The organism is Candidatus Poribacteria bacterium, assembly GCA_028820845.1.
In the GTDB taxonomy this organism is placed as follows: domain Bacteria; phylum Poribacteria; class WGA-4E; order WGA-4E; family WGA-3G; genus WGA-3G.
Genome location: JAPPII010000012.1, coordinates 1 through 85,941, shown reverse-complemented (window position 1 = coordinate 85,941; position 85,941 = coordinate 1). Strand labels below are relative to the sequence as shown.

The window sequence follows — 85,941 nt, the reverse complement described above, 5'->3', positions numbered from 1 at the left end:
TCTGCCAGCAACTCAAATCACCCTCACTCAAATTTAACGCTGCGTAAGTCCTATCGGATTTATTTACATAAGCCCAGGCAGTAATTGACCACGCCTCTTCCAGATACATACTATCCGAGTCAGGAATGATAACCCGATCGTTTACCCCGTTTAAACTCAGGGCAGGACCATCGGGTCCTTTGACCCATTTTCCGCCTTGAAGTTCACCGTGATTTTCGTTTCCAGAGATATCGTTGATAACATCGCCTTTACCTTCATCGAGTAGCCAAATGCCTCTTGCGGTTTCAAAGTCGATCTCGGCATAAGTTTGCACTGTGAAAGTCAGACTGATGGTAATTATCGCTAAGCAAACTATAATGGTTTTCATCAAGATCTTCGGGATGGAACTCCAAGTCTTTAGACTTCGGAGAAAATCCCGCTCCTATAGTGAAAATTAAGGCGTGTTAGCACCTTAAAATCTGATCGTTTCGCATTTTGGCAAAGCCGTTGCCCTTCCAAAGAGTACAACGAAATACCCGCCTTGCCGAACCCACTTATACGTGTCAATCCATATTTGATGTGCTTCACGAGGGTGTTCTTTACCAATCCATTCCAGGTCGTCCCACCATAGCGAGGACGTTTCCCCCCTTTTTGAGGATTTTGCCGATATAACTCACGTCTGATAATCGCTATGGGCGAAACACAAAACATATACTTATTATCAACAACACTCCTACCTCCAACACACCTATAGGCTAAGCACCAACTATCTACGCAATGTGCCTCAAAAGTATCAGTGAGTTTATTAGATGACTTTTTTAGACTCAACCTATCGCGAATCTCTTTCGTCTGCCAACCCTGAAGTGTCAACAGCTCCCACTGCTTCTCGATCTCAGTGTAGAACCAGTGTTTGCCGACTTCCAGCGGACTAAAGGCTCGATTCCACTTTCGAGTGCTCTCTATCGTTTGCGCTTTGATGTCTTCTACACAGATAGACGTAATAGGGAACATTTTTGACAGCCAATCAAGGATACGGAGTTTCCACTCCCATCTCGCACGCGTGCCAGCAGGAATACGTTCCTTGTTCGCAAGCCGATTGGTGCGACACTTTCGGTTTGGACACTTCCGTGAACGTCTGCCTCTGCGGAGTTCGCGGCGTTTTCCAACCTTCTTGCCGACTTTGTTATGTGCATCTGCCTGAACATTGAAATAGGTATGTGCTGCGGACTTGATGGTAAAGCCTTCTTTCTTATTGCCGGGGTCCACACCAACTGCGATTTTCTGCTTATAATTCGCAGAGGGGTCTACATTCAATCGGACACAGAAGACCCCATTTTTCCAAAACGGTGTTGCCTTTCCTGATTTTATCCACTGCCCGGCACGCTGGGGTGTTGTTGGCATCAGTGGATTTTGGTTTTTATCCACGACTGGAACAAACATAGTTTGTAAGCTCCCTTGCGGGTTGTATATTGCCCCATCCAGATCACGAGTTCGTAGAGAAATCAGACTTGGGGAGCATCCGAAACGTACTTGCGGCTGCCACGCCGAGAACTCGCGATATAACGAATGCGCGTCTGGCATTCGTAAAGACTGTAGAAAACTGTTTAACTTGTGGGTCCCCGTGTGGCTACGGATATTCACAGGTCTCCCAAGTCTTTAGACTTGGGATGTTGACTTTTACCTCCTAAAGGTTGAGCTTTCCATTAAGTTCTGTTTTGAAAAAGACTGTGTCACTCTAACTGAAACGAAGCGATCTACGCTTCTGAATTTACCGCCTGAATCAAGGCGATGATGTATCCGAACTGAAACGCCCACGCTTGTCGGACACGACCAGAAACACCGGGAGGTGCTGGGTCATCTGAATGCCCTGGTGCGTGGTCAGGCATGAGCATGTAGGGATATTCCACATCTCGCAGTGTTTGTGCGACCTTATGCATGTCCAAGTGTCCTTCGTCGGGCCAGACTTCTTGGAAATTGTGTAATCCGCCACGGATGTTGCGAAAGTGGATGTTAAAAAGTTTTTTCCGCTCGCCGAAGTAGCGGAGGATTTCGTAGAATTCGGTAGCGGGATCGTCTAAACCCTCCGAAACTGTACCACAACAGAAGTTAAAGCCGTGATACGGACTATCGACGATTTCAGAGAAGCGTTTCAAGCCGTCGAACACGGGGTAATTCCAGCGTTCAACACCTCTCAAAATAGGAGCGGGTGGATCGTTCGGATGGCACGCCATTTGGACACGATTTGCCTCGGCAACCGGAATGACGCGCTCAAGGAAATAAGCGATTCGGTCAAACGCCTCTTCACGACTCACCTCACCTGCTTCTGAAAGTGTTTCGTTGTCATATTTGGAGAAGTCAAACGTACTGTAACGTGAACCGCCGCGTCCGAGGGTGCTTTCTGTTCGTTGATGGCTCAGGATGCAGAAATTATAGTTCAAACCGCGTAACCCTGCCGCTGCAGCATTTTCGATCATCTGGCAGACGGCATCGAGGTCCTTATCGCGTTGTGGATCTTGGGCGAATATGATGCTTTTTGGAAGCCCGATGTGAATCATTTCGAGGCTGACCCCGACTTCGGCTGCCTCTGCCTTGTGCCGAATCAGTGTTTCGGTTTCGGTATTCCCAACGGAGGCATCCATGTGCGTTACACCGTGGCGAACAAGGAATGCCAACTCTTTAGGAGAGGTCCCGATGCCTTGAACACCGACGTGCATCTCCGCCTTTTTGCGTGGTTGCTGTTCGGTTCTATCCATCGCTTCATTACTCCTTTAACGATCGAGTGTCCTAATCAACGTGTTGCCCTCAGATAACACTTATGCATTGTAGCAGGACATAAAAGTGATGTCAATTCAAAATCGGAAGGCGGGAACGGAAAATTTTCTGGACATACAGGCATGTCTATGCTATTCTAACTACCACAGTATTTCATAGCGTTTACGTAACAGAGGAGACACGATGGAAACCAACGAAGACTATACTTCGCTTGTACCGCATTACACATTCGCGGAGACGTTGGAAGAACAAGAAGCGCAGTTGGAGACGAATCCCTTGATGCAACGGCTCATCGCTGCACGAAAGGCTTATGAAGGCGACCCACATCGTCCTATCTATCACTATATCAACCCTGAGGCGATGCTTAACGACCCGAACGGTCTGTGTTTCTGGCAGGGACGCTGGCATCTTTTTTATCAGGCGTATCCACCTGAAGATACGCGGCAGCATTGGGGACACGCAATTAGCGACGACCTCATCCACTGGCGCGACCTGCCTTATGCGATCTATCCGAACCCCGAAAGATGCTGTTTTTCGGGTGCAACGCTTGTAGAGGAAGACCGCGTGATTGCGATGTACCACGGAACGGTTGTTGGGAACATGGTAGCAGTATCAAGCGATCCGCTGCTCCTGAATTGGGAGAAGGTCTCCGGCAAAGCGGTCATTCCAGCGAAACATGCCGATGGCACGACACCGGTGTATCGCGTCTTTGATCCGTGTATTTGGAAAAAAGATGGTTTGTATTATTCACTTTCAGGTGGCACGCTCCCGCACGGACCCGGTGGCAAACGTATCCGCGCAAACTTTTTGCTCCGTTCAGCAGACCTCGCGAATTGGGTCTATCTGCATCCGTTCATTGAGGATGACCAGTTCACATTGGTCGGTGATGACGGTGCCTGCCCGTATTTTTGGCCCATCGGGGACCGACATATACTCCTCTTCTTCAGTCATATAAGCGGTGGGCAATACCTGCTCGGTGATTATGATACTGAACGCGACAAATTTGTTGTGACAGCAGGGGCGAAAAACAATTTTGGCGCAGCATCACCCGCCGGTGTCCACGCCCCTTCGGCAACGCCTGATGGCAAAGGTGGACTCATCGTTATCTATAATATGAATCCAGCGAAGCCTACCAAAGGCTGGAATCAGATTATGACGCTACCCCGCCGACTGACCCTCCTCTCCAAAGATGAAGTCGGTGTTGAACCCGCAGGTGATATTGAGTCGTTGCGGTATGCGCATCAGCAGGTCAATGCGATGACCTTACCCGCAAACGAAGAAATCGTCTTGGAGGGTATAGTGGGCAATGCGATGGAACTTAAACTCGAAATCGATCCGAAATCGGCACCAATGGTTGAATTGAACGTCCTACGTTCACCACAGAAGGAGGAGTTCACTCGTATTGCTTTCTTCAGAGAACGCGGACTGCGCAACCCAGACATACCTGACCGTGTGCGTGATAGTCTCCTTACAATTGACTCATCGTATTCGTCAACTGCACCAGATGTCCTTTCACGTGCGCCTGAGACTGGACCGGTCTCCATTGCCCAAGACGAGACTCTCAAATTACGTGTGTTTGTTGATAAGAGTGTCGTAGAGGTATTCGCCAATGGGAAGCAGTGCGTCGCGATGCGTGTCTATCCGGACAGGGAAGATAGCCTTGGTGTGTCGTTGCGTTCACAAGGGCAAGCCTGCGAACTCAAATCGCTAAACGCTTGGCAGATGAAGAATATCTATGAAGAATAGCGGAACCTCAAATACCTCCATCAAATACGCCGCAGACCTTGATAATGTTAGAGAGGTCACACTCTATGGCACAGCGGATTTATCGTTCTGGAAAGAGGCGTTGCGCAAGCAAGGTTTCTTTCCGTATCAGGAAGCCGATAAGGCGATTCTATTGCTCAGCGCGATAGACGCAAAATGGAGGGGATTTAAATTTCGTGAGTTTGTTATCGCTGTTGGGGTCTGCTATAATGAAAATGGAACGAGTTTGGATGGATACTATCTGCCACACGCATTTAATTCCTCCAGACTCTTGGCTTTTTCGGAGAAGGTGTTTTTTCGGACTCCTTATTCTCAAGCCGACATCCAACTCGAAAACAAGCTCCCGGCTTTTATTAAATTATACCATAGGGTAGAGGTGCTTCTCCATGCAGAAATGGCTGTTCCTGAGGTGCCGCCCATCGTGGAGGATCTGGAGTGGAAGGGACCGATTTTTCTTCCGAATAGACGTGGTAAATTCTTCGCGATCTTGGCGGGTGAAACGGCGATCTATCCGTTTTTACCGGAAGTAGATCGGTTTGAAATCAAGCCGAGATCTCGCTATAACATTTTCCAGCAGCTGATTGACAGCAATTTCACGGGGAGCGTCTGGGGTCTGAGAAGCAGTGCCCGGCACGCGAAGTCGAAAACTTATGAATAAATGTGTGGTAGATACGCTCTATCTGGCAAGATAGAACTTACGCATTTTCTCTTAAAGTCCCGCTGATAAGGGGGGAATGCCATAAGGAGAACCTTCATACCGTTGATTGATTTAGTGGTTAAAAATAACACATTCTCGGCTCATATATTAAAATTGTGTAAGTCCTGAAGATTTGAAATTTCGGGAGGAAGAGTAGAAAAACAAATTATGGCAACAGACTACAAAAAGATAGCTGAAGAGCATCGAGTGGGTTATGGCTCATTTAAACATCATCGTAGTTTCTTCTACGAGCAACTTTACAAAGAAAAAACGCATTGCATCTATGAGCTTATCCAGAATGCTGTTGACAGCAAAAGTTCGCAATTGGAACTGAGATTGAAAGAAAACGAACTGTTCGTTTGGAACGATGGGGATCAGTTCAGCGAAAAAGATGTGCGTAATATCTGTTCGTTAGGTTCAAGTAGTAAAGATTTAACGCAAATTGGGACTTTTGGCATCGGTTTCAAATCGGTTTACAACTACACAGATTGCCCAGAAATATACTCTGGGAATGAACATTTTTGTATCCGAGATCTTACGCAGCCTGAAGGCATTGATAAGATGATACCGCAAATTGTAGAGCAAATTAGCCGAGGTCGAACAGTCTTCCGTCTGCCTTTTAAAGATGATCTGAGTCAGGAAGACATAGGGCTCTTGAAAGATCAGTTCTGCAAATTAGGTGAGAGATATGTTTTGTTATTCCTACGCGATCTCCAACGAGATTTCAAAAGACCCTTCAAAACAATTAAATGGATTGATGAACGCGATGATCAAACCGGAATTTGTTCCTGTATCCATCATCGTCATAGTAAGATTCAAGGCGCGTCTGAAGTTGAGTTGACAATGTCACTGAATGGTGAAAATCAATTATCAGAGATGTTCCTCGTTTTTCACAAAGTGGTTCAACCTCCACAATATGTGATTGATGCACTCTTAAAGCAGACTAAACATGACGAAAAACGACAGAAAATTCAAAAGTCGGCGAAAAAACGACAACCAATTGAAATTGCGTTCAAACTACATAACAGTGGTAGTATCACAGCAATAGATGGCAATTGTGTGCTGTTTGCTTATCTTCCTACGCAGAAAGAGACGCACCTGAAATTTCTCATTCAGGCACGGTATCAGACAACATCGGGACGTGAGGGTATCCAATCTCCAAGTGAAAATCCATGGAACAGATGGTTGGTTCAAGAGACCGCTAAATTTCTCCCTGAAATTTTGGAACAGTTGAAGGCGGCTGGATTGCTTGAGCCAGCATTCTTTAGTGTACTACCTCTGAACGAAGATAATGTGCCAAGTGAATTTTTACCTATTGCTGAGGCACTCCAAAAAGCGATGCAGGAAAGAGCGTTCGTGCCAACGGAAGATGGGAGGTATGCCAAAGCGGAGAACGTATTTTACCCACACCACGGATCCCTGCGAAAATTGGTTGAGTGCAGTTGGATATATCCGAACAGTAGTTGGTTGCATGCGGATATAGGGCGATCTGGTCGTGCTTTTCGCGTTATGCGTGAAGCAAAAATAAAAGAAATAAATTTCAGCCAAGTATTGAATTGGCTTGAACAGCGAGACTGCAATTGGTTTAAGACTAAATCTAATGAGTGGCTGCGTTCCTTGTATAACTATTTGAATAGTCAGCAGTCTGAATTGGAGCGGATAAAGAAACTACCGCTGGTTCGACTTGAAAACGGGCGACATGTGTGTGCCAGTGAAGCATTCTTTCCGCCGGAGACAGATGAAGCGCGGAAAGAAATTGCACCTTTTCTCGACGAGTTGCCTATTCTTCAGTCAGCCCTTCTTGAAGGCGAAGAAGGGAATGACATCAAAGCCTTCCTTGATAAGTTAGACGTTGAGGGTTTAGATCCTGAAGATATGATTGGAAAATGGATTCTCCCGCAATATTCTCGGTGTGACAAACCCTCTAAAGAACAGAATCTTTTGCATGTCCGTTATATTTTCAAGGTGTGGGACAAACTTTCAGGATATGAGCATAGGAACTTAAAGAAAGAAATTAGTGAAACTCCAATCCTGCAGGCTTATAATGGTGCCCAACCAGACACTGTTGATTTTGTAAAACCTTGCGATACCTATTTACCACAAGCCTACACCGGTGATATGGATTTGGAAACCTATTTTTCAGTGTCCAACGGTGAATATTGGTTTGTAGATGGTGGATATCTGGAGGGCAATTCTGATTCAAAAGAGTGGTTCAAGTTTTTGAAGGCGATTGATGCTATGGATACGCCGCTGGTTATTGAGCAAAAAATTGAGCCTGATTCATGGGATGATCAAAAGTTTAGCGAAGAACTTGCTAAGCGTAATATTAAACCCGAGCATCCTACGCGATGGCCGGAAAAGAGTATAACAGACCGTTATCTCTATTGTTTACCGGAGATATTGAATAAAATAAGCAAAGACAATGAAGCTAATCTGGCACGCTCCATTTGGCACTTGTTGGTTAAAATGGTTAAGCCACTTCCATCAGAATCATGGCAGAGGGACCACCTCTTTAACAGTCGCTTTCAAGGTATTTATCATTGGTTTCGTAACAAATGGAAACAAGAATTCTTTGATGCTACATTTTATCGTGAACTACAAGAAACTGCATGGCTCCCTGATGAAGATGGTAAGCTTCATCTGCCCTCTGAGTTGTTCGCTCCAACTGAGGATAATCGTAGAGTTTTGGGTGAAAGTGTAGCTTACCTACGCTCTGATTTTGATGTCAGCCAAGATAACGAAGCTGCCCGATGGTTGGCTGATAGTATATTGCACGTAAATCTGAAGGCAGATACAAACAGTGTGCTCAACTACCTGGGAACCCTGAGTGGCACAGAAGACACAGAAGCCAGTATTGAAAAGGTTTTACCACTTTATCGCTTTTTAGAAGACCAAGGCGCACGTCGAGAAGCGGAATTCAAAGCAAAACCTCTCATCTTTATTTTTGATCCAGAGCCAAATTGGTGGAAGAGCGATGAGGTTTTTTGGGAGAACGAGAGTGCAGTTTTCGGTAACCATCGTGGTTATCTCAAAGAGAATTATGCGGATTATGAAAGAACACTAAAGCCTTTTTTTATTGCTTTGGGAGTCACAGCAAGTACCGCAGCCTCCGACTACGCTCGTGTTATTCGCGAGGTTGCGTCTGGAGAGAAAGCTGAGATTGCTGAGATTGCTGAAATTCTTCCTCGTGTTGAAGTGCTTTACGGCCGTTTATGGCAGTCTCTACGAGAAGGCGGAAGTTCGCTGGAAAGTAAGGAGTGGCAGGAAGAATGGGAGCGAACACTTAAAGGCAGATGTTGGCTGGGCAAAACAGGGGATAAATACGATTTTTTCTCTTTGCATGAATTAGTTTGGAAGGACGACGATTACCGCTCTCGGCTTTTTAAAAAAGAAGAGATTCCATTTTGGGCGTTTGACAAGGACTTGTTGGAACTTGCAAAATGTCTGGGCGTAAAAGGGTGCTATGAACTTTCGGAGGTCGAATTTAACTATTGTGGTGACCGAGGAGAAGATCAAATTTGGTCGGAAAAAGTGCAAAACCTGTATCCATATATTTATGATTTCCTCAATTCACCGCGTCTGTGTGAACAATACAGAGAGGAACAAGCTGCTGAGATTTTAAAACGACTATCGGTTCACCAGGCTCAAAGGTTAGAAGTCAGGTACAGGTTGAATGAAGCGTCCGTTTCCGATCCAAATCCACGCCAGAGTTTTTTAGAGAAAGAAAAGGGAATACTCTGGTTAGGATTAGAGGAAGATGAAGAAGCATATCCAGATCTCATCGGCGATGCCTTACAAGATGATTTTCGCATCGACCAACTCCGCGAGTTTGTCAAGGATCTATTACCGTCAGTAAATCTGTCTAAGACTGCCCTATTGAGTTGGAAACGCCGAGGTTTCCAGGCCGATCTCTGTCTGTCACCATCAGAGTCAGATTCTGAAGGAAATGAAGAGAACTTGTCGAAATCTGTTGATGAGAGACTTATGGGTGAGGCTGGTGGCAAAAATGATTCAGAAACGAATAATTCTGAATCCGAAACGCCAATGGTTCATGAGGGTCCAGAAACTGGAAGTGAGGATGGCGATTCAACTGAGGATAAATCTGAAGCTCCGGTGCATCGACCACGTCCAAGTAGAGGTGGCGCGCGCTGGCCCGGTGGAAGTGGGAGCAGCACACCTAATAGAAGGACGGGTACCGGCTATGGTGGTGGCGGTGGTGGAGAAGGGGACAAACATAGGACTTTAAAGAAGTATTTGTCAGATAATCCTTCACTGTTTGGTGAAGGATTAAAATTGATTGATACTGAGTATAGATTCGGTTCAGGTGATGAGGCAGATATCTTGTTTGAGGATAGTTCTGGAAACCCTGTAACCGTGGAAGTGAAACCACCGATTTCATCTGGTAGCGATCAAGAAGTTTGGCAAGCCGTGAAGTATAAACATCTTGCAGCTGTCAAATATGGTTTGCCATGTGAACAGGTCCGCAGCATCCTTGCAGCACCGCAAATCCCTGACGGTGTCAAAGAAGAGTGCAAACGGCGAGGAATTGAACCTTTTGAGGTGACTCAACGGTAGGAACCATAAGTGTCAATTTAGGGATTTTTCGCGCCATTTTGTCGTAGAGGTTCCACAAATGCCGCCCCTATGGGGCTTAGTTCTTTGCAGAGACACGTTTCTACACAGATGCCTTCTCTACAGGACTAAAGAGGGTTTCTGGAGTGTTCAAAGTTTCTGGCTCAAACCCGGCGCAGTTGGAAACAGTGCCTACCGGATCTGGGATTACAACGGTTATTTTTTCTAAAATTGACACCTATGGTGACCCAACGGTAGGAACCTACAAATGTCTATGAAATTCATCGATCTCTTCGCGGACTGTGGTGGTATGACGCTCGGATTCCAAAACGCTGGATTTGAAGCAGTTGCCGCTTTCGATAATTGGGAACCAGCCGTTCGGGTCTATCGCGCTAATTTTGCACATGACATACACAAACTTGATCTCAGCGATTGGCAAGAAAGTCTAATGATATTGGACTCATATCAGTTTGACATGATTATTGGAGGTCCACCGTGTCAGGATTTTTCGCATGCCGGTAAACGGAACGAGAATTTGGGAAGAGCGGATTTGACTATAAGTTTTGCGCAGATTGTTGCTCATACAAGACCGCAATGGTTTGTGATGGAAAATGTGGATAGAACCGTGAAAAGTCAGCGATATAGGCAGGCAGGTGAGATTCTCAGGGGAGCAGGATATTCGCTGACTCAGCGGATTTTGGATGCCAACCAGTGTGGCGTTCCCCAAAAACGAAAACGCCTCTTTCTGATCGGCGAGTTAGGATTATCGCCATCTGTGGATAGCAGATTCCTTGCAAGTTGTTTGGATAACAATCTGGTCGCTGAACCAATGACAGTACGCGACTACTTCGGAGATAGTCTTGACATTGCACACTATTATCGGCATCCTCGTAACTACAGTCGCCGCGCTGTCTTTAGTGTTGATGAGCCGAGTCCAACGGTGAGAGGGGTTAACCGTCCAATTCCGAAAACTTACAAGACACATCCAAAGGACACCGCGCCGGTTTCAAAGGAAGTGCGTCCACTCACAACTTTGGAACGAAGTTATCTCCAAACGTTTCCAAAGAGTTTTCATTTTGATGGGTCGAAAACCGATTTAGAGCAAATGATTGGAAATGCAGTCCCGGTAAAACAGGCGGAATACATTGCCCGTTGCATTGATGCCTATATTTCGGAAAAGAGAAATCCTTCGGATTCAGTTCAACAGGACTCTATTCAGTTACTCCTATTCCGAGAATCAAGATCACACAGTTTCTAAGGGTCCTTGAAATTGTGATACAGCCGTTGAAGCAAAACAGGTACTAAATCTATGCTTTATTAATACGGATCTCCTGAGTAGGCGAGATGGAGGAACCGAGTGAGCGAAATTGTCCAGAAGGTTACTGCTTTTATCACACGTGAACGAAACGGTGTCAAAGAATTGCTTGTTTTCAAACATCCGACGACAGGCACCCAAATCCCTGCGGGGACTGTTGAAAAGGGTGAAGATATTGAGACTGCTGTGAAAAGAGAAACTTATGAGGAGACGGGCTTGCAGCTTGTAGAAATTGAAAACTATCTGGGTTGTTTTGAAAATGAATTAGAAGATAACCAAAGAATAATAACGGAAACAACGCAGGTTTATATTGAACCCGACTTAACTGCCATTCCGTACAAACGAATGCTGCCCAAGGGACTTACCGTTAATTACCTTTCCACACGGGAGAATTTCACACGCGTTTCGTACATTGAGTATGAGTTTGACAAATTTCACAAGCCTATACATATTGGGACTAACATTACCGGATGGGTGCGGAATGAAAACTTAAGTGCGGAGAAGAAAAGACATTTTTTTCTTATGTCCACACAGGAGGAAACAGCGGATGCGTGGGAATTAAAGAGCGATCTGGGGCACATTTTCAAGCCTTACTGGACACCACTTTCGCCGAAACCTAACATTATACCGCCACAAGATAGATGGTTGGATTTTGTCTATGAGAAAATCTGAATCGTGATAAAATGTGCATGAGACGTAGGAGCGAGGTAACCTCGCCCCTACAGTTAGCGTATTGGAAAACGGAGTAGAGAAAACATGAAAAATCTTAAACTGACTTCACTCGGACAAATTCCGGAAGCAGACATCACCTTTGGAGATCTGACGGTGTTTGTCGGTGAACAAGCAAGCGGAAAAAGTATCTTATTACAACTTCTAAAGCTCATTTTAGACGCGGGCACTATTACGCACACTCTGAAAAAACACGGTTTTGATTGGCAGAAAAAAGTTGATAATTTTCTGTTCCTTTATTTCGGTGAAGGGATGCAGACGATCTGGAACACAGATGAGACAAAAGTCAGCATTGATAAGGTAGATTTTACACCTCGAAAGGCATTATCAAGAAGAAAAACAAAGGAAAACCTATTCCTGATACCGGCGCACCGGGTTGTAACGCTTAAGGACGGCTGGCCCCGCGCGTTTACAGACTATGCAACAAGTGATCCATACGTTGTTAAGGCATTCAGCGAGGAGTTACGCCTATTATTGGAAAAAGGACTGGGTTCAGGTAAGGGGCCGATCTTCCCGCAAGTAGGGCGCATGAATAAGACACTTCGAGACGCGATCAGGGAAAGCATCTTCGGAGACGCTGAAATTAGATTGGATAGGTCAGGATTACGTAAACGCATTGTCTTAGACGTTGCAGGCACTCAGTTACCATTCATGACTTGGTCAACCGGACAAAGAGAATTCACACCTCTCCTATTGGGACTGTATTGGTTAATGCCTTCTGGGAGAGTACGCAAGAAAGACAACATAAACTGGATTGTTATTGAAGAACCTGAAATGGGGTTACATCCACAAGCAATTTCATCTTTACTTCTTGTTTTTTTGGAACTTATGAAACTTGGTTACAAAGTCATCATTTCTACGCATTCGTCCCAAATTTTAGAACTGATCTGGGCAATTCGATTTATTGCTAAATCAAATGCTGCTCCAACACGGTTAAGACAGTTGTTGGATCTGAATGCAAATGCCTATTCCAAGAACCTCACGGAGACGATCTTAAATAAAAAAACATTTAAGACCTATTATTTTTCTCGTAAGGAGGGTGTTGTGAACGTCAAAGACATTTCAACCTTAGATGCTGAAGATCCAGATGAAGCAGTCTCAGATTGGGGAGGTCTTACACTGTTTAGTACGAAGTCTGCTGATGTTGTTACAAGAGCCGTGTCGGAGAGTGAACTTTGAATTTTACTGAGGCTGTTCAGAGCGTTCCAGAAATTGCCGAATGTCTGGAAGATGGGTTACAGGCATTAGAGCGGCAAGATAAAAGAAAAATAAAAGTCAACGCATCGCGCGACCTAAAAGGTAGTGTTTATATTGACAAGTGTCTTGAAAAGCGTTATCGGAACGCTCCTCGTTGGGATTACGTGTTTGGTTATAGGGACAGGGTTTATTATGTTGAAGTTCATCCGGCGGATAATACACGGAAAGTAAGAGAAGTCACAGCGAAATTGCAGTGGTTAAAACAGTGGCGCAAACGTTCCGCGAGGAGTCTTGAAGATTTGGAGAGTCAGAGTACTTACCACTGGATTTCCACTGGAAGAACTCTATCAACCATAAAAAGAGGTAGATACCTTCAGATATTAGCGCAAAATGGGATCCGTGGACCAGACTCTGTATTGAGAGCTGATGATGTTTCGTAAACGTGGAAATGCTTTGGTTCGTCTTGTTTATTAACACAATTCCTCTGGAGGAAAAAGTATGACAACGTATCGAGCAGGCGTAATCGGTTTGGGACGTATGGGTAGCACTTTTGATGACGAAATAACACAAGGTGGATCAATCTTTTTGCCGTATTGCCACGGTCCAACTTACCATGCTGCACCGAATGTGGAACTATCTGCAGGAGCTGATCTGCACACCGAACAAGCGGCGATCTTCGGTGAGCGATGGGGACTGAGTTCTGAGCATATCTACAGCGATTACCGTGAAATGCTGGAGAAAGAAAATCTTGACATCGTGAGCGTCTGCACGACAGCACGGATCCGATCGACTATTGTGCAGGATGTAGCCCGTTCCAGTGTCAAGGCGATCTGGGCGGAGAAACCCATTGCACTCAGTCTCACCGAAGCGGATGCGATGGTGGAGACCTGTCGGGCAGAAGGAGTCGCGCTGGCGATTAATTGTGCCAGACGTTGGAATCCGTTCTTCAGCGAAGCACGGCGGCTCATTGATGACGGCGAAATTGGCGATGTGCTTCAGGTGACGGTCTATGCGCAGTGTGGATTGTCGCATAATGGGAGCCATGCCATTGATATTTTGCGCTATATGGCAGGTGGGAATGTGGAGTGGGTCTTTGGTGAGATGGAATCCGATGAAGCCGCCGCGGGTGAAAGTGATCTACAGGGAAACGGCTACCTCGTTTTTGATAACGGGGTGCGTGCGTATCTCCGCAGCACATCGTGTGGCGCGGCACCGTGGGAAGTCGATGTCATCGGCACAACGGGACGTATCCGTTCTGTCAACAATGCCGAGACGTTCGAGTTGATTCGTGTAATTCCCGGTGGACGGCGTGGACGTGGTGTGCCTGCGACATGCCCATTCCCAATCCCCGTGCGAATGCAAGGTATGGGACTGACAATCGTTGAGGATCTCATTAGTGCTATTGAGAATGGAACGTCTCCGAAGTGTTCAGGCGAAGATGGACGTGCTGCGTTGGAGGTGGCTATGGCACTTCGGGAATCGCATCGCCGTGGTGGTGTAAAGGTTGAACTACCTATTGAAGACCGTAGCCTTCGGATTCTCTCATCAGAAATTCAGAATGATGACACTCCAGCTCGAATTCGACGCTTACAAGCGAGTTAATGGAAATCGCGGGTACGTTACAAATTCCCAAAATAACGAACTCACAGACCGCAGAGAATCGAGGCAAGGAGAATTACATGAAGCCAGCAGATTATGCGTTTTTTAAAGAAAATGGCTATATCTCACTCGGTAAGATTCTGAGTGCTGCCGAGGTTGCGGATTTTGTTCATATCTTTGATCGAGACCGCACTGAGGTTCAAGATCATTGGTATCCCATTGGACATTACCAGACTGTGAATTGCGACGCACTTCTGACTTCACCTGAATTCGACAACGTGATTCGGCATTCCATCGTTATGGATTGCCTACACACGCTGATGGGTAATGCGCCTTGCTTTTCAGAAATCTGCATCCGGCACATGGCACCGTACGATGGTGAACTGAATCGCGGCTGGCATCGAGATGGTCCCAAGCACTGGCTTGAACACCCGTTGCGTATCGGGTTCATCCAGTTAATGCTGTATCTGACCGATGTTGATGAAACGACGCATTGTTTCTCCTTATCGCCGGAATCGGTGGACGCTGAGATTCTCGAAACAGACGCGCAGTTGGATCGTGGCGGAATTGTTGATTTGTACGGACCCGCCGGGACAGCCGTACTATTCAACATCGGTGTTTTACACACCGCCACGACCCGTCCGACTCAGCAAGAACGCAAGACGGTACAAGTCTATTATGGACATCCGAACCGTCGGTACTTGAGTGAGGATTCATTGATACCTGCCGAACTTTGGCGAGACCATCCCGATCCTGAGGTGCGCGCCTTTTACAGTGTGCTCAACAACAAAACTCGCGATTACCTCGAACACACGGCTTCAATGGGTGAACTATCGTTTGAGGACACTTTGGCACTCCTTCGTGAACTGGATGTCAAGCACCGTAAGCGGCCGCAGTGAAATCGGTTCTGTGTTTCTACCAACTCGAAATGAAATCCTCTACATCGAAATCCGCTGGCATGTCCGTCAGTTGATAACGCATTACACGGGATGTTCTGTCGGGAACAGACCGTGCAATCTCTGCCTCAATCTTCTGGTATAGCGTCGAGAACCGTTGCCAGATACTTTCGGCAGCTTCGGCAGAAAAACGCTCTGCGAAATCTTCATAAAGATGGAAGTTGAGTCGATGGGCAGAGATTGCGCCGATGCGCCCCTCAACCGAAAGTTTCTTGACTTCGGGATCTTTGAGTGTGTGGACTTTATCCGCTAACTTCGAGAGAAATACGACAGCAACCATGCGTTCTTCTTCACCCGGATGCAGTTTCGCTAACCCCTCTCGAAAACTATCGGCATCCCTGTTATACATGGCGTGAAAGGTTGCTTCAATCACATCACACTGTTCCGTATGGAGTTGGAAGAAGTGTTCAAATCGAGTGCGAGCCTCAGTGGGAAGGTGTTGTGTGAATTCCAAATTCCAATAAAATTGGTCAACGATTGGATACGAGTCCCCACCGAAGGCGCGATAGCCAAGGTGAACAGTCCGTCTCAATTTCGTGCTATAGTTGCTGCCCCAGTGCAAGCCCATGTGGCTATAGACGACTCCATCGCCTGCCGAGAGTTCAATCGGGATCCCACCCGGTATCGGTTCCTGCGAACGTGTTAATAGATGTTGATGTTCTTCGGGTGTGTTCGGACGACAATAACTTCTCGGCACGAGCCAGAACACGCTATCATCGTAAAGCGGGATGTTCCACTGGACATATCCCGGTCCGTTTTTAACATAATCCATCTGCATGCCCTTGAGCGGTGCCTGTACCGTCGGATCAATATCACGATGCCAACTGGCGGGACCGTGATCTTGTACTGGGTTACACATCAGTGCCATCAGCGTTATTGCTGCATGAGGTGATCTCATGAGTTGCAGACTCACACCAAGCGTATTCTCATGAAGGCAAAATTCGACGGTATTGGCAGTCGCTGTGTCAACGACCTCATCGAAAAACACCCTCGGTTGCCCACTGGTTGTCCAAACGCCCCCCGGTTTTTCGTCCGGTTTCCGTTCTCTTGCCCAGATTACTTTTTGTTTCTCAACGAGAGTTTCAAAATTCGTCCTCAGTTCCTCTAACTGATCCGGTGGAACAACCTTTCGTAACACGATGTAGCCGTCATTAATGAGTTGTTGTGGATCTACTTTCATCGCCAGCCCCCTTTAAATTAAGGTTACCACTCAGGTCGGATTTACCGCGATTGTTGAGAGACAGCAGTGTTCCAATTGATGCTTATATTATTCGTGAATTCCGTCTTCATGTCAAGTGGTAAGACTACGGCTAAAAGTCCATTTTGATGTCAGAGATTTCGGTTGACAAGGATGCAGTCAGGTAGTATAGTTACGCCGAGTTCAATTTGTCATCCGATAGAATTATGAATTCAAAACGTGGGGTAGTGTTAAAACATATAAACCCGTTTCGCTACGATCAAGTATTAGAATTTGGCAAGAAATGTACCAAGAACAGATACTTCAGATTAATGGCGTTCGGCTCTGGACAGCCGTTCAAGGAACAGGACTACCGATGGTGCTTTGTCATGGTGGTCCTGGTGGTTACGATTATCTCTCGTCCGTGGCTGACATGGTTTCTGACTTGTGTCAGGTCGTTCGGTATGATCAACGCGGAAGTGGACGTTCACAACCGATAGGTCCCTACGACGTATCTACATTTGTCGATGATTTAGAAGGATTGAGAAAACATTTCAACTTTGAACGTTGGATTGTTGGAGGACATTCGTGGGGAGCGGGACTTGCGTTAGCCTACGCCGTTAGGTTTCCAGCTCGGACAGTAGCCGTTCTTCATATCGCGGGTACGGGTATTGATGACCGATGGCACGATGAGTATCGCGAAAATCGGTTAAATGCACTCATTGAATCAGAGCGCGAAGAATATCAACGTCTGCGGACACAAAGGGAAGACGCTAAAGGGGCTAAGGGGGAACGGATATTAGACCGGCTTCGCACCTTGAGTCGCAAAACAGATGTATTTGACCCAAATTGTGTCGATAATCTTCCAAGTTTTGATGAATATCCAATCAGCAATGCGGCAAACGAAATGGTCGGCGCAGATTGGAAGCGTTACACCACAGATTCAAAATTCCAGCAATCTGTTTACAATCTACCTATGCCTGTTCTTTTCCTTCATGGTGCTTGTGATCCGCGTCCAGGGCACTTTATAGAAACATTAGCCTCCAAATTATTTTATGGAACGTTTGTGTCGATTCCTGAATCAGGCCACTACTTTTGGGTGGAGAAGCCTGATGAGGTAAAAGCAGCACTCAGGCAGTTTGTAGTGGATTATGTAATTAACGATACAGTATGAGCAAGTGAGGTTTAGGAGGAAAAATGAACGGAAATCCTGAGGAGGGACCATGCTAATTCGCGGCGAAGACAGTGCGATTGATCTTCCGTCCACACTCACAGAAGAAGAGAAATGGCACTATGATCTGTTTGGCTATCTGGTGCTTCGACAGGTAGTGTCGCCAGCAGAGGTCGAGCAAATGCTTGGGATCGCGAATAGGTGGTTTGCGGATCCCGAAACAGTACCTGAACCGGTGAATGTCACCCAAGACGAATACAGCGGTGTACTGAACAATGTTCAGTACGGTGATCGGATTTTCGAGCGATTATCGCTCAATGAGAAGGTGATGCGGGTTGTAATGGGCTTGATGTGGAATCGTCCGAGACTCTTTAATTCCGCTCTTGTTCTGCAGAAGCGATGCTCTATCTCTGAGGGTGAAAAAGAGAGACTCCACCGCGATACCAGCGGTTTTGAATTCCCCGATGGCTTCCATAATCCACATAACGATTACCAAGCCGGAAACGGACAGATTTATAGCAATTATGTCAACACCGCCATAACACTCGTTGATGTACCGAAAGACAACGGCTTCATGTGTATCCCCGGCACGCATAAATCCCTAATTCAGCTGCCGACGACACTTGACATTGATAACGAGTGGGCACCTGCAATCACTTTTGAACTCAAGGCAGGGGATTGTCTTGTCTTCTCGCCGAGACTGATACACGGTGCAAAATTTTGGAAAGTTGATTACCCACGCCGGGTCGTCTTCAATCGGTATCAATTCAGTTTCTACTTCAATGAGAACTATAATCTCCCGATAGAAGCGCATCGGGATCGTATCTCTACAGACCAATACGAACTGGAATCTGTCCAACGGAGCGAAAAGGGATTTGCTAAACGGATCCTCAAAAAAATGGAGAAGGGCGAAGAACTATGCTGACACAGGAAGAAAAGTGGCACCTTGATCTACTCGGCTATTTTGTGGTGCGCGATGCCGTACCGAAAGCGGACGTTGAACTGATGAAGGCACAGACGTTCGAGTGGTACGAATGGGATGCATCAGATTTCAAGTCACCGATGCGAATCAACGCACCAGAGGGAAAACCGTGGTGGGTCTACAACATGCACTATGGGCATGAAGCCTTCCAACGGCTCATTTTGAATCCAGAAATCCTACGTGTGGCGACTGCTCTGACGTGGAACTACCCGCGGGTTTTCGATGTTGTTGCGAATATTTGCTATCCAGATGCAGACGGCCTGGAGCTGCACGGTGGACATAAGGGTTGGTTTAGGAGTCCACATCACCAATACCAAGTTGCCAATGATGAGATCTTCGCGAGTTTCTTTAATCTCTCCGTTTCGTTAGTGGATGTGCCACCCGGCAACGGGTTTGCCTGTATTCCGGGAAGCCATAAATCCGAATTCCAGTATCCCGAACACATCACGATGGACGATCCACCGCCGACGGTCCACAACATTCCAGTCAATGCTGGCGACTTCATCGTGTTTTTGCCGAACACGCGACACGCCGGAAGACGCTGGAATCACGGCGCGTACCCTCGGATGACGGTGTTCTTGCGCTGGGTCTATGCGAAACAGTTTCATCACGCCGATTCATCTTGGTGGTTTCCTTTTGATGAACACAAAGACAAGATTCCAGAGGCACTCCACGATCTTGAGAGCCGTGACCACGGGCAGCGGGGAGCATTGAATGCTCTCATAGATCCCTTTAAAGTGGATGTTCCTGAATGATAGGCGTGTTTGGTTTTTAGTCAGTGAAGGTAACGGGCAATAATGCACTTCGCATTTGAGCGAGGACGCCGCAGAATTGCCCTACTACAAACTGGAGATCGCTCCTAATGTTTAGGGAACTGAGTAACTCTAAAAAAAGCGTTGACGTGGAGTTGGAGAATTGGTAGGATGCACAAGGATACCATTCTTTGTGTTACAGACTGGAGAATTAGATGTCAACCCCGACGAACCGAGAAGTGATTGCCCAGTGGCGTGATGAACCCGCCCCACTGCTGTCATTACTGCACGCCTTCCATGATCGAGACGGATTTATTTCAGAGGCGGTCCTTCGCGACATCGCAGTCGGACTTCGGATTCCGCTCGCCGAACTCTTTGGCACCGTAACATTCTACCACCACTTTGCCCGTGAAGCCCCAGGACAAAGCGCGCCACGCGTGTGTACAGGTCCGGTTTGTCGGTTGCAAGGCGGGTTGGAAATCCTTGAGGCACTCAAAGACGAAGGCGCGATACTAATGCCGTGTGCTGGGAGATGCGACGATTGTGTGCCAGTGTTGAGAGGGCATGAAGTTTTCGTCGGAAAACAAGCAGATGCCCTTTCTGTGGAACCCACACCGCTACCGCCACCATATCCGGGCGACAGTGAAGAATGTGTCTTCGCCGAAATTCGCGAACCTGAACGCAATACACTGGCAGGCTACCAGCGCACTGGTGGCTATGAAGCGTTAACACGTGCGGTAACAAGGCTCGCTCCAACAGATGTGATTGAAACACTTAAAGAGAGTCAACTCGCGGGTAGGGGCGGTGCCGGATTTCCGACGGGTATGAAATGGGAGTCAGTTCTGAACGCTCCTGGTGAACCGAAGACAATCGTCTGTAACGCAGATGAGGGGGAACCTGGGTGTTTCAAGGATCGGGTTATTCTTGATTATGACCCGCACGTCGTAATTGAAGGGATGGTACTTGCTGCTTACGCGACAGGTGCGACGCGAGGCTTTATCTATCTTCGGTATGAATACCCAGAAACCCTCAAAATACTTGAACGTGCACTTGGAGAAGCAGCGGCAGCAGGACTGCTTGGCGATGCTATCCTCGGTGAAGACTTTAACTTCCATATCTATATTCGACGCGGTGCTGGTGCTTACGTCTGTGGTGAGGAAGGGTCGCTGTTGAACAGTTTGGAGGGGAAACACCCGTTTCCGAGGAACCGTCCGCCGTATCCTGTGACACATGGGTTTGAAAATTTACCAACTGCTGTAAACAATGTCGAAACCCTCGCCGCTGCTGTTCAGATTGTTCGACACGGTGCAGCATGGTATAAAAGTCTGAGTTATGACGAAAACTTAGCCGGAACAAAGATTATTAGCCTCTCTGGAGACATCCAAAGACCGGGGAATTATGAAGTGCCGTTCGGGTTGCCGTTAAAGGTGCTTCTCTACGAGTGGGCAGGCGGCGCGCCAGAAGGACGTGAGATTCAAGCGATTACAACGGCAGGATTGTCTGGTGGATTTATCGCTCGGAGTGACCTTGATAGGACAATTGATGAACCGAGTTTCCAAGCGGTGGGTGCGATGCTTGGCGCAGCGGGAATTATGGTGTTTGATGATACGCGGGACATACTTGATGTCGCACGCAATGCGATGGAATTTTTTGCTGAGGAATCTTGTGGGAAATGTTTCCCGTGTCGGATTGGGACGCAACGATTGACAGAACTTTTGTCGGCACCGTTGCAACCGAATTCGGAAGCGTTGATTTCAAGAATCGGAGCGGTTATGAAGGCGACGAGCGCGTGTGGGCTTGGGACGGCTGCGCCCAATATTACGGATAGCCTGCTCCGTTATTTTTAACAATTAAATCCGGGCGTTGATTCCCTAAAATTGTTAAGAGACTCACTTTAAGTTATGAAAGGTGTGTTAACGATTGGAACACTGCAAGGACAACGGACGCAGCAGGGGTCCCCGTAGCGAACAGCGTGCGGGGCGAGAGTGAATCGTTAAAAATATGTGGAGTCGGGGGTTTGTTCTTCTTTGCAGCATCGTGTTTGCCGTCGGCCTGGTAACAGGACCCGTACAGATGCTTTTTCCGGTCTATGCCGAAAGGATCTTAAAAGAGACGGCACTGTTTGCGGCACTACTGCGCGCGCTTCCTATTGGACTCGGAGGTGTTTCGGCACTGATTGGTGGCACACTCAGCGACCGGTTCGGACGGAAACCGACCTTGCTGATTGGGATGACAGGGGCAGTGGTCATAGGCGGGCTATTCACAACCCAAACGCCTTTGTTTCTTTGGGGTATTCTCTGTTATGAGGGTATCGCATCGGGTTTCAAAACCGCGGGCGGACAGAGTTATCTCATCAGTGCTGTGCCTCCGAATCGGTTGGGATGGGCGACGAGTTGGTACTTTATCAGCATGACTATGGGGAATGCAGTCGGGAGTGCAATTGCTGGTGAAGTCATTGACCGGACGGACTATAATGTTTTTGGTATTGGCGCGGTGATTTTGGCGGGTGTGCTATTTGTGGGGGCGTGTCTCTTTTTGCCGCGATTGGCGAGACAGCACGCGCCAGAGACCACAGGGAAACGCGACAGGCTATGGAAATCTGCTCTTAACGTTCCAGCGTATTTAAGTTTAAGTCGGCGGCGAGAGATGCGGATGTTAATCGGTTTACGGGTCTTCCCGACCTACTATTGGGGATCGGTGAACCTATTGATGCCGGTTCTGATTGAGCGTCTCGCTGGGGTAAAGGCGACGGGTTATTATGGGGCAATTAGCCTACTGTTCGCTTTCGGGTGTCAATTGGCTGTTGGAAGGATATGTGACGCGGTTGGGCACCGTGCGCCTGCACTTGTGGCAAGTGCGATTGTTACGCTCCTCGCTTTTGGTGTGGCGTTTTTTCATGACTCGTTAATCGCGCTGGAGGTTTATGGGATACTTGGTGCAGGTGCCGCATGGGGACTGTCAACGACTATTCCACGATTTATCAATGAGTTTACTGAACCCCACGAGAAAGGACACGGGGTCGGTCTTACACACTTGGCGTGGAGCACCGGATTTCTTCTTGGTTACGTTGCAAGCGGTTTTCTGATTAACATCTCTGTTCATATTCCGTTTATTGTCGCAGGAATTTTCCTGATTGTTTCAACAGGTATCGCCTACAAGCTTTGGCATACAAATACTATAATCACAAATTGAGTGAAGTTTAAGAATTTAATTCGGTAATTTCCCAACGTGCGATGAATCGCACTACTACGAACCAGTCCGTTTGTAGTAGGACAATTTATTGCCCGTTGATTATCTAATTTACTTTTTTATCTTCATACAGTTTGCGCTATTTTGAAAATAAGGAAGGAATGCTAATGATTATTGCAGAACTTGATTTAGAAAATCCAGAACATCGTGAACTCACTAATTCCGAATGGCGTTATGGCGATGGGCTTGTTCCGGGTGAACCGAACGGTGGTTTGGTCGATCAGTTGCCAGAAACACCTGCTCGTCTTGCGGATTATGACGATTCAGCCTGGCCGGTCTGTGAAGATATTCAAGAGTTTATTTCGACGGGACTTTGCTTTGGGTGGTATCGGATTACAGTGACGCTTCCAGAGGAAGTCGATGGTGTTTCGATTGCTGGCTCAGAGGTGTGGTTTCACACGTGCATTGACGACTACGGCGAGGTCTGGGTTGACGGTGAAATCGACTTGGCTTTTGGAGAGTCAGGACGTGGGGCTGCGTCTGGTTTCAATGCGCCGCAACGCGTTGTTGTCACTGAAAGCGCGGAACCGGGTGCGAAACATGTCATCGCATGTTTGGCTGTCAACGGTCCGTTTGGTAGACCTGGCGGTGGCATCTTTATGCGTTTCGCGAAATTGGAGTTTGAAGGGGAGTAAAAAAGATTAAAAAGGTGGAAAGTTGTGAAGTGTAGCTAAAGTGAACTAAAGTTAGGTTGTGTATCAAACATAACTTGCAGAACCTTAGAGCACTTGCTAATTTACCAACTTTCCCCTTCTTTTTGGAAGAAAGTTAGTGTCTAAAAAAGCGGTAGTTTTACTCAGTGGTGGCTTGGATTCAACAACAACACTCGCTATTGCGCGCGATGAAGGTTACGACACTTATGCAATGAGTTTTCGGTACGGTCAACGGCACACAGTAGAGTTAGAATGTGCAGAAAACGTTGCAAAGATGTTAGGTGTCCGAGAGCATACGATCGTTGACATTGACCTGCGTGCATTTGGGGCATCAGCACTGACAGCAAATATTGAAGTTCCAAAGAACAGACCTGATACAGAAATGGGAAATGGCATACCGATAACTTATGTCCCCGCCCGAAACACGATTTTCCTCTCCTACGCCCTTGCTTACGCGGAGGTTCTCGATGCTGATACCATTTTTATCGGAGCCAATGCCATTGATTACAGCGGCTATCCAGACTGTCGCCCAGAGTATATAGAAGCCTATCAGGCGATGGCGAACCTTGCGACACAAGCCGGTGTTGAAGGTAAGACGAAACTAACAATCTGCGCTCCATTGATGTATAAAACGAAGGCGGAGATTATTCAAATTGGCACTGCCCTCGGTGTCGATTATAGCCTTACCTTGAGTTGTTACGATCCAGATGCCGCAGGCAGCGCGTGTGGTGGATGTGATAGTTGTCTGCTCCGAAAGAGAGGTTTTGAAGAGGCGGGTATTCCTGATCCGACGTGCTATCGCTAAACATGCCTCTAACCTTTTATCCTTGATGTTCACTAGTACCCTATTGTATAATATCTCTATGGCACAAGCATACGATACGACAGGAAAAGATATCCTAAATGAATGGATTAACGAGGTTGCCCAGTTTGTCCTGAACGTACCCGATCTCGAAGTAGTTGCAGACCTTGACACCGAGCAACAACTCGTCCGCGCGTTTCGCACAGACATTACAAAGCGCGTCCGCATCAACACCCATGAAGCCGTGCTGCACATTGAGTTACAGCTCCGGGACAGCACGGAAAAACCGATGTGGGCTCGAAACGCCCACTATCACGGATATCTTATTGGAGAACACCAGTTACCTGTCTATTCCAATGTGATTTATTTCCATCCAAACGCCGGGAAAAGCGACCCAGGGGTCTACGAGTATAGTTGGAACGGCTACGATTACCGACTCAACTATAAGGTGATACGACTCATTGAGATAGAGGGGCAAGCGATTTTGGAGGCGCAGATACCAGGACTCTTGCCGTTCACACCGCTCATGAAACCACCAGCGGAGATGCCTCTTGAGCGATGGGTGCAACAGTGCGTTGACACAACAATAGCCATCCGCATTGACCGACCAATGAAGGGAACATTGCTTTATGGGCTTTCCCTCTTTGGGAGTCTCGTACATGACCAAGACCTGTTTGAACAAATACCGGAGGAACTCATGCAAGAATCTCCTTTCTTCCAACACCAACGCGAAAAATTTATCGCGGAGGGTATCACACAAGGTATCACACAAGGGGCGAAAGAGGCGACCCTCAAAAACCTCCTGACAGTCCTCAACGCAAAATTCCACGCAGAGGCAGTGCGAGCCCTAACGCCGGCACTTAAAAATATAGACGATTTGAAACGCCTTGAAGAGCTGCATCTTAATGCCATCAATGCGAGCACCCTTGAAGCCTTCACCGAAACGCTCTTTAAATCGGAAATACAGTAGGGCAGCTGCCTCTCTGTCTTGATAGAGGGCATTCAGTAAATTATGATAAAAGCAGTTTTCTTTGATTTTTATTATACCCTATGTGTTTGGGGACAGTCGCTTGAACCGAGACTCCGAAAGATTACCGAGCGGTATGGATTTGAAGTTGACCCGGAACGTTATGTAAAGGCACGCGAGAACCTGTATGCCGAAGCATCCGGGTCGGATCCTACCACACACTCTCTTCTTGGAACAATGCAAGAAATTATTGGGAGTTACTGCGAATTTATAAAAGGACTCGGCGTTCAAGAACATGTGGAACAGATCGCGTGGGAATTATTACAATCTGAACACTCGCTGTTTGCTGCGAGTGCTGCTACGCTCTACGACGATGCTATTCCGACACTTGAACATTTGCGCGATGCGGGTTTCAAGTTAGCGATCGTTTCCAATTGGGATACGCCGCTGGATCCGCTTACTGAGCGGCTTGGTATTGCTCACTATTTTGACGCAATCACTGCTTCACATGATGCGCGCGTCAAGTCCGCAAAACCGGATCCGCATATTTTCAATTATACACTGGCAAAAGTTGGGGTTTCAGCGGAGGCGGTTGTTCATGTCGGAGATACCTACGAGGCGGATATCGTCGGGGCAAGGAACGCAGGGATTCGTCCAATACTGATTGATCGAGACGGTTCACAGGTTGGCAAATGGGGTGAGACGATTCGGAGTTTGTCTGAATTACCCGGGTTGCTTTAGGAAGCGTATGATAAAAGCTGTTTTCTTAGATTTTTACGAAACATTGTGTTTCCATAGGCATTCACTTGAAGAAAACCTTGAAAGAATCGCTAAAAGGTATGGTGTTGAGGTCAATTGGGAACGCTGTGACACAGCATTGGAACGTCTCTTTGCTGGTACATCGGCACCCGACCCTCCTACGGAATTTTCTTTGCTGGAATTGTCTATGACTGTGATGACGCGAGAATGCGAATTTATAAGAGAAGTCGGCATTAAGAAGCACGTGGAACAGATCGCGTGGGAGCTGTTACAATCTGGACACCGCCTCTTTGCTGCGAATAGTGCTACCCTCTACGCCGATGTCGTTCCGACACTTCAGCGTTTACGAGGTGCAGGTTTCAAGTTAGCAATAGTTTCTAATTGGGATACACCCTTAGATCCGTTAACTGAAAGACTTGGTATTGCCGAGTATTTTGATGCCATCGTCGCCTCGCATGATGCCCGCGTCAGGTCCGAAAAACCAGATTCGCATATCTTCAACTACGCGCTCGCAGCGGTCGGTGTCTCGGCAGAAGAAGCCGTTCATGTCGGAGATACTTATGCTGCGGATATCGTCGGGGCAAGAAATGTGGGGATTCGTCCGATATTGCTTGACCGTGATGGGACACAAACTGGCAAGTGGCGTGAGACGATTCAGAGTCTTTCTGAATTGCCGGAGTTGTTCACTTAACTCTCAGTTCAGGGTTAGTCGGTAGCAGAGAGATAAGGCTTCATATCCCATAATAGAATAGTGCCGTCATAGCTTGAACTTGCCAAAAGCGTTCCGTCAGGCGAAAAGGCGAGCGACTGAATATCGGTGGGATGGCTCCAGAAAGTGGCGATATTTTCACCGGTAGCAACATCCCACAAACGGATGGAGACCTTATCAGTACCTTGCCACGATGCGCCAGAAACCAGATAGCGTCCACACGGGGAAAAAGTTAGTGCTTCAGCTCTCCAACATCCGTGTGGTAAACATATCACCATCTGGGTCTCGTAGGTTGTAGCGTTCCACAACCAAATTTCCCGAAACACGCCGCCAGCAATCAGAGTGCCATCAGGAGAAAATGCGATTGCTTCTGGTGTGGTTTTGTACACCAACCCTTTCTCCAGCCACTTGAGTTTCTTCTGAATTTGATGCTCGTCGCCCTTGTATTTTGCAGTCTCTTGGGGATGATTCATAGAGAATTCGGTAATTTGCTTCCCACTTTCAATTTCCCAGAGTTTGGCTTTTTTGCTCTCGTGTGCACTCGCAACGGACTTTCCGTCAGGTGAGAATGCAATCGACCATATCCAATCCGTTTCTTCCGTAAACAGTCGAAGTTTATAGTCGTCTTCCACATCCCATACGCCTAAAACACCGTTAGAATCCGCGCTTACGAGTCGATTTCCTTTTGGAGAAAACGCGAGGGCATAGAGGACGGCTTGATGTCCGATGAGCTGGGTAGGTGGTGCCTCTGGTTTGCCGAGATCCCACACTCGCACAATTTTGTCATAAGAAGTGGCAGCTAACTGGTTGCCACAGGGCGAAACGTCAATGGAACGAGTCATGTTGAGACCTTCGCAGCTAAATGTTGTTTGTAGTTTTAGTTTCTGAACATCTCGTAAGTGAATATCACCTGAGAAATATCCTGCAGATAGTGTCTGACCATCTGGCGAGAATTTTACGGAACCACACACCGACATGTGTCCGCGAATAACCGAAGACTGGGGCGCGGATTCCCCGACGTTCCACACCTGAATCGTATCTTCACCCCTTATAACCAATTGTGAACCTTTTTGTAAAAAACGGACCCTCTTAATGGTCTCTTTATGGTCTAAGGTCGCAATTTCTCTATCGTTTTCTACATCTGAAACCGTAATAGTTGTTCCAGAAACCTTCGCAGCAAGCAAAGTGCTGTCGGATGAGAATGCGTATTGTACCCAGTTGATTGCTTTTGGCAAGGATGTGACGATTGGAATGGATGTGTTAGCGGTGAGTTTATTAACCTCCCACTTGCGGAGGTTGCCATCCCTATCTACGGATGCTAAAAACTTACGACATGGGGAAAGGAACAGAGCAGTCAGCCGAAATGAATGTTCTGTGAGGTGCGCCATGCGTTCACCGGTTTCGATGTCCCAGACTGAGAAGGTATTTTCGGGGGTTGCGCCTATGAGGCATTTTCCGTCAGGTGAAAAGGTAAGTGGGATGCGACTCGGGCGATGGCGAGATTGAAGTTCTTCATCAACGGTAAATTTTGCAATCTGTTCACGGGTTTCGAGATGCCAGACGTAAACAGCATCGTATTTTCCACCAGAAGAAGCGAGATGTTGTCCATCTGGTGAAAAGGCAAGTTGGGAAACACCATTAAGCCATCCTTTCCGACTCTCCCGGCTCATCTCAAAGATGCAGTGTTGGCGTTGGACATCCCATACTTTGATGTGTCCTTCTTCATTACCCGTAGCGAGTAGATTACCGTTAGGTGAGAATTTAAGTGTCGAAAGATACCCGCGTTCTGTTTCCCAGAGCGCGATTGGTTGCATTGTGGCGAGTTCATACCACCAGGCTCCAATACTGGTCGCCATAACGAGATATTTTCCATCTGGCGAGGGTTCCATATCTCTTATTATTCCACGTCCTAATCGAGCAATTGCTCCGTTGGGGAGTTCCCAAGCGGTGACATCTGTATTCATCTTGCTTTAATGCGTCCCCATGTTGTCGTGGCTTTCCCAGAAGGTTGGACGGGTAGGAGTTCTCCATCCATTGACAATTTGATTTCATCTTTGGTCAGGACAGTACTCCATATCCTGACCTCGTCAATGAGACCATTCCACGTTTGTGCGTACCCTTGGTTGAGCGTCCCAATCCATACAGGTTTTTCGCCCTTTCCAACTTCATCTTCAGGGTGATCTACTTCGTTTTCGAGCTCACCGTTAACGTAGAGCAGTTGCTTCTTTGTATTGCCGTCATACACATAAGCGAGATGCATCCATTTTTTGTCTTCTAAGATGGATTCCGATGAAATTTGTTGGCCGTCCTTGGCGTTCACTCTTGCCCAGAACTTGCTCTCATTCCACGAAAAGAGGTTGTAAACATCCGAATTCTGCCATGCTGCGCGTTTGGAAACGATACCTCTGGCAAGTGCATCTGGTCCTAAAGGTTGAACCCAGGCTTCAACTGTCAGTTGTTTCATACCTTCAAGGTCGGGGTTGTGTGCGACTTCGACAAAGTTCGTCGCACCGCCATCAAATTCAAGCGCACCGTTGATTTTGCCCTTGACCCATTTCAAATTCCCTTGGATACTGGCTTTATTTTCGTTGCCAGAGGCATCTTTGGGGCTTTTCCCTGTCCCATCGTCAAAGGGTAGATAGAGCAGTAATGTCTCTTCATCGACTGCTTGTGCCGTGTAGATACCGACAACAAGCATAAGTGTTAAAAGAAAAGAAAGTATACGCATGATTGTTCCTCCTTGCGTATTATTCGTATGGATCTACTTTGATCCCCAACATCCGTGGTAAGGGATCAGGATCGAGGTTGGCGACATCGATACCACTATCCATGGCTTCCATTGCTGCAAGTCCCGCGATCTGACCTGTCGTCATCCACAATGGTTCCATGCGGAGGACCGACATTGCAACGTGAGTGCTTGACATCGCAACTGGCACGAGTAGGTTGTTCAAATGTTGAGGCAACATAGCACCGTAAGGGACTTGACCGGGTTGGGCGGGTCCATCGGCTTTTTTGGGATACCAGAGGACACCCTCCATAAAACCATCTACTGTATACCGTCGATCGTGACAGGGGTGAACATCAAACGAATGTTCGCCAATGGCGATGGCGTGATCAATCTGAGGGGTTCGTCCGGTTTTCGGATCGACTGTGAAATTATGCTGTGTTACCAGTGCTCTGCCTTCGATGCGACGGCCTTGACGGACATAGATTTGCCAGGGCCAATGTCCCGTATCGGTGAATTCGTCCTGATGCAAGCCTGCCTGTCTCCACAGATTACGCGTGCTCTCTGGTACCCTCGGTTCATTTTGAAGGAACCAGACGTACCCTGCGGCGTGGTCAAGGTGAAATTGGGCAAGTCGTTGCCGGTGATGCCGCTGTGCCTCTGGCCAGGTCCAACTGATGCCCGGGCAATTCAGGCTGGTCAACCGATCAATCGAACCGTTTAGTTGATACTTTTTGTTCGGCAGCGGTGTACCGAGTCCTAAGCTCTGTATGCGTCCGGTTGCGAAATCGTCAAGTAGCGGTAGAAAATCTTGTAGGTGTTGTTCATAAGTTGCTGGTTTTTCAATTGGGACAATCTTATCGGGATCTGTCGTAAAAATGCTCCTGGCACAAAAGGCTTGGATGGCAGGCGACGGTTCCCCGGTATCAGGCGTTAGAATCTGTTCACCTGTCTTCCAGTTCATGTAATGTATACCAGCGCGAGGTTCTCCGTATTCTTCAATACCTTCACGTCCAACACGGTAAGGCACACCTGCTGCCGCCGCGAGGTCGCCTTCGTAGGTGCCGTCGATGAAGGTCTTTGCGGTTACACGCAGCTGCGATTGGTTAGAGGCTTCCAGTTTTACCGTTGTAATTTGATTCGTCTGTGCGGTTGCGTCAATCAAATGGTATTCTCTCAGAAACGTCAAGGTATCCGCTTCTGCCCCGAGCAGTTGATCGAAGACACGTTCTGCGACCGACGGTTCATAAAACCATCCGTCTTGAATAAGCTTCCAATCGGGAGAATTCTCTCCAATGGTTTGCCGATATTCTTCGCGCACACCGTTAATGAACTCGATGACCAGGCCACCGAACATCTCTCGCCGTACGGCATCTGTTGTTGATAGTCCGCTTGCCATCATCCCACCCGGATGTTGTTGTGGACATGCGAGAATAACTTTACACCCGCGTCGGGCTGCTTCAATGGCGGCGGCGCAACCGCCGGGGGTCGAACCGTAGATAAAAACATCGCAGGACAGGACGTGGTTTGTCTTTTTTTGCGAAGTTGTATCCGTATGAATTGATTCTGATGAATTTGTCATGCTTCCTGTTATATCGGTTCCTTACTCACTAAACCGCGAGCGTAATGCCCATAAGCCTTGTCCGGGTTCGCTGATGTAGAAAAAGCGCGCGGATCGGTGCGGTTGGAAATCGCACCTACCACGGGGGGAGGAATCATCGTTGAACCCGTCAACAAGCGTCTCGGGGTTGTATTCGGCAATAACTTCGTTTACAGGTGCCCATTGGTAGCCGACGGATTCAATCTCAGTCTGGGTGAGATGCCCGGTCGCATAAGTTACCTTGAAACGTCCTTCGGTACTGCCGTGGATTAAGTGTGCAGCCGCAGAAAGGTTTTCTTGCAGTTCCGGGTTTTCTGAGACTGCCTTGAGTGTTGCAGGGGTGCCGCGGTAGCCGTACTTTCGGATGAGTCGGTCGATTTCTGCGTCCTCCCCGAATTCTCGGAGGCCGGGCGCGATGATAATTAACTCACCATCGTCTGCCATCGCCATTCTCGTGCGGTAGATTGCTTTGTTGCCGAGCCATGTGCTTTTAAACTCTATCGGATCTAAATAGACGACTACTTTTGATAAGGGTTCATCTAAGAACGTCATGTTAACGGTTCTACTCAATTCCGCGGCGGTTTCAAAGGTCTGTGCGTCATCGCCGACGTAGAGTCCACGCATCACACGTTCGCCAGTGGTGTCTGTATCCATGACGCTCATAACGTACAAAATGCCGAGTTGTTTCAGATGGTGTGCGTGTGCGTAATTGAGGACTCTTCTAACCGAGGTATCCGTTCTTCCCATCAAGCGTTCCATGCCGTCTACGGCACCGAGGAAATGGGATTTGTTAATCATCTCCACGCCGCCTACACCGACGAGGATGTTCTTGAATCCGTTAGCAATACCGATGACTTCGTGTGGGATGACCTGTCCGACGGAGATGATGAGTTCGTAATCTCCTTCCACGAGGCGGCGGTTTACGGCGACAGGGATGCTGTAATCGAGTTTGCCCCCTGAGACCTCTTGGACTAATTCCGATGGCACTTCACCGAAGTGATAGAGTCCCGTGCGCCAGTTGTGGACATGGTAGGTCGCCTTGGGTAAATCGCCGTACATCTCGGCGATCTGTTCTTCGGTCATCGGTGCGTGTGTACCGATAGCGGGGAGGATATCGAAGGTGGTGCCGTTTGCAGCGTCCCATAATTCATATAGGATTTGGGTGAGTTCACCGGCATTTGAGTGGAGGCGTGTTATATCGGGCGGGATCACCAGAATCTTTTTTGGGATGCCGCCTAACTTGAGCAGTGCCTCGTGGAGTAAGGCGCGCTTTTCTTTGGTTGTGATAACGGTGTCTTTTCCACCGTGGGCAATGTGGGTTGACATTTTTTAATTTCCCTTTAGTAGGCATCCTTGATTGCACCCCAGGTTATGCTGAGTTTATCCTGTGGCTCGACGGGTAAAACGAGGTCTTCGACGGCATCCCCGATAAAGATGTTATCAATATAGACGAGTCCGTAGTTGCCGAACTTGCCGGTTTTGAAGTTTCCGTCTTGACCTTCCGTGGCTGGGTCGATTTTGTCAAAGGGTGTCTTGTCCTTCCGTTCTTTGAGTTTGAAGGTGAATTTATCGCCAGAGAGGATAAGTTGTGCGCGATACCAGACTTCAGGATCATTTTCTACCATCCCATCTTTAACTTTCGCCCAACCCCCTTGGCGTTTGTAGAAGTGATATTCTCTACCGCCTTGCCGTCGGTCACTCAGGTAGAACTTCTCACCCTCCTGAAAGCGGAAGACGACACCCATGTAGAAGTCGTCAGGAAACATCATGTCCCATTCGGCGACGTAATCGTCCCAACCTGCATCACCGACAACATAGATAGAGCCGCCGACATCGTGCCGCGATGCGTTAGAGGCTTTGTCAGCGGTCAATAAGACTTTATTACTCGCTTTTTTCGGGTCGGCGACGACTTGGGCAACAGTATTTCCGTCGTGTCCAACTTCCCATTTACTTGGCTCTGCTCCGATTTTATCCTTTTCAAAGTCGTCGTGGAACAGTAGCACTGCCGATGCTTGTACTGCTATACTGAGACACAGCAAGGACACAACAATTTTGAGCACAACTTTTGTTTTTTCAGAAATTTGGTTGCATCGGAAAAGAGATAGATGTCTAAAAAGCATTTTCTTCTCCTTATTGAAATAGGATGGGGTTAAAAGCCTCGCTAACGCAGGTCAAGGCGAAATTTGAATTTATGCTTTGCCTTTGGTTACAAAAGTGATTTCAATGTCAATCTGGCGCATCCAGTGAGCATTAAAACAGCAAGTAAGCCTGTTAGTAATAATACGAAACTCCTAAAAAATTTTGTCATTAGTGTTAATTCTTTATTGAAACGGGGCGAGGTTAGGAAACCTCGCCTGCAAATGAATTGGAAGATACGCCCTACAAAGCGATTATTGTCCGACGACAGGATTTTTCAGAATGCCGATGCCTTCAATCTCGATTTCAACGACATCACCGGCTTTCAGGGCTGTGGTTGTGCCGGGTGTGCCTGTAAAGATTGCGTCTCCGGGTTCAAGGGTGATTGCTTGTGAAATAAAACTCACGATGGTTGTTACCGGAAAGATGAGGTCTGCGGTGGTCTGCTTCTGAACGACTTCGCCGTTGATGCGGGTTTCTAATTGTGCATCGGTATAGTCAACGTCGGTAGCGATAACGGGTCCTATCGGTCCAAAGGTATCGGATGCTTTGGCGCGCCACCACTGTAAGTCATTGCTCTGCCATGTGCGTGCACTGACATCGTTTCCGCACGTTACGCCCAATATGTTGGCGGCGGCTTCCTTTGGTGTTGCTTTCCGGGTCTGTTTCTTCATAATGACGACGAGTTCGCCTTCGGCGTGGACATCGTCATCACCGTCTGGTAGTTCTATATTGCCTTCCGGATCGTTGATACAAGAGGGGGTTTTGATGAAGATTTCGGGGTTTGTTGGTTCTGGAGCCCCGTCTAAATGACTCCGATAGTTCAGACCGACGGCTAATACCTTTGTCGGTGTTGTGGGTGCGAGGAGTTTGACATCCGCTAATGCGACGGTCTCGCCAGTCTCGCTGTGTTCACCGAACGGGGATCCCGATAGGACGTTGAGGTTATCTCCTGAAACGGTGCCGTAACCGATTGTGCCATTTAATTCATATCGCGCAAGTTTCATAAGTAGTCTCCTTTTTATTAGTTGTTGGTTGTTAGTAACCCCTTATGAGAGTTGCTAATGTTCATAATACCCACAACGATCTTTGGTCGAAAACCATAACTTTGATAATTGATGACTGATAGTTATTTTACCGTGTATATAGCGGTCTGTCAATTTATTTCTTGCAATTGGTAGTCAGTAAGGGTCAGGATTCGGAAAAAATCAACGGTATGAATGCCGTGTGGCATTCCCCGCCTCCTACAGCAAGATTGAGGGTGGCTAATTTGACTTTCGCCTCAAAATGTGGTAAAATTCCCATACAATTAACAGACTCATAAAAGACATACGGTAATCTGTAAATGATAAAAATTGGAATTGTTGGGGCATCCGGATACAGTGGTAGTGAATTGCTGCGATTTCTGGTCAACCATCCTGGAGAATTGCAAGTAACCCTCTGCACGTCTGAAACTTACGCTGGGCAGTGTATTGATAGTGTCCTGCCGAACCTGCGTGGTTTTCTATCTGCTAAATTTGAACCGTTAGCTATTGACTCTCTCAAAGACAGGGTGGACGCTGTTGTTCTTGCTGTTCCACACAAGGTTGCGATGTCGTTTGTGCCACAAATTTTGGCGCAAGGTTTGCGTATCGTGGATTTCAGCGCAGACTACCGACTTCAGGATGCTGAGACCTACGAGGCATGGTATCATGTGGAGCACACAAGCACAGAGTTGATACCACAAGCCGTCTATGGTTTACCCGAGCGGTATCGCGATTGTATCCGTTCTGCGCAACTCGTCGCTAATCCTGGTTGTTATCCAACGAGTGCTATACTTGCGGCGATGCCTTTCATTGCTCAAGGTGTCGTAGCATTAGATTCTATTATTGTTGACTCGAAGTCGGGGATTTCCGGTGCCGGTCCGAAACCGCGCGAAAATACACATTATCCGAATCGGGAGTCTAACTGTGTTGCTTACAATATCGGTGTGCATCGGCATACACCGGAGATTGAACAGGAGTTGTCGGCTGTCGCATCAGAACCGGTCTGTGTCACGTTTACCCCACATCTCGTTCCGATGACCCGCGGCATCCTCAGCACCGTCTATATGCGTCTTACAGAAGAGATGTCCGCCGAAGAAGCTCTCGATATATATTCCACTTTTTATGAGAATGAGCCGTTTGTTCGAGTGCTTCCATCTGGTACCTACCCGGAAACGAAAGCCGTCCTTGGCAGCAACTATTGCGATGTTGGACTTGAGGTGGATACGCGAACGGGTCGTATTGTCGCTATGGCAGCGATTGATAACCTCGGTAAAGGTGCAGCGGGTGCCGTCGTTCAGAATCTCAATTTGATGTTTGGTTTCAAGGAGACTGCTGGGCTGAAGGTGCCGGGGATGATGCCGTAGACTGGCTATTAGCCGTCAGCGGTCGGCAGTCAGTAAATTCTTGTGGGAGTTACAATATTCGTCGATGCCACAAACATCTTTTCACCAGCCAAAAATTATGATTGTTGCTGGTGAACCTTCCGGTGATCTGCACGCTTCTCATGTTGTCCATCGCGTTAAAGCCCTTTGTCCGGATGTGAAACTTTTTGGTATGGGCGGCGATCTCTTGGAAAAGGCGGGGGTTAAACTGGATTTCCACATCCGAGATTCCGCCGTTATGGGGTTCGCCGATGTTATTACTGTCCTGCCGATGTTTCTTCGGAAACAGGCACATCTGAAGCGGTGTATCCGAGAAGAACGTCCCGATATGCTGCTCCTCGTCGATTTTGCTGAGTTCAATATGCCGTTAGCGAAGTACGCTCGGAGCCAAGGCGTTTCGGTCGTCTACTATATCCCCCCGAAGGCTTGGGCATGGCGTGCGGGTCGGGCGCGGAAGTTGGCGAAATGGGCTGACGTTGTTGCAGCGATCTTTCCGTTTGAAGCGGAATTCTACCGAAACGCTGGCGCGAATACGGAATTTGTTGGGCATCCGCTCGTTGATTTTGCACAAACCCCTCTCACTATGCACGAGGCACGGGCACAGCTCGGTTTAGACGAATCGGAACAGACCCGAGATGCTCCTGTCATCGGATTGGTGCCCGGGAGTCGCCGTTCCGAGATTCGACACATTTTGCCAGTCATGCTGAGAGCCGCTGCGAGCATTGCTGAGGTCTATCCGAATGCACAGTGGATCCTCCCTTTAGCCCCAGGAATTTCACACGATCTTATTGCGAAGTGCCAGCAGGAATTGGGGAACATCGGGGTGCCACCCATCGAAATTGTGGAGAAGATGACCTATCCGGCGATGCGGGCATCAACGCTACTGCTGGTTACTTCTGGTACGGCGACGCTTGAAGCAGCGTGCATCGGGACACCGATGATTATCGTCTTTCGCACATCGGCATTCAACTGGCGTATTATCACGACCTTGTCTCCTTTGAACCGAAGCGGACTTCCTAACCTGATTGCTGGACACGACATCGTTCCCGAACTGCTACAAACAGATCTGACGCCAACGGCTTTGACGGAATTGGCTTTGGATTTCTTGGGGAATCCTGAGAAACGAAAGACACAACAGAAGGCACTGCAAGCGGTTCATGCGCAACTCGGCATAGCCGGTGCTGCTGAACGCACTGCCGAATTGGTGTTGGCGCAAATAGCAGTCAGCGGTTAGGTCGGCACTTCGTGCCTTTCAGCGGTCAGTTAAGTGGTGATTGTGGCAGTTATCTATTCAGTTCTTCCATCAGAGTCTGTTTTGTTAATTGCTGACTGCTATCAACCCGGAACCCTCTCATGAGATTCACATATACCCGCGACCTTGCTTCCCTACAGCAAAAACTTCTTTCTACCCCTTTACGCTTTCTGTTAATTCCATTGAGTTGGCTCTATGCTATAGGCATAAGGGTGCGAAATCAGTTTTATGCCTTTGGTGTGTTTAAGGGAGAGACACTCCCATGTACAGTCATTAGTGTCGGCAATATTGCTGTTGGTGGGACAGGAAAAACGCCTGCTGTTATTGCTATTGCGGAACGTCTTCAGAGAGCGGGTTTGCGTGTTGCTATCCTGCTGCGTGGTTACAAGCGCGAGGCTCGTGAGGGAATAACGGTTGTCTCGGACGGTAAACAGGTATACGCCTCCGCAAAGGAGAGTGGAGATGAGGCGTACATGATGGCGCAATGCCTTAGCGGTGTTCCAATTATTGTGAGTAGAGAACGCTATCTGGCAGGACAGATCGCACTTGAGCGTTTTAATGTGGAGGTCCTGCTCTTAGACGACGCATTTCAACACCGGCAGCTTGGACGTAATGTTGATATTCTTACTGTTCCCGTAACACATCCTTTTGGGAATCCGGCGCGGCTACTACCGGCGGGAACCTTGCGTGAGCCGCCATCTGCGCTTCGGCGCGCCGATATTATCCTACTGACACATGCGAACACACCTGAGATCTCCGAGCGTGCTAAGGAGGCAGTGAAACGGTTAGCACCGGACACATTGGTTTTGGAGAGTGTTCATCAGCCGACGTGCCTCTATCCGTTGCGCCGTGAGCACAGTGGAGAACATCAACTTGGCTCGCAAACTGGAAAGTTTGCGCTACAAAGGTTGCTCCGTGAGGGTAGTGGAGAACGTCAGGATGTAGGGATGCTCAAAGGAAAACGGCTTCTTGCGGTCTGTGGCATTGGGAACCCAGACGCTTTTGTGGGGACTCTCATGCGGTGTTCTCCGGCAAGCGTTGAACTCTTGGCGTTTCCTGACCATCACGTCTATGTGGGAGCTGATACGCAGCGGATAGGTGCGGCGTTTCGGGCAGCGAAGGCGGATTTGGTCGTTACAACGCAAAAAGATGCATGGAAATTGATGTCTGTTGTGGCGCATCAGGAACTTCCGATAGTTGTATTAGTAGTTGCGTTGGTTATTACAGGAGGGGAGGCGGAATTTACTGACCTTTTGTTGGCACGCATTCGTAAATCGAAAACCGCAGACCGCGGACCGTGAACCGCGATAAGCGAATAGCCGTACGCGAAGCGCGAACTACTAACTGCCTTTTTGTCGGTCGAGCCATTTGACGGAGAAATGAAGTAGATTTTCCATAATTTTATCGTTAATTTGCACATCCTCTTCTGTCTCATTTTTCAGGCTTGTGACGATGTATAAGCCTTTCTGGAAAGGAAGTAGCAGGAGCGGGGATGCGTTTTCAAAACCGTTGCTCGGTAATCCAGCGGCAGCGGTATTCGTTTTGGCGAGAGATGTCCATTTTCCGAGCGGGTCTAACCACATATCATCCAGTCGGATAAGTGGTTGATCCATAGCTTGTTGGTAGGTTTGATGGTTCCCGTTCAATGGGTTCGGCGATTGGAAGATACGAGAACGTTTACCCTGTGGTGTGGGAAAGAGTTCATAGGTTTCTTCGCATTCGATGCCGGTCAGCGGTTCTGGAATCCACCCGGTGCCGCGTCGCTGTTTAGCACTGGCTTTAATGTCTTGCCCGGAGACGAGGACGATACCGCCTTGACTGACGAAGTTTTTAATCCGGTGTTCGGCATCGATGTTCAGACGGTAGCCAGATTTGTAGATTTCCCCATTGCCGATCCATAAAATGTCAGTCTTTGCGAGTTTGTCGGTCCGCAAGTTTTGGACGTGATCATAAATTATATGGTGTCCTTGAACATATTCAAAACGTTCGAGGACAGGGAACTCCACGGTAGACGTGTTTCCAGTAAATGCCATGAGTTTGAGTGGCATCGCGATTTGGACTTCTGAACGTATTTTACTGGAACTTTTGGCAGTGCCATTTTCCGGTTTCCAAAGTTTCCCGTTGATAGTGGCATCTACGTATCCCAAGATTCGATTTCGTGCCCGCTGTAAACTCCGTTTTCGCTGTTCGGCGGTGTTTAAGTTGCGTGTTTGCGGATAAGCGAGCGATCCCAACGCGGCATGCCGAATGGGATTGTTATGTATCTGCTCAATAATGGTGGTATATGCTGCGATCCGACCTCGATTTGTGGGTAGGAGTCTCCTGTAGATAGAGAATCCGTGGCGGAGTTTGTTATCGAAGTGGCGAAAGGCGTTCTCAACATTCCACCGCCGACTGTAACTTGCGTCGATCGACTTCAAATCAATCCGTTCTTCGTTAATATTTGTGACGTATCCGTGAACGACGTTGATGCCGTGAATGGGTTCGCCGTCTTTGTCGGTGATGGCGATGTCCTCTGTGTCGCGCATGTCGAGGATTGCGTCTGTCAAGCCGGTAAGACTGAAAAGTTCGGGTTGATATTTCTCTGCGCTTTCGACGATTGTGCAATAGCGGCGAGGGAAGACGATGTCTGCGTCGCGAAAAGAGCGAAATTTGAAAAAGATTTTTTTATAATTGCGGATAGCGTGCCGATGTCGGGTTGAAACCCTATCAAAGGGTTTCACTTTACGATTAACGATGACATCCAGTGGAAACTCTTGAATGCTAAAAGCAGGGATATGGTGTTCATACTTGTAGTCCTTTTCCCATCTCGGCGCGTCCTCCCACAAATGGATACGACCGAGTTGGATCGGATACGGCGTATTGTTCTCAAAGATGATTGTGTTACCCTCGGCACGACACCGCAAGCCTCGGTCGTCGCGAACATTGAGTTTGTCAAGATTCTTCTTAAATTCGCATTCATATTCCCATTCATCTTTATAACCGTTGTTGTCCTTATCCTTTACATTCATCAATGCGATGTGTTTGTTGTTATAGTCCTTAAGAATAGCTGTGTATTCTGTGTTGTCCTCGCCGACGCGGACTCGGACTTTGACGCGTGTGCCGATGAGGCGTTCGATGAGGCGTTCGTAGCTTTCCTGCTCCAGGTAACTGGCGGATTCGTCTTCAAGTTCTTGAAGTCTTTTTTCAAAGTCGCCATCTGCTGCGGTTTGGTAGGCTTCACTGTATCTTGTCAATCGCGCGTCGGCGCCTCTTCTGAAACTTTTCCATACCATGCTAATGGCTTCGTCGAGTGCTTCCCTGAGGGCAATGAACATGTTTCGGATTTTCCGTCCGATTTTGTAAAAGAGGGGTGGGTGGTAGACGCGTTCAAGTTCCCAAGCACGTTCGCGCAATTCGCTGGTGTTCATTGAATCGAGATAGCGGATGTAAGCGACAATCCCTGCCTCACGTTCCTCGCTCTTGAAGATATAACTCGGTGCGTGCCCGCGTTGACGCGACTCCTCAGAGATAATTTCCATGCCTGTGAACTCAAGCCGCATGGTGCCTCGGTACCGCTGTCCGTCTTTCATCTGGAAGACGACGTATTTGTCAAGAAGTTTCTTTAGGAGTTTGTCTTTCTTAAAAAGTCTAATCAGGTACCCGATACTGCTTATCGCAAAGACAAGGATAATAACCCCGACGTAAACTTGCGAGTTTGCCCACCAGCTGCGGACCTGTTTCTGTGCTTCCTCGACGACGTTTGATTCTTGTCCTATTGCCGGGGGTAAGAGGAAAAACAAGGCGAGAATTAGGACGAAGATGGATGTATTAATATGAGAAAACCGTAGGCGATGTCCTAAAAGGTTTCGTCTTTTTAGGCTTTTAAACATCATGCGACTCCTCGATTAATAGATGCGTACTCCGTTTTCAGTGGCGATTCGCCGGACATTCGCGTTCGCGAGCGGAATCTTCTCCGCCGGGAGGTGTTCTATAAGTCCATAGCCATCGGGATAAAGTTCATCAAAACGCTTCAGTGCCACGCCGAGTTCCAATTCGCCTTCACCGGGCACTTCTTCATTCAGGTGAAGGACCAGACCGTTCTGTACGCTAATGTCTTTGATATGTGCCATGGGTGCGACGGGACCCATCACGCCAAAAATATGGTTGAGTCTCTCTTCGCTATTATAAACTTGTAATAGCGTTTGAAAATGGTTGACGAAATCCATAACAATGCGAAGTCGGTCGGAGCCGACACGTTCCACAACTTCTCGACAGATTTCTGGTGAACCCATAATTGAAACGGCATGTGTTTCCATTACGAGTGTCAATTCGTGTTGTTCAGCATGTGCTGCGATCGGTTTCAGCGTTTCAATCAAGCGTTCCATTGATTCTGGGAGATGATTGTCTCGATGCGATGTCCAAGCACCGTCAGGATTTAGGCTTCCCGGACGAAACAGGTAGTGGTGCGCGTTGAGAGAAGCCGCAGTTGCCATACCGCGTTGGACGCTTGCGATTGCGGCTTCGCGCACGGCGGCATCTGGGTGAAAAAGGCATTCCTCATAGGTGATGCCGAATTGCACGAGATCGAAGTTCGCATCTTCTAACATCCGCACGCAGCGCGAGCAGGCATCTAGTGGCACAGTCGGAATCTCCGCACTGCGGAAATGGAAACTTAAGCCGGTAAATTCCAGTGCCTTAATTTTTTCGATTTCATCCGATGTAAGTGTGCGGAAGTCTCCGCAGAGTCCAACAACACCAAGTCTCATAAAATTATACCTTCTTTTTTGTTTTAAACGCAAGACAAAGATGATCTGATGCACGGTTATTTGATTTTAAGGAATTGTGCTATGTCTGCTAACCTCCAACTCCTTTAAAAGATTTCTGGCGCGTTTAAGGTTTTTGGTGTCAAATCCTTCTGTGAACCAAGTATATATCGGCTCCAACACTGCATAAGCGTCTTGGTAGCGATTTTGCGCCATCCAGAGTTCGCATAAACTGAGAGCGGCTCGGAGTTCCCAAGATTTCGCGTTTTGTTGCCGTGCGATTGTCAATGCGTTTTGAAAGTAGTTTTCCGCTTGCTTGGTTGTGGTGCTTTCCTCGTTTGCGGTTTTGCTTTTCTTCGAGAGCATGAGATAGAGCTCGCCTTGTTGACGGGCGAGTTCGGCGGCGTGGGTTCGCTCTCCGGTTTGATTGACGATAGTGCGTGCGGAGTCAAGGGTCTGCAGGGCTAAACTCAGCTGTCCGGCACGTTGGTATGCTTGCGCGAGGCGGGCGAGAAAGAGCGGTAGAAGCATTTCAGCCCGCGTTTTTTTCCATGCTGCGATGCCTTTGCAGATCATGGCTATGCCTTCTTCTGAACGGTTTTGTTCAGCGAGTACCCATCCTTTCATTACTGTTGCAGCGGCTTCCCATCCAGAGAATCCGTGTTCCTGACATATCGCTAACATTTCTGTTGCGGCGGTATTGACGTTTTCTACATTGCCTTCGTACTGATAAAGCACGATTTTAAAATGGAGCAAAACGGCGTCACTAAAAGGATGATTCCTATCTTTACCGATCGCTGTGGCTTCATGAAGTCGAGCTTCTGCTTGTGTCGGGTAGCCGAGGCACCACAAGAGCGGTGCGGAATAAGAGAGCAACGTCATCCCGGGATCTGCGACGTAGTGCAGAAATGTCGGCACTGGGTGGTGTTGGGGTTGATAGAGTTCGATGCCAGCCTCCAAGTGTTCCCGAGCGGTTTGGAATTCGCTCAAGTAGTAGAGTGTTGCTCCCAGTGCGCGGCGCGCCTCGACTTCAAAAGCCGGGTCTCCGACCTGCTTAGCAATCGTGAAGCACTGCTGACCGAGTTCACGTGCTGAGCGCAGCCGTCCCTGTACCAGATGAGATAACCATAACCCAAATAGCACAGGGAACCGGAGGTCTTTTACAGTGGTGTTAACCGAGAATTCAGCACCTTCCTGCGAAACGGGTTCTTTGGCTTCGAGTGTATCTAAGAGTTCACGTGCGCGCGTGTAGGCGGTTTCTACCTCCTCAGAGGCATAACCACTTGTTGCGATCAAAGCCGTGCCAAGCGTAGTTTGTAGTTCCAATTCTAATTGGGCAGTCGCCTCAAGGTCCTGTATACCGGTGTTCTCGGACAATTGTTCGAGTGCTGCGAGTCCGTGCCTGATGTGTCGAGCACTCTCGATATTGGCGGAACGTTCTAAGGCACGGTGTCCGGCGTGCTGCCAATAATGGATTGCTTTTTCGGGGAGTCCAGCCTCTGTGTAGTGATATGCGACCAATTCGGGCTGAGCCCCGTCGCTGATGTTTCCGCTGCTGTCCTGTAAGACCTCAGCAATCTGTTGATGATACTGCTGCCGTCTGCTTCTCAGCAGAGATTGGTAAGCGGTTTCACGAAGGAGGGGGTGCCTGAAGGTATAGCGTACCTGATTGTCGGATGTCTCGTTTCGATTGAGGATGTATGCGTTTACTAATTCGCTCAATTGTCTTTTGAGAGATGTGAGGTCGATGGTAGGGTTATTCTCCAGATGGATACCGGAAGCGACCTTATAGAGCAATTCGCCTGTCCATTCTCGCCCGAGTGTTGCGCCGAGTTGTACAATTTCTTTTGCGGATCCGAGTTCGTCTAACCGAGCCGTCAGCAAGTCTTGTAGTGTAACGGGAATGTCTATCGCTTGTGAGTGTGGCGTTGTGTGGTCGGAGACATCAGCAATTAGGGAGAGTGCCCCGCTTTCAAGCACCATTTGGGTGAGTTCTTCAACAAACAGCGGAACACCTTCAGTCATTCCGACGATCCGTTTCAATAAATCAGGCGACACTGGCGTGTCACCGGCGACGTGCTGGATCATGATTTCCGATTCAGCGGGTGTGAGTGCCGATAGTGGGAGGGTGCTTGCCCATTCAGGACGTAGGAGTTCCTCCAACGCCTCTTTATCAAGCGCAGCGCCACTGGCATTTCTATCGGGTACCTCTTGTCCGTTTCTGCCATCTTGAGATTGCTCGTTGGATCGGAGGGTTTGCACATTGGAGCGACAGGACAAGATTGTGAAGATCCGGGCATTTTCAATGCGTGCGATTAGGAGCGTAAGGAAATCTATGCTTGAGGGGTCGATCCAATGCAGGTCTTCAAGAACAAAAAGTATAGGTTTCTGTTCAGCCATTTTTAGGAGCACTTGAACAAGGACTTCCAGGGTTTGTTGACGGCGTTGTCTCCGGCTCCAGCCTGAAGGATATGTATCTTGTTCGACCGGACCTATACCGGTTTCCATCTGCCAAAGACGCACGTTTCCGATTGGACCCAGACCCCAAACGCGTTGCGGGTCTATACCGGTTTCCGTCTGCCTCTGAATCTCGAAAGGTATTTCAAGCAGTTCGGCGAGGAGCGATAATGTTTGCGTTGTGTTTGCTTGTGCTTCGTTGTCTGAATTTTCCAATCCGAGCGTTGGGACACTGTAGTCGCGCAGGAGATTCTTGAGTTTATCAAGTCTCATCTCTGCGGTGTCAGTACTTGTAAACTGTACGATGTGTTCTTGAAACAGCGAAAGGATAGAATAGAGCGGACTATTCTGGTAGTAGGGGGAACATCTTCCCTCTATGATAACTGCTTCTGGATGCCGGTTGACGTATTCTTGGATCACCTGTATGCATCGTGATTTTCCGATACCGGCTTCACCTTCAATCAGGAGTGCTTGTCCTTTAGATGCGAGCACTTGTGTCCACCCTTGTTTAAGGCGTTCGACCTCCCGATCCCGCCCGATAAACGGGGTCAATCCGCTTTCATTGGCAATATCTAATCGGCTTTGCACTGGGATTTCACCGGAGACTTGATAGATATTTACGGGTTGTGAGATCCCACGGAGGGGCGCGGCACCGAGAGGTTCGCACTTGAAAAAACCCTCAACCAACTGGTGGGTTGTATCGCCAATAACGATGTTGTTCGGTGCTGCGAGTTTCTGCATTCTGGCTGCGAGGTTTGGCGTTTTACCGACGATGTCGATTGCTTCGGGCGACCCTTCGTCAGAGATATGCCAAACGACAACAAGTCCTGTGTCAATGCTGAGGCGTACGCTAATGTTTACGCCGAAGGTGGTGTGGAGATACGGTTTGAGTGTCTCCATAGCGGCGACAATACCGAGTGCAGCTCTTACGGCGCGGTGTGCAGCGTCTTCATGTGCGATGGGATACCCGAAATAGACGAGGATGCCGTCCCCGAAGTATCGCGCGATGTGTCCGTTTTGTGCTAAGACGACTTCCATGACACAGGTCCGATAGATCTCTAAAAGATTTCGGAGTTCTTCGGGATCGAGTCTTTCAGTAAATGCGGTGGAGTCGACAATATCACAGAACAGGACGGTGAGTTGGCGACGTTCGGCACCGTGTGTGAGGGTTGCCTCTACGGCAGGAGTGTCCACAGCTGAAGTTTGGGATATGTCCGGTGCGTCACTGAGGGATGCACCGCATTCACCGCAGAATTTAAAGGACGGATTTAGAAATCCACAATTTTCGCAACGTTTGTGCTCCATGATATTTTTTGTCCTGGCACAAGGTCGGTGAAAGATGATTACCAATTACTTTCTAAACTGATTTAGGTATTCTTCAAGTTCGGCATCACGTGGATCTAACTTGTATGCTTCCTGATAATTATCAAGTGCTGTGTCGGTTTTGCCGACTTTCATGTAGAAAGAGCCGAGATTCCGATAGGCGACGCTGTGTGTTGGTTTCAAATCTAAGGCGCGATAATAGTGGTCTCTGGCACGGAGCATATAGGTTTTTGTCTCTCCGATGAGAATGTTGATGGTGATTTCATTCTCCCAACGTTGTCGATACACTTCGCCATCGAGTTGCCGAGCGTGTTCCTCAATGGCATTAGCAACCGCGGCATCTCGTGTTTTGAAGGTGATGACCCCAGAGGTTGTTTTCGCCGTGGCAAGTTTAAGTTCTGCGACTGCTTGGTCGGGTGTTTCCTCTCTGAGTTCTTTTTCCCATGAGGGCCAACTCGGTCCAGCGTATTTGAGACCTTGTTCATAATAAACGGTTCCAAGGTCGTTATAGATTTCAGCGTTCTCAGGTCGCATCTTTAAGGCTTCACTGTAAAGTTCAATGGCTTGTTTGTATTTCCCGGCGTTGAAGGCATCGGTGGCGTGAGTGCGAAGTTGTTTAAATTCCTCACTTTCTAAGTTGACAGCGATGCCCAATTCTGCCTTGTCTCTGCCATAGAAATAGATACCACCAATTAAGAGGATGGCGATGCAAACGGCTATAAGTGTGGGTAGTTGCAGTTTCATATTTTTAACTTTTGCCTCCGGTCGGTTGTTAGTTGTTAGTTAATGCTTGTGGCAGGGGCGCAATGTGTCAATTCCACAGACGCTTAACTGTAGACTGTTAACTGACAACTCTTAAAACACTTATCTCCATCGATTGTTTCTATTAAAAGTGACAACGATTGTTTCATCGCCCCCATCTCGTTCAAAGTAGAGTCGCATTCCGTTTTGCGTGCGGATAAGTTCGTCAATAACGATTTTAAGAAATTCGAGCGAGTGAATTTTAATATTGTCAATCTGGTAAATGAAATCCCCGCGCGTGAGTACGTCCCTCAAACCGCTGTTTCTCTCAACATTTGAGATAATAACACCGGGCTGTCGGTATTTGCGCGCCATCGCCTTGTCGGGTTGCGAGAAGGTTAACCCCCATCCAGAAGGCGAGTAGTACCATTCCAAGGTTTTCAGCGTGAAGTTGGTTTGTCGTTTTTTACCGCGCCGAATGAGTTCACAAGCTATGGGTTGGTGGAGCGGTAGGAGCCGTGTGATTGCTTTAAAGTCGTCTTCGCTCCTGATGCGGTGCCCTAAAATACCGATGATCACGTCCCCTCGTTTGATACCTGCGTCAGCGGCAGGACCTTGTTTCTCTACCTCGGATACCAGAACGCCGGTGTTGTGTGGTATTGACAATTTTTCTGCGAGATCCTCAGTCACAGATTGGATTTCCTTGATGCCGAGGCGCGGTGGAACGACGCTGCCGTATTCGAGAATCTGGCGGACGACTTTCCGGGCTTTGTTGGCAGGGACAGCGAATCCGATGCCTTGCGAGCCGCCGCTTGTTGATTTGATGAAGGTATTTATACCGATAAGTTGTCCGTGTATATTTACGAGGGCACCGCCGCTGTTGCCGGGGTTAACAGAGGCATCCGTCTGAATCAGGTCTTCATGATAGAGGTCTTCGATAGAGAGTGCGCGTTCGGTGGCACTCACGATACCGATTGTGACCGTGGGCTGGGCGTTGCCTATTGATAAATTGAACGGGTTTCCGATTGCGACGACCCATTCCCCAATGAGTAGCCTGTCTGAATCGCCCCATTGAATTTCTGGTAGGACGGTGCCTGTATCGACTTTCAAAAGTGCGAGGTCTGAGAGATAATCGAATCCGATGACTTGTGCTGCGAATTCTCTCTCGTCCGAGATCGTTACGGTGATGCTATCGGCATCTTTGATGACGTGATGGTTTGTTAGGATGTGTCCGTTTTTGTCAATAATGATGCCTGAACCGACTTCTCGAAGCGAGCGTCTACGGGGGTAAAAGACATCGTCCCAGAACCACCATTCGTTAAGCGATGTTCGTCTTTCAACGGTGCGGATTGCGCTGATATTGACGACTGCAGGACTGGCGTGTGCGACGGCTGTGACAATTGCCGTCTGTCGTGCTGCTGTAACCGCCTCTTGGGTCTGCTTAGCCCGAAATTCAGCACTGTAAGCACTCCGACAAAGCGAACCTCCGAGTGCAAAACATGTACATAACGAGATGAGTAGGATATAACGATAGCAACGGCGTAGATATATCATAGACTTGTTTTCTGCTGCAAGTGTCGTTATTGCGGGTTAGCGTTTTAGTTTGAGAGAGATCCGGTATCCCTCCAATCCGGGATCGGTATCAACAATTTTCTGTACCGCTTCAGCAGTCCGTCGTTTTGCAGGAAAATTATCGGCGTTGGCACATCGGAGTGCTACCCTTGCGCCGACTGCACTGGCGGCACGTAGATTCTCCAGTTTTACTTTGTCGAGTGTATCGTAAGCGGTATGTCCGAAGCCTCTGCCTGATGGGGGTGCTTCGGGGTCACCCATGTGGCATGAAGGTACGCCTTTGAGGAAAAATGGGAAATGATCGGAGTAGGAGTGTACCTTTTGCCCGACCGGCATTTCGGCGTGCATCTGCTGACGTGCGGTGTTGAAGAACGGTTCCAAAGCGTCCCAGCAGTGGAGAACGATACCTTTGCGACTCGCGCCGCCTGCTGCGTCCATATTCAGCATGAACCGGATATTGTCTAATTCCGATGCGTGTGCATCGACATAACGGAACGCGCCGGTGAGTCCAATTTCTTCAGTTCCGAAGGCGATGAACCGAACGGTCCGCTTAAGGGTATCGCCAGCGTAGGTGGATAGTGCGCGGGCGGCTTCTATGACGGATACCATTCCTGAAGCGGGGTCGTGTGCACCTTGGGAAATGTCGTGTCCGTCGTAGTGACATCCGAGAATTATCATCTCTTCGCTGTTCTCATGTCCGGGTAGATCGGCGACGACGTTCCATGAGGTACGCGGTTCGTTAATGTCGGTTGTCTTGAGGTTCAATGTGACGCTTCCGGACTCCCGCGCCATGAGTCGTTTTAGGAATTCGCCATCTTCTTTGCAGACGGATATTCCTGGGATGGGTGCTTCTTGATTGTTTTGGAGGCTCCCTGTTTCGGGGCCGACCCCTGGGTGTTCGCTAACGAAAATAAATCCGCATGCGCCAGCGAGGACGGCGCGTTCAAATTTCTCCTTGCGGTGGACCCATCTGCCGAGGTCTGGGGGTGAGGCACTCTGTGCCATAACCAGCCTCGCGATGGCGGTGTCGCCGAGTGCTTCATATTCTGCGGGACTTCCGTATCCGGCGGAGACGAGTTCGGTGGTGATGTCTCCGGCGGGGCAATAGGGAAGTGAGATACAATGGAGTGTTCGGCGAATCGGTTCAATCACTTCAAGGGTTGCGGTGCCGCGCGTCCAACCGGCATAAGGATATTCCTCAAGGGCAACATTTTGGAGTCCGTAACGTTTAAAGCAGTCGGCGATAAAGTTTGCGGCTTCGTATTCTTCAGGCGTGCCTGCGAACCTTGCGCCGTATTCATCGCAGAGGACTGTCAAATTTTCCATTGCCTCTTGCGAGGTGTAGATGTCACCGACCATCTGCTGGTCGAGCTGCAAATAGGGGTTCGTTTTGCTCATAAGTTTCGCTCTTCTCTTCTGGGATTTGTGGTATCGTTTCCATTCTTGCGTTGGCAATTTTTTTGAGTTGCCACGGATCAAGTATCTGGATGCGTCGAAACCTTTTCTCAAGGATTTTGTGTTGTTTGAATTGGTTGAGGAGTGTTTCCGTTTTTTCAACGGAACTGCCGATGAGTCGAGCCAATTTCTTTGTTGAGAGTTTGCGGAGGGTGCACTGCGACCCGTGACCGCCTAGTGTCTGATTGTGTTTCGGTGCATCGGCGTAATTTTGTAATAGAAACGCGAGCCGTGATGCTGGACTCCGAAACGCGATGTTTAGGAGTAGGTTGGTCTGTTCCGCACGTGATTTGCTACGCGATATTGTAGGATTAAAGTTCCTTAGTTTTGTAGGAAACCGAGAGATCCACGCATACAGGAATCTCTGTATGAACCAACCAAACGTCTTTGGTGGTGGCATCGCTAAGTGCGGCTTTCGTTTCAGGAAGAACTGGAAGTTCTGGATATTGACGGTACCGACAACAGCTTCCGTAAATGTCTCAGCGGTTAGGTTCGGGTGTGCTTTGTCTTCTTCCCATTGAACGGCACCAAAGATTTCGCCGGGTTCGAGAAGTTCTAAAGTTACGGGTTCCCCGTCAGGCGGCGTTTCGTAAATCTTGACGCGTCCCTCTTTGATCAGATAAACGCCTTCGGCGCAGAGCGGCTCGCCATTTTTCAGCGATTTAAAGGTTGTAATCTTTGCGAGCGCGTTTGCATCTGCCTCGATGAGGTCTTGGAAGATGTCTATCTGTTTAACGGACCAGAACCTTTCTGGCGTTTTTTGTTGTTTTACCATGTCAGGATCGTCCAGAGCGTGTAGTCTTTTGGTATTATGGACTGTGTTGGTTATGCGTTGGGCGTTTTTGGTTTTCTATGCCTTTAATTATAGCAGTGTGTTACTAATAAAGCAAACGAAATGTGGTTGTTGGTTGTTGGCGAATGGGTGTTGGTTTTTGTCTAAATCGGGATTTACAGGATTCAAAAATTGACAGGATCATACGGCGGTGAATATGGGTTAACGGAACGGTATATTTTAATCAATTAACGTAACGGCATATCTTAATCAATTTTCGTTAAAAATGTTACACTAAATGTTACACCTGTGTACCATTGGGTGTGTTGCCTGTAACGTTAGATAACCCAGTCATCGTAAGGGTTTGTTGATGTTTAATTTTCGATTTTTTTCTTGTATAAAAAAAATAATTTTGCGAAAAGTGTAACAATTTTGAGTGAGCGGTCAGCGGTCAAGGCGTTCTGCTGCGCTTCATTTTCAGCAGTCATTGGTTAACTATCAGTAATAAATTTCTGTGGTCCGCTGAAAAGGTTTGTGTTGGTTTCGGTGCCAGTATTTTTGTCGTTTGATACACTATTCACCTCTTTGGAAAGTCTTACGCTATATTATACTATTTTTGCTAACGGGTGTCAAGTAAAAATGGGTTATGGGTTGTGAGTTGTGGGTTATAGGTTGCCTGAAGCGCGGATGACGCGGCGTTGCGGATTTTGGAGGATATTAGGTGTATTGTTAGAATCAGGATTTGGAGGATTATTTTCATCATGACACATGTTGGTAGGGCCGTTCCCACGTTGAGACTTGGTTTTCGCTGAGGTTATGTCGGCGACACAGTTCCGCCTGTGAACTTTCACCGCTAAGGGCCTCAAGCACAACTTCTGCTTTAAACTTAGCAGTGAATTTTCTGCGTTTCGCCATCGGAATGCTCCTTTCAAATAGATTGTCATTGTAGCACAATCTTATATTAGAGAGTGGTCTAAATTTCCGGTGGCAGTACAGAAAATTATACAGGAAAGCCATTTAGCATGGCGTTTCACACGTCATATAAATACAGACTACAACAGATTTCATGTTGGGCAGACTTGTAAATTCTTTGCCTATGCTATAAACAAGAATGGGGCCCTTTACAAACCTTCTGCCATTGATGAGGATTTTTCTAAGTATACGTGGATATATAACCCATTAACGTTTACAGTGCACGAAATCACAAGCGAGTCTATAGAATATCTTATTGCAAAAACGTCTATCCCAAAACGCGTTCTTGATAAAATCATATTAGATCGTATACAAGAGTATCAACACTCCAAAACTAATGGACGGAATATAGATGATTTGGTTATAGAAACCCCACCATCCAAATCCATAACTCCTGAAATTCTTCAGCAATATAAATCTGAAGAAAATCAATGTAAAGAAAAAGCAAATCAGCAGAAATGGATTAACAGAAAAAAGTCTTTAATCAAACTAAAAGATTGGCTTATAGAAAGTAAAACAATTACTGCATTAATCACAGGCCTATTGACTGGTAGCGGGGGGCTATATGCTATCTTAAAATGGATTATTCCATTTTTTCAAAAATAAATGTGAGTCTACCGGTATAACTCATAAAGCTAATCGGAATTAGCCGTGAAACTCAATTTAACCAATCCCAAAACGACTTATTCCGTTTTTTTATTTTAATCCACAGTAAACTGGATCGCATCAAACCGACGCGCGACTTCTGCGACTTGTGGCTTGAGTGCTTCAGGACTCCCACCAGAAAGCCCAGCAACAATACAATCCGCAATGTCCGGTGCATCCGCAGGTGTCATCCCCCATCGCGTAACCTCCTGAACACCCATACGCAACCCAGACGTGCCGACCTCCGGCGGCAATCCCGCCGCACCCGCAATAATATGACACGCTTCCAAATGATTGGCGAGTGCACCACCCTCGCCATACTTATCTACAATCAGAATTAAGGTATGCGACTCCGTGAAACCGAGATCCGCACCCAGTATCGGAACACCGCGTTCCGCTAACGCGCCTCCGAGTGCTTTTGCGTTCGCAACGATCGCATCCGCTTGTGCCTCACCGCATTCCATCCACTCTATAAACGTCCCCGCTAATGCTGGAAGCCGATTCAGATGGTGATTGCTCATCAACAACGGATAAAGTCCCTTCGCAACCCGCTCAGCAATAGACGCATCGTTGGTTAGAATCATGCCGCCCTGTGGTCCCGCCAATGTTTTGTGAGTGCTGGAGATGATCACATCCGCCCCTTCATCAAACGGCGACTGAAACCGTTTACCCGCAATCAGTCCAATAACGTGCGAGGCATCGTAGATAAGATAGGCATCAGGATTCGCTTCGCGCATCGCCTGCTTCAGTTCTCGTACAGGTTGTGGAAAGAGAAATACACCGGAACCGACGTTAACGATACTCGGCTTGTATTCAGCAATTAGCGCAAGCGTTGCGTCGAGATCAATGTTTGAACGTTGTCCGTCCCACGGAATCGGAATCGATCGTAGTTCCACTTTGAGTGGTGAGGAGAGCAATTTTTCAGCATAGTGGTGTCCGTTATGTACCTCTAATGCCGTGTCCCCCGGTTTCGCTAATGCAAACGTTGTTCCAATCCCCGCAATGTTCCCTGATAGTGGACGGAAATCGACATACGCTGCGCCAAAGAGCTCCTTCGCTAACGCTTGCGTGTATACCTCTATTTCGGCAATATAACGGTTGCCTTTGTAATTGCGTTGGTAAAGGTCAGTGCCAGAATAATTCCCATACCGTCGCGCCAACCGTTCGTCGAAAAGTTCTTCTACCAACGGCGAAGGCGTATTCTCCGAAGCAATAAGATTCAGACAGGTATCCCGGTATGCTTGATGTTTATCGAGCAGTGAAGTGAGTTTTTGAACTTTTGGGTTATATGTCATTGAGAAGAAGCCTCCGTTTCGTCATGGAGCAAAGGACAGAGAAATCAGGGGCATTTAGTTTTCCAATAATTTGGGTCCGGAAGCCCGAACTTGTTCGGGAAAAAGCGCACTGTCCCGAACAAGTTCGGGCTTCCATTACAGTTAACCTTCACATAGGTAAACTTATCTCTTAAAACTAAATAGCCCTACAGAGAAATTACTTGACGTGCCATAAAAAATCAGTTACGATGAAGGAAAACAGACTGCAATGAGGAAATTATGCCAAAACCGACAGATATTCGTATCCTTGATGTTCATTACGACTTTGAAGAACACCAATACCGTACCCCCTTGAAGTTCGGCGGTGTTCCGACAGATCACTGTGTACTCTTTAACGTCCGCATGCGAGTTCAGACGCGCGACGGCAAAGAGGCAGAGGGCAAAGGCTCGATGCCCCTCGGTAACGTCTGGGCATTCCCACCGCGTTATGCCCCTTTCGACCAGAGCCTCGCCGCGATGAAAAAACTTGCCGAATTAGCGGTCAAAGTAACACAAGATTGCACATTATGCACACATCCCCTTGAACTCTCCGAAGTGCTTGAACCCGAATTTTTGCGAATCGCCGACGCGTTGTCCAACACCATGCAGCTCGCATCACCAATCCCCAAACTCTGCACCGTCGTTACAACGAGTCCTATTGACGCAGCAATTCATGACGGGTTCGGGAAAGCAAACGGCATTAATAGCTACAACGGCTTAGGCGAAGATTTTATTGAGGCAGATCTGTCACACTTTTTGAATGAACAATTCGTTGGAAAATATCTCGACCAGTATACTTCACGTCAACCGAAGTCGAACATGCCGCTTTATCATCTCGTCGGCGCACTCGATCCGCTTACCGATGCCGATATTGCCGAACGCCTCAACGACGGTCTACCCGAAACGCTTCCCGAATGGATTGTCGCTGACGGATTGACACACCTGAAGATTAAACTCAACGGTGACGATCTCCAATGGGACGTGGCGCGCGTCCTCGCAATCGATAAAGTCACCGCAGAAACACAGGCAAAACGCGGTATCAATACATGGCACTACTCCGCCGATTTCAACGAAACCTGTCAAGATGTTGAATATCTGTTGGCATTTCTCAGCCAGATTCAAGAAACAGAGCCCGCAGCTTTCCAACGCCTCGCTTACATCGAGCAGCCGACCGATCGGAATCTAAAGGCGCATCCCGAAAATAAAATGCACAAAGCCGCCGAGATAAAACCGGTGGTGATAGACGAATCGCTGACCGATTTTGAGACTTTTCTATTGGCACGAGAGCAAGGGTATTCCGGTGTTGCGCTCAAGGCATGTAAGGGGCAATCTCAGGCGTTGCTGATGGGTGCCGCTGCTGCGGAATACGATATGTTCCTCGCTGTTCAGGACTTGACGTGTCCGGGTGCATCTTTCTTGCATTCCGCTGGACTTGCTGCGCGCATTCCCGGTGTAACGGCTATTGAAGGCAACTCACGCCAATTCTGTCCAAGCGCGAACGACGGTTGGTGCGACGAATTTCCCTCAGTTTTCAACATCACTGAGGGCACTGTGGGAACACATGTTCTTACTGCACCGGGGCTCGGACACTAACATCCGCCCGCTCCGTTTCTGGATCGGTGACGGTGATATTCGTGACAACATTCCGCTGTTCAGGAAGCCGTACCGGAAAGTCCGCAATCACATCATTAATCAATTTTTTGATAATCTCTTTAACCGGGTCAAACGGTATACACTCAAGCACAACAATAGCGCGATGTTTTGATGGCGCGATGTTATACGTCAGTCCGTACTGGAGTCCGAGTTGCATTAACTCCGGCTCGACATTGATAGAAATCTGCCGACGTTCCTGCTCTGTGACGTAAAAACTATCAAGGATGAAGTGCGTGTGAACCCACGCTTCTCTCTCTTCAACGACTTTCATAATAGTATATTGTAATACCAACAACCAATTGTGTCAATCCTGTAAAAGCACTATAGATTGACGAATTGGGACTGTCCCCAACTCCTGAGCGCGCCCGTTGTGCCAACGAATTTGGAGATTGTCTACCCGCGTTGCCCTTCCCAATCCAAAGGTGAGACAGAGATCGTTGCCTGACAAATAACTCGCCCCACAGATAACCTCGCGCAGAAGCGTCATGCCGTCCGTCTCTACCTGAACTTGCGCACCGATCGCGTCGGTATTGCCATCTGTACCAACCAATTTCACCATTAGCCACGCGTTCGCATTGCCAACTGCATTGCTGAGAATAACTGCTGGACGGTTTGACTGGCACAAAACAACATCCACATCGCCATCCATATCTATATCCCCGAAGAGCATCCCACGGACGACATAAGGTGTTTTATCCAATCCAGCCTCAGCGGTAATCTCGGTAAAACCCATGTGGTTTTCTGGAGTACCCCCTTGATTGCGAAACAGTTGCACAGGCTGCGCGTAGTGCTGTTTTGCATCAATCTGTTCCACGTTATCCCAGATATGCCCGTTCCCAACGAGTATATCTAACCAACCGTCGTTATCAAAGTCAACAAAACGAGTACCGAAACCGAGTGCGTAGAAGGACGGATCGGCGAGATCTGTGTCAAATGTTACGTCCTCAAAGTAACCATCGCCATCGTTCTGCATAAGACAGTTCGCCTCCAACGCGAAATTCGTCACCCAAAGATCTATATCGCCGTCGTTATCATAATCGCCAGCGTCTATACCCATCGAGCCGTTTGCGAGTCCATCACCGTTATACGCAACACCGCGGCGCACGCCTTCCTCTTGAAAAGTCCCATCGCCTTGATTCACAAAAAGCGTATTCGGAGACATATCGTTCGCGACGTAGATGTCCACCCAACCGTCGCTATTCACATCCGTAAAGACGACACCAAGCCCACGCGTCGTCGGTTCATACACCCCTGCCGATTTTGTAACATCCGTGAACGTACCATCTCCATTGTTTCGGTACAATACATCGGCAATACCTTGATATTCGTTAGGACCACAATAGATACGCAAACTATTTTTGTAATAGCACGGGATATCGGTTTCCAACGCATATTCAACGTAGTTGCACACATAGAGATCAAGATCGCCATCCCGGTCAATGTCAGCAAACGCCGCACTCGCACTCAACAGTGGACACCCCACCTCCGCTTGCTCAGTTACATCTGTAAACGTGCCATCTCCATTGTTCCGGTATAACACGTTTTCCCCTAAGTTTGTCACGTATAGGTCGCGATACCCATCAGAATTGTAATCCGCAGCGACAGCACCGAGCCCATAGCCGGTATCACCAACATTTGCAGACGCTGTAATGTCAACAAAAATACCAGTATCGTTTCGGTAAAGTCGATTCTTAGGTAGAGATTCTGCTGACGGAGAGAGTGAATTGCCTTGAACGAGGTAGAGATCTAAATCGTCGTCGTTGTCAAAGTCAAAGAGTGCCCCACCACTGCCCATCGTCTCAACGAGTCGGCGTTCCGCAGAAAATCCGTTGACGTGCCGGAAATCAAGTTTCATCGCATAGGTTACATCGCGGAAATACGGATCAGCATCGCTGAGGTGTGGAAATACGAAAAGGAGAAAAGGCGTTAGTATGGAAGTCAAAAAACGGGACAGGTAGTGTTTGGGTTGAAACATGGTGATAGGCAGGTTATTCTTTTATCTCCGGGCGCGGCCGGACGACCCGAAACCCGATTGTATGTGTTGAATCCAAAGGATAGAATTTGAATCGCAAACCTGAACGGAGAAACGCGCGACCAACATCCCATGCACCCCCACGAATCACCCTCGCTCGAAGCACATCTCGAAAGCGGAGATTGAGCGGATTTCGGGCCACATTGCTACCACCTCGCTGATAGGCTGTTGGACTGTATTCATCGAGACACCACTCCCATACATTCCCAGCAAGATCGGCGATGCCGTCTGGTGATTCACCTTGCGGAAACTGTCCGACCGATACTGGACGGTTGTAGCGACGTGCGAAGTTGGCGTGCTGACGTGCCTTGGGTGGCGTGTTTCCCCATGGATATCTACGTGCCTCAGTCCCACGTGCAGCGCGTTCCCACTGTGCTTCGGTCGGAAGACTTCCGCCAATCCATTCCGCGAACGCCTGAGCGTCAAACCACGTCACACCCACAACGGGCTGCGTATCAGTGTTGAGCGTCTCATCCGCCCAAGTCTCCTCACTGTTATGCCCGCGCGGTGTCGGACGGTTCGTCGCTTCAACAAAGGCACGGTATTGGGCGTTAGTGATTTCATACCGCGAGACTTCATAAGCACTCAGATAGACCTGATGTTGCGGCAACTCCGCATCAAAGGTGTGCCGTTCAAGCATCGAACTCCGCAACTTCGCGTCTTCGTAAGCTGCTGCCGCTTCTTCAGAGGTTGAACCCATCAGAAACGTGCCTTCGGAGATAGAGATCCATTCTATTGTGGTGAGGACCTTTTGGGCAGTTTTACTGACTTCGGCAATAGCGAAATCACGACAGATCACAAGGATAAAGACAAGAATTGTGAAATAGGTGCATTTCATCTTAAGGCGGAAATCTGTTATTTCTCGTTAGAACTGCCCTTTTGAAAATTAAGTTTCCTTAAAGAGAACCATGTCCAGACTTCATCGAAATTATCGTCCTCACTGGAGTTACCCCCATAGAACACCTTGTAGTCCTCACCGGTGGTAACATTTAACCTACGGGCTATCTCAAAAATATCTTCCGCATGTCGTGAACTGTTTGGATCAGTAACACAGCACTTCAAAACATCTGGGGGTTTAGAAAGGTGTTCATCATATTGCAGGTAAGAATAACCCTTTAATATGCTTTTAAGGATATTAGGTGGATCCCACTCTTTCCAAGCAATCTTAACAATCTCGACTGCGGCTTCCTGCAAAACTTTCTCTAATTCGTTTCGAGAAATTCCGCAGAGCTCTTCATCCTCAAGCGTTGCGATAAAAATCCCTTTGCCCAAGTCTATAGGCAAACCGTTCTCTTCCATAGTGTGACCGCCGTTTAAAGCGTACCGAACCCTAGCGAAGCGAACGGGACCATGACCCTTTCTTTCAGGCATCTCTATCTTAAGGAATTTAATGAAATCATTACCTGGCACCTCTTTCAGGTCAACGCTACGAATCTCATACATGTTCATTATAGTCTCTCCTATGAAACAGGCAGATCTAATAGAGAAAATTCTACTTCAAAACGGTGCTTTACACAAAACGGAGGTATATAACCGTAAATTAACACTTCCACATCCCGTTGTGCATGTATAAGTGTCCTTAACTTCATCTCAAAATTGGACGAGAAATCTCCCGTCGGGTTAGGGACTTGAGATGTTTGCTTACTCAGACGATCTGCCATATATTCCATGTCAACAACCCCTCGTAAAGGTTGAGGTAAAACATGAACAACTTCTTTGGCCGGATCCAGTAAATTAAGCCCATGAGGCAGCGAATCATCAATCTCTATTTCATATATGTAGGCGGGATTGCCTGATGTTGGTTCTCTACTTACTACTAAATACTGCATAGTGCCATGCCACTGCGTAGGAGCGAGTGAGTGAAATATATGGACTGTTGATAGTTCCTGTTGCGACATGAGCTATCAATGCTTCGGTCGTCGGACCTGTTTCAGGTGAACGTGCGGTAAAACCGACTCGGCGAGAATCACGGCTATGCCAATGTGTACCAACCCCCGCACCTTTATAAAATGTAGCCATAAACCTTCTTTCAGAGTTACAACAAACAAATAATAGATATGAAATTTGTTTTTAAAAATACTGTAGCAACAGCTAACGACTATCCGACATGCTATGCCGTCGTTTCAAGTCACCCCAAGCAATCGGCAGCTTCGCACGCGGCGAAACATCAAACGGCACGAGAAGGTCTTCAAAATACTCAAACTGCGCAATCTGTTCGCCTTTGCCATCGCAAATACCGACGTATATCCCAACCTCAAGCGGTTCATCAAACTCTTGTTCAGTTTCACCGATGTCAATCCAAGTATCATTGGCTTTCCGTTTCCACCACGCCGTAAACGTATCCTTTTCACGCCGGAGCCGCATGTAGAGCTCCATTTCACCCGCTGGGTCTTGGAAATCCGGAACAACACCCACAAGTCCCTCACCCGCATCAAACTGCCGTTTCTGATATTGGATAACAGCATTGTTGCCGTTTGCGGGACCGCGACCCCAGAGTTTAATCGTCACCCACTCACCTTCGCGGCCTTGGCGATCCTTTGTTGTTGACGAGTAGGCAACGACCCCAGCAACAACACACGCATCTTCATAGTCCATGTACAGGTGCGTCTCTATGTCAAAATCACCTTCATGTTCTTGATAGAGCCGATTCGTTGTGTCTGAGGGCCAGAGATTACGATTCAGTTCACCCGTGACGTGAAGCCATCCGGCTTTTGTTTTCCCGAGATCCCATTCTTTCGGTTCAACATCTGCCACATCAGAGGTCTTCCATTTCCAATTCGGATTCTTCAAAGCATTTCCATCAAAAGGATCACCCAGAGACTCTGCCCCTTCAGTAGAAGTGCCATAAAGCACCACAAAACCAATAAAAAATAAAATAGCGGTGTACCTCAAATCTCACCTCCTCATAAAAGAACTGGCGGCATTAGAGCCGCCAGCAACTCAGAAAAACTACAAACAACTTTCGCGATTACTGTCCTTTGAGTTCACCCCACGTAACAGCGAGCCTGTCGCGCGGGTCAACCGGTGTCGCCGGGCTGGATGCCTCCAGGAAATAGTCAAAAGTAACAGTCATCCGACCCGTAGCACTCGCGCCTTCACAGATACCGACGTAGAGGCCAACCTCAAGCGGATCTTCGAGTTCGTTGGTCACTGTACTCACCGAGACCCAATCGCCTTCTGCATTCGGTTTGAACCACGACTCGTAATCATCGCCATCGCGCGCGACGCGGAGCTCAATCGGAATAACACCTTGGTCTGGGTTGTAGTCGACTTGTGTACCAACATATCCCAAAGCCCCATCATCATTCTGACGACGTTGGTATTGAAGCACCGCATTGTTGCCTTGCGCAGCACCACGGCCCCACAACTTCAATGTTACCCACTGACCATCACGGTCCTGGTGATCTTTTGTTGTCGCAGAATACACGATGATGCCTGCCACAGTACAAGCGTCGGCGTAATCAACAACCATTGACGTTTCAATGTCAAACTGTTGCTGATCCGTGATCTGATAAAAACGTGTAGATGTATCGTCAGTCCATACATTCTGATCGAAACCCGCTTCGGCAACCAGCAATCCATCTTGCAGCTCCCAAGGGCTCTTATCGCCATCCTTGACCTGCCAGAAGGACTGAAGGTCTTGACCCGTCCCCTGGAATTCATCGCTCATCAAGTTCTGGGCAAAAACACCAGGAATGAGACATACAGACAAAAGCAGTATTCCAACTATGCAAGTAATCTGTTTCATTACATACCCTCTCTGTTTTTTTGTACAGGACGATATTTGTTGGTATCCAAAGAGGATACTTTTCCTCTCAGATGACTTTTGGTTCGTCCGTACAGATAATTAGTTACGAAAGTATATTAACATATTGATTGAAAAAAATCAATTTTATTTTTTCCAACTTTCCAACTTCGGATTTGTAGCCTCAACTTTTAGTTTACGCCTTATAAGGAAACAAATCTAAAAAAATGCAGATCTCCTTGCAATTCGGGTTAAGACTATGTTAAAATTCAGAATTAATCCAAAACTCAGTCTGAATCGTAGATTATATCCTTTGGGAGGAGACTATGAAAGTAGGTATTAGGGACGGAATGTTACCCGTTTCGTTTGAAGAATCGTTTCAGAAAGCAAAAGAAATTGGGTTCGACGGTGTCGAAGTCTGCATGGGAGTCAACTACCGTGAGCATCTGCTCTGGCAGGATGGCGGTATCGACAAGGTAAACAGTTTAGCAGAAGCAGCCGGTGTCGAAATCCCCTCACTATCACCCGGTGGTTTTACTGCTTATTCGTTTATGCATCCGACTGATAGCACACGGAGCGAAGGCATCGCGAAGCTGCAATATCTCGCAGAGACCGCACCGCAACTCGGTGCGAAGGTGATCCTGGTACCGTTTTTTGGGAACGGTAAAATCGAGGACGACCACATCGACGCACCACGTTTCATAGACGGGTTGAAAGCCGCTGCCGAAACCGCCGAAAAATATGGCATCTCTCTCGCAGTGGAATCAACCTTAAGCGCAGAACAGCACCAAAGAATTATTGATAACGTCGGTTCATCAGCCGTTGGGGTCTACTATGACATGGGTAACGCCACCGGATTCGGTTACGACTCGCCAGCCGAGATTCGGAGCCTCGGTTCTGCTATTTCACAGATGCACATCAAGGATACAAGCGGCAATCACGCTGGCGAAGGCGATGTCGATTTCCCCGCAGTCTTTGACGCTACTCACGCTATTGGATACGACAGTTGGTTCGTACTGGAAACGCCCGGAAAAGATGATCCAGTGGCATCCGCAGCGAAAAACCTCAATTTCGTGAGGAATAACTTTTGAAGTAAGGTGCTACTTGGTATCCGAACCCGTTTCATAATGGAGAATCGGCATGAACAGTCCGAAAACAATGGTTCCACGCTCCGAAAGTAAGAAACTTCTGTCTCTACCAACGCGCGAAGCAGAACTACTCTTTCAAAGCTACGAAAAGCATCAACAATTAGAGATACTCTCTGCAACCCGTAACCCAAAATCACGCGAGCAGCTTTATTATCTCGTACCTGACTGTACCGAACTTATTCAGGAAAGTACTACCGAGGATGTACTCCAAGTCCTTGATACAATGCTCGGTACAGGACTCGCCTCGGTCCTATTGCCGTGCCTCTCAAACGAACAATTTGAGGAACTCCTTGACATCGCCGTTTGGCGGGATGGAAAACTTGATGAAGAGTCATTGGACCTCTGGCTTTTTGAACTTTCTGAATGCGAACGGGACGACCTCGGACGGTTCCTCAGAGAACTCGACCTCCGATTATTAGCAACCCTTCTCCACGGACGCATCACAGTCAAAAGTCAATACACCGCTATGTTCCTCGAAAATGAATTGATGGACCCAGGCTCGCCTGCAATTGACTATGCCGACGAACGCGCACGGGCAATTTGCGATGCCATCTGGGAAGCAGACCATGAGATTTTCGGAATACTTATCAACGAACTCGCTGATATTGATGCCGAGGGCAATGTCGAAGCTGAACTCGCTGCTGTTTTTGATGCCGCAAAAGCGGATAGAGCCGAACGCGTCCAGGCGCGTGATAAGGAAACCGGTATTGATGTCACCGAAGCCGATCTCATGGAAAAGGTCGATTTAGAATCACTTACGCTTGATGAGGATGACGACGACGATGCACTCGACAACAAAGACGAATAGATTCTCCCTTGTAGCGGATGCAACGCTTGATAGCCGTCTCTTCCTCGCACAGGCATTGGCACACGGAGATACTCTCGACGGCATTCCGCGTGAACAGGCGGATACGCTCTACCAGAACATCGCCGCTATTGCCCACAAACTCATCACAATGAAGACGAAAAACCTCTCGGATGAGTCGGCACTCCGAACGCACATTCAAACCGCATTTACGCTTACCAGTCTTGGATTAGAATACGGCAGCAAAGGCGATCTTGACAAAGCAGTTCGTCTCCTTCGCAAAAACCGGGTCGTCAAGTTCTTCCAAATCGGCAATACGTTAACAGAAAAGTTGTTAGAGAGAGCACGACATCTTTTGGACAACGGCGCAATCCTGCCCCCTACATCGGATGAAGAACGGATTCTCGGGGCAAACTACACGGACATGGAAACCGAAAGCATCCCAATCTATACACAGACGGAACTCGAATTTCTAAAGGCGTTGCTCACCTATAGGACAACGATTCGGACGCTTCAGGTAACAATCAGAGAGGCGGATTTTCCAAGAGCATTCATCCACTTGGCTGAGGTTGACACCATTGATCGGCAGCTGGCGTGCATCGAGAACCGATGCCACTACGTTCACGCCTTACCACAAGAAAATCTATTCGCGCTCGATCCGCCGCTTAGCATTTTCCCGAATCCTATTGAGCAGCTCACGCTTGGATTGATAGTTAACCTTGTGCTGTATCGTCAAATTGATTTCCAGTTAGACGCAGATACCCGGCAGGACTTCCACGAACTTGCTTACGTTGACGGTGAAATTCGACCTTCTCTCCGACAACAGCTGCTCGATTGGGTCTCGCAGTACCTTGAGCAAGGACATCAACCGGAGGCTGTAAGAACGTATGCTGTCTCCTATTGGGACGACTGCCTTCGGACTGAGGGGCAAAGAATCTCCGCTGAATAGATTCAGCGGTCAAGTGACCGTCGCTTTGCTTCTGTAATTGCCCTAAGTGCTCGCACAGTGCCCATGTCGTTCAACGCCCGTTCTGCCATGCGACGGAGATCTTGATCCGGTGAATTCAGTGCCTTAACCAATGGATCAACCGCTGGCGTGCCTATCCGAATCAAAGCACGGACGGTAAGTCGACGGACGTTCCACTCCGGATCGGTGAGGGAGGTGATGAGGGCTGGAATGATTGTATCCAGTGGTTTGCCGATTTCGCCTAACGCATAGGCGGCATTCAGTCGAATATCCGCTGACGGTGCTGCGGTTAAGGCATCAATAAGATACGGCACGGCGGGTTCACCTATACCCTGAAGCGCGACCGAACCGACAACGCGGACTGTCTCCTCTGGATCGGCGAGGGAGGTGATAATTGCAGGCACAACGCGAGCCGTCGGGGTCTTAATCTCGCTGAGCGTCCACACGGACATCTCACGAATCTGAGGATTTTCATGGGATAACCCTTGAATCAGGGCATCAATCGCCGCGGGGCCCATCTCGACTAAGGCTTCTCCTGCTTCAGTGCGACGAAACACTTCTGTGTCACCCAGTTGGTTAACAAATGCTTTTGCCCGTTGATCCTCTGATTGGCATGCCATCAAGCATAGAAACATGGAAAGTAAGAAAAAGCGTTTCATAGGTCATAAGTATAGCACAGTTCTCTGCTTTTTGCAAGTGAGGCTCTTAACCAATAACCAACAACTGACAACTAATAACCAGTAAAAGGAGAGGCGCGGACTTCGCCACGACGCGAAAACCGCCAATGAAAAATGCAATTAGAGACAGCGACATTTGGCGCAGGTTGTTTTTGGTGTGTTGAGGCAGTCTTTCTACAACTGAAAGGCGTTCATGAGGTCATCTCAGGATACACCGGCGGAACGACTGTCAACCCGACTTATCAGGCAGTATGTATGGGAATGACCGGCCATGCTGAGGTGATTCAGATTCAATTCGATCCGAGTGTTATCTCTTATGAAGAATTATTGGAAGTCTTTTGGCACACGCACGATCCAACAACCTTAAATCGCCAAGGTGCTGATGTCGGCACCCAATACCGTTCGGCGATCTTCTATCACACGGAAGAACAACAACGCATCGCTGAAAAATCTAAATCAGAAACGGACGCATCCGATTTGTGGAAGGCACCGATCGTTACGGAAATTACACCAAGCGATACCTTTTATTCTGCTGAAGATTACCACCAAAACTATTTTGAACTGAATCCAAGGCAGCCTTACTGTCAATTCATAATCCATCCGAAGATGCAAAAATTCACAAAAGATTTCAAGGACAAACTCAAAAATGACCAATAGACACATGCTGAAAACGTCCGTGATAAAACTCCTCCTCATCATCTCTTGTTTGAGCGTCGGCGATGCAATCGCCCAAGAAGCAACATCGCCGGTAGCCGTATCCGTTACAACAGCGAGACGCGGGACGATTGTTTCCGCTAAGCAGTACACTGGACATTTAGAACCACAAGCAGAAGTCCAAGTATTCGCCAATGTTTCGGGGAAAATTGTTGCATTGGGTGCAACAGTCGGACAAAATGTCGCGAAAGGCGATGTACTCGCAGAGACCGATTTGAGTGAAGCCACACTCGCTGTGATACGCGCAGAATCAGCACTGAGTAGCGCACAATCTCGACTCACGGCAACACAAGCAAACGCCCAAGGCCGCGTTGAGTCTCAGTTAGCCGTTGCACAGGAAACGCTAATGACGGCGCAGTCGCAGCTGACGGAAACGAAGTCACTTGCCGAGATGCGTATTCGGAATCAACTCGTGCAGGCAGAAGCGGCGTACCAAGCAGCTCAGGAATCCATCGAAAAATCGGAAACAAATGCAGAGCAGTCGTTGACACGGGCAAAAGTCGAACTCGACAAAGCACAGTTAGACTTTGAACGCACAAAGTCGCTTCATGAAAAACAGCACGTCAGTGATAGCGATTTTGAAGGAGTGGAAAACCGCTTGAAAGTCGCACAAACCCGCTACGAAGAAGCCGTCGTTACAGCAAACCAATTTCAGGAGGGTGCGAGGCATCCGTCCGTGGAAAGGGCAAAAGCAGAATTAGATGTTGCCCAGAAACTCGTGGAAATTCGTGCGTGGGAACGCGAGATCGCTTTAGCAGAATCAAAAGTTACACAAGCGCAGGCTGATTTCAGTGCAGCACAGAAACTGGTGGAAGCGAAATCGTGGGAACGTGAGATTGAAATCGCGAGCGCCTCGGTCCGTCAAGCCGAAGAACAACTTAAAATCGCGGGGGAACAATTGAGTGACGCTATCATTAAATCCCCGATTGACGGCGTTATCGCAACACGCCACTCAAATGTGGATGATTACGCGCTATCTGCCGCGTCACCTACGGGGAAACCGATATTTACAATAATCGGTGTTGATCGCCTCAAAGCCGTTTGGAGTATGCCAGTCGGGGATACACGTCGCATTAACACCGGCGAACTCGTTTTGATTTCCACGAACGCTGGCATTCAAAATATTGTCGGCACGATTGACTTTATCAGTCCAACGGTTGATCGTGAAAACAACACAGTGCTTGTCCAAGCAACCGTACCGAACGCCGCCGGATCCCTCTCTCATAATAGTGGTCTGAAACCGGGGGGCACAATCACAGTTTCCATCAAAACAGGCGAACGCAAAAACGTACAATTACTCCCCATGCGCGCCGTCTTACACATTCAGAACGGAAGCGGGACTATCTTTACTGTTAGGGAAAATGCAGCGCACCGAGAACAGATAAATGTTGGTGCTGTTTATGGTGGGGAAATCGAGATTACCTCAAGACTTATCAACGGAACACAAGTGATTGTGAGCGAACAACACCGGTTACAAGAAGGAACACCGGTGTCTATTATTCGTGAATAAAGACGCACCGTAGACTGGTTTTTTAATGGACCCAGTAGGTGCGGTTTCCCAACCGCACCGTTTTTTGTCAGAATAAGGTAGCCCCGACACCTATAGTTGCGGACAAGTTACTTCAACTCATCCTCGGAAATATCGTCGATGCCGGTGAGACTGGCGAGTTTTCCAGAGTATTCCCAACCGCCCTCTTGTACCTTGAGGCTTTTGATCCGGTCAATGACCGCCTTGCGGTATCCCGGGGAAAGGCGAATGACTTTGTGGAACTCGTCCTCCTTAAGTCCGAATTCTGCCCGGATTGTTTTCCATGCCAAGGGTCTCGAACCCGTTGTGTTAATCCGGAGCACCGCGATCTGAACCGCAAGTTTATCGCGATCAGCCTCGGTGGTCTCCTTCACATAACGGTCAGCGATGCTCAGTCTGGGCTCGCGAACCTGGCTTACAGCACCCTGAGGTTCTAAAACTGTGACAAACTCACTTGCTGCAGTTTCGTAAATCCCTTCGACGCTCTCCGTCAGGGGTTCAACGGTAATTTCCTCAAGTTTGGTTGAAATGTTGTTTTCACGCAATATGAGCTCATTGTCTACATTTACTTTCTCCGATATTGACTCCCAAATTTGTTCAATAGACTGTTCATATTGAAAGGCTGGAGAATTCTCTGCTTCCTCTCTGAGCCTCTTTCCATTATAATAAGTTACAGACTCTTCCAATTGTTTTCCAGAGGACTGCAAAAGTTTGATACCCATCTTTTTTTGTTCAAGATATTGTAACTCCTCAAGAATAACAAGTCCTGTTTCAACCTCCAATTTTTTCATATTTAATGCGTCATAGATATTTTCATAGTTAATAAAATCATCATTTGCCTCCGCGAGCTTTTGCAATTCTTTGTAGAGTTCTCTTATCGTTTCATCCTTTGGACACCCTTCAATATTTTGTTTACTTTCGTAGATGAGATGCAAGTACACATTTCTTGTTGATGTAAAAGCAGGTTGACACCGTTCACAGAATATATCTAAACTCGGAACAAGATGGCAGAAAACGAAATGTTCAAAAGGGTGTGATGATGTCAACGCAGAGAAGGTCGCATTTGACACCACAGCAGTTAACTCATCATTCTCAAGTTTTTCCAAAATCTCTTTTTCTTCCGCCTCAGTCATAGTTTCATAGAATTTTTCGATCACACCTGCTTTTTCTGGTAAAACATCTGTCAACAACTGATTAACCTTTTCTTTACTTTGGACATAGATAAGCGTGGGGCGTTTTTGTTCTAATAGATTTGAAAGGTAATTCTGTTTATCTGTACCGCGTCGATCAAGTATGCGGACAGAAGAATCCGTATCAAACGTAGGAAATATAGGTCGAATTTCTGATGTCAACGTTGCCGTCGTGAATAGGTCTGGCATAGCTGCAAGACGCGTCATAATATCCTTATTCTCGGCTTGTACAGCTGCGAGTTGGTCTAATACAATTGCCAACTCTGATTCGGTTTCCTTTAGTCTCTCATCTGTAGTTTCCAGACGCTTTTTATACCCCGCTTGTGCTGCTTCGGATTCTTCTAAACGTTTTTCCACGCCTGCCACGTCACTTTTAAGTTTGTTATGCCTCTCCTTCGCACTCTTCACCTGCCTATCTAATTTCTTACGTTGTTTCTCTTTTTCACCTATGTCTTGCAGAAGCACCGCGTTTTTTTCTTTATATTCGTTTTTCTCTGATGCCACAGATGCTAAGCGTTTCTCCGCTTCCGCAAGCGATTTTTTATATTCGGCACTGTCTTTTTCTGCTTTTTCGAGACGTTCTACAGTATCATCAGAAAAGAGCTCATCCCGGATAGCCTCAACTTCACGCTGTTTGTCAGAACTCTTGATTTTACGAAGCACCTCAGCAATAAGAAAAAAATATGCCCGAGTGCCTTCGGAATCAGCAGCTCCTTCATCTGGGTGTGCCCAACTCTGGTCCCGACAGTCCTTTATAAGCCAAAGCTGATTCCCAAACCCCTTGTCGTCGTCAAGTGGTTGTTTAAAAATATTTTCCCAATTACGAGTAACAAGCAGTGGAAAGTCATCAATGTCAATTATAGATTTTATGTCCTTGCCTGCGTTCAAAGCACTATCAATTGCATCCGCCCGCCAATCACTCACAGACTCAATAACCACGTCTTCAACCGTCGTCCCCGGAATCTGCCGTAAATGCAAGATAATAAACCCGCGCATGCAAGTACGATATATGTTTAGTGCTTTATTAAGTGCTTCTTGGTTGGAGTAATCCGGCGTGCTCACGTCCACAACCTCCACAGATATTTTCTCTTAGCATATCACCTTCCGACCGATGCGTCAACCCTAAATCAAAAAAAACCCTGCAGAAGAGGTTTCCAATCCCGTCAATCCTGTTATAATCCTGTAAATCCTGCTTCAGACAGACACCCGCCGCAACACATACACCCGAATCTGCTCCCACTTCCGTTTAGAGCGATGCGTCGCAACCCGCCTGTTAAAGGAAGTGTCCACCTTAAAACCAGCTTCCGCAATTATCGCTTCAAGATTATTAATTACCCTCGGTCCCGATGCATCAGCATAACCCAATAAAACCGTCCCATCAGGCTTCAAGAAATCTGACACCTGCGAAAAAAAGCGTTTCACCGTCTCCTGCTTCTCATCGTGAATAGCGAGCTCAGCACGCGTGCGAACACGGGCAACAACCCACGGCGCATTAAAGATAATCGCATCAAACCGATGTGAGGGAAAAGGATCAAATAGGTCACCCGGGGGCATGACGTGTACAGCGTCTGAATCTGTGAGAAGTCGTTGAAGGTTCAACTTCGTTGTCGCAACCGCTTCGGGAAGCAGATCAGATGCATATATTTCAACCTGTTCCCCCAATTCCTGTCGCGCCAACAAGGTCAAACACCCACTTCCACACCCAATATCCGCAACTATAGCAGGCGCGTCTTGACGGACATATTGCAACGCTTCTTGAAAACATTCAATCGTCTCCTGCGAGCGCGGCGCAAGGACATTCTCGGAAGCCACAAGCGAAGCATCAAGCGCAGGAATAGGATACGTATCCGCCAGCGCATTCTGAATCTGTTGGATTTTTGTCAGAGATAGGAGAAAAGGTTTTCCTTCGTTCGCGCCAGGAGGTTCACCGGCAAGTTCCAATAGGTAGGGGAGAACAAATGGTGGTTCAACTTGTAATATTCCGTCCGCATCCGCCCAACACATGAGGCGCGCTAAGGCTGCTTGCAAAGCACGGTTTGTAGATCTTCCGCGCGATTCTTTTCGATCACGTGATTTGACTTCACGCTGCGATTGTTGGACTAAATCCTGTTTGTGGCGTTGGATATAGTCCATAACAGCCGTAATCTGTTCCCATTGTCCTTCTACAACCGCAACGCCGCCGTGTCGGATATGTGTAAAAATCCGATTGAGATGTCTCAAGTCCTGATGCGCGAACAACTTGACGCGTGCCCGCGCGAAAACAGCCTCTCGACATTCAAGAGGAACATACAGTTCGCCGATATTACTAACGGAATAAAAAACACTGGAAGACTGGAAAACTGGAAGATTGGGGGAAGAGGTTTTTCTTTCATCCTTCCTTGTTTTCGACCTGCCAATCCTGCCCTGCTTCCAACCTGCTCCTGCTTCCATCCTTCTACTCTTCCATCCTTACCTACAGCATTACCAAATTATTTAGCGAATCGCTACAATCTCGCCAGTCCTAATCGATTCCGCCTCTTTATAGCATAACAACAACGCGTCCCTTGCACCGACCCCTGACAGTGCCGCCGGTTCGTTTTCCCAATCAATCGCGTCAACAGCGTATTGAAGTTCAGCAGTAAAAGCATCAATCGGATCAACATCTCCCAAATCCACCTGTTCGACCTCTCCTTCGTCATTCAGAAGTGTCAACGGCACTGCAGTAGACGCTTCACCCGCCAATGTCGAGAAATCATAAAGCAGTGTGGCATTTTCGAGATAGATTTCAAACCCGTGCGAGAAAGCACGTCCACGCTGCGTTGCCCCGCCAGATGAACAACTCACGGAAATATCTTTATCGTTGTAGATGTACTGTGTCGTCAAATACTCCACATAGTTAGCACCTACAAGTTTACCTTGCGAAAACACAGCGTCGGGAACGCCACAGAGCAATTGAATGAAATGCGTGTCGTGGATGTGCAAATCAATCCCCGGACCGCCACTTTTTGCGAGGTCATCGATATTTCGTGGCCTCCCCGGTCTGGAGGTGATACGTTTGAAATGTGCACCGAGCAATTTGCCGTATTTTCCTTCCTCGACCACCCGCTTCGCATACGCATATTCAGCGAAGAAAGGTAACACATGCGCCACCATCAGAAAACACGGACTTTGTAGCGCAGCCTTCCGCTCCACGCCTATCTTTTCCGCCAGTTCAACAAGCTCATTCGCATCGTCCATAGAGATTGAGATCGGTTTCTCAACGAGCGTATGTTTCCCAGCTGCAAGGGATGCCATACTGACAGATTTGTGGAGATGTGTCGGCAGACAAATATCAACCAAATCGACCTCTTCATCCGCAAGGAGCTCGTCAATCTCACTATATTTCCGGACGTTCGAGAGATCTTCCATACCCCCGCGGGGTCCAAAATTGCCCTGAATACCCGTCCAATCACCAGATAGTTTTTTCGGGTCGCGTGTGCAAATAGCAACCACTTCGGCACCGGTGGCACGCTGAATCCCATAGTAGTGGATCATGCCCATAAACCCGATACCAATAATTCCGATTTTTACCATTTTTTTCTGTCCCTATAGAAAAGGCACAGGTACTTCCCATTTTTTAAGGCTAACACCTGTGCCGTTCAACGTTTAGGACTTACACCCTCCGTAGGTGCGGTTTCTAACCGCACCGTTCCCGTAGTATGTAGCGTCTCTGACGTAGCAAGATAACTCTCTCAGCGCAATTTTGCGTCTGCCCTGATTTTTACGAAATTCTATGTTTAGCGACCAATAGTTGTCCGCTTAACATTGCCCCATGTTGTCGCAGCTTTATCAAGCGGCGAAACTGCGAGGAACCCTTCATTCATTATCTCACCAATCTCATCCTCACTCAGCGCACGCCGCCAAATAGCCGCCTCATCAATAGAACCGTTCTCGAAGGTATAATTCGGTCTGTCCTTAGAACATCCAATTCGCAAATCCTGGTCATTCGTGCCTTGGAAGTCAATCTTCTGGTCTTGCTCCGCTGCGACCTCACCATCCACATAAACCTTCATGGTTGCACCGTCATAAGTACCAACGACGTGATACCACGTATCCGTGTCCAATCCGTGTGGTTGACTTAATGTCGGTCTGGCGTTCCCCGTACCTAAGAACATATTGAAGTTCGCGCCGCCGTTAAAAGCACCGATACCGTAAGAACTGTGTTCGCCGCCGTTATGACAATTTTTATCGAACCACTGTGCATCCGTATTCCAACTTTCTTGATAAATCCACGCAGCCATTGTAATCTCGCCGGTGATTTTCAGTTCATCAGACGCAGGAACATTCACACAATCCATCCCCAGGGCAGTGATATGAATTGCTTTCCCGTATTTGCCATCCACAAAATCGGTATTCGCAATAACATCGGCATCAAGTCCATTGCCAGAATCATCAAGGATCGTCTTGCCATTAACATTGTCAAACGTGAAGTAAAGGACCAGCCCTTCCGCTAAATCTGCTGTAGCATAACCTACTGCTATAAACATCAGAGCGCAGCATAACGCTACGTAACTAAATATCCGTTTCATTCTATCCGTCCTCCTGTAAAGTCATCTTATACCTAAAGACACAAACTTGTTCGGAAGTGATTAGAGTGTATCACGGTAGCATAGAGAATACAACATATTTTTCCGCAATATCCACGTTAACCAGATGTAAGCACAGCGTTCATAAGTTCTTCCCATCTGCCTTCAAACTTCTCACCGAATTCGGCTTCCCCACCCGTTGCGAGCGGACCCCGAAGCATCGGTTTCGCTGCGTTATTCTTTTCCCAGAGTTCCTTACCACCGAAATCGTTGTGGAGGAAATGAAGCGCAACCCCAGCGCGTTCCTTATCAGAGCGGTTTGACTTCGTACAATGCGCCACACCATAACAGAAAAAGAGAACACCACCCGCTTTCAATTCAATCGGCACCGCACGTTCTTCAGGCGGATCACACCGAATGTGATGGTCGCTCAACGGGTCACGATAGTGTTCATACATCTCCCGATGGCTGCCCGGAATGACGTGCATACACCCATTCTCAACGTTCGCATCGTGAATAGCAATCCACATCGCCGTGCCACGTAATGGGTCCGCAATTTTGAAATAGGCATTATCTTGATGCCAACTCGTGCCAATACCGACTTTAGGCGGTTTCCAGAACGCCTGATCCAGTTCCAACATAAATTCATCGCCAATCAACTGCTGAACAGCAGAAATGACCTTCGGATGAAACGGTAACGCTTTGTGCAAATCGCTACGGTTGTTGAGCGGGATGACCTGAAGATTCTGCCTTTCGCCTTCATTGTCCCGTTGAGTCCCATCCGTTTGCACCGCACAGTTGATACCTGTCCCATTTTTGAGTTCCGTATCGTAAATCCGTTCCAATTCCAGACGGAGGACTTTCGCTTCAATCGGGTCGAAAAATCCTTCAATGGTAAGATACCCATCACTTCGGAACCGCGCCAACTGCTTCTCACTCAATTGCATGACTGAATCACCTTCCTTATTTTTCTTTTTTTGCGACTTTTGCGAATCCAGCGCGGTTTAAAACCACCCCTACACTTCTATTGCCTCTCGGCACACGGCACAATAATCGAATCCACCATACCGTGTAAAATTTTCTTATCCGCAGGACAGACCGCCGCTTGCATACCCCCGAGCGTCACCGTATCCCCCGTCACGAAATAGTACGGACGGAGCAGTGGACGACACGCCATCTCCTGAACCTCTTCGCGATCAAAGTCGTAATACTGCATCCGCACGCGCTCCGCTGTATGGAACTTCTGCAGGACGTATGGACTTCTCTCAAAATTCTCAAGACTGTTCTCAATAACGGCTACCCATTCTTCCGTCGGGATGTCGTGTCCAATCGCCACGCCACGGCTACCCCACGCCAACTCCGAAAAACCAGACGGTTTGATAACCAATTCCCGTTGTTTCTGCGTCACGGAACCGAGCTGCCGCCAATCCGTCAAAGCGTTCCCATCCACCTCTAAATTAGGAATCACGGCATGCGGGGGCAGCGGACGGGCATCGACAATCCATGTCTCTGGAATCACATCTTGTAAAAAGGGATAACTTCTTTTGCCGAGTTGACGTTTCCAAAACGGTTGAAGTGTAGGATGATGGAAAAGCGCGAGGCACAATTTCTCTTCTAAGTAGGATTTCGGGGGTGGGGTCATAACGACGGTGCGTTTCTTCGCACTATAGAGCATTAACTCGGCTTTCGGGATATTGAGCAGATCAAACAGTTCGTAGAAACGGTATAACACATCAACTGCTACCCGACCCGTTCCACTCTCGACCAGCAACCCATCTTCGGTAAAAATTACTTCATGGGGCTTGACAGTAAAAGCTTGTAGCCCGACTTCACAAAGTGCCGAAGCCAGCCACACCATCTCTGCCCAATAATCTTCGGATTCATCTGAAACAACGATTGCGAGTGCTGGATCCTCTTTCTTCGCCAAAGCGCGGATCATCTCCGCATATCCAGTCACCATGCCGTCGCTACCGCCAATGATAGCATAGCCGAGTTGCGCATATAACCGCGCCAGACAGCCTGTCCCACCGATGAAACCCGGTATCGAATCAAGTTCTGTAATCACCATCCGATCACCCGTCGGGAGAATATCTGGACGCAGTACGCCGGGCAGTTGACTCTTAAAACGGTTCATCCGTCCATATTGGATAACCATCTCCGGTTTCCCGAATTCCAAGTACTCAGCCACCCATGCGGGTTGAATCCCGCGAACGCTCTGTGAATAGAGTAGGTTGCATGCCCGATAAAAATTTAAAAGATGCGAACCGAGCTCTTCAAACCATTTCAAGTCTGTTTCAGAAATCCAAAACGGTTCTGGCGAGATACGCCACGAAGTATTGCAATCGGGATGGACCTCCCGCTTTTCGCTTTCAAATAACTTTGCCTTCGGAATTTCGTCATTAATAAATAGACATTTCTGTTTGGCATCCAAGTGTTCTGTCCTTTTTTATAAGTTGTCGGCTGACTACTGACCGCTGAAAATGGCTTCGGCTTTCGGAGCGAACGCCCTGACGGCTGACTGCTACGGCAAAAAGACCTGCTTAACAAAGTCAATCTGCTTTTGTGCAGCGATTGTTTGCAAAACGTGCCGAGGTACAGGACTGTCCACATTAATAAGGGTCACAGCACGCTCCCACAAGCGGGAACGTCCGACCGTCATATCCGCAATATTGATCCCGTGCTCTCCTAAGATTGTCCCCATCAGACCTATCATACCGGGTTGGTCGCGGTTATAGATGAGGAGAATATACCCTGTCGGTCTTACATTTATATGAAGTCGATCAATGCGAACGATACGGATATCTTTTCTGCCGAAAGCAGTACCTTCAATCACTGACTCACCTTTGTCCGTTGTAACCGTAATCGCCAGCGAGTTCGCAAAATCCGCCTCCGTCTCGCTCTTCGTTTCTGTAACAGAGATGCCGCGTTGCTTCACCAGAAAAGGCGCGTTTACGTAGTTAACGTCCCTAAGCACGGGTGCCAAAAGTCCTTTCTGCAAAGCAACTGTCACCGGTGTTACATCCTCCTGCTGGAAAAGACTACCGCTATAGTGGATTTTAATCGCTGATATTCGTCCCTCAACAATCTGCGTGTGAAAACTTCCAATTTTCTCGGCAAGTTCCAAATAAGGGCCGAAAATATCAAGCGTTCGTGGATCAATCTTGGGCTGATTCACAGGATTGGCAACGGGCAGTCCGCGAAGTGCGTTCATCACCTGCTGTGCGACTTCAACAGCAACATGCTCTTGTGCCTCAGACGTTGATGCACCGAGGTGTGGAACAGCAAGGAAATTCTCTAAGTCCAATAGGGGTGTATCGGTTGCGGGTTCGTCCTCAAAGACATCCAGCGCAGCACCAGCAAGTTCGCCTATCTTCAGCGCATCGTAAAGCGCAGCTTCATCGATAATGCCCCCGCGCGCGCAGTTAATCAGGCGGCAGCTCGGTTTCATCAGCGCAAACTCTGACGCGCCGATACTATGATAGGTTTCGGCGTTCAGGTGTGTATGAACAGAAATGTAATCCGACTCTCTAAATAGCGTTTCCCGATCCACAAGCCGAATGCCCATTCTTTCCGCTGCGCTCGCTGAAATATACGGATCGTAGGAGATGACGTGCATCTCAAAGGCTTGTGCCCGGTACGCGACTTCCCGTCCAATCCTACCGAGCCCCACAGTGCCAAAAACCTTCCCGTACAACTCAACGCCAATGAAATCGTTCCGGTGCCAACTCCTGTTTTTCAGCGAAATTCCTGCGGGCACTATATTCCGCGCCAACGCCAACAGCATCGCAATCGTATGCTCCGCCGCCGCAATTGTATTTCCTGTTGGCGTGTTAACGACCAAAACACCGTTCCGTGTCGCCGCTTGTACATCAATATTATCCACACCAACACCCGCACGCCCGATGACTTTCAACCGCGTCGCGGCATCAATAATATCCTTTGTTACTTTCGTCGCACTTCTGATAAGTAGGGCATCGTAGTCAGCAATCCGGTCCAGTAATTCTTCCTGCGAGAGATTCAGGCTAACATCCACCTCAAAATCACCACTCGCTTTTAAAACATCCAAACCTTGCTGTGACAGCAGATCACTGACCAGCACCTTGTTCATAAGCCAGGTCCCTCCACCATTCGCGTCGCAAACTACCTCTAAATTATAGCACGCCTCGCCTCCCCTGTCAATAGCATTTTTTAGAGCAGTCAAATTGTTATCGCGCCCGTCCACTGCTGAAATCAACTGCTAATCGCTAATAGCCAATCGCCAATAACCAATTTTACAGGGCTATTTAGTTTTAAGAGTTAAGTTTACTTATGTAAAGCCTTCACGCTTCCGGAAGCCCGAATTTATTCGGGACAGCACACTTTTCCCCAACAAGTTGGGCATCCGGATGTAAATTATTGGAAAACTGAATGGCCCTGCCAATTTTACATGACACATTTTTTTTAATATGGTAATATATACGCTAATACATTTCGTGCATCCTCAGAATGCACAAATATTACGTCAAACACGGAGGCATAAATATGTTAGGCCTTGGTCCATGGGAATTACTAATTGTGTTGGCTGTTGTGTTACTCATATTCGGCGGGAAACGCCTACCTGAACTGGCGCGCGGACTCGGTAAAAGTGTCACAAATTTCAAGGAAGGTCTCAACGAAGAACAGTCAGAGGAAACCGAAACCACAACACAAGCACAACAGAAAAATGGAATACCCCCAAAAGAGAAAACCGGATAGAAACGCATTGATTCTACTATCGCTATTCCTACTTTAAATTTTGTAGGTGCGGTTTGGAACCGCACCGGATAGAATATTACCTTTAACTGGTAACCAACAACCAATAACTAACAACTAAAAATGAACGACAAATTACCCGATTTTCTTCAGAATGTCATTGAAGAATACCCCGAAGTCTGGAAAGCCTATCAAGCATTAGGTGAAGCGTGTGGTACCGCCGGTCCTCTTGACCCAAAGACAGCGAGGCTCGTCAAACTCGCATTGGCTATCGGTGCCAAATCTGAGGGTGCTGTACATTCGCACACCCGCCGCGCCCTTCGAGAAGGTATCACGAGAGAAGAAATACAACAGGTCGCACTCCTCGCAATAACTTCCATTGGCTGGTCCTCGAGCATGGCTGCCCTGTCTTGGATTCAAGATGTACTGGACAAACAGTCGTAGTTCGCTCAGGAAAATCGGTATGGAAACAGGTCATAAATACCACCAATGTCTCCGTGCAGTTCTGATACTGACCACTCTTTTGTGGTTCATACCCGCCGTCTGCAGAACCGAAACGACAGCAACGGTTCAACAAGGCGTGGAATACGCCAAATTGCGGCTCTATCCACAAGCAGTGGATACCTTTAAATCCATTCTATCGCAACAACCCACAAACGCACACGTACGCTTTCAACTGGCGAACGTCTATAAACTGCAAGACGAATTGGAATTAGCAATTCAGACGTTCAATAAGATTCTCAAAATTGCAAATCCAAGAGATCCCTCCACAAAGGACAGGCTTCACGGATTAACGCATCTCGCGCTTTCTGAAATCTATTGCAAACAGAGCAAGCTGGACATCGCGGAACAGCACGCCAAAGAAGCCGTTCAGAGATGTCCGACCGAGGCAGACACACATTACCGACTCGGTTATATCTACACCCACCAAGCGAAGTTCGACGAGGCACACGCAGCCTTCAAACACACCCTCGCACGCAACCCCGATTTCGCCGAAGTCTACGAATGGCTCGGTTTGATTGCCCTCATGCAGCACAAACCGCAGCAAGCCGTCGAACACTACCAGAAAGCAATCCAGAAAAAGCCATACATTCAGAGTAACTACTATAATCTCGCTAAAGCATACCGGCTCCTCGGCAATACAACGAAAGCAATGGAACAACTCAAATTGTTCGAGCAGATGAAAACCTACTACGACCGGACCTATGCAATCGAAGGTGCCTTGGCGGAAGACCCTACGAACACCACCCTCCGACTGAAATTAGCAGAGATACACCTTACACACAAGCACATCACTGCAGCAATCACGACATATCAGGCACTGATTCGGTTGAATCCAAAGTCTGCCGTCGGATACGACAAACTGGCGCGACTCTACATGAATCTCCATAAGCCTGAGCAGGCGATTCCGCTCTTTGAAAAAGTCCTTGAACGCAATCCTCATGCTGTAGAAGCACACGTCCGACTCGGTTGGCTCTATACCCAACTAACGTCGTTTGACAAAGCAGAAGCACATCTACAAGCAGCAATAGAAAAAATGCCACAACTTACGTTGGCGTATCACGGATTAGCCGAAATTTACACAAAACAAGGGCAGTTTCAGAAAGCGATAGACCTCTACCGGCATATCACACAGATTGACCCAAATGATAGCGACGCCTGGGAGGCATTGCAGAACTTGGAACGTTCAAAGTAAGACACGCAAACACCGCGCTGAACCTACCCTTATGCAAAAAAACGACCCTAATAACATCAGACACGCCTATCGCTTTTTCGCATCAATAATTACAACGATATTCATAAGTTTCCAATATTGCGCGCCCGTGTCAGCGGAACAAATCTTCGTTGATGTCACCGATTCTGCAAGACTGACGTTTGTGCATACCGACGGCAGGAGCGGTTTGCGGCTTTTCAACGAGTTCCTCGGATCTGGTGGCGGATTCTTTGATTATGACAATGATGGCGATCTCGACATCTATCTCGTCAACGGCGCAATTCAAACAGATAGTCGATCAAACCAAGCACAACCCAATACGCTTTATCGAAACAACGGCGACGGCATCTTTACCGATGTCACTGCGGAAACAGGCGTGGGCAGCACTGCCTATGGTGTCGGGGCCACCGTCGGCGATTACGATAACGATGGAGACCTTGACCTCTACGTCACCAACTTCGGTGAAGACCAACTCTACCAAAACAACGGAGACGGCACATTCTCAGACCTAACAACTCACGCAGGTGTCGGCAATCCGAACTGGGGCACCAGCTGCGCTTTCGCCGATGTTGATAACGACGGCGATCTCGATCTCTATATAGCCAACTATGCCCTATACACACCAGAGAACGACATCCGATGTGAGGAACGAGGCGTTCATGTCTATTGTGGACCCCATGCGTATCCAGCAGCTCACGATACTTTCTATAAAAACAATGGAGACGGCACATTCACGGATGCATCGAATCTATACCAACCACCAAACTTACATCCACAGCACGGGTTAGGTGTAACATTCGGGGATTACGACACCGACGGCGATATAGACCTCTACGTCGCAAACGATCAAAATCCAAACTTCCTATTCCAAAACAACGGGAACGGCAACTTTTTAGAACTTGCATTAATTTCGGGGGTGTGCTATAATGATATGGGGAAAGAGGAAGCCGGAATGGGAACGGATTTCGGTGACTACGACAACGACGGCAGACCCGATCTGACTGTCAGCAACTATCAGACGGAAACTAACACTGTCTACCGTAACCACGACGGCACCTTTTTCACCGACAATACGATCACCTCAGGCATCGCAGAAGTAACACACGGCTACTTGGGATGGGGCATCAGATTCTTTGACTACGATAACGACGGACACCAAGACATCTTCGTCGCCAATGGACACCTGATGGATAACATTACTGCCCTTGAAAAGCACGTCAGTTATCCTCAGAAAAATCTGCTGTTCAGAAATATAGGCGACGGCACGTTCGTGAACGTTACGTCAGAGACGGACGGGTTGGCTCTCAAAAAAGTGAGTCGCGGTGCTGCTATCGGTGATTATGATAACGACGGAGACCTCGATATTCTCGTTACCAACTGCAATCAACGTCCAGACCTGCTCCAAAACATCGTCGGCAACCAGAACAATTGGATACAAATCCAAGCCGTCGGACAAAAAAGCAACCGCTCTGGAATTGGGACAAGAATTAAGGTCGTAACCGGAACACACGTCCAATATCGGGAGGTGCAGAGTGGCGGGAGTTACCTCTCTTTCCACGACCTGCGCGCCCATTTTGGCGTTGGCAAAGCGGAACAGATTGAACGCCTCGAAATTCGCTGGACCAGTGGACACATCGACACAGAGACCCATTTGCCTGTCAACCAACGGTTCATCGCAGTCGAAGGGCAAAAGATCGTTCCTATAGATTAGTGCTTTATCCATTTTGAATTTTAAGGATTGTTCATCGTAGGGGTGAGGTTTCCTCACCCGATGGCAAAACAGATACCCCTAATTTGAATCTGGGCAGGACACTAATTACACTAAAAAGTAAAATGCTCCTCTTGGCAGGCGGGTTTATATTTCGCCTTGCTTTGAAAGAGACTTTTATGTATGGAGGTAACATGAGAAACCTATCTATTATCCTAACTCTCATCGTGTTCGCGGCAGCTGCTGCCTACGGACTAAATGAGCCAGAGGAATCGCTTATCCTCTACTTCTCATTCGATGAAGTCGACGGGGACACCACTATCGATCATTCACTGTATGGAAACGATGGCGAAATGATGGGCGACCCGAAGCTTGCTGACGGAAAATTCGGCAAAGCATTGCAATTCAACGGTGAGAGCGACTGGGTTGAAGTCCCACACGATGAAATTCTTACCGTTGATGAGAGCGTAACTGTTATGGCGTGGATTAACACAGAACGCCATCAAGGGCCCGCTGCACAGCGGTGGCAAGGCATCGTTGCGAAGAGCAACGGCCCCCGCTCCTATAGTTTCTACACCGAATTTCCAAGCGAATGTCTCCACCTGAGTGTCGGGGGCGCAGGAAGCGTTTGCGACGGAAAAGTCGAACTTGATGAGTGGCAACACGTCGTCGCACAAGTCGACGACGGCACACACCGGTATTGGATAAACGGTGAAAATGTGGGAGACTTCCCAGGAAAACCACCCCCGCCCGGCAAAGCGGATACCGCCAACGTCCTCGTTGGGAAAACGCACGAAGGTAACCGCGAATTCCTCGGACTCATCGACGAAGTCCGTATCTGGAACCGCGCCTTGAGTGAAGAAGAAGTTCAGGAACAGATGGACATGGGCTTCTTCGAGATTTTCGCCGTCGACCCAAGCCAGAAACTTACGACGACTTGGGGACATCTGAAAACATCAGAACGATAAAACCTGCCGCGCGCTTTGGAATCGGGACTCCGCTTCTAAGCGCGCCTTCCGCTATCAAAACACGGAGAAAAAATGAAAATATTCCTCTCTATATTAGCAACCCTCGCACTAACAGCATCTTTCGTCTATGCTGCAGATCCGTCTGATGACTCGCTTATCCTCTACTTCTCTTTTGATGAACTTGATGGCGACACGGTTACCGATCATTCGCAGTACGGAAACAACGGCACTATCGCTGGGACCCCTGAGTTAGTTGCCGGACAGTTCGGTAACGCACTCAAACTGAATGGTGAGAGCGACTGGGTTACAGTACCACATGCTGATATTCTTACTGTTGATGAGAGCGTCACTGTCATGGCGTGGATTAATGCAGAACGTCATCAAGGGCCCAACGCCCAACGCTGGCAAGGTATCCTCGCAAAAGGTAACGGGCCACGCTCTTACAGTTTTTACACTGAATTTCCGAGCGAATGCCTCCACCTCAGTGCCGGTGGTAGCGGTAGTGTTTGTACGGGCACAGTAGCACTCAATGAATGGCAGCATGTTGTCGCCCACGTAGATAACGGCACACACCGGTATTGGTTAAACGGTGAAAATGTTGGCGAATTCGACGGTCAAAATCCGCTACCAGGAGCCGCTGACACCGCTGATGTACTCGTTGGAAAAACACACGAAGGCAACCGCGAATTCCTCGGACTCATTGACGAAGTCCGTATCTGGAACCGTGCGCTCAACGAAGACGAGATTCGCGCCGAGATGGATACATCACTGACACCGGTCAATCCACTTGGAAAATTAGCCACAACGTGGGCAACCGTAAAATCTCAAAGGTAATCAATTTGCTCTCGGCGTATTAAACCGACTTCCGACGGTGAGTAGGTAGTAGCGACTAACTGCTATCTACTCACCGCCAATTGCTAATTGCTGACAGCCATTAAAAAAGGAGAATCCATAACCCTATGAACGGAAAATTTATCGCGTCCGCAGACGTAGAACGGGACGAACTCGACTGGGGGACAATCGGGTGGCTGAGCCGTCCAGAAAGCACAAACGCCAAAGACATCGTCGCCATGGAGGTTAGCCTCTCCCCGGGATATGGACACGACTTCCATAAACATCCCGAACAAGAAGAGGTCATTTACGTTATAGAAGGCAGCGTCGAACAGTGGCTCGAAGACAAGAAACAGGTCCTAAACGTAGGCGACTCTGTATTTATTCCTGCTGATATGGTTCATGCTTCTTTTAACGTCTCCGATCAACCCGCAAAGTTGTTTGTCACGTTGAGCCCATCCAAAGGTGCAGAAGGGTACCAACTTATCGATGTGTACGATCAGGCACCGTGGAACACACTCCGATCATAACCGTTTAAAAATGCTTGGAACGCCAATATCTGAAACATCAGTGTCAATCCGTCAACGGATGCGCGAATTCTACGAGACATCGGAAACCTATAAGAGACTTTTAGACGCTCACGATGAAGACTACCTCCGACACTACGTAGAATTGGTCACCCGTCATGCACCCCCTCAGTCCAAGATACTCGACCTGGGATGTGGAAACGGTATCTCGGCGCGGTTACTCAATCAGGGAGGCTTCGATGTCGTCGGCACAGATATTTCCCCGCTCTTCCTTGAAGAAGCCCGAGAATCGGAAAATCCACGGCTCCAATACCACGTCTGTGATGTGATGGAACTCCCCTTTGAAAGTGAGTCATTCGATGTTATCTGTTCCAACGAACTGATTGAACACCTGCCCGATGTCGAAATAGCACTCACCGAAATGATACGGGTCGTTCGCAAGGGTGGAAGGATTGTGCTCTCTGGACCGAACCTCTGTTCCCCCTTAATCCCACTCTTTGATTGGTTATCTTTGATGGCGGGCAAATCAGGTAGACCTGTCTGGGGTGAAACAAAGCAACAAGCACTGAAACAGTTTATACGAAACTGCAGGCTTCACATAAGGAAACGATTTTTTACGAAATCACCGAACTTTATCTACCGTGAACCCGATTTGCAGGCAGATGCCATCGGCGGCGACGCTGACAGCGCGTATTACGCCAGCCCTATTGATCTCGCCCAATTTTTCCGACGCAATGGATTCACTGTCGTCAAAAAGGCTGTCGGGTTCGGTACAAAAGGCAGAATCATCGCGGGTGCTTTCCCGTACCTGAGTCCTTATATCACTATGGTCGTCCAAAAATGAACATTCGCGCCGACGATTTTGTCTTAGAGATAGGAAGCGGTCATAACCCAAAAGCACGTTCCGACGTTTTGTGCGACAAATTCATAGAAGACGATGAACAGCGAGGCGGTAAAATCATCGCCGACCGACCGATTGTAGAAGCCGATGGGCAGTTTCTGCCCTTCGCAGACAACGCATTCGACTATGTTATCTGCTCACATATCTTGGAACACGTCGAAGATCCGAGACAACTTATTAGCGAATTGACGCGTGTAGCGAACCGCGGCTATATCGAAACGCCGTCTGAAATCGGCGAGCGGATTTACGGATGGCACTACCATAACTGGATAGTCAACCTAATTGACAACCGTTTGATACTACAAAAGAACAGCATGAGTCCTCAATTTGGACAACTTTTTCATACACTGGCGGCGAAAGATAAATACTGGAAGCGGTTTCACATTACGCATCACAACCTCTTCCTCGTCCAATACGAATGGGAAGGCGAAATAGATTACGAAATACGACAAGGACAAAAGTCTCCGCTCAATCTGGAATGTCCAGAAACCCTTGAGAAGTTCGTCGCGGCAGGTAAAGAAACCTCGGCACACAGTCAGTGGTTACCGCTGCTCAAAAGCGCAGTGCCACGGAGCATCGTTTCCCGTGCCAAATCGCTCTTAAGAAAAGGAAACCGAACCCGTCAAAAAAAAACATTACAAGAAATTCTCGTCTGTCCGCAGTGTAAAGGCGAAATCATACAAGAAGAACAAAGTTTCTACTGCAAAACATGCGAGCGATGCTACCCAATTATTGACGGAATTCCTCGGTTGTGTTTATAGATGCCAGGCGTTACCCTTGCTATCTTCAAAGCTTTCTAAAGGAAATGAAAAAATAGAATGGAAACCAATACAAACAACATAGAAGATCGAAATATCGTGATTATTGGCGGCGGCACCGCCGGTTTTGCCGCTGGTATCTATACCTCCCGCGCCATGCTTGAACCCGTTCTTATCACAGGCGACGCACTCGGCGGGCAACTCTCTTTGACGCTTGACTTGGAAAACTATCCCGGGTTCTTCGGCAACGAAGCCGGTCTATTCATACAAGGCATGCAAGAACAGGCAGAACGGTTCGGCACCGAAGTCAAATTCGACACCGTAACAGCCGTTGATTTCTCTCAACACCCGTTCGCCGTTACAACCTACGAGAAAGAGTACCGCGCCAAATCCGTAATCATAGCCACGGGTGCTTCTCCGCGCACCCTCAATGTTCCCGGTGAAGAGGCATACGGCGGACGCGGTGTATCCTACTGTGCTACGTGTGACGGGTTTTTCTTCCAAGACCAACGACTCATCGTTGTCGGTGGCGGAGACGCAGCGTTAGAGGAAGGCATCTTTCTTACCAAATACGCATCCGAAGTATACATCGTCCACCGTCGCGATCAACTCCGAGCAAGTCAGATTATGCAGGAACGTGCCTTCAAAAACGACAAAATCAAGTTCATCTGGGACACGATCGTGAAAGAAATAAACGGCGATACGGAAAAAGTGACGGGTGCAACCCTCAAAAACGTCAAAACCGGCGAGACGCAACGATTCCCGATTGACGGTGTGTTCATTTTCATAGGACATATCCCGAACACAGAACTCTTCACAGATGTCATAACTATGGACGAACAAGGATACATCGTTGTAGACGATATGCAGCGTACAAACATAAACGGTATCTATGCCGCTGGTGATGTGCATGACCATGTATTCCGCCAAGCGATTACCGCTGCCGGTGCGGGTGCTGCAGCCGCTATCGCCGCTGAAAAGTTCATCGCTGAATTAGAGAACCGCGCCTATCCGGGGAATTGATCCCGGATTAGGTGAACCGTAAAGAAGGTTGATATTCACCAACAGACTAAAGTACAATTGTTGATATGGCTTACATCAGAGAGCAGCCCGATCCAGACTTTGCGTCCTTGCCGCACGGTAGATACGATATTGTGACCAAAAATGCTTTGCAGAAATTTCCTGAAGACATTTTGAGGACAATCTTGGGACGCATTGATTTTCAGGTTGTAGAATTTGTGGAAAGCGAATTCACAAATGTTGAAATTCGCCGGACAGACAGTCTTATAAAAGTACGACTTGACGATGAACTCGTTTTGGCGCATATTGAATTTCAGGTAGGCGATAGTACAGCTGTCGAAATGGCGCGCCGCAACGTAGGCTATCTCGGCAGATGCTACGAACGATACGGCTTACCAATCCTTTCTCACGTTATCTATCTCCGCCCGAATGCCGGGCGGAATGATCCAGGCGGTTACAGGCAAGACGTGCTGAACTATCGGTTCATCGTTGAGTACAAAGTGATTCGTCTGATTGAACTTGAGGGTCAATCTGTTTTTGACGCAGAAAATGCTGGACTCATGCCGTTTGCGCCGTTGATGCAGCCTCCAACTGGTATGGAAGGGCTCCAATGGGCAATTCAGTGTAACGAAAGAACAAAGACACTCTCACTCGCTGCAGATATTCGGAGCAATCTCCTCGTATCACAATGGGTCATGAGTGGGTTAATTCATCCGCATCAAGCAATTAGTAGTTTTTTATCGGAGGCAGTCATGCGAGAATCTTCAATCTATGAACACCTTTTACAAACAACTGGAGAAGAACGTTACCAACAAGGTATACAACAAGGTATACAACAAGGTATACAACAAGGTATACAACAAG

General features: G+C 48.0%; 75 protein-coding genes. 40 read left to right on the top strand and 35 right to left on the bottom strand.

Features of this window, described 5'->3' with window-relative positions; all coding sequences use genetic code 11:
* The 3 genes from OXN25_03105 to OXN25_03095 all read right to left on the bottom strand — a co-directional run.
* On the bottom strand, positions 1-367 hold a 367-nt coding region (locus OXN25_03105; GenBank protein ID MDE0423841.1), incomplete at its 3' end, for a hypothetical protein.
* 29 nt (positions 368-396) lie between these two features.
* Positions 397-1,419, bottom strand: coding sequence for an RRXRR domain-containing protein (locus OXN25_03100; GenBank protein ID MDE0423840.1), 1,023 nt, complete (start codon positions 1,417-1,419; stop codon positions 397-399).
* A 314-nt stretch (positions 1,420-1,733) separates the two neighbouring features.
* Entirely contained in the window at positions 1,734-2,732 is a 999-nt protein-coding gene (locus OXN25_03095) for a mannonate dehydratase (GenBank protein MDE0423839.1), read from the bottom strand.
* 202 nt (positions 2,733-2,934) lie between these two features.
* On the opposite strand from OXN25_03095, the gene OXN25_03090 reads away from it, so the two are divergent.
* From OXN25_03090 to OXN25_03050, 9 genes are all read left to right on the top strand, one after another.
* The gene (locus OXN25_03090) at positions 2,935-4,497 is read left to right on the top strand and encodes a glycoside hydrolase family 32 protein (GenBank protein ID MDE0423838.1); all 1,563 of its coding nucleotides are present in this window, start codon (positions 2,935-2,937) and stop codon (positions 4,495-4,497) included.
* Positions 4,487-5,173, top strand: coding sequence for a hypothetical protein (locus tag OXN25_03085; GenBank protein ID MDE0423837.1), 687 nt, complete (start codon positions 4,487-4,489; stop codon positions 5,171-5,173). The genes OXN25_03090 and OXN25_03085 overlap by 11 nt, the downstream gene beginning before the upstream one ends.
* A 207-nt stretch (positions 5,174-5,380) precedes the next feature.
* Entirely contained in the window at positions 5,381-9,787 is a 4,407-nt protein-coding gene (locus tag OXN25_03080) for an endonuclease NucS (protein MDE0423836.1), read from the top strand.
* 271 nt (positions 9,788-10,058) lie between these two features.
* A complete protein-coding gene (locus OXN25_03075) occupies positions 10,059-11,042 on the top strand; it encodes a DNA cytosine methyltransferase (protein MDE0423835.1) in 984 nt (327 codons plus the stop codon).
* A 99-nt stretch (positions 11,043-11,141) separates the two neighbouring features.
* Positions 11,142-11,771 (top strand): NUDIX domain-containing protein, encoded by a 630-nt coding sequence (locus OXN25_03070; protein ID MDE0423834.1) that lies wholly within the window; start codon positions 11,142-11,144, stop codon positions 11,769-11,771.
* 84 nt (positions 11,772-11,855) lie between these two features.
* A complete protein-coding gene (locus tag OXN25_03065) occupies positions 11,856-13,007 on the top strand; it encodes an AAA family ATPase (protein ID MDE0423833.1) in 1,152 nt (383 codons plus the stop codon).
* Positions 13,004-13,465, top strand: a complete 462-nt coding sequence (locus OXN25_03060; GenBank protein MDE0423832.1) for a hypothetical protein — start codon at positions 13,004-13,006, stop codon at positions 13,463-13,465. The genes OXN25_03065 and OXN25_03060 overlap by 4 nt, the downstream gene beginning before the upstream one ends.
* A 58-nt stretch (positions 13,466-13,523) precedes the next feature.
* Positions 13,524-14,627, top strand: coding sequence for a Gfo/Idh/MocA family oxidoreductase (locus OXN25_03055; GenBank protein MDE0423831.1), 1,104 nt, complete (start codon positions 13,524-13,526; stop codon positions 14,625-14,627).
* 77 nt (positions 14,628-14,704) lie between these two features.
* Positions 14,705-15,523: a phytanoyl-CoA dioxygenase family protein gene (locus OXN25_03050; GenBank protein ID MDE0423830.1), complete on the top strand. Its 819-nt coding sequence runs from the start codon at positions 14,705-14,707 to the stop codon at positions 15,521-15,523.
* A gap of 16 nt (positions 15,524-15,539) precedes the next feature.
* Here the strand turns inward: OXN25_03050 and OXN25_03045 are convergent, their stop codons facing one another.
* Positions 15,540-16,760, bottom strand: a complete 1,221-nt coding sequence (locus OXN25_03045; protein MDE0423829.1) for a hypothetical protein — start codon at positions 16,758-16,760, stop codon at positions 15,540-15,542.
* Between the two features lie 301 nt (positions 16,761-17,061).
* Between OXN25_03045 and OXN25_03040 the strand changes: the two genes are divergently transcribed.
* From OXN25_03040 to OXN25_02995, 10 genes are all read left to right on the top strand, one after another.
* On the top strand, positions 17,062-17,931 hold the full coding sequence (locus tag OXN25_03040) for an alpha/beta hydrolase (protein ID MDE0423828.1): 870 nt from the start codon (positions 17,062-17,064) through the stop codon (positions 17,929-17,931).
* Positions 17,932-17,980: 49 nt separating this feature from the next.
* Positions 17,981-18,853 (top strand): phytanoyl-CoA dioxygenase family protein, encoded by an 873-nt coding sequence (locus tag OXN25_03035; GenBank protein MDE0423827.1) that lies wholly within the window; start codon positions 17,981-17,983, stop codon positions 18,851-18,853.
* Positions 18,847-19,665, top strand: a complete 819-nt coding sequence (locus OXN25_03030; GenBank protein MDE0423826.1) for a phytanoyl-CoA dioxygenase family protein — start codon at positions 18,847-18,849, stop codon at positions 19,663-19,665. Before OXN25_03035 ends, OXN25_03030 begins: the two co-directional genes overlap by 7 nt.
* Positions 19,666-19,877: 212 nt before the next feature.
* Positions 19,878-21,509 carry an NAD(P)H-dependent oxidoreductase subunit E gene (locus OXN25_03025; GenBank protein ID MDE0423825.1) on the top strand — a complete coding sequence of 544 codons (1,632 nt, stop codon included), beginning with the start codon at positions 19,878-19,880 and terminating at the stop codon, positions 21,507-21,509.
* A gap of 154 nt (positions 21,510-21,663) precedes the next feature.
* Entirely contained in the window at positions 21,664-22,854 is a 1,191-nt protein-coding gene (locus OXN25_03020; GenBank protein MDE0423824.1) for an MFS transporter, read from the top strand.
* A gap of 164 nt (positions 22,855-23,018) precedes the next feature.
* Positions 23,019-23,546 carry a hypothetical protein gene (locus tag OXN25_03015; GenBank protein MDE0423823.1) on the top strand — a complete coding sequence of 176 codons (528 nt, stop codon included), beginning with the start codon at positions 23,019-23,021 and terminating at the stop codon, positions 23,544-23,546.
* A 136-nt stretch (positions 23,547-23,682) separates the two neighbouring features.
* Entirely contained in the window at positions 23,683-24,369 is a 687-nt protein-coding gene (gene queC / locus OXN25_03010) for a 7-cyano-7-deazaguanine synthase QueC (protein MDE0423822.1), read from the top strand.
* 58 nt (positions 24,370-24,427) lie between these two features.
* On the top strand, positions 24,428-25,336 hold the full coding sequence (locus tag OXN25_03005) for a hypothetical protein (GenBank protein MDE0423821.1): 909 nt from the start codon (positions 24,428-24,430) through the stop codon (positions 25,334-25,336).
* 42 nt (positions 25,337-25,378) lie between these two features.
* On the top strand, positions 25,379-26,074 hold the full coding sequence (locus tag OXN25_03000; GenBank protein ID MDE0423820.1) for an HAD-IA family hydrolase: 696 nt from the start codon (positions 25,379-25,381) through the stop codon (positions 26,072-26,074).
* Between the two features lie 7 nt (positions 26,075-26,081).
* Positions 26,082-26,783 carry an HAD-IA family hydrolase gene (locus tag OXN25_02995; GenBank protein MDE0423819.1) on the top strand — a complete coding sequence of 234 codons (702 nt, stop codon included), beginning with the start codon at positions 26,082-26,084 and terminating at the stop codon, positions 26,781-26,783.
* A gap of 14 nt (positions 26,784-26,797) precedes the next feature.
* Here the strand turns inward: OXN25_02995 and OXN25_02990 are convergent, their stop codons facing one another.
* The 6 genes from OXN25_02990 to OXN25_02965 form a co-directional block, all read right to left on the bottom strand.
* Positions 26,798-28,765: a WD40 repeat domain-containing protein gene (locus tag OXN25_02990; protein MDE0423818.1), complete on the bottom strand. Its 1,968-nt coding sequence runs from the start codon at positions 28,763-28,765 to the stop codon at positions 26,798-26,800.
* Positions 28,762-29,529 (bottom strand): LamG domain-containing protein, encoded by a 768-nt coding sequence (locus tag OXN25_02985; protein MDE0423817.1) that lies wholly within the window; start codon positions 29,527-29,529, stop codon positions 28,762-28,764. Before OXN25_02985 ends, OXN25_02990 begins: the two co-directional genes overlap by 4 nt.
* Before the next feature lie 19 nt (positions 29,530-29,548).
* The gene (locus tag OXN25_02980) at positions 29,549-31,108 is read right to left on the bottom strand and encodes an FAD-dependent oxidoreductase (GenBank protein ID MDE0423816.1); all 1,560 of its coding nucleotides are present in this window, start codon (positions 31,106-31,108) and stop codon (positions 29,549-29,551) included.
* 21 nt (positions 31,109-31,129) lie between these two features.
* Complete coding sequence (locus OXN25_02975) at positions 31,130-32,452, bottom strand: lactate racemase domain-containing protein (protein ID MDE0423815.1); 1,323 nt, start codon at positions 32,450-32,452, stop codon at positions 31,130-31,132.
* Positions 32,453-32,466: 14 nt separating this feature from the next.
* Positions 32,467-33,246: a hypothetical protein gene (locus tag OXN25_02970; protein ID MDE0423814.1), complete on the bottom strand. Its 780-nt coding sequence runs from the start codon at positions 33,244-33,246 to the stop codon at positions 32,467-32,469.
* Positions 33,247-33,516: 270 nt separating this feature from the next.
* Positions 33,517-34,269 (bottom strand): fumarylacetoacetate hydrolase family protein, encoded by a 753-nt coding sequence (locus OXN25_02965; GenBank protein ID MDE0423813.1) that lies wholly within the window; start codon positions 34,267-34,269, stop codon positions 33,517-33,519.
* A 338-nt stretch (positions 34,270-34,607) separates the two neighbouring features.
* Here OXN25_02965 and argC point away from each other — a divergent pair, with 338 nt between their 5' ends.
* The 3 genes from argC (at position 34,608) to lpxK (ending at position 38,222) form a co-directional block, all read left to right on the top strand.
* The gene (argC, locus tag OXN25_02960; protein ID MDE0423812.1) at positions 34,608-35,651 is read left to right on the top strand and encodes an N-acetyl-gamma-glutamyl-phosphate reductase; all 1,044 of its coding nucleotides are present in this window, start codon (positions 34,608-34,610) and stop codon (positions 35,649-35,651) included.
* Between the two features lie 64 nt (positions 35,652-35,715).
* Positions 35,716-36,903: a lipid-A-disaccharide synthase gene (gene lpxB / locus OXN25_02955; GenBank protein ID MDE0423811.1), complete on the top strand. Its 1,188-nt coding sequence runs from the start codon at positions 35,716-35,718 to the stop codon at positions 36,901-36,903.
* Between the two features lie 119 nt (positions 36,904-37,022).
* Complete coding sequence (gene lpxK / locus OXN25_02950) at positions 37,023-38,222, top strand: tetraacyldisaccharide 4'-kinase (protein ID MDE0423810.1); 1,200 nt, start codon at positions 37,023-37,025, stop codon at positions 38,220-38,222.
* A 39-nt stretch (positions 38,223-38,261) separates the two neighbouring features.
* On the opposite strand, the gene OXN25_02945 is transcribed toward lpxK, so the two are convergent.
* The 8 genes from OXN25_02945 to OXN25_02910 all read right to left on the bottom strand — a co-directional run bounded on the left by OXN25_02945 (position 38,262) and on the right by OXN25_02910 (position 50,901).
* Entirely contained in the window at positions 38,262-40,796 is a 2,535-nt protein-coding gene (locus OXN25_02945) for a hypothetical protein (GenBank protein ID MDE0423809.1), read from the bottom strand.
* 12 nt (positions 40,797-40,808) lie between these two features.
* Positions 40,809-41,669, bottom strand: coding sequence for a sugar phosphate isomerase/epimerase (locus tag OXN25_02940; GenBank protein MDE0423808.1), 861 nt, complete (start codon positions 41,667-41,669; stop codon positions 40,809-40,811).
* 66 nt (positions 41,670-41,735) lie between these two features.
* A complete protein-coding gene (locus OXN25_02935) occupies positions 41,736-45,428 on the bottom strand; it encodes an AAA family ATPase (protein MDE0423807.1) in 3,693 nt (1,230 codons plus the stop codon).
* Between the two features lie 45 nt (positions 45,429-45,473).
* Positions 45,474-46,190, bottom strand: a complete 717-nt coding sequence (locus OXN25_02930) for a tetratricopeptide repeat protein (protein MDE0423806.1) — start codon at positions 46,188-46,190, stop codon at positions 45,474-45,476.
* Positions 46,191-46,310: 120 nt separating this feature from the next.
* A complete protein-coding gene (locus OXN25_02925) occupies positions 46,311-47,741 on the bottom strand; it encodes a trypsin-like peptidase domain-containing protein (protein MDE0423805.1) in 1,431 nt (476 codons plus the stop codon).
* Between the two features lie 36 nt (positions 47,742-47,777).
* The gene (locus tag OXN25_02920) at positions 47,778-49,157 is read right to left on the bottom strand and encodes a M28 family peptidase (protein MDE0423804.1); all 1,380 of its coding nucleotides are present in this window, start codon (positions 49,155-49,157) and stop codon (positions 47,778-47,780) included.
* Entirely contained in the window at positions 49,108-49,989 is an 882-nt protein-coding gene (locus OXN25_02915) for a Crp/Fnr family transcriptional regulator (GenBank protein MDE0423803.1), read from the bottom strand. The genes OXN25_02920 and OXN25_02915 overlap by 50 nt, the downstream gene beginning before the upstream one ends.
* Positions 49,990-50,745: 756 nt before the next feature.
* Complete coding sequence (locus tag OXN25_02910; protein MDE0423802.1) at positions 50,746-50,901, bottom strand: transposase; 156 nt, start codon at positions 50,899-50,901, stop codon at positions 50,746-50,748.
* 69 nt (positions 50,902-50,970) lie between these two features.
* On the opposite strand from OXN25_02910, the gene OXN25_02905 reads away from it, so the two are divergent.
* Positions 50,971-51,564 (top strand): hypothetical protein, encoded by a 594-nt coding sequence (locus OXN25_02905; protein ID MDE0423801.1) that lies wholly within the window; start codon positions 50,971-50,973, stop codon positions 51,562-51,564.
* A 95-nt stretch (positions 51,565-51,659) separates the two neighbouring features.
* Here OXN25_02905 and OXN25_02900 read toward each other — a convergent pair whose 3' ends face one another.
* Positions 51,660-52,898, bottom strand: a complete 1,239-nt coding sequence (locus OXN25_02900; GenBank protein ID MDE0423800.1) for a serine hydroxymethyltransferase — start codon at positions 52,896-52,898, stop codon at positions 51,660-51,662.
* Between the two features lie 258 nt (positions 52,899-53,156).
* On the opposite strand from OXN25_02900, the gene OXN25_02895 reads away from it, so the two are divergent.
* Positions 53,157-54,509, top strand: a complete 1,353-nt coding sequence (locus OXN25_02895) for a mandelate racemase/muconate lactonizing enzyme family protein (GenBank protein ID MDE0423799.1) — start codon at positions 53,157-53,159, stop codon at positions 54,507-54,509.
* On the opposite strand, the gene OXN25_02890 is transcribed toward OXN25_02895, so the two are convergent.
* The 8 genes from OXN25_02890 to OXN25_02855 all read right to left on the bottom strand — a co-directional run bounded on the left by OXN25_02890 (position 54,484) and on the right by OXN25_02855 (position 60,349).
* Complete coding sequence (locus OXN25_02890; GenBank protein MDE0423798.1) at positions 54,484-54,840, bottom strand: hypothetical protein; 357 nt, start codon at positions 54,838-54,840, stop codon at positions 54,484-54,486. The two genes, OXN25_02895 and OXN25_02890, sit on opposite strands and share 26 nt — an antisense overlap.
* Positions 54,841-54,873: 33 nt before the next feature.
* Positions 54,874-56,544 (bottom strand): CRTAC1 family protein, encoded by a 1,671-nt coding sequence (locus OXN25_02885; protein MDE0423797.1) that lies wholly within the window; start codon positions 56,542-56,544, stop codon positions 54,874-54,876.
* 13 nt (positions 56,545-56,557) lie between these two features.
* Positions 56,558-57,439, bottom strand: coding sequence for a formylglycine-generating enzyme family protein (locus OXN25_02880; protein MDE0423796.1), 882 nt, complete (start codon positions 57,437-57,439; stop codon positions 56,558-56,560).
* Positions 57,440-57,456: 17 nt separating this feature from the next.
* A complete protein-coding gene (locus OXN25_02875; protein MDE0423795.1) occupies positions 57,457-58,050 on the bottom strand; it encodes a hypothetical protein in 594 nt (197 codons plus the stop codon).
* 11 nt (positions 58,051-58,061) lie between these two features.
* The gene (locus OXN25_02870; GenBank protein ID MDE0423794.1) at positions 58,062-58,430 is read right to left on the bottom strand and encodes a hypothetical protein; all 369 of its coding nucleotides are present in this window, start codon (positions 58,428-58,430) and stop codon (positions 58,062-58,064) included.
* Positions 58,408-58,620 (bottom strand): hypothetical protein, encoded by a 213-nt coding sequence (locus OXN25_02865; protein ID MDE0423793.1) that lies wholly within the window; start codon positions 58,618-58,620, stop codon positions 58,408-58,410. Before OXN25_02865 ends, OXN25_02870 begins: the two co-directional genes overlap by 23 nt.
* Positions 58,621-58,692: 72 nt before the next feature.
* Positions 58,693-59,493: a hypothetical protein gene (locus OXN25_02860; protein MDE0423792.1), complete on the bottom strand. Its 801-nt coding sequence runs from the start codon at positions 59,491-59,493 to the stop codon at positions 58,693-58,695.
* A gap of 76 nt (positions 59,494-59,569) precedes the next feature.
* Positions 59,570-60,349, bottom strand: coding sequence for a hypothetical protein (locus OXN25_02855; GenBank protein MDE0423791.1), 780 nt, complete (start codon positions 60,347-60,349; stop codon positions 59,570-59,572).
* Positions 60,350-60,672: 323 nt separating this feature from the next.
* Here OXN25_02855 and OXN25_02850 point away from each other — a divergent pair, with 323 nt between their 5' ends.
* The 3 genes from OXN25_02850 to OXN25_02840 are packed head-to-tail and all read left to right on the top strand — an operon-like array spanning position 60,673 to position 63,248.
* Positions 60,673-61,437: a sugar phosphate isomerase/epimerase gene (locus OXN25_02850; GenBank protein MDE0423790.1), complete on the top strand. Its 765-nt coding sequence runs from the start codon at positions 60,673-60,675 to the stop codon at positions 61,435-61,437.
* A 49-nt stretch (positions 61,438-61,486) separates the two neighbouring features.
* Complete coding sequence (locus OXN25_02845; GenBank protein MDE0423789.1) at positions 61,487-62,302, top strand: DUF6178 family protein; 816 nt, start codon at positions 61,487-61,489, stop codon at positions 62,300-62,302.
* The gene (locus OXN25_02840) at positions 62,277-63,248 is read left to right on the top strand and encodes a DUF6178 family protein (GenBank protein ID MDE0423788.1); all 972 of its coding nucleotides are present in this window, start codon (positions 62,277-62,279) and stop codon (positions 63,246-63,248) included. The genes OXN25_02845 and OXN25_02840 overlap by 26 nt, the downstream gene beginning before the upstream one ends.
* Positions 63,249-63,250: 2 nt before the next feature.
* Here OXN25_02840 and OXN25_02835 read toward each other — a convergent pair whose 3' ends face one another.
* The gene (locus OXN25_02835; GenBank protein MDE0423787.1) at positions 63,251-63,886 is read right to left on the bottom strand and encodes a HEAT repeat domain-containing protein; all 636 of its coding nucleotides are present in this window, start codon (positions 63,884-63,886) and stop codon (positions 63,251-63,253) included.
* A 171-nt stretch (positions 63,887-64,057) separates the two neighbouring features.
* Here OXN25_02835 and msrA point away from each other — a divergent pair, with 171 nt between their 5' ends.
* Positions 64,058-64,600, top strand: coding sequence for a peptide-methionine (S)-S-oxide reductase MsrA (gene msrA / locus OXN25_02830; GenBank protein ID MDE0423786.1), 543 nt, complete (start codon positions 64,058-64,060; stop codon positions 64,598-64,600).
* Complete coding sequence (locus OXN25_02825) at positions 64,590-66,167, top strand: efflux RND transporter periplasmic adaptor subunit (GenBank protein ID MDE0423785.1); 1,578 nt, start codon at positions 64,590-64,592, stop codon at positions 66,165-66,167. The genes msrA and OXN25_02825 overlap by 11 nt, the downstream gene beginning before the upstream one ends.
* A gap of 107 nt (positions 66,168-66,274) precedes the next feature.
* Here OXN25_02825 and OXN25_02820 read toward each other — a convergent pair whose 3' ends face one another.
* The 7 genes from OXN25_02820 to serA all read right to left on the bottom strand — a co-directional run bounded on the left by OXN25_02820 (position 66,275) and on the right by serA (position 76,027).
* Positions 66,275-68,437 carry a hypothetical protein gene (locus OXN25_02820; GenBank protein ID MDE0423784.1) on the bottom strand — a complete coding sequence of 721 codons (2,163 nt, stop codon included), beginning with the start codon at positions 68,435-68,437 and terminating at the stop codon, positions 66,275-66,277.
* 132 nt (positions 68,438-68,569) lie between these two features.
* The gene (locus tag OXN25_02815) at positions 68,570-69,805 is read right to left on the bottom strand and encodes a class I SAM-dependent methyltransferase (protein MDE0423783.1); all 1,236 of its coding nucleotides are present in this window, start codon (positions 69,803-69,805) and stop codon (positions 68,570-68,572) included.
* Positions 69,806-69,847: 42 nt separating this feature from the next.
* Entirely contained in the window at positions 69,848-70,927 is a 1,080-nt protein-coding gene (locus OXN25_02810) for a Gfo/Idh/MocA family oxidoreductase (GenBank protein MDE0423782.1), read from the bottom strand.
* A 203-nt stretch (positions 70,928-71,130) separates the two neighbouring features.
* Positions 71,131-71,922: a LamG domain-containing protein gene (locus tag OXN25_02805; protein MDE0423781.1), complete on the bottom strand. Its 792-nt coding sequence runs from the start codon at positions 71,920-71,922 to the stop codon at positions 71,131-71,133.
* Between the two features lie 116 nt (positions 71,923-72,038).
* Complete coding sequence (locus OXN25_02800) at positions 72,039-72,866, bottom strand: phytanoyl-CoA dioxygenase family protein (protein ID MDE0423780.1); 828 nt, start codon at positions 72,864-72,866, stop codon at positions 72,039-72,041.
* Positions 72,867-72,943: 77 nt separating this feature from the next.
* The gene (locus OXN25_02795; GenBank protein MDE0423779.1) at positions 72,944-74,350 is read right to left on the bottom strand and encodes a hypothetical protein; all 1,407 of its coding nucleotides are present in this window, start codon (positions 74,348-74,350) and stop codon (positions 72,944-72,946) included.
* A gap of 90 nt (positions 74,351-74,440) precedes the next feature.
* Positions 74,441-76,027 (bottom strand): phosphoglycerate dehydrogenase, encoded by a 1,587-nt coding sequence (serA, locus tag OXN25_02790; protein MDE0423778.1) that lies wholly within the window; start codon positions 76,025-76,027, stop codon positions 74,441-74,443.
* Between the two features lie 413 nt (positions 76,028-76,440).
* Here serA and tatA point away from each other — a divergent pair, with 413 nt between their 5' ends.
* The 11 genes from tatA to OXN25_02735 all read left to right on the top strand — a co-directional run.
* Entirely contained in the window at positions 76,441-76,653 is a 213-nt protein-coding gene (tatA, locus tag OXN25_02785; protein MDE0423777.1) for a twin-arginine translocase TatA/TatE family subunit, read from the top strand.
* 120 nt (positions 76,654-76,773) lie between these two features.
* On the top strand, positions 76,774-77,094 hold the full coding sequence (locus OXN25_02780; protein MDE0423776.1) for a carboxymuconolactone decarboxylase family protein: 321 nt from the start codon (positions 76,774-76,776) through the stop codon (positions 77,092-77,094).
* A gap of 19 nt (positions 77,095-77,113) precedes the next feature.
* A complete protein-coding gene (locus OXN25_02775) occupies positions 77,114-78,346 on the top strand; it encodes a tetratricopeptide repeat protein (protein MDE0423775.1) in 1,233 nt (410 codons plus the stop codon).
* A gap of 31 nt (positions 78,347-78,377) precedes the next feature.
* Complete coding sequence (locus tag OXN25_02770) at positions 78,378-80,075, top strand: CRTAC1 family protein (GenBank protein MDE0423774.1); 1,698 nt, start codon at positions 78,378-78,380, stop codon at positions 80,073-80,075.
* Between the two features lie 191 nt (positions 80,076-80,266).
* On the top strand, positions 80,267-81,040 hold the full coding sequence (locus OXN25_02765) for a LamG domain-containing protein (GenBank protein ID MDE0423773.1): 774 nt from the start codon (positions 80,267-80,269) through the stop codon (positions 81,038-81,040).
* 72 nt (positions 81,041-81,112) lie between these two features.
* Positions 81,113-81,874 carry a LamG domain-containing protein gene (locus OXN25_02760; GenBank protein MDE0423772.1) on the top strand — a complete coding sequence of 254 codons (762 nt, stop codon included), beginning with the start codon at positions 81,113-81,115 and terminating at the stop codon, positions 81,872-81,874.
* A 125-nt stretch (positions 81,875-81,999) separates the two neighbouring features.
* On the top strand, positions 82,000-82,401 hold the full coding sequence (locus OXN25_02755) for a cupin domain-containing protein (GenBank protein ID MDE0423771.1): 402 nt from the start codon (positions 82,000-82,002) through the stop codon (positions 82,399-82,401).
* Between the two features lie 40 nt (positions 82,402-82,441).
* Positions 82,442-83,242, top strand: a complete 801-nt coding sequence (locus tag OXN25_02750; GenBank protein ID MDE0423770.1) for a class I SAM-dependent methyltransferase — start codon at positions 82,442-82,444, stop codon at positions 83,240-83,242.
* Entirely contained in the window at positions 83,239-84,060 is an 822-nt protein-coding gene (locus tag OXN25_02745) for a methyltransferase domain-containing protein (protein ID MDE0423769.1), read from the top strand. The genes OXN25_02750 and OXN25_02745 overlap by 4 nt, the downstream gene beginning before the upstream one ends.
* A 57-nt stretch (positions 84,061-84,117) precedes the next feature.
* Positions 84,118-85,080 (top strand): thioredoxin-disulfide reductase, encoded by a 963-nt coding sequence (gene trxB / locus OXN25_02740; protein ID MDE0423768.1) that lies wholly within the window; start codon positions 84,118-84,120, stop codon positions 85,078-85,080.
* 65 nt (positions 85,081-85,145) lie between these two features.
* Positions 85,146-85,941 (top strand): hypothetical protein (locus OXN25_02735; GenBank protein MDE0423767.1); only part of this gene is annotated, 796 nt, incomplete at its 3' end.

Coding starts and splice junctions, on each gene's coding strand:
- OXN25_03015 (MDE0423823.1), top strand. CDS start 23,019: ATGATTATTGCAGAACTTGATTTAGAAAATCCAGAACATCGTGAACTC.
- OXN25_02765 (MDE0423773.1), top strand. CDS start 80,267: ATGAGAAACCTATCTATTATCCTAACTCTCATCGTGTTCGCGGCAGCT.
- OXN25_02920 (MDE0423804.1), bottom strand. CDS start 49,157: ATGAGCAAAACGAACCCCTATTTGCAGCTCGACCAGCAGATGGTCGGT.
- OXN25_02875 (MDE0423795.1), bottom strand. CDS start 58,050: ATGAACATGTATGAGATTCGTAGCGTTGACCTGAAAGAGGTGCCAGGT.
- OXN25_03035 (MDE0423827.1), top strand. CDS start 17,981: ATGCTAATTCGCGGCGAAGACAGTGCGATTGATCTTCCGTCCACACTC.
- OXN25_02910 (MDE0423802.1), bottom strand. CDS start 50,901: ATGGCGAAACGCAGAAAATTCACTGCTAAGTTTAAAGCAGAAGTTGTG.
- OXN25_02775 (MDE0423775.1), top strand. CDS start 77,114: ATGGAAACAGGTCATAAATACCACCAATGTCTCCGTGCAGTTCTGATA.
- argC (MDE0423812.1), top strand. CDS start 34,608: ATGATAAAAATTGGAATTGTTGGGGCATCCGGATACAGTGGTAGTGAA.
- OXN25_02825 (MDE0423785.1), top strand. CDS start 64,590: ATGACCAATAGACACATGCTGAAAACGTCCGTGATAAAACTCCTCCTC.
- OXN25_02935 (MDE0423807.1), bottom strand. CDS start 45,428: ATGGAGCACAAACGTTGCGAAAATTGTGGATTTCTAAATCCGTCCTTT.
- OXN25_03045 (MDE0423829.1), bottom strand. CDS start 16,760: ATGAAAGTAGATCCACAACAACTCATTAATGACGGCTACATCGTGTTA.
- OXN25_02780 (MDE0423776.1), top strand. CDS start 76,774: ATGAACGACAAATTACCCGATTTTCTTCAGAATGTCATTGAAGAATAC.
- OXN25_03080 (MDE0423836.1), top strand. CDS start 5,381: ATGGCAACAGACTACAAAAAGATAGCTGAAGAGCATCGAGTGGGTTAT.
- OXN25_02890 (MDE0423798.1), bottom strand. CDS start 54,840: ATGAAAGTCGTTGAAGAGAGAGAAGCGTGGGTTCACACGCACTTCATC.
- OXN25_02805 (MDE0423781.1), bottom strand. CDS start 71,922: ATGAAACGGATATTTAGTTACGTAGCGTTATGCTGCGCTCTGATGTTT.
- OXN25_02865 (MDE0423793.1), bottom strand. CDS start 58,620: ATGGCTACATTTTATAAAGGTGCGGGGGTTGGTACACATTGGCATAGC.
- OXN25_02980 (MDE0423816.1), bottom strand. CDS start 31,108: ATGACAAATTCATCAGAATCAATTCATACGGATACAACTTCGCAAAAA.
- OXN25_03055 (MDE0423831.1), top strand. CDS start 13,524: ATGACAACGTATCGAGCAGGCGTAATCGGTTTGGGACGTATGGGTAGC.
- OXN25_03100 (MDE0423840.1), bottom strand. CDS start 1,419: ATGTTTGTTCCAGTCGTGGATAAAAACCAAAATCCACTGATGCCAACA.
- OXN25_02800 (MDE0423780.1), bottom strand. CDS start 72,866: ATGCAATTGAGTGAGAAGCAGTTGGCGCGGTTCCGAAGTGATGGGTAT.
- OXN25_03025 (MDE0423825.1), top strand. CDS start 19,878: ATGTCAACCCCGACGAACCGAGAAGTGATTGCCCAGTGGCGTGATGAA.
- OXN25_02745 (MDE0423769.1), top strand. CDS start 83,239: ATGAACATTCGCGCCGACGATTTTGTCTTAGAGATAGGAAGCGGTCAT.
- OXN25_02760 (MDE0423772.1), top strand. CDS start 81,113: ATGAAAATATTCCTCTCTATATTAGCAACCCTCGCACTAACAGCATCT.
- OXN25_02970 (MDE0423814.1), bottom strand. CDS start 33,246: ATGCTTTTTAGACATCTATCTCTTTTCCGATGCAACCAAATTTCTGAA.
- OXN25_02770 (MDE0423774.1), top strand. CDS start 78,378: ATGCAAAAAAACGACCCTAATAACATCAGACACGCCTATCGCTTTTTC.
- OXN25_03090 (MDE0423838.1), top strand. CDS start 2,935: ATGGAAACCAACGAAGACTATACTTCGCTTGTACCGCATTACACATTC.
- OXN25_02895 (MDE0423799.1), top strand. CDS start 53,157: ATGCCAAAACCGACAGATATTCGTATCCTTGATGTTCATTACGACTTT.
- tatA (MDE0423777.1), top strand. CDS start 76,441: ATGTTAGGCCTTGGTCCATGGGAATTACTAATTGTGTTGGCTGTTGTG.
- OXN25_02755 (MDE0423771.1), top strand. CDS start 82,000: ATGAACGGAAAATTTATCGCGTCCGCAGACGTAGAACGGGACGAACTC.
- OXN25_02925 (MDE0423805.1), bottom strand. CDS start 47,741: ATGATATATCTACGCCGTTGCTATCGTTATATCCTACTCATCTCGTTA.
- OXN25_02850 (MDE0423790.1), top strand. CDS start 60,673: ATGAAAGTAGGTATTAGGGACGGAATGTTACCCGTTTCGTTTGAAGAA.
- OXN25_02855 (MDE0423791.1), bottom strand. CDS start 60,349: ATGAAACAGATTACTTGCATAGTTGGAATACTGCTTTTGTCTGTATGT.
- OXN25_03000 (MDE0423820.1), top strand. CDS start 25,379: ATGATAAAAGCAGTTTTCTTTGATTTTTATTATACCCTATGTGTTTGG.
- OXN25_03020 (MDE0423824.1), top strand. CDS start 21,664: ATGTGGAGTCGGGGGTTTGTTCTTCTTTGCAGCATCGTGTTTGCCGTC.
- OXN25_02915 (MDE0423803.1), bottom strand. CDS start 49,989: ATGGTAAAACAACAAAAAACGCCAGAAAGGTTCTGGTCCGTTAAACAG.
- OXN25_03030 (MDE0423826.1), top strand. CDS start 18,847: ATGCTGACACAGGAAGAAAAGTGGCACCTTGATCTACTCGGCTATTTT.
- OXN25_02870 (MDE0423794.1), bottom strand. CDS start 58,430: ATGCAGTATTTAGTAGTAAGTAGAGAACCAACATCAGGCAATCCCGCC.
- OXN25_02945 (MDE0423809.1), bottom strand. CDS start 40,796: ATGATGTTTAAAAGCCTAAAAAGACGAAACCTTTTAGGACATCGCCTA.
- lpxK (MDE0423810.1), top strand. CDS start 37,023: ATGAGATTCACATATACCCGCGACCTTGCTTCCCTACAGCAAAAACTT.
- OXN25_02840 (MDE0423788.1), top strand. CDS start 62,277: ATGCACTCGACAACAAAGACGAATAGATTCTCCCTTGTAGCGGATGCA.
- OXN25_02845 (MDE0423789.1), top strand. CDS start 61,487: ATGAACAGTCCGAAAACAATGGTTCCACGCTCCGAAAGTAAGAAACTT.
- OXN25_02880 (MDE0423796.1), bottom strand. CDS start 57,439: ATGAAATGCACCTATTTCACAATTCTTGTCTTTATCCTTGTGATCTGT.
- msrA (MDE0423786.1), top strand. CDS start 64,058: ATGCAATTAGAGACAGCGACATTTGGCGCAGGTTGTTTTTGGTGTGTT.
- OXN25_02995 (MDE0423819.1), top strand. CDS start 26,082: ATGATAAAAGCTGTTTTCTTAGATTTTTACGAAACATTGTGTTTCCAT.
- OXN25_03065 (MDE0423833.1), top strand. CDS start 11,856: ATGAAAAATCTTAAACTGACTTCACTCGGACAAATTCCGGAAGCAGAC.
- OXN25_03095 (MDE0423839.1), bottom strand. CDS start 2,732: ATGGATAGAACCGAACAGCAACCACGCAAAAAGGCGGAGATGCACGTC.
- serA (MDE0423778.1), bottom strand. CDS start 76,027: ATGAACAAGGTGCTGGTCAGTGATCTGCTGTCACAGCAAGGTTTGGAT.
- OXN25_03050 (MDE0423830.1), top strand. CDS start 14,705: ATGAAGCCAGCAGATTATGCGTTTTTTAAAGAAAATGGCTATATCTCA.
- OXN25_03085 (MDE0423837.1), top strand. CDS start 4,487: ATGAAGAATAGCGGAACCTCAAATACCTCCATCAAATACGCCGCAGAC.
- trxB (MDE0423768.1), top strand. CDS start 84,118: ATGGAAACCAATACAAACAACATAGAAGATCGAAATATCGTGATTATT.
- OXN25_03005 (MDE0423821.1), top strand. CDS start 24,428: ATGGCACAAGCATACGATACGACAGGAAAAGATATCCTAAATGAATGG.
- OXN25_02930 (MDE0423806.1), bottom strand. CDS start 46,190: ATGAAACTGCAACTACCCACACTTATAGCCGTTTGCATCGCCATCCTC.
- OXN25_03075 (MDE0423835.1), top strand. CDS start 10,059: ATGAAATTCATCGATCTCTTCGCGGACTGTGGTGGTATGACGCTCGGA.
- OXN25_02900 (MDE0423800.1), bottom strand. CDS start 52,898: ATGACATATAACCCAAAAGTTCAAAAACTCACTTCACTGCTCGATAAA.
- lpxB (MDE0423811.1), top strand. CDS start 35,716: ATGCCACAAACATCTTTTCACCAGCCAAAAATTATGATTGTTGCTGGT.
- OXN25_02815 (MDE0423783.1), bottom strand. CDS start 69,805: ATGGAAGCAGGAGCAGGTTGGAAGCAGGGCAGGATTGGCAGGTCGAAA.
- OXN25_03040 (MDE0423828.1), top strand. CDS start 17,062: ATGTACCAAGAACAGATACTTCAGATTAATGGCGTTCGGCTCTGGACA.
- OXN25_02985 (MDE0423817.1), bottom strand. CDS start 29,529: ATGCGTATACTTTCTTTTCTTTTAACACTTATGCTTGTTGTCGGTATC.
- OXN25_02835 (MDE0423787.1), bottom strand. CDS start 63,886: ATGGCATGCCAATCAGAGGATCAACGGGCAAAAGCATTTGTTAACCAA.
- OXN25_02885 (MDE0423797.1), bottom strand. CDS start 56,544: ATGTTTCAACCCAAACACTACCTGTCCCGTTTTTTGACTTCCATACTA.
- OXN25_02990 (MDE0423818.1), bottom strand. CDS start 28,765: ATGAATACAGATGTCACCGCTTGGGAACTCCCCAACGGAGCAATTGCT.
- OXN25_02965 (MDE0423813.1), bottom strand. CDS start 34,269: ATGAAACTTGCGCGATATGAATTAAATGGCACAATCGGTTACGGCACC.
- OXN25_02975 (MDE0423815.1), bottom strand. CDS start 32,452: ATGTCAACCCACATTGCCCACGGTGGAAAAGACACCGTTATCACAACC.
- OXN25_02940 (MDE0423808.1), bottom strand. CDS start 41,669: ATGAGACTTGGTGTTGTTGGACTCTGCGGAGACTTCCGCACACTTACA.
- OXN25_02810 (MDE0423782.1), bottom strand. CDS start 70,927: ATGGTAAAAATCGGAATTATTGGTATCGGGTTTATGGGCATGATCCAC.